At 59.4% G+C, this 93,078-nt stretch carries 78 protein-coding genes and 1 pseudogene; 28 read left to right on the plus strand and 51 right to left on the minus strand.

The window, feature by feature from the left end:
• Positions 1-68: 68 nt before the first annotated feature.
• The 12 genes from GVL50_RS14360 to GVL50_RS14415 form a co-directional block, all read right to left on the minus strand.
• Positions 69-782: a TetR/AcrR family transcriptional regulator gene (locus GVL50_RS14360; RefSeq protein ID WP_159813794.1), complete on the minus strand. Its 714-nt coding sequence runs from the start codon at positions 780-782 to the stop codon at positions 69-71.
• Between the two features lie 105 nt (positions 783-887).
• Positions 888-2,390, minus strand: coding sequence for a lysine--tRNA ligase (gene lysS / locus GVL50_RS14365; RefSeq protein ID WP_053117529.1), 1,503 nt, complete (start codon positions 2,388-2,390; stop codon positions 888-890).
• 111 nt (positions 2,391-2,501) lie between these two features.
• A protein-coding gene (prfB, locus tag GVL50_RS14370) for a peptide chain release factor 2 (protein ID WP_102358477.1) occupies positions 2,502-3,597 on the minus strand; the annotation gives its coding sequence in 2 pieces (ribosomal slippage) (positions 2,502-3,524 and positions 3,526-3,597; 1,095 coding nt in all).
• Positions 3,598-3,806: 209 nt separating this feature from the next.
• The gene (locus GVL50_RS14375) at positions 3,807-4,808 is read right to left on the minus strand and encodes a PleD family two-component system response regulator (RefSeq protein WP_053117527.1); all 1,002 of its coding nucleotides are present in this window, start codon (positions 4,806-4,808) and stop codon (positions 3,807-3,809) included.
• Positions 4,809-4,856: 48 nt separating this feature from the next.
• On the minus strand, positions 4,857-5,867 hold the full coding sequence (locus GVL50_RS14380) for a chemotaxis response regulator protein-glutamate methylesterase (protein ID WP_053117522.1): 1,011 nt from the start codon (positions 5,865-5,867) through the stop codon (positions 4,857-4,859).
• A complete protein-coding gene (locus tag GVL50_RS14385) occupies positions 5,864-8,134 on the minus strand; it encodes a hybrid sensor histidine kinase/response regulator (RefSeq protein ID WP_159813796.1) in 2,271 nt (756 codons plus the stop codon). Before GVL50_RS14385 ends, GVL50_RS14380 begins: the two co-directional genes overlap by 4 nt.
• Positions 8,131-8,814, minus strand: coding sequence for a chemotaxis protein CheW (locus tag GVL50_RS14390; RefSeq protein ID WP_159813798.1), 684 nt, complete (start codon positions 8,812-8,814; stop codon positions 8,131-8,133). Before GVL50_RS14390 ends, GVL50_RS14385 begins: the two co-directional genes overlap by 4 nt.
• Positions 8,811-10,082, minus strand: a complete 1,272-nt coding sequence (locus tag GVL50_RS14395; RefSeq protein WP_159813800.1) for a protein-glutamate O-methyltransferase CheR — start codon at positions 10,080-10,082, stop codon at positions 8,811-8,813. The genes GVL50_RS14390 and GVL50_RS14395 overlap by 4 nt, the downstream gene beginning before the upstream one ends.
• The gene (locus GVL50_RS14400; protein ID WP_159813802.1) at positions 10,079-10,615 is read right to left on the minus strand and encodes a chemotaxis protein CheW; all 537 of its coding nucleotides are present in this window, start codon (positions 10,613-10,615) and stop codon (positions 10,079-10,081) included. Before GVL50_RS14400 ends, GVL50_RS14395 begins: the two co-directional genes overlap by 4 nt.
• Positions 10,615-12,177 carry a methyl-accepting chemotaxis protein gene (locus tag GVL50_RS14405; protein ID WP_249342457.1) on the minus strand — a complete coding sequence of 521 codons (1,563 nt, stop codon included), beginning with the start codon at positions 12,175-12,177 and terminating at the stop codon, positions 10,615-10,617. The genes GVL50_RS14400 and GVL50_RS14405 overlap by 1 nt, the downstream gene beginning before the upstream one ends.
• Positions 12,178-12,587: 410 nt before the next feature.
• On the minus strand, positions 12,588-13,643 hold the full coding sequence (locus tag GVL50_RS14410) for an acyltransferase (RefSeq protein ID WP_159813806.1): 1,056 nt from the start codon (positions 13,641-13,643) through the stop codon (positions 12,588-12,590).
• 63 nt (positions 13,644-13,706) lie between these two features.
• A complete protein-coding gene (locus GVL50_RS14415) occupies positions 13,707-14,429 on the minus strand; it encodes a tellurite resistance TerB family protein (RefSeq protein ID WP_159813808.1) in 723 nt (240 codons plus the stop codon).
• A gap of 176 nt (positions 14,430-14,605) precedes the next feature.
• Between GVL50_RS14415 and GVL50_RS14420 the strand changes: the two genes are divergently transcribed.
• From GVL50_RS14420 to GVL50_RS14455, 8 genes are all read left to right on the plus strand, one after another.
• Positions 14,606-15,520, plus strand: a complete 915-nt coding sequence (locus tag GVL50_RS14420; protein ID WP_159813810.1) for a LysR family transcriptional regulator — start codon at positions 14,606-14,608, stop codon at positions 15,518-15,520.
• A gap of 131 nt (positions 15,521-15,651) precedes the next feature.
• Positions 15,652-17,109, plus strand: a complete 1,458-nt coding sequence (locus tag GVL50_RS14425; protein WP_159813872.1) for a gamma-aminobutyraldehyde dehydrogenase — start codon at positions 15,652-15,654, stop codon at positions 17,107-17,109.
• An 83-nt stretch (positions 17,110-17,192) separates the two neighbouring features.
• Positions 17,193-18,344, plus strand: coding sequence for a putative ABC transporter substrate-binding protein YdcS (gene ydcS, locus GVL50_RS14430; protein ID WP_159813811.1), 1,152 nt, complete (start codon positions 17,193-17,195; stop codon positions 18,342-18,344).
• Positions 18,345-18,610: 266 nt separating this feature from the next.
• Positions 18,611-19,648: an ABC transporter ATP-binding protein gene (locus tag GVL50_RS14435; protein ID WP_159813813.1), complete on the plus strand. Its 1,038-nt coding sequence runs from the start codon at positions 18,611-18,613 to the stop codon at positions 19,646-19,648.
• A 16-nt stretch (positions 19,649-19,664) separates the two neighbouring features.
• On the plus strand, positions 19,665-20,585 hold the full coding sequence (locus tag GVL50_RS14440; protein ID WP_371926000.1) for an ABC transporter permease: 921 nt from the start codon (positions 19,665-19,667) through the stop codon (positions 20,583-20,585).
• The gene (locus tag GVL50_RS14445; RefSeq protein WP_016986393.1) at positions 20,575-21,399 is read left to right on the plus strand and encodes an ABC transporter permease; all 825 of its coding nucleotides are present in this window, start codon (positions 20,575-20,577) and stop codon (positions 21,397-21,399) included. The genes GVL50_RS14440 and GVL50_RS14445 overlap by 11 nt, the downstream gene beginning before the upstream one ends.
• Positions 21,400-21,548: 149 nt before the next feature.
• Entirely contained in the window at positions 21,549-22,973 is a 1,425-nt protein-coding gene (locus GVL50_RS14450) for a gamma-aminobutyraldehyde dehydrogenase (RefSeq protein WP_053117490.1), read from the plus strand.
• A gap of 220 nt (positions 22,974-23,193) precedes the next feature.
• A complete protein-coding gene (locus GVL50_RS14455; protein ID WP_159813816.1) occupies positions 23,194-24,678 on the plus strand; it encodes an APC family permease in 1,485 nt (494 codons plus the stop codon).
• Positions 24,679-24,721: 43 nt separating this feature from the next.
• Here the strand turns inward: GVL50_RS14455 and GVL50_RS14460 are convergent, their stop codons facing one another.
• The 3 genes from GVL50_RS14460 to GVL50_RS14470 all read right to left on the minus strand — a co-directional run bounded on the left by GVL50_RS14460 (position 24,722) and on the right by GVL50_RS14470 (position 27,199).
• Positions 24,722-25,348 (minus strand): RloB family protein, encoded by a 627-nt coding sequence (locus tag GVL50_RS14460; RefSeq protein ID WP_159813818.1) that lies wholly within the window; start codon positions 25,346-25,348, stop codon positions 24,722-24,724.
• A 2-nt stretch (positions 25,349-25,350) separates the two neighbouring features.
• Entirely contained in the window at positions 25,351-26,604 is a 1,254-nt protein-coding gene (locus GVL50_RS14465) for an ATP/GTP-binding protein (protein ID WP_159813820.1), read from the minus strand.
• A 409-nt stretch (positions 26,605-27,013) separates the two neighbouring features.
• Positions 27,014-27,199 carry a hypothetical protein gene (locus tag GVL50_RS14470; RefSeq protein ID WP_008081608.1) on the minus strand — a complete coding sequence of 62 codons (186 nt, stop codon included), beginning with the start codon at positions 27,197-27,199 and terminating at the stop codon, positions 27,014-27,016.
• Between the two features lie 403 nt (positions 27,200-27,602).
• Here GVL50_RS14470 and GVL50_RS14475 point away from each other — a divergent pair, with 403 nt between their 5' ends.
• On the plus strand, positions 27,603-29,231 hold the full coding sequence (locus GVL50_RS14475; protein ID WP_159813822.1) for a glucan biosynthesis protein D: 1,629 nt from the start codon (positions 27,603-27,605) through the stop codon (positions 29,229-29,231).
• A gap of 179 nt (positions 29,232-29,410) precedes the next feature.
• On the opposite strand, the gene GVL50_RS14480 is transcribed toward GVL50_RS14475, so the two are convergent.
• From GVL50_RS14480 to GVL50_RS14490, 3 genes are all read right to left on the minus strand, one after another.
• Entirely contained in the window at positions 29,411-30,517 is a 1,107-nt protein-coding gene (locus GVL50_RS14480; protein WP_159813824.1) for an NADH:flavin oxidoreductase/NADH oxidase, read from the minus strand.
• Between the two features lie 252 nt (positions 30,518-30,769).
• On the minus strand, positions 30,770-32,479 hold the full coding sequence (recJ, locus tag GVL50_RS14485) for a single-stranded-DNA-specific exonuclease RecJ (RefSeq protein ID WP_159813826.1): 1,710 nt from the start codon (positions 32,477-32,479) through the stop codon (positions 30,770-30,772).
• A 55-nt stretch (positions 32,480-32,534) separates the two neighbouring features.
• Positions 32,535-33,077, minus strand: a complete 543-nt coding sequence (locus GVL50_RS14490) for a YaeQ family protein (protein ID WP_007908961.1) — start codon at positions 33,075-33,077, stop codon at positions 32,535-32,537.
• A gap of 146 nt (positions 33,078-33,223) precedes the next feature.
• On the opposite strand from GVL50_RS14490, the gene GVL50_RS14495 reads away from it, so the two are divergent.
• Complete coding sequence (locus GVL50_RS14495; RefSeq protein WP_159813828.1) at positions 33,224-34,423, plus strand: CaiB/BaiF CoA-transferase family protein; 1,200 nt, start codon at positions 33,224-33,226, stop codon at positions 34,421-34,423.
• Positions 34,350-35,330, plus strand: a complete 981-nt coding sequence (locus GVL50_RS14500) for a TIGR02285 family protein (protein WP_159813830.1) — start codon at positions 34,350-34,352, stop codon at positions 35,328-35,330. Before GVL50_RS14495 ends, GVL50_RS14500 begins: the two co-directional genes overlap by 74 nt.
• A gap of 176 nt (positions 35,331-35,506) precedes the next feature.
• Here the strand turns inward: GVL50_RS14500 and GVL50_RS14505 are convergent, their stop codons facing one another.
• The 8 genes and pseudogenes from GVL50_RS14505 to xerD form a co-directional block, all read right to left on the minus strand.
• The gene (locus GVL50_RS14505; protein WP_053117463.1) at positions 35,507-35,788 is read right to left on the minus strand and encodes a DUF3509 domain-containing protein; all 282 of its coding nucleotides are present in this window, start codon (positions 35,786-35,788) and stop codon (positions 35,507-35,509) included.
• Between the two features lie 164 nt (positions 35,789-35,952).
• Positions 35,953-36,360 (minus strand): response regulator, encoded by a 408-nt coding sequence (locus tag GVL50_RS14510; protein WP_159813832.1) that lies wholly within the window; start codon positions 36,358-36,360, stop codon positions 35,953-35,955.
• 117 nt (positions 36,361-36,477) lie between these two features.
• A complete protein-coding gene (locus GVL50_RS14515; RefSeq protein WP_159813834.1) occupies positions 36,478-37,824 on the minus strand; it encodes a transporter substrate-binding domain-containing protein in 1,347 nt (448 codons plus the stop codon).
• Positions 37,825-37,943: 119 nt separating this feature from the next.
• The gene (thrC, locus tag GVL50_RS14520; RefSeq protein ID WP_159813836.1) at positions 37,944-39,353 is read right to left on the minus strand and encodes a threonine synthase; all 1,410 of its coding nucleotides are present in this window, start codon (positions 39,351-39,353) and stop codon (positions 37,944-37,946) included.
• A gap of 109 nt (positions 39,354-39,462) precedes the next feature.
• Positions 39,463-40,767: a homoserine dehydrogenase gene (locus GVL50_RS14525; protein WP_007908972.1), complete on the minus strand. Its 1,305-nt coding sequence runs from the start codon at positions 40,765-40,767 to the stop codon at positions 39,463-39,465.
• A 131-nt stretch (positions 40,768-40,898) separates the two neighbouring features.
• On the minus strand, positions 40,899-41,630 hold the full coding sequence (dsbC, locus tag GVL50_RS14530) for a bifunctional protein-disulfide isomerase/oxidoreductase DsbC (RefSeq protein ID WP_053117452.1): 732 nt from the start codon (positions 41,628-41,630) through the stop codon (positions 40,899-40,901).
• A 242-nt stretch (positions 41,631-41,872) separates the two neighbouring features.
• A pseudogene (locus GVL50_RS14535) lies at positions 41,873-41,989 on the minus strand (tyrosine-type recombinase/integrase); the annotation flags it as partial.
• Positions 41,990-42,198: 209 nt separating this feature from the next.
• A complete protein-coding gene (xerD, locus tag GVL50_RS14540; protein WP_159813838.1) occupies positions 42,199-43,095 on the minus strand; it encodes a site-specific tyrosine recombinase XerD in 897 nt (298 codons plus the stop codon).
• A gap of 108 nt (positions 43,096-43,203) precedes the next feature.
• Between xerD and GVL50_RS14545 the strand changes: the two genes are divergently transcribed.
• Complete coding sequence (locus GVL50_RS14545) at positions 43,204-45,012, plus strand: sodium:proton antiporter (protein WP_053117447.1); 1,809 nt, start codon at positions 43,204-43,206, stop codon at positions 45,010-45,012.
• A gap of 85 nt (positions 45,013-45,097) precedes the next feature.
• On the opposite strand, the gene GVL50_RS14550 is transcribed toward GVL50_RS14545, so the two are convergent.
• The 6 genes from GVL50_RS14550 to ffh all read right to left on the minus strand — a co-directional run bounded on the left by GVL50_RS14550 (position 45,098) and on the right by ffh (position 49,225).
• Positions 45,098-45,511, minus strand: coding sequence for an acyl-CoA thioesterase (locus tag GVL50_RS14550; protein WP_159813839.1), 414 nt, complete (start codon positions 45,509-45,511; stop codon positions 45,098-45,100).
• Positions 45,512-45,652: 141 nt separating this feature from the next.
• Positions 45,653-46,003, minus strand: a complete 351-nt coding sequence (gene rplS / locus GVL50_RS14555) for a 50S ribosomal protein L19 (RefSeq protein ID WP_003175895.1) — start codon at positions 46,001-46,003, stop codon at positions 45,653-45,655.
• Positions 46,004-46,048: 45 nt separating this feature from the next.
• Positions 46,049-46,801, minus strand: coding sequence for a tRNA (guanosine(37)-N1)-methyltransferase TrmD (gene trmD / locus GVL50_RS14560; RefSeq protein WP_159813841.1), 753 nt, complete (start codon positions 46,799-46,801; stop codon positions 46,049-46,051).
• 2 nt (positions 46,802-46,803) lie between these two features.
• Positions 46,804-47,340: a ribosome maturation factor RimM gene (gene rimM, locus GVL50_RS14565; protein ID WP_007908985.1), complete on the minus strand. Its 537-nt coding sequence runs from the start codon at positions 47,338-47,340 to the stop codon at positions 46,804-46,806.
• Between the two features lie 5 nt (positions 47,341-47,345).
• On the minus strand, positions 47,346-47,597 hold the full coding sequence (gene rpsP / locus GVL50_RS14570) for a 30S ribosomal protein S16 (RefSeq protein ID WP_045059142.1): 252 nt from the start codon (positions 47,595-47,597) through the stop codon (positions 47,346-47,348).
• A 251-nt stretch (positions 47,598-47,848) separates the two neighbouring features.
• On the minus strand, positions 47,849-49,225 hold the full coding sequence (ffh, locus tag GVL50_RS14575) for a signal recognition particle protein (protein WP_053117442.1): 1,377 nt from the start codon (positions 49,223-49,225) through the stop codon (positions 47,849-47,851).
• A 210-nt stretch (positions 49,226-49,435) separates the two neighbouring features.
• Here ffh and GVL50_RS14580 point away from each other — a divergent pair, with 210 nt between their 5' ends.
• The 3 genes from GVL50_RS14580 (at position 49,436) to GVL50_RS14590 (ending at position 53,239) form a co-directional block, all read left to right on the plus strand.
• The gene (locus GVL50_RS14580; RefSeq protein ID WP_159813843.1) at positions 49,436-50,248 is read left to right on the plus strand and encodes an inner membrane protein YpjD; all 813 of its coding nucleotides are present in this window, start codon (positions 49,436-49,438) and stop codon (positions 50,246-50,248) included.
• Between the two features lie 12 nt (positions 50,249-50,260).
• Entirely contained in the window at positions 50,261-51,502 is a 1,242-nt protein-coding gene (locus GVL50_RS14585) for a transporter associated domain-containing protein (RefSeq protein ID WP_159813845.1), read from the plus strand.
• A gap of 420 nt (positions 51,503-51,922) precedes the next feature.
• Positions 51,923-53,239: an MFS transporter gene (locus GVL50_RS14590; protein WP_159813847.1), complete on the plus strand. Its 1,317-nt coding sequence runs from the start codon at positions 51,923-51,925 to the stop codon at positions 53,237-53,239.
• Between the two features lie 104 nt (positions 53,240-53,343).
• Here the strand turns inward: GVL50_RS14590 and purT are convergent, their stop codons facing one another.
• From purT to GVL50_RS14615, 5 genes are all read right to left on the minus strand, one after another.
• The gene (gene purT / locus GVL50_RS14595) at positions 53,344-54,525 is read right to left on the minus strand and encodes a formate-dependent phosphoribosylglycinamide formyltransferase (protein WP_007908992.1); all 1,182 of its coding nucleotides are present in this window, start codon (positions 54,523-54,525) and stop codon (positions 53,344-53,346) included.
• A gap of 100 nt (positions 54,526-54,625) precedes the next feature.
• Positions 54,626-55,093 (minus strand): VUT family protein, encoded by a 468-nt coding sequence (locus GVL50_RS14600; protein ID WP_053117431.1) that lies wholly within the window; start codon positions 55,091-55,093, stop codon positions 54,626-54,628.
• Between the two features lie 229 nt (positions 55,094-55,322).
• The gene (locus tag GVL50_RS14605; protein WP_159813849.1) at positions 55,323-55,535 is read right to left on the minus strand and encodes a DUF1289 domain-containing protein; all 213 of its coding nucleotides are present in this window, start codon (positions 55,533-55,535) and stop codon (positions 55,323-55,325) included.
• Entirely contained in the window at positions 55,532-56,056 is a 525-nt protein-coding gene (locus GVL50_RS14610) for a gamma carbonic anhydrase family protein (RefSeq protein WP_007954617.1), read from the minus strand. Before GVL50_RS14610 ends, GVL50_RS14605 begins: the two co-directional genes overlap by 4 nt.
• Before the next feature lie 45 nt (positions 56,057-56,101).
• Positions 56,102-56,701, minus strand: coding sequence for a CoA pyrophosphatase (locus tag GVL50_RS14615; RefSeq protein WP_053117428.1), 600 nt, complete (start codon positions 56,699-56,701; stop codon positions 56,102-56,104).
• A gap of 147 nt (positions 56,702-56,848) precedes the next feature.
• On the opposite strand from GVL50_RS14615, the gene GVL50_RS14620 reads away from it, so the two are divergent.
• From GVL50_RS14620 to nagE, 7 genes are all read left to right on the plus strand, one after another.
• A complete protein-coding gene (locus GVL50_RS14620; RefSeq protein ID WP_053117425.1) occupies positions 56,849-57,403 on the plus strand; it encodes an NUDIX hydrolase in 555 nt (184 codons plus the stop codon).
• 74 nt (positions 57,404-57,477) lie between these two features.
• Positions 57,478-57,993, plus strand: coding sequence for a murein L,D-transpeptidase family protein (locus GVL50_RS14625; protein WP_008081650.1), 516 nt, complete (start codon positions 57,478-57,480; stop codon positions 57,991-57,993).
• 281 nt (positions 57,994-58,274) lie between these two features.
• Positions 58,275-59,006, plus strand: a complete 732-nt coding sequence (locus GVL50_RS14630) for a GntR family transcriptional regulator (RefSeq protein WP_053117422.1) — start codon at positions 58,275-58,277, stop codon at positions 59,004-59,006.
• A gap of 30 nt (positions 59,007-59,036) precedes the next feature.
• Entirely contained in the window at positions 59,037-60,143 is a 1,107-nt protein-coding gene (gene nagA / locus GVL50_RS14635) for an N-acetylglucosamine-6-phosphate deacetylase (RefSeq protein WP_159813851.1), read from the plus strand.
• A complete protein-coding gene (locus GVL50_RS14640; protein ID WP_159813853.1) occupies positions 60,124-61,146 on the plus strand; it encodes an SIS domain-containing protein in 1,023 nt (340 codons plus the stop codon). The genes nagA and GVL50_RS14640 overlap by 20 nt, the downstream gene beginning before the upstream one ends.
• A gap of 148 nt (positions 61,147-61,294) precedes the next feature.
• Positions 61,295-63,808 carry a phosphoenolpyruvate--protein phosphotransferase gene (gene ptsP / locus GVL50_RS14645; RefSeq protein ID WP_159813855.1) on the plus strand — a complete coding sequence of 838 codons (2,514 nt, stop codon included), beginning with the start codon at positions 61,295-61,297 and terminating at the stop codon, positions 63,806-63,808.
• A gap of 23 nt (positions 63,809-63,831) precedes the next feature.
• Positions 63,832-65,544: an N-acetylglucosamine-specific PTS transporter subunit IIBC gene (gene nagE, locus GVL50_RS14650; protein ID WP_159813857.1), complete on the plus strand. Its 1,713-nt coding sequence runs from the start codon at positions 63,832-63,834 to the stop codon at positions 65,542-65,544.
• A gap of 53 nt (positions 65,545-65,597) precedes the next feature.
• Here nagE and GVL50_RS14655 read toward each other — a convergent pair whose 3' ends face one another.
• The 5 genes from GVL50_RS14655 to purL form a co-directional block, all read right to left on the minus strand.
• Positions 65,598-66,044, minus strand: a complete 447-nt coding sequence (locus tag GVL50_RS14655) for a hypothetical protein (protein ID WP_158830385.1) — start codon at positions 66,042-66,044, stop codon at positions 65,598-65,600.
• A complete protein-coding gene (locus GVL50_RS14660) occupies positions 66,028-66,684 on the minus strand; it encodes a DUF6036 family nucleotidyltransferase (RefSeq protein ID WP_256671868.1) in 657 nt (218 codons plus the stop codon). The genes GVL50_RS14655 and GVL50_RS14660 overlap by 17 nt, the downstream gene beginning before the upstream one ends.
• A 258-nt stretch (positions 66,685-66,942) precedes the next feature.
• The gene (locus GVL50_RS14665) at positions 66,943-67,305 is read right to left on the minus strand and encodes a DUF6124 family protein (protein WP_159813859.1); all 363 of its coding nucleotides are present in this window, start codon (positions 67,303-67,305) and stop codon (positions 66,943-66,945) included.
• A 1,102-nt stretch (positions 67,306-68,407) separates the two neighbouring features.
• The gene (locus GVL50_RS14670; protein WP_159813860.1) at positions 68,408-68,719 is read right to left on the minus strand and encodes a YqfO family protein; all 312 of its coding nucleotides are present in this window, start codon (positions 68,717-68,719) and stop codon (positions 68,408-68,410) included.
• A 5-nt stretch (positions 68,720-68,724) separates the two neighbouring features.
• A complete protein-coding gene (gene purL, locus GVL50_RS14675; RefSeq protein WP_159813862.1) occupies positions 68,725-72,621 on the minus strand; it encodes a phosphoribosylformylglycinamidine synthase in 3,897 nt (1,298 codons plus the stop codon).
• Between the two features lie 285 nt (positions 72,622-72,906).
• Here purL and mltF point away from each other — a divergent pair, with 285 nt between their 5' ends.
• On the plus strand, positions 72,907-74,367 hold the full coding sequence (mltF, locus tag GVL50_RS14680; RefSeq protein WP_082341386.1) for a membrane-bound lytic murein transglycosylase MltF: 1,461 nt from the start codon (positions 72,907-72,909) through the stop codon (positions 74,365-74,367).
• Positions 74,368-74,451: 84 nt separating this feature from the next.
• Here the strand turns inward: mltF and pdxJ are convergent, their stop codons facing one another.
• The 8 genes from pdxJ to lptF form a co-directional block, all read right to left on the minus strand.
• Positions 74,452-75,198 carry a pyridoxine 5'-phosphate synthase gene (gene pdxJ, locus GVL50_RS14685; RefSeq protein ID WP_053117400.1) on the minus strand — a complete coding sequence of 249 codons (747 nt, stop codon included), beginning with the start codon at positions 75,196-75,198 and terminating at the stop codon, positions 74,452-74,454.
• Positions 75,199-75,405: 207 nt separating this feature from the next.
• Positions 75,406-76,095 carry a DNA repair protein RecO gene (gene recO, locus GVL50_RS14690; protein ID WP_008083634.1) on the minus strand — a complete coding sequence of 230 codons (690 nt, stop codon included), beginning with the start codon at positions 76,093-76,095 and terminating at the stop codon, positions 75,406-75,408.
• A gap of 170 nt (positions 76,096-76,265) precedes the next feature.
• On the minus strand, positions 76,266-77,168 hold the full coding sequence (gene era, locus GVL50_RS14695) for a GTPase Era (RefSeq protein ID WP_007909024.1): 903 nt from the start codon (positions 77,166-77,168) through the stop codon (positions 76,266-76,268).
• Positions 77,161-77,850, minus strand: a complete 690-nt coding sequence (gene rnc / locus GVL50_RS14700) for a ribonuclease III (RefSeq protein ID WP_053117395.1) — start codon at positions 77,848-77,850, stop codon at positions 77,161-77,163. The genes era and rnc overlap by 8 nt, the downstream gene beginning before the upstream one ends.
• A gap of 183 nt (positions 77,851-78,033) precedes the next feature.
• Positions 78,034-78,888, minus strand: coding sequence for a signal peptidase I (gene lepB / locus GVL50_RS14705; RefSeq protein WP_053117392.1), 855 nt, complete (start codon positions 78,886-78,888; stop codon positions 78,034-78,036).
• Positions 78,889-78,893: 5 nt separating this feature from the next.
• Positions 78,894-80,693, minus strand: a complete 1,800-nt coding sequence (gene lepA / locus GVL50_RS14710; protein WP_016986097.1) for a translation elongation factor 4 — start codon at positions 80,691-80,693, stop codon at positions 78,894-78,896.
• 172 nt (positions 80,694-80,865) lie between these two features.
• Entirely contained in the window at positions 80,866-81,927 is a 1,062-nt protein-coding gene (gene lptG / locus GVL50_RS14715) for an LPS export ABC transporter permease LptG (protein WP_053117389.1), read from the minus strand.
• Positions 81,920-83,041: an LPS export ABC transporter permease LptF gene (gene lptF / locus GVL50_RS14720; RefSeq protein WP_053117386.1), complete on the minus strand. Its 1,122-nt coding sequence runs from the start codon at positions 83,039-83,041 to the stop codon at positions 81,920-81,922. The genes lptG and lptF overlap by 8 nt, the downstream gene beginning before the upstream one ends.
• A gap of 308 nt (positions 83,042-83,349) precedes the next feature.
• On the opposite strand from lptF, the gene GVL50_RS14725 reads away from it, so the two are divergent.
• The 3 genes from GVL50_RS14725 to GVL50_RS14735 are packed head-to-tail and all read left to right on the plus strand — an operon-like array spanning position 83,350 to position 85,739.
• Positions 83,350-84,840, plus strand: coding sequence for a leucyl aminopeptidase (locus tag GVL50_RS14725; protein WP_159813864.1), 1,491 nt, complete (start codon positions 83,350-83,352; stop codon positions 84,838-84,840).
• A gap of 60 nt (positions 84,841-84,900) precedes the next feature.
• Complete coding sequence (locus GVL50_RS14730; RefSeq protein WP_053117380.1) at positions 84,901-85,329, plus strand: DNA polymerase III subunit chi; 429 nt, start codon at positions 84,901-84,903, stop codon at positions 85,327-85,329.
• Positions 85,330-85,337: 8 nt separating this feature from the next.
• A complete protein-coding gene (locus GVL50_RS14735) occupies positions 85,338-85,739 on the plus strand; it encodes a DNA polymerase III subunit chi (RefSeq protein WP_159813866.1) in 402 nt (133 codons plus the stop codon).
• Between the two features lie 4 nt (positions 85,740-85,743).
• On the opposite strand, the gene GVL50_RS14740 is transcribed toward GVL50_RS14735, so the two are convergent.
• The gene (locus GVL50_RS14740; RefSeq protein WP_159813868.1) at positions 85,744-88,704 is read right to left on the minus strand and encodes an RHS repeat domain-containing protein; all 2,961 of its coding nucleotides are present in this window, start codon (positions 88,702-88,704) and stop codon (positions 85,744-85,746) included.
• Between the two features lie 194 nt (positions 88,705-88,898).
• Between GVL50_RS14740 and GVL50_RS14745 the strand changes: the two genes are divergently transcribed.
• Together GVL50_RS14745 and rlmF are read left to right on the plus strand one after the other, a co-directional pair.
• A complete protein-coding gene (locus GVL50_RS14745; protein ID WP_159813870.1) occupies positions 88,899-91,745 on the plus strand; it encodes a valine--tRNA ligase in 2,847 nt (948 codons plus the stop codon).
• Between the two features lie 224 nt (positions 91,746-91,969).
• Positions 91,970-92,989, plus strand: coding sequence for a 23S rRNA (adenine(1618)-N(6))-methyltransferase RlmF (gene rlmF, locus GVL50_RS14750; protein WP_053117371.1), 1,020 nt, complete (start codon positions 91,970-91,972; stop codon positions 92,987-92,989).
• Positions 92,990-93,078: the final 89 nt, after the last annotated feature.

Below are 93,078 nucleotides of genomic sequence, written 5' to 3' on the forward strand. Positions count from 1 at the left end.
CCTAAACCGTTGAATGCGAAACCGCATTCGCGAGCAAGCCCGCTCCCACATTGGATCTCCTGCGACTGTCAGACCGATGCGAGCACCAGGTGCATGTAGCGCGTCAGAATGCCGAGCATGTCTTCTTCGGCCAAAGGCTCGGCTTCGTTGAGCAGGCCCTGATATTCCATCCGTCCGATAATCGCCGTCAACACCTTGGCATCTTGCTGCGGTTCACGCGAGCCCAGCACCTGGAACAACTGGCAGGTGCCCTGCAACAGAATCTGCTGATGCGAGCGCACCAGAATCGCCAGCCCCGGGTTAAGCAACGCTTCCTGTCGGAACGCCTGCTCGGCCATCAAATGTTCGCGACGGTTGACCAACTGCCGGTGCACATAGTCGGCCATCAACCGCGCAATGTCGTCCGCCAGTTGCGAGCGCGACTCCGGGCTGCCATCACCGCTGACGACCATCTCACGCAACAGGCCTTCGTTGTTGTTCCACAACTTGGCCATGTATTCCGCGCTGCGCTCGACGTATTGCGCGAAGGTGTCCGTCAGCAGGTCATCGATGTCCTTGAAGTAATACGTAGTCGCCGACAGCGGCACACCGGCCTCGGCCGCCACCGCACGATGACGCACGGCGCGCACGCCATCACGCACGACAATGCGCATCGCCGCGTCGAGAATGTCCTGTCGACGCTGCTCGCTGCCCTGTCGGCTGGCCTTGCGACCCTGGTACTGAACACTTTCAGCGACCGCAGTGGCGATACCCGCTGCACCTTCTTGAGCTATTGCACCCATCACGACCGGACTTCCTCTGCTAATTCCAAAGTAACCAATTGATACATTTGTACCAGACAGGCAATAAAAAGCCGCCTGTTTTAGGCGGCTTTTTAACTGAAACGTTTACGCTTGCGGTCGCATGTGCGGGAACAGGATCACATCGCGGATCGACGGCGAGTTGGTCAGCAACATCACCAGACGGTCGATGCCGATGCCTTCACCGGCCGTTGGCGGCATGCCGTACTCCAGCGCGCGAACGAAGTCGGCGTCGTAGTGCATGGCTTCGTCGTCGCCGGCGTCCTTGTCGGCCACCTGCGCCATGAAGCGCTCGGCTTGGTCTTCCGCGTCGTTCAACTCGGAGTAAGCGTTGGCGATTTCACGGCCACCGATGAACAGCTCGAAACGGTCGGTGACGTTCGGGTTGTCGTCGTTGCGACGGGCCAGCGGCGACACTTCGAACGGGTACTGAGTGATGAAGTGCGGCTGTTCCAGCTTGTGCTCGACCAGTTCTTCGAAAATCATCACCTGCAGTTTGCCCAGACCTTCGAAGCCCAGCACCTTGGCGCCGGCCTTCTTGGCGATGGCGCGCGCCTTGTCGATGTCGTTCAGATCATCGGCAGTCAGCTCAGGGTTGTACTTGAGGATCGAGTCGAATACCGACAGACGCACGAACGGCTCGCCGAAGTGGAACACCTTATCGCCGTACGGCACGTCGGTGCTGCCCAGAACCAGCTGCGCCAGTTCACGGAACAGTTCTTCGGTCAGGTCCATGTTGTCTTCGTAATCGGCGTACGCCTGATAGAACTCCAACATGGTGAATTCTGGGTTGTGACGCGTCGAAACGCCTTCGTTACGGAAGTTGCGGTTGATCTCGAAAACCTTTTCAAAACCACCAACCACCAGACGTTTCAGATACAGCTCTGGGGCAATACGCAGGAACATTTCCATGTCCAGCGCGTTGTGGTGGGTTTCGAACGGCTTGGCCGCAGCGCCGCCCGGAATGGTCTGCAGCATCGGCGTTTCGACTTCGAGGAAGTCGCGCTTCATCAGGAAGCTGCGGATGTGCGCGATCACTTGCGAACGGACGCGGAAAGTCTGGCGCACTTCTTCGTTGACGATCAGGTCAACGTAACGCTGACGGTAGCGTTGCTCAGTGTCGGTCAGGCCGTGGTGCTTGTCCGGCAGCGGGCGCAGCGACTTGGTCAGCAGACGCACGTTGGTCATTTCAACGTACAGGTCGCCCTTGCCGGAACGCGCCAGGGTGCCTTCGGCGGCAATGATGTCGCCCATGTCCCAGGTTTTCACCGCGGCGAGGGTGTCTTCCGACAGGGTTTTACGGTTGACGTAGACCTGAATGCGACCGGTCATGTCCTGAATCACCATGAACGAGCCACGGTTGAGCATGATGCGACCGGCAACCTTGACCGGGATTGCAGCCTCTGCCAGCTCTTCCTTGGTCTTGTCCGCGTATTTCTTCTGCAGATCTTCGCAGTAGTTTTCGCGGCGGAAGTCGTTCGGGAAGGCGTTGCCCTTGGCGCGCTCGGCAGCCAGCTTTTCCTTGCGCAGGGCGATCAGGGAGTTTTCTTCCTGTTGCAGGGCTTGCGGGTCGAGTTGTTGGTCGCTCATGTCTTTAGATATTCCATCACAGGTTCGTTACCCCCGGCGTGGCGCCGGGGTTCGCGGGCAAGCCTTGCTCCTACAGGGTCGCGTGTTACCGCGACCGCTGCAGAGCAGGCCTTACAGCCCTGATTTCAGGCTGGCATACAGGTATTCGTCGATGTCGCCGTCGAGTACCTTGTCGCAGTCGCTGCGTTCGATGTTGGTGCGCAGATCCTTGATCCGCGACGCATCGAGCACGTACGAGCGAATCTGGTGACCCCAGCCGATATCGGACTTGGTGTCTTCCAGCGCTTGCGACGCGGCGTTGCGTTTCTGCATTTCCTGCTCGTACAACTTGGCCCGCAGCATTTTCATGGCGGTGTCTTTGTTGGCGTGCTGGGAACGTTCGTTCTGGCAGCTGACCACGGTGTTGGTCGGTACGTGAGTGATACGTACGGCCGAGTCGGTGGTGTTTACGTGCTGACCACCGGCACCCGAGGAACGATAGGTGTCGATCCGCAAGTCTGCCGGGTTGATTTCGATTTCCACCTTGTCATCGATCTCTGGCGAGACGAAAACCGCGGAGAACGAGGTGTGACGACGATTGCCGGAGTCGAACGGGCTCTTGCGCACCAGACGGTGTACGCCGATCTCGGTACGCAGCCAGCCAAAGGCGTATTCGCCCTTGATGTGCACGGTCGCACCTTTGATACCGGCGACTTCACCGGCCGACAGTTCCATGATAGTCGCGTCGAAACCGCGCTTATCCGCCCAGCGCAGGTACATGCGCAGGAGGATGTTGGCCCAGTCTTGCGCTTCGGTGCCGCCGGAACCGGCCTGGATATCCAGGTAGGCGTTGTTCGGGTCCATTTCATGGCTGAACATGCGGCGGAATTCCAGCTTGGCCAGATTTTCCTCGAGACGGGCCAGCTCGGCGACGACATCGCCCACTGCGCCTTCGTCGTTTTCTTCGACGGCCATGTCCAGCAAATCGCGGCAATCGGCCAGGCCGGCGTTCAGTTCATCGAGGGTGTCGACGATCTGCGCCAGCGCCGAACGCTCGCGGCCCAGCTCCTGGGCGTATTCAGGTTTGTTCCAGACACTCGGATCTTCAAGCTCGCGATTGACTTCAGTCAGACGCTCATGCTTTTGATCGTAGTCAAAGATACCCCCGAATAGTTTCGGAGCGCTCGGACAGGTCCTTGATGGTGTTCAGGATCGGGTTGATTTCCATGACGGGCAGCACTCGTTGGCGAACTTTTGAAAGCCGGCGAGTATAACGTAATCAGGCTGTGACGGCAGCCCGTCTGGCGGGTGTGGCGGCGATTCACTTGACGCCTTTCACCTGTAGGAGCTGCCGAAGGCTGCGATCTTTTGACTTTGATTTTAAAAACAGATCAAAAGATCGCAGCCTTCGGCAGCTCCTACAGGGGATTGCGGTGGTTATTCGATCCCGACTTGGTTACGGCCATTGTTTTTGGCCAGATACAACCCGCGATCTGCCGCCGAAATCAGCAACCGGCAATCCGTGCCCGACTGCGGCACCATGGTCGCCAGACCAATGCTGATGGTCAGGCTTACGCCTTCCGCCGGGGTGTTGTGCGGGATTTTCAACGACGCCACTGTCTGCCGCAGCTTCTCCGCCACCAACCGCGCCCCACCCGGCGAGGTGTTCGGCAGCACCAGCGCAAACTCTTCGCCGCCATAACGCGCCGGCAAGTCCGACGGTCGCGCACTGGCGTCACGGATCGCCGTGGCCACTTTGCGCAACGCCTCATCGCCTTCCACATGACCAAAACTGTCGTTGTAGGACTTGAAGTAGTCAACGTCGATCATCAGCAACGACAACTGGCTCTGATCACGCAACGAGCGGCGCCATTCCAGTTCCAGGTATTCATCGAAATGGCGGCGGTTGGACAGCCCGGTCAGGCCATCGGAGTTCATCAAGCGTTGCAGCACCAGATTGGTGTCGAGCAATTGTTGCTGACTGACCCGCAACGCGCGATACGCCGCGTCCCGCTGCAACAAAGTCATGTACGAGCGCGAGTGGTAGCGAATCCGCGCCACCAGTTCGATGGTGTCCGGCAGTTTCACCAGATAGTCGTTGGCCCCGGCCGAGAACGCCGCGCTCTTGATCAGCGGGTCTTCCTTGGTCGACAGGACGATGATCGGGATGTCCTTGGTCGCCGGGTGGTTGCGGTATTCGCGCACCAGGCTCAGGCCGTCGAGGCCGGGCATCACCAAGTCCTGGAGGATCACCGTCGGCTTGATCCGTACCGCCTGGGCGATGGCCTGATGCGGGTCGGAGCAGAAGTGGAAGTCGATGTTTTCCTCATTCGACAGCCCACGGCGCACGGCTTCGCCGATCATCGCCTGATCGTCCACCAACAACACCATGGCGGCGTTTTCGTCGGTTTTAATGTCGTCGATCTGTAAATCAGTCATGGGCGGTCACCTGAGTACTGCGGGGGCCAGGATTGCGGATAAGTCGGTTCATTTGGGGAAAATCTCCAGCAATCGTGGCGCTATCTTTTCCAAGGGGCGGATTTCTACGGCGGCATCGATCGCGGCGGCGGCCTTGGGCATGCCGTACACCGCACTGCTTTGCTGATCCTGCGCGATGGTCAGATAACCCTGTTGACGCAAAAGCTTAAGCCCTTGCGCGCCGTCGCGTCCCATCCCGGTCAACAAAACCCCGACCGCATCACCGTTCCAGTAACTGGCGACGCTTTCGAAAAACACATCGATCGAGGGTCGGTAGATCTCGTTGACCGGTTCGGCGGTGTAGGCCAGCGTGCCGTTCTTGAGTAAACGAATATGGTGGTTGGTGCCGGCCAGCAACACCGCGCCGGCCTGTGGCGGCTCGCCTTCGCGGGCCAGACGCACATCGAGGCCGCTGGCGCTGGCGAGCCATTCGGCCATGCCGGCGGCGAACACCTGATCGACGTGCTGCACCAGCACAATCGCCGCCGAAAAATCGCGGGGCAGGCCTTTGAGCAAGACTTCCAGCGCCGCCGGGCCACCCGCCGATGAACCGATCGCCACCAGTCGCTGGCGCGAACCCGAGCTGCGCGGAGGGGTCGGTGCCGGACGCGAGCGTGGTGCCTTGTCGCCGATCAGCCAGCCAATATTAAGGATCTTGCGCAGCAACGGCGCCGCCGCTTCCCGTGCGTCGCCGGCACCGAGGGCCGGGGTGTCGACCACGTCCAGCGCGCCGTGGCCCATGGCCTCGAACACGCGATGGACGTTCTGCTGGCGATCAACCGTGACAATCACGATCGCGCACGGCGTTTCGGCCATGATCCGCCGCGTGGCTTCGACGCCGTCCATCACCGGCATGATCAGATCCATGAGGATCAGATCCGGGGTGTTTTCGGCGCACAGTTGCACCGCCTCGGCGCCGTTGCGGGCGACCCAGACCACCTGATGCGCCGGCTCGAAGGCCAGCGCACGGCGCAGCGCCTCCACCGCCATCGGCATGTCGTTGACGATTGCGATCTTCATGCCCGCGCTCCTCCGATGAGCTCGACCACTGCGTCGAGCAGGGCGTCGTCATGAAAACTGGCTTTGGCTAAATAATAGTCCGCCCCGGCGTCCAGTCCACGGCGGCGATCCTCTTCACGATCCTTGTACGACACGACCATCACCGGCAGCGATTGCAGACGGTTGTCGCGGCGCAACAAGGTGACCAGCTCGATGCCGTCCATGCGCGGCATGTCGATGTCGGTAATCAGCAAATCAAAATCCTCGGAGCGCAGGGCGTTCCAGCCGTCCATACCGTCCACCGCCACCGCGACGTCGTAGCCGCGATTGAGCAGCAGCTTGCGTTGCAGCTCGCGTACGGTCAGCGAGTCGTCGACCACCAGCACGCGTTTGCGCGCCGCTTCCACAGCCTGATTGCCATGGCGGGCGATGCGCTCAAGGCGCCCGGTATTGAGCAGTTTGTCCACCGAACGCAGCATGTCCTCGACGTCGACGATCAATACCACCGAACCGTCGTCGAGCAAGGCGCCGGCGGAGATGTCCTGCACTTTGCCCAGACGCTCATCCAGAGGCAAGACCACCAAGGTGCGCTCGCCAATGAAGCGCTCCACGGCCACGCCATAAATCGCGTCGCGCTCGCGGATCACCACGACTTTGAGGGTTTCGCCGCTGTTCTGGCTGGCCGGGCGATTGAGCAATTGACTCGCCGCAACCAGCCCGACATGCCGGCCTTCGTGCCAGAAATGCTGGCGACCTTCGACCTGTACGATGTCTTCGGGCTCCAGATCGCACATGCGTTCGATGTGCGCGAGCGGAAAAGCGTAGGCCTCCTCGCCGACTTCTACCACCAGACTGCGCACCACCGACAGGGTCAGCGGCACCTCCAGATGGAAGCGACTGCCCTCGCCCGCCGTTTGCTCCAGCTCTACCGCGCCGCGCAACTGGCGCACCATGTGCTGCACCGCGTCGAGGCCGACGCCACGGCCGGACACTTCGGTGACCGTGTCGCGCAGGCTGAAACCGGGCAGAAAGAGGAACGTCAGCAGTTCTTCTTCGCTCAACTGCGCGGCGGTTTCGGCTGGGGATAACTGCCGTTCAATAATGCTGCGGCGCACTTTTTCCAGATCGACGCCATTACCGTCATCGCTCAGCTCCAGCACCAGCAAACCGGCCTGATGCGAGGCGCGCAGACGGATCAGGCCTTCCTCGGATTTGCCCTTGAGCAGGCGCTGCTCCGGGGTTTCGATGCCGTGATCGACCGCGTTGCGCAGCAAATGCGTTAGCGGTGCTTCGAGTTTTTCCAGCACGTCGCGATCGACCTGGGTCTTCTCGCCTTCGATCTCCAGCCGCACCTGTTTGCCGAGACTGCGGCCCAGATCACGCACCATGCGCACCTGACCGGTGAGCACGTCGGCGAACGGGCGCATGCGGCAGGCCAACGCAGTGTCGTAAAGCACTTGCGCGCGCTGGCTGGCCTGCCAGGCGAACTCGTCGAGTTCGGCGTTTTTCTCGCTGAGCAGTTGCTGCGATTCAGCGAGCAAGCGCCGCGCGTCTTCCAGAGCTTCCAGCGCTTCAAGGCTCAGCGCGTGTTCCTTGAGGTGCACGTTGAGGTTTTCCAGCGCGCGCAGGCCGTTGTTCTGCATGCGCTTGAGGCGCTGCATGGTCGCCAGATGCGGCTTGAGGCGCTGGGTTTCGACCAGCGATTTACTCGACAGATCGAGCAGGCTGTTGAGGCGTTCGGCGGTCACGCGCAGCACGCGTTCGCCACCCTCGGTGGTGCGTCGGCTTTTCTGTGGCGTGGGTTCTGGCGTTTCAACCGGCGGTTCGAATGCAGGCGCAGGCGGCGCTTCGAGTTGCAACTCGGCCATCAGCGGCGCAGCGACGGCAGTTGGCAGCGCTGACGGATCGAGCAACTGCCCCATCAACGCCACGTACGCTTCGATGTCGCGCGGTTGCGGCGCATTCGCCGGCGTTGCAATGCGCATCAACAGATCGGTGCCCTGCAACAACGCATCGATGTGTTCCGGGCGCAGCAGCAAGCGCCCTTCCTGCGCGCTGACCAGACAATCCTCCATCACATGGGCGACGCTGACGCCGCTGTCGATGCCGACAATCCGCGCCGCGCCTTTGAGCGAGTGCGCCGCGCGCATGCACGATTCGAGTTGATCGGCCTGGGTCGGATTGCGTTCCAGTGCCAGCAGCCCGGTGCTGAGCACTTGGGTCTGCGCTTCGGCTTCGAGGCTGAACAGCTCCAGCAAGGAGGCGTCGCGCATTTGCTCAGGGGTCATGTGAGGCTCCGGGTCACGGCGGACAGCAACTGTTCTTCATCCAGCCAACGCAGGCTGCGACCGCGAAATTGCAAAACGCCTCGGGTATATTTGGCACTGGCCTGCGCCCCGGATTGCGAGGCGGCATCGAGGATGCGCTCGTCAATCGCGTGAATGCCGTCGACTTCATCCACCGGCACCACCACCGGCCCGCCATGGGCGGCGATGATCAGCATGCGCGGCATCACCCGCCCGGTGCTGACCGGCGCGGCATTGGCGTCCAGATCAAGCAACTCAACCAGCGACAGACACGCCACCAGTGCGCCGCGCACGTTGGCCACGCCAAGCAAGGCCCGTGAGCGCTGGTGCGGCAACGAGTGAATCGCCTGCGTTGGCGCCACTTCGACCAGACTGCGCGTTGCTAGCCCAAGCCATTCTTCGCCGAGACGGAACATCAGCAACGAACGGGTTTTGACGTCGGTTTCAACCGCAGCGGCCACCGGATCGCGCTCATCCTGCTGCAACGAGTAACGGTCGAGCAATCGCGTGGCGGCGGCGGAATACACCGAGCAGTTGCGGCAATGAATGTGTTCTTCCAGCAGCGGACAGGACTTGTCGCCATGGATACCGATGCGGTTCCAGCAATCGTCGATGGCCCGGGCGTCTTCGTGGGTGACGTTCAAGGTGTCGGACGCGATCATCGTTTACGCTCACTGTCGGCGGTGCGGCCGCTGCGGGCGGCGCGCTCCTGCAATCGTCTGGCACCGGCGCTGTCACCCTGGGCCTGCAGCAATGCGGCCAAGTGCATCAGCGCTTCGGGGTGTTGCGGTTCAAGGTACAAGGCTTTGCGGTAGAAGCCTTGGGCTTCAAGGGTCAGGCCGGCAACATCGCTGAGCAGGCCGAGCCAGTAAAACACTTGAGCCACCGGTTCGTGGCTGCGCAAATACTGTTCGCACGCGGCACGGGCCTCGGCGCTTTTGCCTTCGTTGGCCAGCGCGGCAATGTTCGCCAGCAGCGTTGCCGCGTCCGGGTTGGCGCTGGCGCGGGTGGTCGGCATTGGCGTCACTGCGCTGAACGGCCGATTGCGTACCGGCGTTGGCGGCGTGCTGCGCGGCGGTGGGCTGATCGGCAACGTGACCGGTTTTGGCGTCGGCAGCGGCTCGGGATGCGGATCGCTGTGACGACTGAACGCGAACGACTGCGGGATGCCGATCGAACGCATGCCCAGACGCCCGAGCAGACTGCCCTCGGCCGGGCCGATAAACAGCACGCCGTCGTCATGGGTGAGGCGTTTGAGCACTTCGAACACTTGCTTCTGCGTCGCTTGGTCGAAATAGATCAGCAGGTTGCGACAGAACACAAAATCAAACGGCGGATCGCTGGCCCACAACGTTGGATCAAGCACGTTGCCCACCTGCAAACGCACCTGCTCGCGGACATTTTCGTTGAGCAAATGACCGTCCTGTTGCGCACTGAAATGGCGCTCGCGATAGGTCAGTTCATCACCGCGAAACGAGTTTTTGCCGTACAGCGCGCGCCGGGCTTTTTCCACCGACAGCGGGCTGACGTCCATGCCGTCGACTTTGAATTGATGGGGCTTGAGCCCGGCATCGAGCAAGGCCATGGCAATTGAATACGGTTCTTCACCGGTCGAACACGGCAGGCTGAGGATGCGCAGCGCGCGCATGTTGTTCAGCTCGCCAAGGCGTTTCAGCGCCAGTTTGCCCAGCGTCGCGAAAGATTCCGGGTAACGGAAAAACCACGTTTCCGGGACGATCACCGCTTCGATCAGCGCTTGCTGTTCATCGCGCGAGCCTTGCAGCAACTGCCAGTACTCTTCGGCGTTGGCCGCTTGCGACAGCGTGGTGCGCTGACGCACCGCACGCTCGATGATCGCCGGGCCCACCGAGGTCACATCGAGGCCGATGCGCTCTTTGAGGAAGTCGAAAAAGCGCTGATCGCTGCTCATGGCTGCCCCTCGAACTGCGCCGGACTCAGCGGCGGATCGGGGAACAGCAAGGCGCGCACGCCGTCATTGAGCAAATCGTTGACCCGCACCCATTGCACCAGCCCCTGCGCATCTTCGCGCACCGGGCCGAGGTACGGCGCCTCGCGATTGTCGAGGCCGTACGGCTGAAAATCCTGCGGGTTGCAGCGCAGCGTGTCGGTGGCCTGTTCAAGAATCAGCCCGAGCCATTGCCCCGGCTGCGACTCGTCCGGGCGGTAATGCACCAGCACCAGTCGCGTGCTGGTGCGCGCCTCGGCCGGTTGACCGAATGTCAGCGCGCTGAGGTCAATCACCGGCACCACCGCGCCGCGATAAGCGAAGACCCCGGCGACCCATTGCGGCGCCCGTGCGATCGGTTTCAACGGCAGGCGCGGCAGCACTTCCGCCACCTCGGTCGCGCGCAACGCGTAACGTTCGCTGCCAATGCGAAACAGCAGGAATAACGCCTGCTTCGCCACCGGGGCGACGTTGCGTTTGGCGATGATTTCGCTCATCAGACTTTAAATCGCGAAACGCCGCTGCGCAGCCCGACGGCCACCTGGCTCAGTTCGTCGATGGCGAAACTGGCCTGACGCAACGATTCGACGGTCTGGCTACTGGCATCGCCCAACTGCACCAGCGCGTGGTTGATCTGCTCGGCGCCGGTGGCCTGCGCCTGCATGCCTTCATTGACCATCAACACGCGCGGCGCCAGCGCCTGCACTTGATGGATGATCTGCGACAGCTGCTCGCCGACCTGCTGCACTTCGGACATGCCGCGACGCACTTCTTCGGAGAACTTGTCCATGCCCATCACACCCGCCGACACCGCCGACTGAATCTCACGCACCATTTGTTCGATGTCATACGTGGCGACCGCAGTCTGATCCGCCAGACGGCGCACTTCGGTGGCGACCACGGCAAAACCACGGCCGTATTCACCGGCCTTCTCGGCTTCGATCGCGGCGTTGAGCGAGAGCAGGTTGGTCTGGTCAGCGACTTTGACGATGGTCACCACCACCTGATTAATATTGCCGGCCTTCTCATTGAGGATCGCCAGTTTGGCGTTGACCAGATCGGCGGCGCCCATTACCGAGTGCATGGTGTCTTCCATGCGTGCGAGGCCTTGCTGGCCGGAGCCGGCGGCCACCGAGGCCTGATCGGCAGCGGTAGAGACTTCAGTCATGGTGCGCACCAGATCGCGCGACGTGGCGGCAATTTCGCGGGAGGTCGCGCCGATTTCGGTGGTGGTCGCGGCGGTTTCGGTGGCGGTGGCTTGCTGCTGTTTGGAAGTGGCGGCGATTTCAGTCACCGAGGTGGTCACCTGCACCGACGAGCGCTGCGCCTGGGACACCAGCGAGGTCAGCTCGGTCATCATGTCGTTGAAGCCGGTTTCCACCGCGCCGAATTCGTCTTTGCGATCGAGGTTCAAGCGCGAGCTGAGGTCGCCGGTGCGCATGATTTCGAGGATTTTCACGATGCGGTTCATCGGCGCCATGATTGCGCGCATCAACAGCAGACCACAGGCCGCTGCGGCCAAAACCGCTACCAGCAGGGAAACGGCCATGCTGACTTTCGCAGCGGCCACGGCATCGTCGATGTTGTTCATGGCTTCATCGGCGACGGATTTGTTCTCGCGGATGATGTCATTGAGCTTCATGCGGCCAGCCGTCCAGGCGGGGGTCAGTTGTTCGTTGAACATCTTCGCCGCTTCATCGTCCTGGTTGCGCTGATGCAGATCGAGCACCGCCGTCTGCACCTTGAAGTAATTGAGCACGTCCTGTTTGAAGACAGAGAACTCGGCCTTGTCCTCGTCGGTGGTGACGGTGGTTTGGTAGTTTGCCATCTGCTCATCGAGGCGCGCTTCGAAGGCCTTGAAGTCCGCCGCGTCTTCGGCGCTGATGCCCTGGCCCCGCTTCAGACCCAGCAATTCCTGGGTTTGCAGGTAACTGTCGACCCAGGCGCTGCGGATCATCGAGCTGTAATACACGCCCGGCACCGCGTCCTGTCGCACGCTCTGCTCACCGGCTTCGATCTTCAACAAACGCGAATACGAGACGACGACCATCAGCAACATGATGGCGATAATCACCGCAAAGCTCGCCAAAATGCGTTGGCGCAACGTCCAGTTCTTCACAGTGATTCCTCGTGCCTAGGTCGAAATGCGGGGAGTATAGCCGAGGGCGGTGTTTCATTTATAAGACGCTTTTTAACCCCCGGGCCTGCCCGACGCGGTTGGCGGGAGGCTCTAAGGTGGGACTGTCCGACAATCAGGGGTGGGCGTGCCAGCGATGAAACGGCAAAAAGAGGCGACGCAATGGCCATTACGGCCCTACTGCATCAGGTGCCTAACCAAAATCTCATGACCACCACAACCAAAAGTGGGAGCGGGCTTGCTCGCGAAGGCGCTGTGTCAGTCAACACTTTGAATAACTGATAGACCGCATTCGCGAGCAAGCCCGCTCCCACAGGGGATGGTGGCTGGGCTTAAGACTGTGCTTGCAGGGGGAAGCCGTTGCGCAATCTTGTGATGATCGCCCTTCCCACGCCGACACTGGGTTTTTCCAGCAATCGGTAGCTGACGCTGGCTAGCAGCAGCGTTGCCAGCACGTAGCAGAGGAAGACGCCCGGGTTGAATTGCGCCTGAAGAACCGTCGCGTGCGCTGCCCACTCCAGAAAAAACGGGTGCATCAGATACACCGAATAACTGATCGTGCCCAGATACGTCAGGCTCTTGAAGTGACGGCGGAAAAACAAGGTCATAGCCAGCGCAAACGCCATCCCCGCCAGATAGCTGACCAGGTAGGCGTAGGGATTTTCGTTGTGCCCATAGTCGGCGTTGTAGGCCAACAGGCAAATCACCGGCAGCAATACCACGAACAACGCCAGCCAGACTGCGACGAATTGGCGAAGGGAAGCGGTGCCCGCACCGAGGCTGACATCTCGCCAGAGGCTGCCAAAAAACATGATCGACAGGCACAGCGGCAGCGCCACCGGGATCTTTTTCGCCAGATAGAACCGGGCTGCTGCAAAGATCAGTGCCACGATCAGCAAACCAATGGCCGCGCCAAATCGCACGCCGGCCTTGCGCAAAAGCCCCACGCTGAACAGCGCCGCGCAGGCCATGTAAAAGAACATCTCAATGATCAGCGTCCAGTAAACCCCAAACAGATCCGGGGTTTTCAGAAGCGCCTGAAACATCGTCATGTTAATCAGCACGGTCGAGACCGGCACCGGCGTCGACAAAAACCAATACGAACTCAACACCGCCAGCGCAATGGAAAACCAGTACGCCGGGTACAACCGGAATAACCGCGAAACGGCGAACGCCGCCAGCGCATGCCGACCTTCTTTCAGGCTGTAGGGAATGACCATTCCGCTGAGCAGAAAGAAGATCACCACGCCCACCTGCCCGAGGTTCACGTAGGTAAAGAAAAACGTGTCCTTGAGCGGCGTTCTTTCGATGAAGTGCGCAGCCACGACCAACAATGCCGCGATGCCTCGCAGGGCATCCAGATGCGTCAGACGATTGGACGTGGTCATGCGTTGTTCCCGTAAATGTGCGAGGCGCTACAAACTACCGACGGCCCCGACAACCTACAAGATTTAAGTCAACGCCTGGCGCACCTGCTTCTCCAGTTCGATTTTCAGACCGGGCTCCAGCTTCAACTGTCGCGCCAGTTCATCCAGATAGCTCTTTTCCATGAAGTTCTCTTCGTCCACCAGCATCACACTGGCGATGTACATCTCGGCGGCCATTTCCGGCGTACTCGCGGCGCGGGCGACGTCGGTGGGATCCAGAGGTTTGTTGAGTTCAGCGTGCAGCCAGTGTTGCAGTTCCTGATCGTTGTCGAGTTTGGTGAATTCACCTTCGATCAACTGACGCTCGCGATCATCGATGTGGCCGTCAGCCTTGGCGGCGGCGACCAGTGCTTTGAGAATCGCCTGACTGTGTTGCTCGACTTGCGCCGCTGGCAGACGGTCGATCGTCTGCGGTTCAGTTTGCGGCGCGATGCCTTTCTGCGCGTTGTAGTTGCCATAAGCCTTGTAAGCCAGGACACCGAGCGCCGCGAGGCCGCCGTAGATCGCGACTTTGCCGCCGACCTTGCGCACTTTTTTGTTACCGAGCAGCAGGCCCATCGCGCCAGCCGCCAGCGCACCACCGCCCGCGCCTGACAACAGACCGCCGAGGCCACCAGAGCCAGATGCGCCACCGAGCAAGCCGCTCAAGCTTCCACCGGACGATTTGTTCTGCGAACCACCGGCCTTGTTCTGCAACAGATCCTGGCCGGACTTGAGTAGTTGATCGAGCAATCCACGGGTGTTCATGTTCCGCCTCCAAAACAGGGGTTATCCGGATCTATAAGGCCTCCAGCCTAGTTCGAAAGTGCCCGTGACCGGCCTGCGAGTGTGCTTCCAGATGTTGCTCGCTGCCCGCAGGCCTTCGTGAAAATAGATATACACTCAGATCCATCTATAAAAACCGCCCACCGGGTATTCCCGTCATGATGACCCTGCGTCAGATTCGTCACTTTATCGCTGTGGCCGAGACCGGCTCGATCTCCGCCGCCGCGCAAACCGCGTTCATTTCCCAGTCGACCCTGACGTTAGCGATCCAGCAACTGGAAGAAGAAATCGGTGTAAGCCTGTTCAGCCGTCATGCCAAAGGCATGACTCTTACGCACCAAGGTCATCAATTCCTACGCCAGGCACACCTGATTCTCGCGACCGTGGACAACGCTAAACGCAGTCTGCAACAGAGCACCGATCAGGTCGCCGGGCAGTTGATCGTCGGCGTGACCAGTCTTGTCGCCGGTTATTACCTCGCGGATCTGCTCACCCGTTTTCAGCGCGCCTATCCCAACGTCGAGATCCGCGTAATGGAAGATGAGCGCCCGTACATTGAGCATTTGCTGGTCAGCGGCGAGATCGATGTCGGCGTGTTGATCCTCTCCAACCTCGAAGATCGCCACGCTTTGCAGACCGAAGTGCTGACCCACTCGCCGCACCGTTTGTGGCTCCCGGCCCAGCATCCACTGCTCGAACACGACAGCATCAACCTCGCCGATGTCGCCCGCGAGCCGTTGATTCAACTCAACGTCGATGAAATGGATCGCAATGCCCAACGCCTGTGGCGCGGCGCCGGCCTGCAACCAAAAATCACCCTGAGAACCGCGTCCACCGAGGCCGTACGAAGTCTTGTCGCCGCCGGTTTGGGCGTATCGATCCAGCCAGACATGACTTATCGCCCATGGTCACTGGAGGGCGACATCATCGAAGCGCGGCCCATCGCCGACCTCAACCAGACACTCGACGTAGGCCTGGCCTGGCGCCGTGGCACCGCGCGCCCCGCTCTCGTCGATCCATTCCTGACCGTCGCCCGCGAACAACCCCACGACGGGCGCAAGCCATCTATTTAATCGAATGCTGCCTTCAGTATTTAGAATTTGTCGACCTCGGAGCCGCGCACTAGTCTTGCTGCATCTATAAGACGGTCGGCTCCCGATATCAGGGAGCAACAATGGCCACACAAGAAAAGAGAACGCGGAAAATGGCTGGCGCGCAGACCCCGATGTGTACCGCGTTGTTGATCGACGGCGAATTGGTCGCAGGGGAAGGTTTCGTCGAGCCAATTCTCAACCCGGCCACCGGTGAAATTCTCACCCACATCGCCGAGGCCAGCACCGAGCAAGTCGAAGCCGCCATCCTCGCCGCCCACCGCGCCTTCGCCGAATGGTCGCGCACCACGCCGCAGCAACGTTCAAACCTGCTGCTGGACATCGCCAACGCCGTCGAAAAACACGCCGACCACCTCGCCCGCCTCGAATCGCTGAACTGCGGCAAGCCGTTGCACCTGGCACGTCAGGATGATTTGACCGCGACCGTCGATGTGTTCCGTTTCTTCGCCGGCGCCGTGCGTTGCCAGACCGGTCAGCTCAGCGGTGAATACCTGCCGGGCTACACCAGCATGGTGCGGCGCGATCCGATTGGCGTGGTCGCCTCGATTGCGCCGTGGAATTACCCGATCATGATGGCCGCGTGGAAAATCGCCCCGGCCCTCGCCGCCGGCAACACGCTGGTGTTCAAACCCTCCGAACACACGCCGCTGTCGATCCTCGCACTGGCGCCAGCGCTGGCCGAAATCCTCCCGCGCGGGGTGATCAATATCATCTGCGGTGGCGGCGAAGGCGTCGGCAGCCATTTGGTCGGCCACGCGAAAGTGCGCATGGTCTCGCTGACCGGCGATATCGTCACCGGCCAGAAAATCCTCCAGGCCGCCGCGAAAACCCTGAAACGCACGCACCTCGAACTCGGTGGCAAAGCCCCGGTGATCGTCTGCAACGACGCCGACATTCAGGCCGTGGTCGAAGGCGTGCGCACATACGGTTACTACAACGCCGGCCAAGACTGCACCGCCGCCTGCCGGATCTACGCGCAGGCCGGCATTCACGACAAATTGGTCGCCGAACTCGGCGCCGCCGTCAGCAGCCTGCGCTTCGCCGGCAAACGTGATGCCGACAACGAGATTGGCCCGCTGATCAGCACCCGCCAGCGCGACCGCGTCGCCAGTTTCGTCGAGCGCGCCCTCGGTCAGCCGCACATCGAACGCGTGACCGGTGCAGCCGTGCATTCCGGTGCCGGTTTCTACTATCAACCGACGCTGCTAGCCGGTTGCAAACAGAGCGACGAAATCGTCCAGCGCGAAGTGTTCGGCCCGGTGGTCACCGTGACCCGTTTCGACGAACTCTCGCAGGCCGTGGATTGGGCCAACGACTCCGAATACGGCCTCGCCTCGTCGGTGTGGACGCAAAATCTGGACAAAGCGATGCAGGTCGCCGCGCGTCTGCAATACGGCTGCACGTGGATCAACAGCCATTTCATGCTGGTCAGCGAAATGCCCCACGGCGGGCTGAAACGTTCGGGTTACGGCAAAGACTTATCCAGTGATTCGCTGCAGGACTACAGCGTGGTGCGGCACATCATGGCCCGCCACGGCCAGCATCTCTGACTACGCTAATAACAAGCCGCCAACGGCATGCTTCACCGCGTTCACAACTGCCCCGACCATAATTTAAAGAAGAGGGTTCAACCATGTTCGTGCACAAGACCGCACTGCTCAGTGCAATCACCACGGCCCTGCTGGGCAGCGCCAGCCTGCAAGCCGCCGAGCCGTTGAAGGCCGTCGGCGCTGGCGAAGGTCAGCTGGATATCGTTGCGTGGCCGGGCTACATCGAACGTGGCGAGAGCGACAAGGCCTACGACTGGGTGACAGGTTTCGAGCAGGAAACCGGCTGCAAGGTCAACGTGAAGACCGCCGCCACCTCGGACGAAATGGTCAGCCTGATGGCCAAGGGCGGTTACGACCTGGTCACCGCGTCGGGCGATGCCTCGTTGCGATTGATCGTCGGCAAGCGTGTGCAACCGATCAACACCGCGTTGATCCCGAACTGGAATACCCTCGACCCACGCCTCAAAGACGCGCCGTGGTACGTGGTCAACAACCAGACTTACGGCACCCCGTACCAGTGGGGCCCGAACGTGTTGATGTACAACACCAACGTGTTCAAAACCGCGCCGACCAGTTGGAACGTGGTGTTCGCCGCACAGGATCTGCCCGATGGCAAGCCGAACAAGGGCCGCGTGCAGGCCTATGACGGCCCGATCTACATCGCCGATGCGGCGCTGTATCTGAAGTCGACCAAGCCTGAACTGGGCATCAAAGACCCGTATCAACTCACCGAAGATCAATACAAAGCTGTGCTCGATCTGTTGCGCGCGCAGCAGCCGCTGATCCACCGCTACTGGCACGACACCACGGTGCAGATGAGCGACTTCAAAAATGAAGGCGTAGTCGCGTCGAGCGCATGGCCGTATCAGGTCAACGGTCTGATGAACGAGAAGCAGCCAATCGCCTCGACCATTCCGAAAGAAGGCGCCACGGGTTGGGCTGATACCACCATGTTGCACGCCGAGGCCAAGCACCCGAACTGTGCCTACAAGTGGATGGACTGGTCGCTGAAACCGAAAGTCCAGGGCGATGTGGCGGCGTGGTTTGGTTCGTTGCCGGCCGTGCCGGCGGCGTGCAAGGGCAGCGAGTTGCTCGGCGCTGAAGGTTGCAAGACCAACGGTTTCGACCAGTTCGACAAGATCGCCTTCTGGAAAACCCCGCAGGCTGAAGGTGGCAAGTTTGTGCCGTATAGCCGCTGGACGCAGGACTACATCGCGATCATGGGCGGCCGCTAGCTCTCGACAACGACGCGGTCTTCTCCCTTTCCCCCTCGCCCCCCTGGGGGAGAGGGCTGGGGTGAGGGGGTAGCTTTTGATCTTGCTCTTGATTTCAGAGCTACGGCCAATAAAGCCACCCTCACCCCCCGCCCTCTCCCGGAGGGAGAGGGAGCTAAAAGCAATCTCAGCACCCTGCACACTTCCTGTAGGAGCTGCCGCAGGCTGCGATCTTTTCGACGCACACACGACTTTTTTGAAAGCCCGCTTTACCGGAGCACCGCACCATGACGCTTGCAGTCCAGTTCACCAACGTTTCCCGGCAGTTCGGCGACGTAAAAGCCGTTGACCGGGTTTCCATCGATATCGAGGACGGCGAGTTCTTTTCCATGCTCGGCCCTTCCGGCTCGGGCAAAACCACCTGCCTGCGCCTGATCGCCGGGTTCGAACAACCGAGCGCCGGCTCGATCCGCATCCACGGCGCTGAAGCGGCTGGTCTGCCGCCGTATCAACGTGACGTCAACACGGTGTTTCAGGATTACGCGCTGTTCCCGCACATGAACGTGCTCGACAACGTCGCCTATGGCTTGAAGGTCAAAGGCGTCGGCAAAACCGAACGGCACAAACGCGCCGAAGAAGCCTTGGACATGGTCGCCCTCGGCGGTTATGGCGCACGTAAACCGGTGCAGTTGTCCGGCGGTCAGCGCCAGCGAGTGGCCCTAGCCCGCGCCTTGGTCAACCGTCCGCGCGTACTGTTGCTGGATGAGCCTTTGGGCGCACTCGATCTGAAACTGCGCGAGCAAATGCAAAGTGAATTGAAGAAGCTGCAACGCCAGCTCGGCATCACTTTCATCTTCGTCACCCACGATCAAACCGAAGCGCTGTCGATGTCCGATCGCGTCGCCGTGTTCAACAAGGGTCGCATCGAACAAGTCGACACGCCGCGCAATCTGTACATGAAACCGACCACCACATTCGTGGCTGAATTCGTCGGCACCTCGAACGTGATTCGTGGCGATCTGGCCCGGGAAATCAGCGGTCATCCGCAGCCATTTTCGATCCGCCCCGAACACGTGCGTTTCGCCGAAGGCCCGCTGGCCAGTCACGAAATCGAAGTCAGCGGCCTGCTCCACGACATCCAGTACCAGGGCAGCGCCACCCGTTATGAATTGAAGCTGGAAAACGGCCAGACCCTGAGCATCAGCCACGCCAACAACCAGTGGATCGACAGCAGCGCACAACACCAGACCGGCCAGCGCCTGAGCGCGCGTTGGGCGCGGGAAGCGATGATTCCGCTGCATGACACCGTGGCGAGCGGGGTTTGATATGAGCACGCTCGCGATGACAACATCGCCGCCGTTGCGCAGGTTTTCCAATCTGCTCTACCGCAAGCCGAACCTGTATCTGTCGATGCTGCTGGTGCCGCCGCTGCTGTGGTTCGGCGCGATCTATCTTGGCTCGCTGCTGGTGCTGTTGTGGCAGGGTTTCTACACCTTCGACGACTTCACCATGGCGGTCACGCCTGACCTGACCCTGGCGAATTTCGCCGCGCTGTTTCAGCCGTCGAACTTCGACATCATCCAGCGCACGCTGAGCATGGCCATCGTCGTGTCGATCGCCAGCGCCATCGTCGCGTTCCCGATTGCCTACTACATGGCGCGCTACACCACCGGCAAGACCAAGGCGTTTTTCTACATCGCGGTGATGATGCCGATGTGGGCCAGTTACATCGTCAAAGCGTATGCGTGGACGTTGCTGCTGGCCAAGGGCGGCGTGGCGCAGTGGTTCGTGCAGCACTTGGGATTGGAGCCGGTTTTGCAGTTCATTTTGGGGATTCCCGGGGTGGGCGGCAGCACTCTGTCGACCTCGCATCTGGGGCGATTCATGGTGTTGGTTTATATCTGGCTGCCGTTCATGATCTTGCCGATTCAGGCGTCGCTTGAACGTCTGCCACCGTCGCTGTTGCAGGCCTCCGCTGACCTTGGTGCGAAGCCGCGTCAGACCTTTATGCAGGTGATTTTGCCGCTGTCGATTCCGGGGATTGCCGCCGGTTCGATTTTCACGTTTTCGCTGACCTTGGGCGACTTCATCGTGCCGCAACTGGTCGGGCCGCCGGGGTACTTCGTCGGCAGCATGGTCTACGCGCAGCAAGGTGCGATTGGCAATATGCCAATGGCGGCGGCGTTCACGCTGGTGCCGATTGTGTTGATCGCGGTTTACCTATCCATCGTCAAACGACTGGGGGCTTTCGATGCGCTCTGATTCTTCATCACAAGGGCATGCCTCTCTAGGCCTGAAAATCGCAGCGTGGGGCGGGTTGGTGTTTTTGCACTTCCCGATCCTGATCATCTTCCTGTACGCCTTCAACACCGAGGAAGCCGCGTTCAGCTTTCCGCCAAAGGGCTTCACGCTGCACTGGTTCAGCGTGGCGTTTTCGCGGCCGGATGTGCTGGAGTCGATCAAGCTTTCATTGCAGATCGCAGCCATCGCCACGTTGATTGCGATGGTGCTTGGCACGCTCGCATCGGCAGCGTTGTATCGCCGTGATTTCTTCGGCAAACAGGGCATTTCGCTGATGCTGATTTTGCCGATTGCGTTGCCGGGGATCATCACCGGGATCGCGCTGCTGGCGACGTTCAAGACGCTGGGGATCGAGCCGGGGATGTTCACCATCATCGTCGGCCACGCGACCTTCTGCGTGGTGATCGTCTACAACAATGTCATCGCCCGCCTGCGCCGCACTTCGCACAGTTTGATCGAGGCCTCGATGGATCTCGGCGCCGATGGCTGGCAGACCTTTCGCTACATCATTCTGCCGAACCTCGGCTCGGCGTTACTGGCGGGCGGCATGTTGGCGTTTGCGCTGTCGTTCGACGAAATCATCGTCACCACGTTCACCGCCGGGCATGAGCGCACGTTGCCGTTGTGGCTGCTCAATCAGTTGAGTCGCCCTCGGGATGTACCGGTGACCAACGTCGTCGCGATGCTGGTGATGATGGTGACGATGCTGCCGATCCTCGGCGCGTATTACCTGACGCGCGGCGGCGAGAGTGTCGCTGGCAGCGGCGGCAAATAACCGAATAACCACAAACCCAACCCCGTGTAGGAGCTGCCGAAGGCTGCGATCTTTTGATCTTGATCTTCAAAGCAACATCAAAAGATCGCAGCCTTCGGCAGCTCCTACAGGGGTTCGGTTTCGGCAGAACAATAAAGAGGACAACAGACATGCAAACCAAACTCTTGATCAACGGCCAACTGGTCAACGGCGAAGGCCCGGCGCAACCGGTGCTCAACCCTTCGCGTGGCGAAGTCCTGGTAGAAATCAACGAAGCCACTGAAGCCCAGGTCGATGCCGCCGTACGCGCTGCCGATAACGCCTTCGCCGACTGGTCGCAAACCGCGCCGAAAGATCGCTCGCTGCTGCTGCTCAAACTCGCCGACGCCATCGAAGCCCACGGCGAGGAGTTGGCCAAACTCGAATCCGATAACTGCGGAAAACCCTACAGCGCCGCGCTCAACGACGAGATTCCGGCGATTGCCGACGTGTTCCGTTTCTTCGCCGGTGCTAGCCGTTGCATGAGCGGTTCGGCCGGTGGCGAATACCTGCCCGGCCACACCTCGATGATCCGTCGCGATCCGGTTGGCGTGATTGCCTCGATCGCGCCGTGGAACTACCCGCTGATGATGGTCGCCTGGAAAATCGCCCCGGCGCTGGCCGCCGGTAATACCGTGGTGCTCAAGCCGTCGGAACAAACCCCACTGACCGCGTTGCGTCTGGCCGAACTGGCGTCGGAAATCTTCCCGGCCGGTGTACTCAATCTGGTGTTTGGTCGTGGGCCTACCGTTGGCAGTCCGCTGGTCACGCATCCGAAAGTGCGCATGGTCTCGCTAACCGGCTCCATCGCCACGGGCGCCAATATCATTTCCAGCACTGCCGACAGCGTTAAACGCATGCACATGGAACTGGGCGGCAAGGCGCCCGTAATCATTTTCGATGACGCGGATATCGATGCGGCGGTGGAAGGTATTCGCACGTTTGGTTTCTACAACGCCGGGCAGGATTGCACCGCCGCGTGCCGGATTTATGCGCAGCAAGGCATCTACGACAAGTTCGTCGAGAAGCTCGGCGCGGCGGTCAGCAGCATCAAGTACGGCTTGCAGGATGATCCGTCGACTGAGCTGGGGCCGTTGATCACTGCGCAGCATCGCGACCGTGTTGCCGGGTTTGTCGAGCGTGCTGTGGCGCAGTCGCACATTCGTTTGATCACTGGCGGCAAGGCTGTTGATGGCAATGGTTTCTTCTTCGAGCCGACCGTGTTGGCCGATGCGCAGCAGGACGACGAAATCGTTCGCCGCGAAGTGTTTGGGCCGGTGGTTTCCGTGACCAAATTCACCGATGAAGCGCAGGCGCTGGAATGGGCCAACGATTCGGACTACGGCCTCGCCTCCTCGGTGTGGACAGCGGATGTAGGACGCGCGCACCGCATGTCAGCTCGTTTGCAGTACGGCTGCACGTGGGTGAACACGCACTTCATGCTCGTCAGCGAAATGCCCCATGGCGGTCAGAAATTGTCCGGTTACGGGAAGGACATGTCCATGTATGGGCTGGAGGACTACACCACGGTTCGGCATGTGATGTTCAAGCACTAAGGTCAAAAGCTTCGCGAGCAAGCCCGCTCCCACAGGGGAATGCATTCCAAATGTGGGAGCGGGCTTGCTCGCGAAGGCGTCACCCCGGCTTCAAGGCAGAAACCGGCACTACGCACCACCAGGATCCCAAAACAATAACCACCGAACCGGGCGGCGCCCACAAAGCCCCGCCACGGCCTCGGCCATCCGAAATCTGCCGATTTCACGGAGCAAAACACACATGAGTTCCTCACCCGATCTCGCCACAGCCGTTGCCGACAGCGATGCCGAACAACTGCGCAAACTGGGCTACACCTCGAACTTCAACCGCAGCATGAGCCTGTGGGAAAACTTCGCCTTGGGCTTCACTTATCTGTCACCGGTCGTAGGGGTTTATACCCTCTTCGGCCTGTGCCTTGCCGCTGGCGGCCCACCGATGTTCTGGGCCTACTTGCTGGTTGGTTGCGGCCAATTGCTGGTGTGCCTGATCTTCGGCGAAGTGGTTTCGCAGTTCCCGATCTCCGGCGGCGTTTACCCTTGGGCACGCCGATTGGTCGGTAAAAAATGGGCATGGATGGTCGGCTGGATTTACTCCATCGCCCTATGCGTGACCATCGCTGCCGTTGCGGTCGGCGCTGGCCCGTACCTGGCCGCCATGCTCGGTTTCGAGCCAAGCAACAACACCAACATCGTCATCGCCCTGGTGCTGACCCTGTTCGCCACACTGGTCAACCTCAGCGGCACCAAAGTGCTGGCACGCATCGCCATGTTCGGCTTTCTCTGCGAACTGGTTGGCGCGGTGATCGTCGGCGTCTATCTGCTGGTATTCGAACGTCACCAACCGCTCAGCGTGCTGTTCAACACCTTCGACATCAGCGTCGACGGCTCGTACCTGCCGGCTTTCCTCACCGCGTCGTTGGCGGGGATGTTCCTCTACTACGGCTTCGAGGCCTGCGGCGACGTTGCCGAAGAAACCCCGAACCCGAGCGCGAAAATCCCGGTGGCCATGCGCATGACCATCTACATCGGCGGCATCGCCGCGATGTTCGCCTGCCTGGCGCTGATCCTCGCTGTGCCCGACATGCAAGCAGTGATCAACGGCACCGACAAAGACCCGGTCACCACCATCCTCAACAACGCCTTCGGCCCGGTCGGTTCGAAAGTAGTGATGGGCGTGGTGATGATTTCCTTCATCTCCTGCGTCATCAGCCTACAAGCAGCGGCGAGCCGTCTGCTGTACTCCTACGCTCGCGACGAAATGGTCATCGGCAGCCGACTGCTGAAAAAGATTTCTCCTACAACCCAAGTACCGGTTGCCGCACTGTTCGTGTCCGGCGTCCTGCCCGCGCTGATCATCGCCCTCGGTTTCTTCCTGCAAGACGCCGTGGCCACCATCGTCAGCTTCGCCGCCATCGGCATCTACCTCGCGTTCCAAATGATCGTGCTGGCCGCGCTGTATGCCCGCAGCAAAGGCTGGAAACCGAGCGGCAAATTCACCCTCGGCGCATGGGGCTGGCCGGTGAATATTGGCGCGCTGGTGTATGGCATTGGCGCAATCATCAACATGGCCTGGCCACGCACGCCGGATGCGGCGTGGTATGTGAACTATGCGATGGTGTTGAGCACGGCGATCGTGATTGGCTTGGGGCTGGTTTATATGTGGATTGGCAAACCGTATGACCATGGCAAGGCCCCGGCTGGGGATGCGTGGAAGGTGAGTCGCTAAGAATCAGTACCTGCCCGCAGGGATGCGGGCACGGTTCACAGAGCTAGATCCGTTGGGGCGTGGATAACGTTTCAAATACATCCATCAACAAATGGATTTCGGTACTGGGATTAGGCTCACCACTGGCCACCACGTCTTCTAGTACTTTCGGCGCCAGCGTTCTTGCCCGATGAAAGGGTTCACCCAGCAGCTGAGCAAAATAACTGATGGCTTTACCCTTCTCATAATTCGCCATATTGGGCTTAGTCCTCAAACTCTTGCTCACCAGATCACCCGGAGAGTTTTTCCCGGCAGATCTGAAGGGTTTTCGGCTAAAGCCAAAGTGCAAAAGAAGCCAAAATTCAAAGCATGGATACGACGCAATGACGGTGATTTTTGGATGAGACTTCGCCTCACTCAATGCACGTTCAAAACACCGGTGAGTATCGCGATCCAAAACGCAGAAGATTTTGTCGAAGTGCTCTTGTCGCTTCATCGCTCGATCGACGATGCCGCTCGGGTGGGTTACACCGCAGTGGACGATTTCAACCTTTGCCCGGGCACGAAAGTGCAGTGCCGCCTCTTCCAGATAACGCTTACCTGATTTGCTGTCTTCGCAGAGCACCAACACACTGGGTTGCGGCTTGAAGCGTGAGGCTTTTCGATCAAACGACTTATTCGAGCTCACCATTGTCAGCCCCGCCTTATCAGCGGCAATCCGCGGTAGCGGCCTTCGAAGTAGCGCTTCTCGACATCCTCGCTTTCCTGACCTTCAAAGTCGTGCACGGAAAACAGATGCGTGGCCGCGTGAGCATCGCGTTCTGTAATCCAGAATTGATCGCGACGTAGAATTTTCTCATTCATCAGATGGGTGTCGTGGGTGGTGAAGATCAGTTGCGTATTCAGCCCGTTGTCCAGATGTCGAGCGATCAAATCGGCGACGATTTCAGGGTGCAGACTGCTGCTCAACTCATCGACACTGAGAACGCCACTGCCACCGGCCTGATTCATCATGAACCACGGCAGCCAGAAACCAATCAGGTTCTTTGTGCCGCAAGACTCTTCCGAAAAATCAAACTCGGCGTCACCCGACATACTCGAGTGCGTGAGCGTCAGCTTGTCCCGTTGCGCGGCGGCAATAAACTCCTTCAGCGTGAGTTTTCTGTTATCCGCAGCCGAAACAGCATCATCCGGGCTGAGTTGAATCGCTGATACCGGAATATCCAGCGCGCAGAGAAAATCACGCAAGTCGCTCGTATGGCTTTTAACCATTTGCAAAAAACGAATCGACGCTGTGGATAAACCGGGCATGTTGTTCTGCTCAATCACCAGCAGACCACTTTGAAACCAGGAGAACGGTAAGCGCAGTTGCATCAGTTCTTCACTGCTGTGAATCACCGCTTGTGCGATAAACAACATCTTGGGGCTGGTTAAACGCTGCCAGGCGCGATGGACTTCCTTGCCACCCTCAAGGGTTTCGCCGAAAAGATAATGCTCGCCTTGCGCATCAACCTGACGTCTGTACAGCAACGTCTCTTTTCCTCGTGGAAAGCAGAGCAATTGCTCGTGAACAATCCGTTGCGCAGTCAAACCGAGGACAAATCGATAGCGCAAACCTCCTTGAACAAAGTCGTACTCAAAAGCACTGGGCTCATCTTTCAGTGTTTCGTCAAAGCGAAACGCTGAAACGGGTAACGTGGCATCCAGCGTGTCAGCGGGTATCGCCAATAAACTCCCGACGATGCCCATCGCTCGAATCAACGATGACTTGCCGGACGCATTCGGGCCATAAATCGCAGCGACCTTGAGCAATTCCGGAAGCTCCTCCGCATTCGTGGCCGCTTTGAATGTGTTGCGTGATTTGCTCAGAAGAGGGCTCGCCGCCATGGACAGCGTTTGCCTGTCCCTGAATGAGCGGAAATTGGACACCGAAAACTCGATCAACATGGAGAAACCTGCAGTTCATTCCGTGGATCCGAATAGATAAAGGAAAAACTACGGCTTGGGCGGTCGGTTGCCGCTGACACTGCAAAATCAGGCATTTCCTACAGATACTGCCTTCAGAGACAAACCCGCTTTCCTACAGTAGGTGTCGACAGAGTCGACTTGGCGTCTTGGGTAGCTAGCCGATAGGCTTTCTCTCGGCGGCGAAATCAGCGGCCCGGTTGAACAAAAAACCTGTGGCGAGGGAGCTTGTCGAATCGTCCCGCTGAGTCGCATAGCGGCCCCTCTTGAAAAAGCAGGGGACTGCTGCGCAGTCCAGCGGGAGCAAGCTCCCTCGCCACAGGTTCATTAGTAGGTTGATTGATCTGGCCACCGAAAAAGCCAAATGGCTTTCACGGTGCCCACCCCAGCGTTAAAACCGCGAAACACTCCGCATCGCATCCACCAGATACCGCATCGCAATCCGGTCACTTTCCGAAAGCTCGCGATAGCGCTCCACCAGTTTCAGTTCCTCAGAGCTCAACCGGCGCCTTCTGCGCCCGCTGCCCAGGCAGGGGAAGATGCCCAGCATGTCGGTGATGCCTTGTATTTTTGCCATGGACGATGTCCTTCTCTAGTACTGCAAAGAATTGCTTAAACACCACATCGCCCTGCCCCTTACAGCAGCGCCGTGTGCCCTGCCGGCCAAATGGATCGCGCCGGCCATGCCCATAGAATAGAAATAAATTCGCCGCTGAAAAGCGGTTTTTAGAGTAATTAGTCAAGAAAAGCAGATATGCCGTGTAAATCAGAACGTCCTGTCAGATTTTTAACCGACATGTCTTGTTTCATTGACACACTGGCGCAGTGAATCAACGAATTTTGCATTGCGAGCGAACCGTTTAAGCTAGCCGGCATCTGTTTATAGTCCGTTGCGTTTGGCCGAAGGCTTGTCCGAACCGTTATTTCTGATCCAGCACGTGCCAGGAACGGCGCGGGATTGCACACGACAGGTTGTATTTATGCACCGCAGGAATTTGCTCAAAGCGTCCATGGCCATTGCGGCTTACACCGGTCTTTCGGCCACCGGCCTGTTGGCGACCCGAGCGTGGGCTGCCAATGGCGGCGCCGCTGATGGCGAGGCGCAGGCGTTTGACTTCGAAGCGCTGAAGCGCCAAGCCAAGCAACTGGCTGGCAGTGCCTATCAGGACACTAAACAGGTGCTGCCGCCGACGCTGGCGACCATGACGCCGCAGAATTTCAACGCGATCCGCTACGACGGCAATCATTCGTTGTGGAAGGAAAACAAGGGCCAGCTCGACGTGCAGTTCTTCCACGTCGGCATGGGTTTTCGCCAACCGGTACGCATGTACAGCGTCGATCCGAAGACCCGTACCGCGCGCGAGGTGCATTTCCGCCCGGCGCTGTTCAACTACGAGAACACCTCGGTCGACACCCAGCAGCTCAAGGGCGACCTGGGTTTTGCCGGCTTCAAGTTGTTCAAGGCGCCGGAACTGGATCGCCATGACGTGGTGTCGTTCCTCGGCGCCAGTTATTTCCGTGCGGTGGATGCGACTGGCCAATATGGCCTCTCCGCACGCGGTCTGGCGATCGACACTTACGCCAAGAAGCGCGAAGAATTCCCTGACTTCACCAAGTTCTGGTTCGAGACCCCGGATCAGAACGCCACGCGTTTTGTGGTCTACGCCCTGCTCGACTCGCCGAGCGCCACCGGCGCCTACCGTTTTGATATCGATTGCCAGGCCGAGCGCGTGGTGATGGAGATCGACGCGCACATCAATGCGCGCACCGCCATCGAGCAACTGGGCATCTCGCCGATGACCAGCATGTTCAGCTGCGGCAACCACGAACGGCGCATGTGCGACACCATTCACCCGCAAATCCATGACTCGGATCGCCTGGCGATGTGGCGCGGCAACGGCGAGTGGATCTGCCGTCCGCTGAACAATCCGGCGACTCTGCAATTCAACGCGTTTGCCGATACCGATCCGAAAGGTTTCGGCCTGGTGCAGACCGACCATGAGTTCGCCAACTATCAGGACACCGTCGACTGGTACAGCAAGCGTCCGAGCCTGTGGGTAGAACCGACCACTGCGTGGGGCGAAGGCTCTATCGATCTGCTGGAAATCCCTACGACTGGCGAGACGCTCGATAACATCGTGGCGTTCTGGACACCGAAGAAACCGGTGGCTGCCGGTGATTCCCTGAACTACGGCTACAAGCTTTACTGGAGCGCTTTGCCGCCGGTGAGCACGCCGTTGGCGCGGGTGCAGGCAACTCGTTCCGGGATGGGCGGTTTCGTTGAGGGCTGGGCACCGGGCGAGCATTACCCGCCGGTGTGGGCGCGTCGTTTTGCTGTGGATTTCACGGGTGGCGGCCTGGATCGATTGCCGCAGGGCACCGGGATTGAGCCGGTGGTGACGTGCTCGAACGGCAAGGTGCAGGATTTCAGCGTGCTGGTGCTGGATGACATCAAGGGTTACCGGATTCTGTTTGACTGGTACCCGACCAGTGACAGCGTTGAGCCGGTGGAGCTGCGGTTGTTTATTCGCACCAACGATCGCACGTTGAGCGAGACGTGGTTGTACCAGTACTTCCCGCCGGCGCCGGATAAGCGTAAATACCCTTGATAATTATGTAGCGCCTCACGGGCCTCTTCGCGAGCAAGCCCGCTCCCACACTTGGAATGCATTTCCCTGTGGGAGCGGGCTTGCTCGCGAAAGCGTCCGCCCAGTCAACACAAAACCACTCACCAGAAAAAAAGCCCCGGCCATCACTGACCGGGGCTTTTTGCTTTATCGCTACTGACTCAATCGCGCAAATCAGACTCATGAATCGGCTGATCCCGATGCGTCGCACGCTGATACTGCGCCGGCCACACCGCTTTGCGTCCTCCCAGATCATCGTCGGCGTGCAGCGGCCAGTACGGATCACGCAGCAGCTCGCGGGCGAGGAAGATGATGTCGGCCTGACAGGTGCGCAGAATATGCTCAGCCTGCGCCGGCTCGGTAATCATTCCCACCGTGCCGGTGGCGATGCCTGACTCCTTGCGGACACGTTCGGCGAAACGCGTCTGATAACCCGGCCCCACCGGAATCTCAGCGTTTGCTGCGGTCCCGCCAGACGACACGTCGATCAGATCCGCGCCAAGGGTGTGCAGGCGTCGCGCCAGCTCCACGGTTTCATCCGGATTCCAGCCGTCCTCCACCCAGTCGGTGGCTGACACGCGGACAAACAACGGCAACTCTTCCGGCCAAACCGCCCGCACCGCTCCAGTCACTTGCAGCACCAGACGAATACGGTTTTCAAATGAACCACCGTACTGATCCCGGCGTTGATTGCTCAGCGGCGAGAGAAACTGATGCAGCAGATACCCATGCGCCGCGTGCACCTCAACCACACTGAAACCGGCCTTGAGTGCGCGTTTGGCAGCATCGACAAAGGCCTGGATGACGTCGGCAATCTGCCCTTCATCCAGCTGTTTCGGTTGTGTGTGTTGCGGGTCAAAGGCAATCGGCGACGGCCCGACCGGAGTCCAGCCGCCGTCATCGGGTTTAACGCTGCCATGCTTGCCGAGCCACGGCCGATGGGTGCTGGCCTTGCGCCCGGCGTGGGCCAGTTGAATGCCGGCGACCGCGCCTTGGGAGGTAATGAAGCGGGTGATGCGTTGCAGTGGTTCGATCTGTTCGTCGTTCCATAGGCCAAGGTCTTCGGCGGTGATCCGCCCGTCGGCGGTCACCGCCGTGGCTTCGGTAAATACCAGACCGGCGCCGCCCACCGCGCGGCTGCCGAGGTGCACCAGGTGCCAGTCGTTGGCGAGGCCGTCGACGCTGGAGTACTGGCACATCGGCGAGACGGCGATGCGGTTCGGAAGGGTCAGTTGGCGAAGGGTAAAGGGTTCAAGCAGCAGACTCATGGGGCACCTCTCAAATCAGTGGGCAGGCTCCAGGGTTCTGTTTGAATAGTCGACGAGTGACAGGAAAAGGTGCAGCACCCGCCCCCGCGGGCAAAAAATTCGACAAGACGTCACAAGGCCAATCAAGCAGTGCTTAGAGCCTAGTCGACAACGGGGGATCGGGGGAAATTCAAGAAAAGATCGCAGCCTGCGGCAGCTCCTACAGAGCGCACTTCTATGTAGGAGCTGCCGAAGGCTGCGATCTTTTGATCTTCAGCGCGGTTCGATATGGGCAATCATCAGTTGCACGGTCTCATTACCCCGAAACTCGTTAACATCGAGCTTATAGGCGAGCTCAACCCACTTGATCGTCGGATTCGGCCAGATATCCCGGTCAATCCCAAACGCGATGCCATCCAGCTTCACCGAGCCACACTCGCTCTTCAGCACCACTTTCAAATGCCGCTCACCGACCACCCGCTGCTCAACCAACTGAAACACCCCGTGAAACAGCGGCTCAGGAAAATGCTGCCCCCAAGGCCCGGCATGGCGCAGGGCGCGAGCCAGTTCGAGGTGGAATTCCTCCACCGCCAGCGTGCCGTCCGAGAGCATGCGTCCGGTCAGGTCTTCCTCGCGAAGTTGCCTACGCACTTCAGCGTCAAAGGCCTCGGCAAACAGCGGAAAATTCTCCTGCGGCAAGGTCAGACCGGCGGCCATCGCGTGACCACCGTACTTGGCGATCAGGGTCGGATGCTGCGCTGCAACAACGCTCAGCGCGTCACGAATATGGAAGCCCTGCACCGAGCGCCCCGAGCCCTTGAGCAAGCCATCACCGGCATCAGCAAAGGCAATGGTCGGACGGAAATAACGTTCTTTCATCCGTGATGCGAGAATACCGATCACGCCTTGGTGCCACTCCGGATCGAACAGGCACAGACCAAATGGCATCGACTCCACCGGCAAGTCCTTGAGCTGCGCCAGCGCTTCACGCTGCATGCCCTGCTCGATGGATTTGCGATCCTGGTTCATACCGTCCAGTTGCGCGGCCATTTCCTGGGCCTTGCTGGCGTCGGCAGTGAGCAGGCATTCGATGCCCAGGCTCATGTCATCCAGACGCCCGGCAGCGTTCAGGCGCGGGCCGACGATAAAACCGAGATCGGTGGACGTGATGCGAGTGGCGTCACGCTTGGCCACTTCAAGAATCGCTTTGATCCCCGGCCGTGCGCGACCGGCGCGAATTCGCTCCAGGCCTTGGTGCACCAGAATCCGGTTATTGGCGTCCAGCGGCACCACGTCGGCAACGCTGCCCAGCGCGACCAGATCAAGCAGTTCACCGATGTTCGGCTGCGGCGTGTTCTCGTACCAGCCGAGGCTGCGCAAACGCGCGCGCAACGCCATCAACACATAAAAAATTACCCCGACGCCGGCCAGTGCCTTGCTCGGAAACTCGCAGCCCGGCTGGTTCGGATTGACCAGCGCATCGGCCTGCGGCAGCTCTTCGCCGGGCAAGTGGTGGTCGGTGATCAAGACCTTTAGGCCAGCCTTTTTTGCCGCCGCCACGCCTTCGACGCTGGAAATACCGTTGTCGACGGTGACCAGCAAATGTGGCTCACGGGTCAAAGCGACTTCGACGATTTCCGGGGTCAGGCCGTAGCCATATTCAAAGCGGTTCGGCACCAGATAATCGACGTGCGCGGCACCGAGCAAACGCAAGCCAAGCATGCCGACCGTGCTGGCCGTCGCGCCGTCCGCGTCGAAGTCGCCGACGATGAGGATGCGCTGGCGTTGCTCCAGCGCCGTCACCAGCAAGTCCACCGCCGCATCAATGCCCTTGAGCTGCTGGAACGGGATCAACCGCGCCAGGCTCTTGTCCAGCTCTGCCTCGGACTGCACGCCCCGCGCCGCGTACAGGCGGGTCAGCAGTGGCGGAATATCACCGAGAAAAGGCAGAGTTTCGGGCAGTAGGCGAGGTTCGATGCGCATGGGGTGACGGAGACTTCTCTTTAATACGTGGGATTAATCAGCTACAGGCGCGGGATCAGCCGCGCTCACCTTGCAGCCATTGCAACTGGACTTCGTGCTGACCACGGTCGTCGGTGACGAAGATCGTCCCTTCACTGATCATCACGTCCCACTTGATAACGCGGGGCATGTCCTTGGCCAAGGTCTCCAGCACTTCCTGAGGGACGGCGGCGATGTTGACGTTTTTCAGGTTCTTGATCGCCGGGATCACTTTGGTTTCCCAAACGCGCAGGCTGCCGTAGGCCAGCAGGCTGGTGCGCTCGGTGCGACGCGAGCACCAGGTCAGGCGATCGGCGTCTGGCTGGCCGACTTCGATCCAGTGCAGAACGCGATCGTCCAGGCTCTTTTCCCACAGCGCAGGTTCATCCACGTCTGACAGACCGCGACCAAACGACAACTGCTCGTTGTACCAGAGGGCGTAGGCCAGCAGGCGCACGGTCATGCGCTCTTCGGTTTCCGAAGGGTGACGGGCGATGGTCTGCTTGACACTCTCGTAGACACTGCGGTCGAGGTCGGTGAGGTTCAGTTCAAATTTGTAGGTAGTGGACGGCTGGGCCATGAACGGGCTTCTTGATACGAGGAAAGGCGGCAAGTCTAACCGATGCGGTAGGCAATCATCGAATTGATGGCGATCAACCTGCGGCGTCTGACAGCCGGCTATGTTAAAACGCTGTATCCGCACAGCCTTGTCCTACAGGATTCCGCATGCCGTTTTCCAACAAGCCGCTCAGCGGCGTGAAAGTCATTGAATTGGGTACGTTGATTGCCGGGCCGTTTGCCTCGCGTATTTGCGGCGAGTTCGGTGCTGAAGTGATCAAGATCGAATCGCCGGACGGTGGAGATCCACTGCGCAAATGGCGAAAAATGTATGAAGGCACATCCCTGTGGTGGTTCGTGCAGGCGCGCAACAAGAAGTCGCTGACGCTGAACCTGAAACACCCCGACGGTTTGGCGATTCTGAAAAAACTGCTCAGTGAAGCCGACATCCTCATCGAGAACTTTCGCCCCGGTGTGCTGGAAAAACTCGGCCTGAGTTGGGAAACCCTGCACGCGCTGAACCCGAAACTGGTCATGGTGCGTCTGTCCGGTTTCGGCCAGACCGGGCCGATGAAAGATCAGCCAGGCTTCGGCGCGGTCGGTGAATCCATGGGCGGTTTGCGCTACATCACCGGTTTTGAAGACCGCCCACCGGTGCGCACCGGGATTTCCATCGGCGATTCGATCGCCGCGCTGTGGGGCGTGATCGGCGCACTGATGGCGCTGCGTCATCGCGAAGTCAATGGCGGGCTCGGCCAAGTGGTCGATGTCGCTTTATATGAAGCTATTTTCGCGATGATGGAAAGCATGGTGCCGGAGTTCGATGTGTTCGGTTTTATCCGCGAGCGCACCGGCAACATCATGCCCGGCATCACCCCCTCCTCGATTCACACCAGCGCCGACGGCAAGCATGTGCAGATCGGCGCCAACGGTGATGCAATTTTCAAGCGCTTCATGCTGATCATCGGTCGCGAAGATCTGGCTAATGACCCGATGCTGGCCAGCAACGACGGGCGCGACAGTCGCCGCGACGAGTTGTATGGCGTGATCGATCGCTGGGTCAATTCGCAGCCGCTGCAAACGGTGCTCGATCTGCTCAATCAGGCCGACGTACCGGTCAGCCGTATTTTCAGCGCCGAAGACATGTTCAGCGACCCGCAATACCTCGCCCGGGAGATGTTCCTGTCCGCCAAGTTGCCGGACGGCAAGGACTTCAAGATGCCGGGTATCGTGCCGAAACTTTCCGGGACACCGGGCAGTTCCGAATGGGTCGGGCCGACGCTGGGTGAACACAATGCGCAAGTGCTCAGCGACCTCGGTTACGACGCGCAGCAGATCGCCCGATTGCGCGAAGACGGAGCCATTTAAGCTGAAAAACCTGCATCCCTCAGACGCCAACCGCGCTCACCAATGGTGGACGTGGCGTCTGTTCGGCCTGTTGTTTTTGCTGGCCTCGCCAACGTGGGCGCAGGCGAAGCCAACGTTGATCTGGTTGCTGCGCGATTTACCGCCGATGACGATTTTCGAAGGCCCGAAAAAAGGTCAGGGGGTGATCGATCATTTGATGCCGCAACTGATTGCCGGCATGCCGCAGTACGAACACAAGATCATGCGCGTCAATCGTGCGCGTGGTTTGCAGATGCTTCACGAAAACCCTTTCGCCTGCGACCCTGCGCTGCTGTGGAACAAAGAGCGCGCGCAATGGGTGGCGTATTCGATTCCGGCGATTCGCGCTGTAGCCAATGGCCTGGTGGTGCGTCAGAAAGATCGCGCGGTACTCGAACCGTATCTGGTGGACGGTGCGGTGGATTTTTCTGCGCTGCTGGCCAGTGGTGAGCGAAAAGTCGGCGTAGTTGCCGAACGCAGTTACGGCGAATACATCGACGGACTGTTGCGCCACGCCCCCAGCGGCGCATTGACCCCGCACTACGGCAATGATGCATTGAGCAATTTGCTGTCGATGCAGCGGCTGAACCGATTACAGGTGGTGCTCGGCTATTGGCCAGAGATCCGCTATCAGGCGAAACAGGCACAAATTCCGGAAGATGAGCTGGAGTTCTATTCGATTCGCGGCACCGAGAAATATCTCTCAGGCTATGTCGCTTGTTCCGACACCACGCAGGGCCGCCAGGCCATCAGCGAAATCAATCAACTGCTGCGCACCCTGCCCCACGAGCATTTGAATCAGCTCTACGCGGCGTGGCTGGATCCCGAACGACAAGCGGATTACCTGCAGCAAGCGCGGACATTTTTCGAGCAGCAAGCCGCGCAATAGGCGAACGCCAGACAAAAGAAACCCCGAGAAGTGGGGAGACGACTCGGGGTTAAACGTGGCCTACATAAAGACCAGTAGCAGCAAGCGACAAGCACCGGAGCACAATGCTTGATCCTGCTGTTACTGGGTCTGACTGACAGGGATGCAGGAAGGTTCCCATAAAAAATATTTCATCTTTACAGCGTCGGACGTTTATCCAGCGCTGCGTTGCGCAATGCCGCGATCACACAGGGTTCCAGCCGTCCTTCGGCAATCAGCACGTCACGGTGCAGGCCGTCGACGACATCGGTCAGCAAGCGTTTGTCGCTCAACTGCGCCTGATTGAATTCGCGTTCCACCACAATGGCGCCGTTGCTGTTCTTCAGGGTCACCAGGCATTCGCCATGGCTGCCGCGAGGGGTCAACGTCACTTGATACGGGCTCAGAGCCTCACCGAGCAATAGACTGATACTTTCCATCTCGATCTCCACTCAATAGTCCGAAAACACAGTGCCTGGGGCGTGTTCACAATAAATGACCACCGGTCCGAGAAGAAAGTTCTGCCTGCGATTGCTCCATCCCTGGAGCCTTACCGGTCTATGGAGCATGCACGGCGAAGATGACAGTAAAAATACACGGCGTTTCAAGCCCCGACAGGTTGATGCAACGCGCTGAGGTATTGATCAAGCAAACCGCGCATCAACACCGCCGAAACCGGCGTTTGCAGGCGTCCGAGCAGTTGCAGCTCATGCGCGTGCAGCAGCGTTTCAAGGTCGGTCAGCAGGCTCGGCGCCACGTTGCCCAGCAGAATCAATGCGCGTGACTGCTCCTGCCGGGTCAGATGATGGATCAACGCCAAGCCATCGCCGCCCTTGAGTTGCGGGTCGCAAATAGCGATATCGATGACGCCGCTTTGCTCCAGCGAACCCAAGGCCGAACCCAGCGACGGCGCGGTCAGTACGTTGTAGATGCCGATGGCGTTGAGCATCTGGTGCAACGCCATCAACTGGAACGGATTGTGTTCAAGGATCAGGACTTTGAGCGAGCGCATAGGCGACCTCTGAAACGGCGGGTGCGGACTCTCACCGCAGACACCGTTCACTCTAGGGCAGCCGTCCTCAGCCTCCCATCGGAAAAGGCCTCAGGGGTTATAGGACTTTTCCCAAACTCAGTGCAGACGTCCGCTCATGTCTGTCCAGCCACCGAGCAGTCCGCGCAGTTTTCCGTCGGCGCTGTAAAACGGCACCGTCCATTGGTAGATCTCCCGCGAGCCGTTTTTGAATTGCAGTTGGCGCCGGCAGAATCGCGTTTTGCGCGTCTGCAGCTGCGCCATGAATTCGTCGTGAAGCATGCGTGACGTGATCTTTGGCAGGGCATCAACCTCCATCAGCGAGCGTCCCTGAACCTGATCGAAACGAATGTCGAGCGCCTCCTCATAACTGCGATTGCACATGATCAAGCGACCCAGCAGGTCGCGGACGAACACCGGATCGGGCATTGAATTGATCAACGCATGCTGAAACGCCAACTGGTCGCCGAGATCTTTTTCAGCTTCAGTGCGTTGCCTGATCGCCGCGCGTAATCGCCGATTCCAGACCAGCGACAACAGACCGAACGTGCCAATCACGGCCATCGCCCAACAGCCCCAACTGGCGAACCGCTGCCACACCGAGGGCACCCGCAACGGGGAAACACCGTCGAGCCATTTGAGCCGAATCGCGCGCAACTCCTCCGGCGGAAAAGCCTCAAGCGCCTTGTTGAGGATGCTCAATAACTCCGGCTGGCCCTTACGCACCGCCAAGTGATCTGCCTCCCATTTTCCTTCGAGCAAATCGCCGACCCTGAGCAATCCGGAAGGAAACAACTGCGCGCCAATCTCGTTTTCAATCGTGGCATAAGCCTCACCACTTTCGACCAACGCCCGTGCTTCGGCATAGGTTTTCACCGAGCGGATCTCAATGGCCGGATAGTCGCGGCGGATGATGCCTTCCAGCGCGTGCCGGGCCGGCAGCACCAGCACACGTTTGGCCAACTGCTCCAGCGACTGCACCTGTGGTTCGCCAACACGCCCGACAAACACCCAGCCGGCACCGCCAAAGGCATGGCTGAAATCGAGGAACACTTTGCGCTCATCGCTCATCGCCAGCGTGGTGCTGATGTCCGCTTCACCGCGCTCCAGCCGTTCGAGCAGGTGGTCGGTGGAGAAAGACTCTTGATGCACAAACTGCAAACCGGTCATCGCGCTGATACGCTTGAGCACATCACTGTTCAGGCCGTTCCAATGCGCATGTTCATCCTGGAACAGGTACAGCGGATACTGCACGGACGCGACGATGACACGCGGATTGTCGCGGATCCATTGCTGCTCTTCTGCGTTGAGCTCGATGGGCTGAACCTTGCCGACTTCGCCGTCATGCTGCATCAGTTGCGCCGCTACCCCCCAGCGCATGAACCCCAGCATTGCCAATAAAAACAGCCAGCACAGGGCTGGCTTCAAATCTCTGGAAAACCACATTGCCACTTCCTTCGTGATCAACTCACCCGTCCTTCGTGGGTGAAAACCCGAGCAGTGTGGCAGCAGAAACAAAAAAGCCCGTCAGGAGACGGGCTTCAAAATGTGACAGCTTTTACGGCTTACAGCGGCTTGCCGCGGTTGCCATGCTGGCTGACAAAGGCTTGCACGGCTTTCAGCTCGTTTGGCAGAACGGTACAGCGCTCGTTTCGCTCAAACAAATCAGAAAGATGTGCAGGTAGTTCGAGCGCTTTTCCTACACCGGCTTTCTCTACGGCTTCAGGGAATTTCACCGGGTGAGCGGTGCCCAGGATGACCATCGGGATATCCAGGCTGCGACGGCATTCACGCGCAGCTTTAACACCGATGGCGGTGTGCGGATCCAGCACTTCGCCAGTCTGCTCGTAGACTTCAGCGATGGTTTCGCAAGTCTGTGCGTCATCCACGGCCAGCGAATCGAACAGCTTGCGCGCTTCGGTCCAGCGTTCTTGCTCGACGCTGAAACCGCCGCCCTGCTTGAACGAATCCATCAGACCGGCGATTGCTGCGCCGTTGCGACCGTGCAGGTCGAACAGCAGGCGTTCGAAGTTCGACGAGACCATGATGTCCATCGACGGCGACAGCGTGGCGTGCAGGGTGTCCTTGACGTACTGATTGCCGCTCATGAAGCGGTGCAGGATGTCGTTGCGGTTGGTGGCGACGATCAACTGGTTGATCGGCAGGCCCATGTTGCGCGCCAAGTAACCGGCAAAGATGTCGCCGAAGTTGCCGGTTGGCACCGAGAACGACACCGAACGCGCCGGGCCGCCCAACTGCAGTGCGGCGTGGAAGTAGTAAACGATCTGGGCCATGATCCGCGCCCAGTTGATCGAGTTCACCGCCACCAGACGCGTGCCTTTGAGGAAGCTCTGGTCAGCGAAGCTGTTCTTGACCATTTCCTGGCAGTCATCGAAGTTGCCTTCGATGGCGATGTTGTGGATGTTCTCGCCGAAGATCGTGGTCATCTGGCGACGCTGCACTTCCGACACGCGCTTGTGCGGGTGCAGGATGAAAATGTCGACGTTTTCGCAGTGCTTGCAGCCTTCGATGGCGGCCGAACCGGTGTCACCGGAAGTAGCGCCAACGATCACTACGCGCTCGCCGCGTTTTTCCAGAACGTAGTCGAGCAAACGACCGAGCAGTTGCAGGGCGAAGTCCTTGAACGCCAGGGTCGGGCCGTGGAACAGCTCCAGCACCCATTCGTTGCCGTTCAGCTGACGCAGCGGCGCCACGGCGCTGTGGGCGAACACGCCGTAGGTTTCTTCAAGAATCTTTTTGAAATCGGCATCCGGAATGCTGCCGGTGACGAACGGGCGCATCACCCGGAAGGCCAGTTCGTGATACGGCAGGCCGGCCCAGGAAGCGATTTCTTCTTGGGTGAAACGTGGCAGGTTTTCCGGAACGTACAGACCGCCGTCGGTCGCCAGACCAGCCAGCAGGACGTCTTCGAAATTCAGGGCCGGTGCCTGGCCGCGGGTACTGATGTAACGCATAAGGGCAAACCTTCGGTTTGGGCTTCAAGCTACGAGCTACAAGCTGCAAGTAAAAGCCAGACCGCTTTTCTCTTGCCGCTTGCAGCTCGAATCTTGCAGCTGCTTCTATTTAGTTCAAGTGCTCGACGCGGATCCGTACTACCGGACCATTCACGCCGGCCAGCGCTTCGAGGGCGGCGATGGCATCGTTGATGCGCTGCTCGACCACACGGTGGGTCAGCAGGATCATCGGCACCAGACCGTCGTGTTCCTCGACTTCCTTCTGCATGATCGACTCGATGTTGATGCCGCGCTCCGAGAGGATGCTCGCCACTTGAGCCAACACGCCCGGATGATCCTTGGCCTGAATGCGCAGGTAGTAAGCGCTTTCGCAGGCTTCGATCGGCAGGATCGGATGGGCCGACAGCGAGTCCGGCTGGAAGGCCAGGTGCGGCACGCGGTTTTCCGGATCGGAGGTCATGGCGCGAACCACGTCGACCAGATCGGCGATCACCGACGAAGCGGTTGGCTCCATGCCGGCGCCGGCGCCGTAGAACAGCGTCGAACCGGCGGCGTCACCGTTGACCATCACCGCGTTCATCACGCCGTTGACGTTGGCGATCAGACGATCGGCCGGGATCAGCGTCGGGTGCACGCGCAACTCGATGCCGGCAGCGGTGCTGCGCGCCACGCCGAGGTGCTTGATGCGATAGCCCAGCGCTTCGGCGTAGTTGACGTCAGCGGTGGTCAGCTTGGTGATGCCTTCGGTGTAAGCCTTGTCGAATTGCAGCGGGATGCCGAACGCGATGGAAGCCAGAATCGTCAGCTTGTGCGCGGCGTCGATGCCTTCAACGTCGAAGGTCGGATCGGCTTCGGCGTAACCCAGTGCCTGCGCTTCGGCCAACACGTCTTCGAAGGTACGACCCTTCTCGCGCATTTCGGTGAGGATGAAGTTACCAGTGCCGTTGATGATCCCGGCGACCCAGTTGATGCGGTTGGCGGACAGGCCTTCACGGATCGCCTTGATCACCGGAATGCCACCGGCCACGGCCGCTTCGAACGCCACGATCACGCCTTTCTCGCGAGCCTTGGCGAAAATTTCATTACCGTGAACGGCAATCAGAGCCTTGTTCGCGGTGACCACATGCTTGCCATTCTCGATGGCCTTGAGTACCAGCTCGCGGGCAACGGTGTAGCCGCCCATCAGCTCTATAACGATGTCGATCTCAGGGTTTGTGGCCACTTCGAAGACATCGTTGGTAATCGCAATACCGGTCGTCTGGAACTGAGGCTTTGGCGTGCGCATGGCAATTTGTGCCACTTCGATTCCACGCCCGGCACGACGAGCAATTTCCTCGGCGTTGCGCTGAAGTACGTTGAAGGTACCGCCACCGACGGTGCCTAACCCACAGATGCCTACTTTGACCGGATTCACTGTGAACTCCCCATAAAACGGCCGACGCTGGGTCGGCCGGAAAACAACCGCGTGCTCGCGGCTCTCTATTGATGGCCCGGCAATGTTGCTGCCGGACCATGATCGTCAGCGGCTGACCGTGACGATGCGAATTACTTCGCGCCCAGCGCCAGTTTGGCGACTTGTGGCGCAGGCTGGTAGCCCGGAATGACTTGTCCGTCGGCCAAAACGATGGCCGGTGTACCGTTCACGCCAATCGACTGACCCAGAGCGAACTGTTTGGAAACCGGGTTCTCGCACTTGGCGGCCTTGATTTCCTTGCCATCGACCATTTTGTCCATGGCAGCTTTCTTGTCTTTCGAGCACCACACGGCTTGCAGTTGCTCGTCACCCGGCGAACCGAGGCCCTGACGCGGGAACGCAACATAGCGCACTTCGATGCCGCGCTTGTTCAGCTCAGGCACTTCGGCGTGCAGCTTGTGGCAGTACGGGCAGGTGGTGTCGGTGAACACGGTGATGTGCGATTTGGTTTCGCCGATCGCCGGGTAGACCACGGTTTCGGCAACCGGAATGGCGTTGACCAGTTTGGAGACGCCCAGGCGTTCGGTTTTCTCGGTCAGGTTGACCGGTTTGCCGTCCTTGAGCTGGAACAGGTAACCCTGAACGATGTACTGGCCATCGGCGCTGGCGTAGAGCACGCGGCTGCCTTTGAGTTTGACTTCGTACATGCCTGGCAACGGGCTGGCATTGATGCTTTCTACCGGAACCTCGAGTTCGAGTTTTTCCAGGCTTTGACGAATCGCTTTGTCGGCCGCGTCATCGGCGACGGCAAAGGTGCTGACCAACGCAATGGCTGCGGCGGCGAAAATCTGGGTCAGACGCATGAGAACTCCTGAAGGCGGACAAATGGAACGATCAGAACGCCCGTGCCGGAACACCGGGTCATAACCGTCCATCGTGCAAACCGGCAAAGCCTAACACATAAGGCCACGGTGGCCGAATGCGCCTGTCGCCACTCCTCACACCTGCTTTATGTAGGAGCTGCCGCAGGCTGCGATCTTTTGATTTTGTTTTTAAGATCAAAAGATCGCAGCCTTCGGCAGCTCCTACACGGGGAGGTATGGAGTTAACCGCGCGGGTGGTGTTTGGCGTGCAGCTCTTGCAGACGGGCGCGGGCGACGTGGGTGTAGATTTGTGTGGTGGAGAGGTCGCTGTGGCCGAGCAACATCTGCACTACGCGCAACGCATTGCCTCTGCAACTGCTACACCCATATGTGACTGACACACATTATTGTGGTGAGGGGATTTATCCCCGCTGGGTTGCGAAGCAGCCCTAAAACCATCCAACCCGATCTATCAGACAAACCGAGCAAGCCAGGTTTGGGGCCCTGCGCAGCCCGTCGGGGATAAATCCCCTCACCACAGATAAGTATTTCAAACAAAGGGGATGTGTCAGCCGCGCGGGTGGTGTTTGGCGTGCAGCTCTTGCAGACGGGCGCGGGCGACGTGGGTGTAGATTTGTGTGGTGGAGAGGTCGCTGTGGCCCAGCAGCATCTGCACCACGCGCAAATCCGCGCCATGGTTGAGCAGGTGCGTGGCGAACGCATGGCGCAACGTATGCGGCGACAACGACTTGCCAATCCCCGCGATCTTGGCCTGATGCTTGATGCGGTGCCAGAACGTCTGCCGGGTCATCTGCTCGCCGCGCTGACTGGGGAACAGCACATCGCTGGGCCGCCCGCCGAGCAGTTCACCGCGCCCATCGCGCATGTAGCGCTCGACCCAGACAATCGCTTCCTCGCCCATCGGCACCAGCCGCTCCTTACTGCCCTTGCCCATCACCCGCAACACACCCTGACGCAAGTTGACCTGTTCCAGGGTGAGGCTGATCAATTCGGTCACCCGCAGGCCGCAGGCATACAACACCTCAAGCATGGCGCGATCACGCTGACCGATGGCGTCGCTGAGATCCGGCGCCTTCAGCAGCGCTTCCACGTCAGCTTCCGACAACGACTTGGGCAACGGCCGACCCAGCTGCGGCATTTCGACACGTAACGTCGGGTCGACGGAAATCATCTTCTCGCGCAGCAAGTAGCGATAGAAGCCACGCACCCCGGAGAGAAATCTCGCCGTCGAGCGCGGTTTGTAGTTTTGCTCAAGGCGCCAGGCCAGATGATCGAGGATCAATTCGCGACCGGCATTGATCAGCTCGAGATTTTTCTCCTGCACCCAGCCGTTGAACAACGCCAGGTCACTGCGATAGGCGTCACGGGTGTTGTCGGACAGGCCTTTCTCCAGCCATAAAGCGTCGAGGAATTGATCAATCAGCGGGTGGTCAATGGCAGCCATGGGCACTCTGCACGCACACGCAAAAGCGCTGTACGCAAATAGAAAATGAACAGTAATAATGCGCGCTAGTCTTTCACAGCGCGCCATTTCAAGGAACAGGGAGCTTCAATGAACGAGCAGCAAATCCTATTGGCATTCGGTGGCATCGGTGTCGCCGCATTGGGCTGCCAATGGCTGGCATGGCGCCTGAAGCTGCCGGCGATTCTGTTTCTGCTGGTGACGGGGATTTTGGTCGGGCCGGTGTTGGGCCTGCTCGATCCACAGGAAATGTTCGGCCCTTTGCTGATGCCGCTGGTATCGCTGGCGGTGGCGCTGATTCTGTTCGAGGGCAGCCTGACGCTGCACCTGTCGGAATGGAAGGAAATCGGCAGCGTCGTGCATCGTCTGGTGACCATCGGTGCGCTGTCGACCTGGGTCGTCATCGCCGTCGCCACGCACTATCTGCTTGGTTTCGACTGGATGCTGGCCATCCTCTTCGGCAGCCTGACGCTGGTCACCGGCCCGACGGTGATTGTGCCGATGCTGCGCGTGGTGCGGCCGAAATCTTCCATCGCCAACATTCTGCGCTGGGAAGGCATCGTCATCGACCCGATCGGCGCCCTCCTCGCCGTTGTGGTTTATAGCTTCATTATTGCCAGTGCTGAAGGTCATGGGCTCAAACAGAGTCTATTTACGTTTGGCGGGGTGATTCTGTGTGGTGCGGTGTTCGGCGTTGTCGGTGGCTGGCTGCTGGGGACAGTGATCCGCCGGCAATGGCTGCCGGAGTACCTGCATAACCTCGCGTCGCTGGCGGCGGTGCTGGGGATTTTCATTGCCTCCAACGAGGTGATGCACGAGTCCGGTCTGCTGGCGGTGACGCTGATGGGCATGTGGCTGGCGAATATGAAAGGCGTGGACGTGCGGCACATTCTGCACTTCAAGGAAAACCTCAGCGTGCTGCTGATTTCCGGGTTGTTCATTTTGCTCGCGGCGCGTCTGGATTTGTACGCGTTGATGGGCCTTGGGCCGTTGGTACTGATTTTGTTGGTGGTGATTCAGTTCATCGCCCGACCGCTGAACGTGCTGCTCAGTACCGCCGGTTCGAGCCTGAGCTGGCGCGAGCGCGCGCTGCTGTGCTGGATCGCGCCGCGCGGGATTGTCGCGGCGGCAGTGTCGGCGATTTTTGCGATTCGTCTGCACGAGGCCGGGCATGAAGGGGCGCTGCTGCTGGTGCCGCTGACGTTCGCGGTGATCATCGGCACGGTGGTGCTGCAAAGCGCGACGGCGCGCCCGTTGGCACGTTTGCTTAAGGTGGCCGAACCGGCGCCGAGCGGCTTCCTGATCGTCGGTGCCAATGGCCCGGCACGCGAGCTGGCCAAGTCGCTGCAGCAATTGGGCAGCCGGGTATTGCTGACCGATTCAAGCTGGGAAAACATTCGTGCGGCGCGCATGGAAGGTTTGCCGACGTACTTCGGCAACCCGGCCTCGCAGCATGCCGATGCGCATCTGGATCTGGTCGGGCTGGGGCATTTGCTGGCGCTGTCGCCGTCGGGTGAGCTGAATACCTTGGCGGCGATGCGTTTCCGCCATGACTTCGGGCATCAGCGCTTGTTTGGCTTGGCGAGTGGTCAGGAAAGCCGTCGCAGTGACAAGCACCGGGCGAGTCTTGAGCATCGTGGCAATCAGTTGGGCAGCGAAGCGTTTACCTACGCGAAGCTGGCCAGTCAGATTGGCCAGGGAGCGGAGTTGTATAGCACGACGTTGACGGATGGCTTCAGTTGGGATGATTACCGGGCGCTGCATGGTAATCGCGCGACGTTGCTGTTTATGCGCGATGACAGCGGCTGGGTGCATGTGGTGACGCCGGAGACTGTCGTGAAGCCGGGGTCGGGGTGGACGTTATTGGCGTTGATTCAACCTGAGGCACAACAGGCTTAAAAGCAAAAGATCGCAGCCTTCGGCAGCTCCTACAGGGAAACGCATCACATGTAGGAGCTGCCGAAGGCTGCGATCTTTTAAAGATTCAAGCTGCAAAACCCGGCAGCACCGGCACCGGCCGCTTATCGTCATCAATCGCGACAAAGCTGAACTGCCCGTGAATCGCTTTCTCTCGACCATCACAGCTCATGCTTTCAACAAACACTTCCACCTCAACCTTGAGGCTGGTGTTGCCGACCTTGATCGCCTTGCCCACTAACTCAACGATCGAGCCCGCCGGGATCGCGTGGTTGAAGTCGATGCGGTCGGTGGACACGGTCACCAGCGGCAAGCGGCAGAAGCGTGTGGCGGTGATGAACGAGACTTCGTCCATCCACGCCAGCGCCGTGCCGCCGAACAGGGTGTTGTGGTGGTTGGTGGTCGGCGGGAAGACGGCTTTGGTGACGCGGGTCACCGAGAGTTCGGTGCGGCGTTCGATTTCCTGGTCGCGGGTGGTCATGAAATAGACTCGATATCTGGCTTCCGAGTACAAGCAGGATCAAAAGATCGCAGCCTTCGGCAGCTCCTACAGGGGATCGGTGAAATTCGGGCAACAAAAAAGCAGCCCGTAGGCTGCTTTTTTCTGCATCGGAAGCTGGACTTAAGCCAGTTTTTCCTTGATGCGAGCTGCTTTACCCGACAGGTCGCGCAGGTAGTACAGCTTGGCTTTACGTACGTCACCGCGACGTTTAACAGCCATGCTGTCGATCTGCGGGGAGTAGGTCTGGAAAGTACGTTCTACGCCAACACCGTTGGAGATTTTACGAACGGTGAACGCACTGTTCACGCCGCGGTTACGCTTGGCGATTACAACGCCTTCGAACGCTTGCAGACGGGAACGATCGCCTTCCTTCACTTTCACCTGAACGACAATAGTGTCGCCTGGGGCGAAGGTAGGGATTTCTTTGGTCATCTGCTCTGCTTCGAGTGCAAGGATGATTTTGTTGGTCATGCTGTGCTCCTAAGGTAAATCGTTCGATCTACCATCGATACGTTGTTAACTATCGTCCCGCTCGCGGATGTATTCCTCGAGCAGCTTCTTCTCTTCTCCAGAAAGCGAGCGGCTTTCCAGAAGATCGACGCGTCGTTCATAGGTCCTACCAAGGGACTGCTGTAAACGCCAACGCCGGATATGCGCGTGATTGCCACTTAGCAACACGTCGGGAACACGCTGATCCGCATACACCTCAGGTCGGGTGTAGTGCGGGCAATCCAGCAGACCATCCGTAAAGGAATCTTCCTCGGCGGAGTCCGCATGCCCTAAAGCTCCAGGCAGCAGTCGTGTAACCGCATCGATCATGACCATTGCCGGCAGCTCGCCGCCAGACAATACATAGTCACCAATCGACCACTCTTCATCGACATGAGCATCAATAAAACGCTCGTCAATGCCTTCATAGCGGCCGGCAATCAGGATCAATGCATCCGATTGTGCCAACTCGCGTACCGCCGACTGAGTCAGTTGACGGCCTTGGGGGGACAGGTAAATCACCTTCGCCGCCTCCCCGGCTGCTGCCTTGGCCTGAACCAGAGCATCTTCCAGGGGCTTGATCTTCATCACCATGCCCGGACCACCGCCAAACGGGCGATCGTCCACAGTGTGATGCCGATCCGTCGTGTAATCCCGCGGGTTCCAACAGGTCAGCTGCAAGAGCCCCTGTTTGACCGCTCGACTGGTGATGCCGTAGTCGCCGATGGCGGAAAACATCTCGGGAAACAAACTGATCACTTCTACGCGCAATTTAGCCACGCTTAGAAGTCCGCATCCCAATCCACCTTCATCTCGCCCGCTGCCAGATCAACTGCCAACACACACTGCGCCGTATAGGGCAGCAAGCGTTCACGATCATCCAGGCTGCCAGCGCAAGGCTTGACTACCATTACATCATTGGCGCCGGTTTCCAGAAGATGATCGACTTTCCCGAGCATTTGCCCCAGTTGATCGATGACCTTCAGACCTTCCAGCTGGTACCAGTAGTACTCGCCGTCGGTCAATTCAGGGAACAGGTTGCGCGGCACGCAGATCTCATAACCGGCCAGAAGACGAGCTTCTTCACGATCATCAAGACCCTTGAGCTTTGCGACCAGGAACTTATCGCTCCCGCGTCCACTGACCAGCTCGACCTGTTTGACATTGCCTTCGCGCTTGAGCGTCCAGGTTTTGTACTGCAACAGGTTTTCAGTCGGATCAGTAAAGGAATAAACCTTCACTTCGCCGCGAACGCCATGAACAGAATAAATTTTGCCGATAACGATCAAATCATCAGCAACAGCTGGCGTCGCGTTCATATTGCTCAGGCCGCAGCCTTTGCAGAGTCCTTCAGCAACTGAGCAACACGCTCAGAAGGCTGTGCACCAACGCTCAGCCAGTAGGCAACGCGCTCTTGGTTCACGGACAGACGAACTTCCTGACCACGGGCAACAGGGTTGAAGAAACCAACCTGTTCTTTGTGGGAGCCGTCACGCGGGTTACGCGAGTCGGTTACGGTCAGGTGGTAAAACGGGCGCTTTTTGGAGCCGCCAAGGGCAAGACGGATTGTTAGCATGTGAACATCGTTCCTGTAGTCGGTGCTGCAAATCTAAATGCACAGCGGGCATGGGTGCCCGAAAGGCCGCATATTCTAAGGAATATCCGGACTTTTGCAAATGACTTTTTCCGGCGCCTATGGCATGCCGTGCAGATCTGCATATAGAGCCGTCGATAAAAACGGCCGGTCAGCTCCCGCCGTGTGCGGGTTTGCTGTTGATCCTGCGTCCTTGCAGGGTCTGCGCCGGTGCGACGACCGGCGCGGATTCTTTACATTTTCGGCATGCCGCCGCCGGGCAACATGCCGCCCATGCCGCGCATCATTTTCGCCATTCCGCCTTTCGCGGTGAATTTCTTCATCATCTTTTGCATCTGCTTGTGCTGCTTGATCAAGCGACCGATGTCCTGCACCTGAGTGCCGGAACCCATGGCGATACGGCGTTTGCGCGAACCGCTGATCAGCTCAGGGTCGCGGCGCTCGGCCGGGGTCATGGAGTTGATGATGGCTTCCATCTGTTTGAATTGTTTCTCTGCGGCGTTCTGGGCATTGCCCATTTGCGACAGGTTGACGCCGCCGATGCTCGGCAGTTTGTCCATGAGGCCGCCGAGGCCGCCCATGTTTTTCATCTGTTGCAGCTGATCGCGGAAGTCTTCGAGGTCGAAGCCCTTGCCCTTCTTCAGCTTCTTGGCCAGTTTGTCGGCCTTGTCTTTGTCGAGGGTCGCTTCGGCCTGTTCGATCAGGCTGAGCACGTCGCCCATGCCGAGAATGCGCGAGGCGATACGCTCAGGGTGGAACGGATCGAGCGCTTCGCTCTTCTCGCCCATACCGATGAACTTGATCGGCTTGCCGGTGATGGCGCGAACCGACAGCGCAGCACCGCCACGGGCGTCACCGTCGACCTTGGTCAGGATCACACCGGTCAGCGGCAGCGCGTCACCGAAGGCCTTGGCCGTGTTGGCCGCATCCTGACCGGTCATGGCGTCAACCACGAACAGGGTTTCGACCGGGTTGATCGCGGCGTGCAGCGCCTTGATCTCGCCCATCATCTCTTCATCGATGTGCAGACGACCGGCGGTATCGACGATCACCACGTCGATGAATTTCAGTTTTGCTTCTTTAATAGCAGCTTGCGCGATGTCGACCGGCTTCTGGCTCAGGTCAGACGGGAAGAAGGTCACGCCCACTTCACCGGCGAGCATTTCCAGCTGTTTGATCGCCGCAGGACGATAAACGTCCGCCGACACGACCATGACCGACTTCTTCTTGCGCTCTTTCAGGAAGCGCGCCAGTTTGCCAGCGGTGGTGGTTTTACCGGCACCCTGCAGACCGGCCATCAGAATGACGGCGGGCGGCACGGCGCTCAGGTTCAAGTCTTCGTTGGCCGCGCCCATCAGGCTTTCGAGTTCGGCCTGGACGATCTTCACGAACGCCTGGCCCGGCGTCAGGCTGCGCGACACCTCGGTGCCGACAGCGCGCTCCTTGACCGAATTGACGAAGTCCTTGACCACCGGCAGGGCGACGTCGGCTTCGAGCAACGCCATGCGCACTTCACGCAGGGTGTCTTTGATATTGTCTTCGGTCAGCTTGGCCTTGCCGGTGACATGGCGCAGCGTCTGCGAGAGACGGTCGGTTAAGTTTTCAAACATTGCGCGATCCTTTCAGGCCCTGTGTAGACCGGGATAATGGCGGCCCAGACCGGAATCAACATGTGCTCGGCGAGCCTGCGGCGTGGGCAGGTCGCGGATTATAGCGAAGACTGCGGCTGGCGGACACCTCGCCGTCAGCTTCCTGAGTCTTTCGTGCCATGGCGGTTCTATGCCAAACTCAGCCCCTTTCGGGCTTGCCTAACAGGATTTATGCTCCCCTTGTCACCCAGTTTGCTGACCACCCTCGCCGCCGCCCTTCTATACGCCGCTGCGACTCTCTATCAAGGCACGCGTCTGGCCGCCGGTGCCAAGGCGAACAAGCGCCTGCTGGTTTCCCTCGGCGTACTCGCCGTGGTGGCCCAGTTCGCCAGCCTGTTCACGCATTTGCTGACGCCGATTGGCCTGGGCCTGGACTTTTTCAGCGCCTCCAGCCTGATCTCGGCGGCGGTGATCGCCCTGACCTTGATTGCCTGCTCACGGATTCCGGTGGAGAACCTGCTGGTGCTGCTGTTCCCGCTCGGCGCGGTCACGGTGTTGCTGGCGCAGTTCGCGCCGACCGGCACTGTGCAGATCATCGACGAAGAACCGGGCATCCTCGCGCACATTCTACTGTCGCTGCTGGCCTACGGCATGTTCACCATCGCGGTGTTCCAGGCCTTGCTGGTGCTGGTGCAAGATCACCAGCTCAAGCACAAACACCCGTCCGGACTGATCAAGAACTTCCCGCCGCTGCAAACCATGGAAAGCCTGTTGTTCGGTTTCCTCTGGGCCGGCTGGACGCTGTTGTCGCTGTCGCTGATCTCCGGCTGGCTGTTCGTCGAGAACCTGTTTGCCCAGCATCTGGTACACAAAACCTTGCTGGCGTGTCTGGCCTGGATCGTGTTCAGCGTGCTGCTGTGGGGCCGCAACCGTCTCGGTTGGCGCGGTCACAAGGCGATTCGCTGGACTCTCGCCGGTTTCTGCCTGCTGATGTTGGCGTATTTCGGCAGCAAACTGGTTCGTGAATACATCCTGCACATCTGACGGGCGGCATAAATGGACGGTTTGCCCATAGGGCCGATGCTCGCGGTATTTGTCCTGCTGATTTTATGGTCAGGGCTGTTTACCGCCGTCGAAATCGCGCAGCAGCATCTGCTCGCGCAACGCACCGCCTCGCGCGCCAGCGATAAACCGCTGGCGAAGCTGAGCTTCCCGCTCGACAGCCTGATTCTCTGCAACACCTTGTGCCGTGCGCTCGCGGTGGTCATCGCGACGTTGCTGGCGATTTTTCTCTGCGAAGAAAACGGCCCGTGGGCAGCGTGCCTGGGTGCCGGTGCGGTGTTGCTGGTGTTCGCCGATTACTTCCCGCGCACCCTCGCCCAACGTTATCCGGATGCCGTGCTGGCCTTCGGCAATTCGTTGTTGGCGGTTCCGCTGAAGATTGTTTACCCACTGGCCTGGCTGTTCAGCCGTGTCAGCGTTTTGCTGGTCCGCCCGTTCGCGCGCAAGCCGCAAGTGGTGCAGCAGAGCGACGACGACGCGCCCAGCGATCGACGTGATGACCCCGAGCATCCTGTTCACGCACACCCTGTTTCGGGAATTCATGCGCTGGACAATATCACCGTCAACGACATTCTGGTGCCGCGCAGTGACGTCGACGGCATCAACCTCGACGATTCGATTGAAGCGATCATCGAGCAACTGCGCCAGAACAAGCGCACGCGCCTGCCGATGTTCCACAGCGACATCAATCAGGTTGAAGCGGTGCTCAATACCCGTCAGATCCGTCATTTACTGAACAACGGCGATCTGACGCTAGAGGCGTTGTTGGCGGCGAGTTACGAGCCGTATTTCGTCCCGGAAAGTACGCCGCTGCAATTGCAGTTGCTGAATTTCCACAAACAGCAGCGGCGCCTGGGCATGGTGGTCGATGAGTACGGCGAAGTGCTCGGCATTGTGACGCTGGAAGATATTCTTGAAGAGATTGTCGGCGAGTTCGAGAGCGAGCACAGCCTGGAGAACCCGCACATTCATCCGCAGACTGACGGGCGGATGGTGATTGATGGCACCGCTTCGATTCGCGAATTGAACAAGTGCCTGGGCTGGCATTTGCCGAGTGATGGGCCGAAAACGCTGAACGGGTTGGTGACTGAGGCGCTGGAGACGATTCCCGAGAGTGCGGTTTGCTTGAAGATCGGGCGCTATCGACTGGAGATTCTTGAGACTGAGGAGAACCGGGTGAGCAAGGTGTTGATCTGGCATACCTCGTCTGTGCCTGCTTTGGTGCCTGCCCGATAGAAGATCAAAAGATCGCAGCCTTCGGCAGCTCCTACATTGGAGTGCGTTCCAAATGTTCCAAATGTTCCAAATGTTCCAAATGTTCCAAATGTTCCAAATGTTCCAAATGTTCCAAATGCCCCAAATGTTCCAAATGCCCCAAATGTCCCAAATGTCCCAAATGTTCCAACTGTAGGAGCTGCCGAAGGCTGCGATCTTTTGCTCTTGTTCAATTGTTAGCCCCCTTCCTATAATCAAATCCGCTTACCCAAGCGTTGCCAAACCGCGTGCTTACCCCGCACCAGACCGGTTTCGGCCATTTCCGCTGTACTCCGGCGACTGTTCCTACCTGAAACAGCGACCGCGCCTCATCCCACATCCCTGGGTGTTCGACCATAATAATTCGCTCCAACGGAGCTCATGACTGTCAGGGATCACCGCATGACGACCAGTACCGCTTTCAGCGACACCGCGCCTGCCCAACCGACCAACTCCGCCACCCGCGTGGCGACGGCGAGTTTTATCGGCACCGCGATCGAGTTCTACGACTTCTATGTTTACGCCACGGCGGCTGCGCTGGTGATCGGGCCGGTGTTCTTTCCGCAGACGTCCGGCACGGCGCAGATGCTTTCGGCGTTTCTTACTTTTGGCATCGCTTTTCTGGCCCGACCGTTGGGCTCGGCGCTGTTCGGCCATTTCGGTGACCGTATCGGGCGTAAATCGACGCTGGTCGCATCTCTGCTATTGATGGGCGTGTGTACGACGCTGATCGGCGTGCTGCCGGGTTACGCCACGATTGGCGCGTGGGCGCCGATTCTGTTGTGTGTGCTGCGCTTTGGTCAGGGCCTGGGATTGGGCGGTGAATGGGGCGGTGCTGCGTTGCTCGCCACGGAAAACGCGCCGAAAGGTAAACGCGCGTGGTTCGGTATGTTTCCGCAACTCGGCCCGTCGATTGGTTTTCTCGCGGCCAATGGCTTGTTTCTGACTTTGGCCATGACCCTCGATGACGAGCAATTCCGCAGTTGGGGCTGGCGCATTCCGTTCCTGCTCAGCGCAGTGTTGGTGATGGTGGGCCTGTATGTGCGCCTGAAACTTCACGAAACGCCGGTCTTCGCCAATGCCATCGCGCGTCAGGAGCGGGTGAAAGTGCCGCTGGTTGAGCTGTTCAGCCAGTATTGGGCTCCGACCTTGTTGGGCGCGGCGGCGATGGTGGTGTGCTATGCGCTGTTCTATATCTCGACGGTATTTTCCCTGAGCTATGGGGTTTCCACGCTGGGTTATAGCCGCGAGACATTCTTGGGATTGCTGTGCTTTGCCGTACTGTTCATGGCGGCTGCGACGCCATTGTCGGCTTGGGCCAGCGATCGTTATGGGCGCAAACCGGTGCTGATCATCGGTGGCGTGCTGGCGATTCTGTCCGGGTTCTTGATGGAACCATTGCTGACGCAAGGCTCGACATGGGGCGTGGCGCTGTTTCTGTGCATCGAGCTGTTATTGATGGGCGTGACATTTGCACCGATGGGCGCACTGTTGCCGGAATTGTTCCCGACCCACGTGCGTTATACCGGCGCTTCGGCGGCGTATAACCTGGGCGGGATTGTCGGGGCCTCGGCGGCGCCGTTCTTTGCGCAGAAACTGGTGGCGATGGGTGGTTTGAGCTATGTCGGCGGGTATGTGTCGGGGGCGGCGGTGCTGAGTTTGATTGCGGTGCTGTGTCTGAAAGAAACGCGGGATAACGATCTGAATCGGGTCGCCTGACAGAAGATCAAAAGCTTCGCGAGCAAGCCCGCTCCCACATTAGGTCTGTGGCATACACAAAACCAATGTGGGAGCGGGCTTGCTCGCGAATGCCGCGACCCGGTTTAGAGTTCTACGACAACAGCCTGAGCAGCACGGGTCGCCTTGGCACGCGCAGCCTCGATCGACTCATCCCGCGCCAGCGCCACGCCCATACGGCGCTGGCCATTCACTTCTGGCTTGCCGAACAGACGCAACGCCGTGTCCGGCTCGCTCAACGCCGCACCCAGATTGGCGAACGCTGTCTGGGTCGACTGCCCTTCCACCAGAATCACCGCCGAAGCCGAAGGCCCGAACTGACGGATCAACGGCACCGGCAGGCCCAGAATCGCGCGAGCGTGCAACGCGAACTGCGACAGGTCCTGCGAAATCAGCGTGACCAGACCGGTGTCGTGCGGACGTGGCGAGACTTCGCTGAACCACACCTGATCACCTTTGATGAACAACTCGACGCCGAACAGACCACGGCCACCCAGCGCCTCAGTCACGGCTTTGGCAACACGCTCGGATTCAGCCAGGGCAATCGGGCTCATGGCTTGTGGCTGCCAGGATTCCTGATAGTCGCCCTTCTCCTGACGGTGACCGACTGGCGCACAGAACGTGGTGCCGCCGATGTGGCGCACGGTCAGCAGGGTGATTTCGTAGTCGAAATCGATAAAGCCTTCAATGATCACCCGACCTTTGCCGGCGCGACCGCCCTCTTGCGCGTAATCCCAGGCTTTCTGCACGTCATCGGTGCTGCGCAGCAGGCTCTGGCCTTTGCCCGACGAGCTCATCACCGGTTTGACCACGCATGGGAAACCGAGGTCTTCAACGGCTTTGCTGTAGTCCTCGAAGGTGTCGGCAAAGTGGTACGGCGAGGTCGGCAGATCCAGCTCTTCAGCGGCCAGACGACGGATGCCTTCGCGGTTCATGGTCAGTTGCGCAGCGCGCGCAGTCGGGATCACGGTGAAGCCTTCGGCTTCCAGTTCGACCAGGGTGGCGGTGGCGATGGCTTCGATTTCCGGCACGATGAAGTGCGGCTTCTCGGCTTCGATCACCGCGCGCAGGGCGGCGCCGTCGAGCATGTTGATCACGTGGCTGCGATGGGCGACTTGCATGGCCGGCGCGTTGGCGTAGCGGTCAACGGCGATCACTTCAACGCCCAGGCGTTGCAGCTCGATCACCACTTCCTTGCCCAACTCACCACAGCCACACAGCAATACGCGGGTCGCGGTTGGCGACAATGGAGTTCCGATACGGGTCATCTCAGGTCCTCAAAGCAGCGGATCATCGAGGAAAGCGACGCCAGACGCGCTTTCCATGGGGAGAAAGCGCGGCATTTTACATGAACCCGAGGCTTTGGCTTCAGCTGGCGACGGCCTGTTTGCGATCGCGCCAGGCCATGATCAGCCAGACGACGGTCACACCGGCGAATTTCGACAGCAGCGCGGTGATGATCACCGGTGGCGTCATGGCGTCGATCATGCCGAAAAAGATAAAGGTATCGAGGGGAATGCTCAGCGCCGAGCTGATCCACAAGCGGTCGCGCAACGGACGTTTGGTGATGCTGAACACCAGCCAGTCGATGATTTCGGAGACCGCGAATGCCGTGGCGCTGGCCAGCGCGATGGAAGGGTCGGAGGTGACGTAAGACAGCACCAGCGCCGCCAGCATCGCCGCGATCGCACCGTGACCGAAACGGATTTGCACCATGTCGCGCAGCACGAACACCAGACCGCCCCAGGCCGACCAGATGATGTCCAGGTGCGGCGCGGTGGAGAAGGCGAAGTTGATCAGCACGACGCTGCTGATGTAGGCGATGAGGAAAATCATGGGGGCGACCTGGCAGATTGGCGCACAGATTACTGGAGCGGTAGATCAAGAGCCACCCCCTCACCCCAACCCTCTCCCCCAAGGGGGCGAGGGGGAAAGGGAGCCGATCTTCATGATGTTCAAGACCTGAGTTCGACGCGGTATTTTCAGGTCGGCGTGACTCGTCCAAACGACCCGGTCAGTCCCCTCTCCCTCTGGGAGAGGGCTAGTGAGGGCATACTCATGCCGATCACGACTTCGACGACAGGATCATCCACACCAACCCACTCGCCTTTGCCCGTTCATGACACAACCCCAGCACCACCCGGCGCTCGTCATTGTTCATGCGGCTCCAGCGGGTAATCTCTTCAACCGTGCGCTGGCAGCCAGTGCAGATATCATCCTCATCCAGCGCACAAATATTCACGCATGGCGAGGCAACCGGTCTTTCTGGCGTGTTCATTCTTCCTGCTCAACCAGATCGCGCGCATAACGCTGGGAGTTATGCACATAGTGCGCGGCGCTGGCCTCAAGCATCTTCTTCTGCGGCTCGGTCAGCTCACGCACAACCTTGCCCGGCGAGCCCATCACCAGCGAACCATCCGGAATTTCCTTGCCCTCACCAATCAGCGAGTTGGCGCCAATGATGCAATTCTTACCGATCTTCGCGCCATTGAGAATCACCGCGTTGATACCGATCAGGCTGTAATCGCCAACGGTGCAGCCATGCAGCATGGCATTGTGGCCAATGGTCACGCCCGTGCCGATGGTCAGCGGATAGCCCATGTCGGTGTGCATCACGGTGCCGTCCTGCACGTTACTGTTCTTGCCGATCAGGATCAGTTCGTTGTCGCCGCGTAGCACAGCGTTGAACCAGACGTTGGCGCCCTCTTCCAGTTTGACCTTGCCTACCAGCACGGCATTGGGGGCGACCCAGCTCTGCGGGTGGGTCTCGACACGGGCGTCGCCCAGGCGGTATTTCATCTTGTTTTCCTCAGGGCTCACGGTGATGGCCATTCGAACGATGGCTTAGGTGTTAATAAAGCTTTTAGGCGGAGTATGCAGACTGATCTTGGCGTCATAGAGCAGATTGATCAACTCGACGATCATGATGGCGGTCAGGCCCCAGATCTTGAAATCGCCGTAGCGATAGCTCGGCACGTACCAACTGCGACCTTGATAGTCGATGCGATGGGTGTGTTCGCGGGGGTCTTTGCGGAAGAATTCCAGCGGCACGCTGAAAACCGCGGCGATCTCGGCATCGTTGGGCTGATACTCGACGAAATCGGGGATTACGCCGACATAAGGCGTGACCTTGATGCCGTGCAGGGAGATCAGCGGGCTGAGCGGCCCGATGACTTCGACCAGTCCTGGCGGCAGGCCGATCTCTTCCTCTGCTTCGCGCAGGGCGGTGAAGATCAGATCCGGGTCTTCGGGATCGCGGCGTCCACCGGGGAAAGCCACTTCGCCGCCATGGGTCGAGAGCCCGCTGGCGCGCAGGGTCAGAACCAGTTCCGGTTGGTCACTGCGGGTGATCGGCACCAGAACGGCGGCCTCGGGGAAACGTTTGTCGGTCTCCAGCGTGCGCGGTGTGTGGTTGCTTACCCTATGCAGTAGCTCGTCCAGCATGAGTGTTCTCGATCGGTGCCTTACCCTGCATCATGCACCAATCATTGCAGCCGCCCAAGCCCCCGAATCTCGCCATGTCGCGAAACGACAACTTGCCGACCGACACCGCTGCACGCCAAGATAGGCGCAGCATTCAGGAAGCCCAGCATGAAATTTTGCAGCCACTGCGGTAACCCGGTCACCCAGCGCATTCCCGAAGGCGATTCGCGGCGGCGATTTGTCTGTGACAGCTGTCAGACCATTCACTACCAAAACCCCAATATCGTCGCCGGTTGCGTGCCGACCTGGGGCACAAAAGTGCTCTTGTGCCGCCGTGCCATCGAGCCGCGCCTAGGTTACTGGACGTTGCCTGCCGGGTTCATGGAGAACGGAGAGACCATCGAACAGGCCGCTATCCGCGAAACTGCCGAAGAAGCCTGCGCCCGCGTGCGTAACCTGAGCATCTATACGCTGATCGACGTGCCACACATCAGTCAGGTGCATGTGTTCTTCCGCGCAGAACTGGTTGATCTGGACTTTGCCGCCGGCCCCGAGAGCCTCGAAGTGCAACTATTCGACGAAGCCGACATTCCATGGGATGAGCTGGCTTTCAGGACGGTGGGGCGTACCTTAGAATGCTTCTTCGCTGATCGGCGGGTTGAGGTGTATCCGGTGCGTTCGGAATCGATTCCGCCGTTGGTGCAGCCGGTGATTGTCGGTTAGAAGATCAAAAGATCGCAGCCTGCGGCAGCTCCTACACAACACTTATCTGCGTCACTCCTTGGGGAATCGTTTCAATGCGCTGGTTGCTTGCCCTGTTCTGCCTGTCGTTCGTTAGCGTTTCCCAAGCGTCCTTCGTGACCACCGTGACGCCTGCGAATACCCCGCTTATCGAAAAAGTCCTGGTGCTCAAATCGGCGCATCAATTGCAGTTGATCGCCGACGGCAAGCCGCTGAAGACCTATCGCATCTCCCTGGGCAAGGGCGCGAAAAAAGGTCCGAAACTGATTGAAGGCGACAAGCGCACACCGGAAGGTTTTTATTGGATCGACTGGCGCAAGACCAGCGACAAATTCAACCTGTCGATGCACATTTCCTACCCGAACATCAGCGACTCGGCCCGCGCCCGGCGCGAAGGCGTCGAGCCTGGCGGGATGATCATGATCCACGGCACGCCGGATTCCGAAGAAACCCCGGAAGACCTGTTCCACACGCTGGACTGGACCGACGGCTGCGTCGCCATGCGCAATGTGGATATGCGCGAAGTGTGGAGCCTGGTGCCGGACGGCACGATGGTCGAAATCCGCCCTTAACGACTGACCGCTGGTCACTCGCAAAAAAATAAATCAAAAGATCGCAGCCTGCGGCAGCGCCTACAGAGGTGATACCACTTCAACGTGTAGGAGCTGCCGCAGGCTGCGATCTTTTGCGTTTACACCCCCACCCCTAATACCACTTAGAACCACCCTCCTCCAAAGCCTCGATCCATAAGGGTTTCCGGCCCTGTCACCACGTTGACATGGTATTCAAGTGGTATTAATTTTCGCTGCATTCACGGGCGACAACCACTCCAATACCCGCACCGGACACCGACATGAACGACCTTCAGGCCTTGCGCCCTGACGACCAACAAGCGACGCCGTTGTACCTGCAACTGGCGCGCAATCTGGAATCGGCGATTCATGCCGGCCAGTGGAAAGCCGAACAGGCGATGCCGTCCGAGCGCAACCTCAGCGAGTTGCTCGGCATCTCCCGCGTCACCGCGCGCAAAGCCCTCGAAGTCCTCCTCGATCAAGGCCTGATCCGCCGCCTGCAAGGTTCCGGCACGTTCATCACCCCACGCCTCGAACAACCGCTGTCGCGCCTCTCCGGTTTCAGCGAGATGCTGCGCTTGAAAGGGTTCGTACCCAGTTCGAAATGGCTGGAGCGTGAAATCACCCTGCCGACCCACGAGGAACTGATCCGCCTCAGCCTGTCGCCGAACGACAAGGTCGCGCGCATGAAACGTCTGCGCAAAGCCGATGACACGGTAATGGCCATCGAGATGAGCACCCTGCCCGCCTCGATCATGCCCAAGCCGCAACTGGTCGGCGATTCGCTCTACGAATACCTCGACGGCATCGGCAAACCGATCGTCCGCGCCCTGCAGCACATTCAGGCAATCAACGCCTCGGACGAATTCGCCGCGCTGGTCGGCATCGCTCCCGGCACCGCGATGCTGCTGATGACCCGGGTCGGCTACCTCGAAGACAACACACCGATCGAAGTCACCGACACCTATTGCCGCAACGATTACTACGACTTTGTTGCAGAGCTTCGCCGCTGATCAGCAGCCGAGCCAAACGAGAGAAGCGAAATGTCCGAAGACAACATCCTCACCGCCAGCGGCTGGGTTCGCGGCCGGCTGATCCACGAACACGGCAAAGTCGTGTCGATCGAAGGCGTGCCTTGCGATCCGGCGAGCAATGACTTGCCGTATCTGCTGCCCGGTTTCATCGACCTGCACGTGCATGGCGGTGGCGGCAAAGACATCATGGAAGGCGCCAGCGCCTTCGAGACCATCACCAAAACCCACGTGCGTTTCGGCACCACCTCGCTGCTGGCCACCACCATGACTGCGCCGAGTGCCGAGATCTCCAGCGTGTTGAAGGAAGTCGGAGAGTTCTGCGAACAGCGTCCGAAAGGTGCCGCGCGCGTCCTCGGTGTTCACCTCGAGGGCCCATACATCAACCCCGGCAAACTCGGCGCACAACCGAACTTCGCCCACACCGCATTGATGGCCGAAGTCGAAGAATATCTGGCACTGGCGCCGATCCGAGTGATCACCATCGCCCCGGAAATCGCCGGCCACGACGGCTTGATCCGCGAACTCAGCAGCCGTGGCGTGCGCATGCAGATCGGCCACACCCTCGGCAGTTACGAGGAAGGCGTTGCTGCAATGGAGGCTGGCGCAACCAGTTTCACCCACCTCTACAACGCCATGAGCCCGTTGCATCACCGCGAGCCGGGCATCGTTGGCGCGGCACTGGCCCACGCCAAATTCGCCGAACTGATTCCGGACTTGCTGCACGTGCATCCCGGCGCGATCCGCGTGGCCTTGCGCTCGATTCCATGTTTGTACTGCGTCACCGATTCGACCGCCGCCGCCGGTATGCCCGACGGTGAGTACAAGCTCGGCAGCCACACCGTGACCAAATGCCTGGGCGGCGTACGCCTGCCCGATGGCACCTTGGCCGGCAGCACGCTGACCATGGATCAGGCCCTGCGCAACCTGGTGAAAATCGGTTTGCCGATCGCCGAGGCTTCGCAGCGTCTGTCGCAATTCCCCGCCGACTACCTCGGCATCACCGAACGCGGGCGCCTTGCACCAGGTGCCTGGGCCGACTGCGTGCGGCTCGATCGCTCACTCACACTGACCGCCGTCATGGTCGAAGGAGAAGACATTGACTTCAAAAATGCTTGAGGAGGCGCTGTCCTCGTTCGAGGCCGTGCAAGCCCAACTGCAACAGCTCGACCCGCAAATGATCGAGATCGCCGGACGCCTGCGCCGTCAGCCGCCGCAAGTGGCGATGACCGTTGCGCGTGGCAGCTCCGACCACGCGGCGAGCTACTTCGCCTACCTGACCATGCAGCAATTGGGCGTGCCGGTAGCGTCGTTGCCGATGTCGGTGGTGACCATGCAGCAAGCGCCGTTGAACGTCAGCGGTCAGGTGGCGTTCGCGTTTTCGCAATCGGGGCAGAGCCCGGATCTGGTCAACAGCTTGCGCCTGCTGCGCAAGCGTGGCGCGCTGAGCGTATCGATGGTCAACGCCGCCGATTCGCCGCTGGAAGCCGCGTGTGAGTTCAGCGTGCCGCTGCTCGCCGGGACTGAAAGCAGCGTCGCCGCGACCAAGAGTTTTATCGCCACCCTCAGCGCCAGCGCCCGGTTGATCGCGCACTGGAAAGAGGACAGCGAATTGCTCGAGGCCGGTAACGCCCTGCCTGAAGGTTTGCGCGAAGCGGCGAAACAGGACTGGAGCGTGGCCATCGAAGCGTTGCGCGATTGCGAGCGTTTGATGGTGATTGGCCGTGGTGCCGGTTTCGCCATCGCTCAGGAAGCGGCGCTGAAATTCAAGGAAACCTCGGCGATTCAAGCGGAAGCGTTCAGCAGCGCCGAAGTGCGTCACGGCCCGATGGCGCTGATCGACGAACACTATCCGCTGCTGGTTTTCGCACCGCGTGGTGCTGAACAGGCTGGCTTGCTGAGTCTGGCGGCAGAAATGCGTCAACGCGGCGCTCGCGTGTTGCTGGCCGCGCCGGACGATGTCAGCGAACGCGACCTGACGCTGACCCGCGCCGAACACCCGGCCCTCGACCCGATTCTGGCGATCCAGAGTTTCTACGTGATGGCGGCAGGTTTGGCCGTGGCCCGTGGCATGGATCCGGATCAGCCGCGCCACCTGAGCAAAGTAACCCGCACGCACTAAGTCGACTAACCCCTGTAGGAGCAAAGCTTGCTCGCGATGGCGGCATTTCAACCGCCGAAGATGTGTCGAATGTAATGACGCCATCGCGAGCAAGCTTTGCTCCTACGGGGAGTGATCCGAACCGAGATTTAACCGATGAGACCGAGCCATGCACAACAACAATAAAGAGCTGACCCTCAGCGCCCCGCTCAGCGGCCCGGTGCTCACGCTCGCCAAAGTCCCGGATGCGGTGTTCGCCAGCGGCGCCATGGGTGACGGCATCGCCATCGACCCGATCAACGACACGCTGTACTCGCCGTGCGCCGGGGTGATCATCCACGTCGCGCGCACCGGCCACGCACTCACCGTGCGTGCCGACAACGGCGCGGAAATCCTCCTGCATCTGGGCCTCGACACCGTGGAGTTGAACGGCGAAGGTTTCTCGATGCTGGTCAAGGAAGGTGTTCGCGTAACCAAGGGTCAGCCGTTGTTGCGCTACGACCTGGACAAGGTCGGCCAGCAATGCAAAAGCCTCGTCAGCCTGTTGATCCTTACCAACAGTCAGGATTTCCAGGTACGCCCGATCACCCTCAAAGCAGTGAAAGTCGGCGAACCGTTGCTCCACATCGTTGCGCGTAACGGTTCGGCAGCGAGCGCCGAAGTCGTCGGTGGGCCAGAGGTTCATGGTCATGTGTTGGTGGCTCATCGCGGTGGTTTGCATGCGCGCCCGGCAGCGCTGATTCGGCAGACCGCGCAAGGTTTCAAGAGCCTGTCGCAACTGCACTTCGCAGGTAAATCGGCGCCCTGCAACAGCCTGATCGGTTTGATGGGCCTGGCGGTTGGCGAGCAGGATGAAGTGCAAGTCAGCTGTCAGGGGCCGGATGCTGAAGCGGCGCTGCAAGCGTTGCTCACGGTGCTGGCGACTGCCCTGCCGGATGATCATCACGCGGCGGCACCGGTCAGTGTTGCCCCTCTTAAGCGCCCGGCCGAGGCTGGCGTGTTGCACGGCGTTTGCGCTGCGCCGGGATTCGTCGGTGGGCCGCTGTTTCGCTTGAACGCGATCAGTTTGCCAGCGGATGCGGGCAACCATGATCCGCTGCAACAACAGCAGCTTCTCGACACTGCGCTGACTCAGGTACGCAGCGAAATCGACGGCACCCTCGCCCAAGCGAAGAAGCACAAGAATGCCGACGAAGAAGCAATCTTCGCCGCGCATTTGGCGTTGCTGGAAGATCCGGCGCTGCTCGACGCGGCACAGCAATCCATCGAACAAGGCACTGCGGCGACTCACGCCTGGAGCCAGTCGATCGATGTGCAGTGCGAAGTCCTGCAGCACACCGGCAGCGCGCTGCTGGCTGAGCGCGCCAACGATCTCCGCGATCTCAAACAACGCGTGCTGCGTGCGTTGCTCGGCGAAGCATGGAATTACGACGTGCCGGCCGGCGCCATCGTTGCCGCGCATGAACTGACACCATCGGATCTGCTGCAACTCAGCGCGCAAGGCGTCGCCGGTTTGTGCATGGCCGAGGGTGGCGCGACATCGCACGTCGCAATTCTCGCTCGCGGCAAAGGTTTGCCATGCATGGTGGCGCTGGGTTCGGCATTGCTTGATCAGCCGCAAGGTCAATCGGTGGTGCTCGATGCTGACGGTGGACGTCTGGAACTGACGCCAAACGCTGAACGTTTGGCTGAAGTTCAGCAGGCGCAAATTGATCGTCAGCAACGTCGCGACGCGCAGCAGGCCAAGGCTCACTTACCCGCCGAAACGCGAAATGGCGTGCACATCGAAGTCGTCGCCAACGTCGCCTCCAGCGGTGAAGCGGCAGATGCCTTTGCCAACGGCGCCGATGGTGTCGGTCTGCTGCGCACCGAGTTTCTCTTCGTCGATCGCCAGACCGCACCCGATGTCGAAGAGCAACGTGCTGCCTATCAAGGGGTGCTGGATGCAATGGGCGATCACCCAGTCATCATCCGCACCATCGACGTCGGCGGCGACAAGCAACTCGACTACCTGCCGCTGCCCATCGAAGCCAACCCGGTGCTCGGTCTGCGCGGCATTCGTCTGGCTCAGGCCCGTCCGGAAATCCTTGATCAGCAACTGCGCGCGCTGCTGCAAGTCAGCCCGCTGCGTCGCTGCCGAATCCTGTTGCCAATGGTTACCGAAGTCGACGAACTGCTGCACATCCGCCAGCGGGTTGATGCGTTGTGCCTGGAGATGAACATCGCTCAGCGCCCGGAAATCGGCGTGATGATCGAAGTCCCCGCCGCCGCACTGCAAGCCGAACAACTCGCCGAACACGCCGACTTCCTCTCGATCGGCACCAACGATTTGTCGCAATACACTTTGGCGATGGATCGCGATCACGCTGGGTTAGCCGCCCGCGTCGACGCCCTGCACCCGGCGCTGCTGCGCCTGATCGCGATGACCTGCGAAGGCGCGGCGGTGCACAAGCGTTGGGTCGGCGTCTGCGGCGCCCTCGCCTCTGATCCGCTGGCCACGCCAGTGTTGATCGGTCTGGGCGTTACCGAATTGTCGGTCAGCCCGGTGCAGATCGGCGAGATAAAGGATCGCGTGCGCCAGGTGCACGAAGCCGAATGCCAGCGCCTCAGCCGCGACCTGCTCAAGTTGAGCAGCGCCGCCGCCGTGCGCCACGCCTGTCATCAACATTGGCCACTGCGCTAACAAAAACAACAAGGACAAACGCCATGTATCAACTCTTTATCGAAGGCCTGCAACGCCTCGGCCGCGCGCTGATGCTGCCCATCGCGATCCTGCCGATTGCCGGCCTGCTGCTGCGGCTGGGTGACACCGACCTGCTGAACATCGCCATCATTCACGATGCCGGCCAGGTGATCTTCGCCAACCTGGCAATGATCTTCGCCATCGGCATCGCCGTCGGTTTCGCCAAGGACAACAACGGCACCGCCGGCCTCGCCGGGGTGATCGGTTACCTGGTGATGATCTCCACGCTCAAGGTGCTCGACTCGACCATCAACATGGGCATGCTCGCCGGCATCGTCGCCGGCCTGATGGCTGGCGCGCTGTACAACCGCTTCAAGGACATCAAGCTGCCGGAGTATCTGGCGTTCTTCGGCGGGAGACGGTTTGTGCCGATTGTCACCGGGTTCGCAGCGGTCGGTCTGGGCGTGGTGTTCGGCTACATCTGGCCGCCGATCCAGCACGGCATCAACGCCTTCGGCGCCTTGATGATGGAAAGCGGCAGCATCGGCGCGTTCGTGTTTGGCGTGTTCAACCGCCTGCTGATCGTCACCGGCCTGCACCACATCCTCAACAACATGGCGTGGTTTGTGTTCGGCAACTTCACCGATCCGACTACGGGTGCACTGGTGACTGGCGACTTGTCGCGCTACTTCGCTGGCGATCCGAAGGGCGGCCAATTCATGACTGGCATGTTCCCGATGATGATCTTAGGCCTGCCGGCGGCGTGTCTGGCGATGTACCGCAATGCGCTGCCGGAACGCCGCAAAGTCATGGGCGGTATTTTCCTGTCGATGGCACTGACGTCGTTTTTGACCGGGGTGACTGAACCGATTGAATTCGCCTTCATGTTTTTGGCGCCGTTGTTGTATCTGCTGCATGCGCTGCTGACCGGGTTGTCGATGGCGATTACCAATGCCTTGAACATCCATTTGGGCTTCACCTTCTCGGGCGGTTTCATCGACATGATTCTCGGCTGGGGCAAGTCCACCAATGGTTGGCTGGTGTTCCCGGTTGGGTTGGCTTACGCGGTGATCTACTACTTCGTCTTCGACTTCTGCATTCGTCGCTTCAATCTGAAAACGCCGGGGCGTGAGGATGTCGCTGTCAGTGAAAAAGCCGTACTGACTGAAAACGAGCGCGCCAGTGCATACATCAAGGCGTTGGGCGGCGCTGAAAATCTGCTGACGGTTGGCGCCTGCACCACGCGGCTGCGGCTGGAGATGGTTGATCGCAACAAGGCTTCGGATGCTGATCTGAAAGCGCTGGGTGCGATGGCGGTTGTGCGACCGGGTAAAGGTGGCAGTTTGCAGGTTGTGGTCGGGCCGATGGCAGACAGCATTGCCGATGAGATTCGTCTGGCGATGCCTGCATTGGGGCGTGCTGTTTTGGTTGAAACCGCTGTTGTTCATGAGCCGAAAGTTATGGCCGTTGCCGGTTGCGAGGCGCAGCAATGGCTGAATGCATTGGGCGGCGGCGACAATGTGCTGCAACTGGATTGCATTGCGATGACACGAATTCGCCTGCAATTGGCGGATGGCAAGGCGTTGTCCGAGGCGCAGTTGAAGGATCTGGGCTGTCACGGAGTCAGCCAGTTGGATGGCGGGGTCTGGCATTTGCTGGTGGGGGATAAGGCCGCGAGTTTGAGTGGGGCGCTTGAAAGCCTGGTGAATCGTAGCGAAGTTAGCGTGAAGGTTTAATCGACACAAAAAACCCGGCTTAGGCCGGGTTTTTCATCACCAACAAATTCGGCTCAGGATGAATGCTGTTCCGCTTGGTAATGGCGGGTCTGAAATGGCATCAGCGTTTGAACCTTCAATCCAAGACTTTCTGCTAACCCCCAAGAGACGGCCAATTCATCTTTGCGATTGCGTAATGAAACCTTCGTTTGAGGCTCAACATCCTGCTTCGGTGTCGAGTGTGCGAAAAGCTCCAACGCATGAAGCGTTTCCAATACGCGGGTATCCGAGACACACGAGAAACGCGTAAATCGCTCCAACAGGTAGGCGGCGCGGCGACGTTCAATGTCATCGCTATGATGTTTCAGAAAGGCCTTCACCTCGCTTTCAACATTTGAATCCGAGTACCAGACTTCTTTCGCAGCATTCACCAGTGCAACGTCGTCGGCCTGATTCAGAGGGCTTCTGACGAGAGTGTCTAACGCGGATGAGAGGGCGTGAGCGTCATTCAGCTTCGTCATCTGCTTTCTCCAGATAGTCTTGCAATATGTTGCTCAGAACCGAGGTCGGTTGCGCTTTATTGCCAACATATACATCAATTGCCTGCAATGCCAGACGCCGGAGCTCGCGGGTCAGTATGAACCCACACCTCAGAAGCGCATTGATGTCTGCGATATCGTGATCTGTAGCCCTGCCCAGCTTTGTAATGGCTATGTCGACGGGCGCAGCAATATGGATGTGTAGAGGAGACTCCAGCGAAAACTCTGACATGGGAATACTTCGAGACCAATAATCCTCATGAATCGGGCCAAAGCTAGTGTTGTATTGCAGGTCGTAGTTCAGCTCCATCTTTCGAGCAGAAAGCTCATCGAAAAAGGGCTCCGGCACCGTCGCCAGCAGCGTACGCAGGTCGAATCCTGCCGGAATGCATGCCTCATAGATTTCCGCATCGACATCCAAAGATATGCGGTGATGGGTGTAGAGGTGAACCGCACACCCTCCAAACACAATAATCTTGACCGCTCCAGGTGCTGAGTTCTCTTGAATCAGTTCCGCCTCGACTGACTTGAACATCGATACCAGCGCCCGCCCCAGCGCGGTGCTTGCGTTGATGCGGGGTGTGACGACGGGAAGTAGCTCCATTTTCAACCTCAGAGTCATGTCGATGGCTTCAGCGAAAGGAGCAACATTCCGTTAGCGGTCTATTGCCTAGCTCACTGTTTTCCAGAGACAACCCAAGTTAGAGAGGCCACTTCCGAGAGACAACCTGAAAAACCGGTAGGAAAAATCCGCTATTTGATGAGGTACAGGAAGTATTCGGACAACTGCGAAAACGCTTTCGCGAGCAAGCCCGCCCCCACAGAGCATGCATTTCAAATGTGGGAGCCGGCCTGCTGGCGATGAACGATGACGCGGTCGTCAGGTTTGTGGATCGACTCGATCCAGTGCGCGGTTTACTGCGAGTTCGGCGAGCATGATGATTTGCTGGATGGCCAGTGCGGTGCTGCGTTGCAAGCCGCCTAGCTCGGTTGCGAAGTTGCTGGCCATGGCGTTGGCTGAGGCCAACGATTCACAGGCGTGGGCGAGCAGGCTTTCGGTGTCGACGCTGGGGTGGACGAGGAACATGGTGCTCGGTTGTCGGGGTTTGGCGGATTCAGGGCTGAGGTAGAAATCGAGGGCGCGTTTGATGGCTTCGCGGTTTTTTGCCAAGTCTTCGGCGCGGATGGCGGCTTCGAGTGGGGTGATGGTTTCGTGGGGTGGATCTGGTATTAGCTTGTCCAAAATTCAACTCCTGCTACTGCAAGTGAGGATGCCATCGTTCGCCGGATCTCACGCGGCGAAGAGGTGGCAGCTATGTGCAGGGTGAGATCCACCGGAGCAGGCAACCGGCCAGACCGAAGTCTGCCCGCACACAGCCGCCATAACACAGGCAGCAGATTGAGCTGGCGCCAATTATCGTAGTGTTGGCGCTAGTTGCAAGCTTTCCGGGGATCTCACGCCCGGTCGCTGAATTGGCAGCGACAGGCAAAGACTAGAGAGCGCGCGTCCGACGGACAACCTGAAAACCTTGTGGGAAGGTTCTGCTATTTCTACACAAACCTAAACAGACTCAGATTCTTTGGTGATTGGACTGACCCCATCGCCAGCAGGCTGGCTCCCACAGTTTTGACCTGATGTATTCAGACAGAAATTGGTTGGGTGTCAGGCCGCCATCGCTGGCAAGCCAGGCTCCCACAGGGATTGAGTACATCTGCGGGTGATTGGTTGCTGTGAGGTTGTTATCGCGAGCAGGCTCACTCCTACAGTTGGATTGGGTACACCTGAAAAGACAAAGGGCGGTTGTCAGGTCGCCTTCGCTGGCAGGCCAGCTCCGACAAAATCAAGATCAAAAGATCGCAGCCTTCGGCAGCTCCTACACAGGATGAGCGCAAGCTCGGCTGCAGCTTTTGATCTTGATCCACAGGCCCCGTCGGCAGGCTGAGTGGAGGGATTTATCCGGGGGTGGGAGCGCAGCGACCGTTTGGCGCAGCCAAATGCATCGAGAGGAGGTGCAGCGAAGCAAACCGGAGGCGATGCGCCCGGATGGATCCCGGAGCGAAGGAACCCCGAGCCTTAGCGAGTGGGCCGAACGTTGGGGCAAGCCTTTTGGGTTACCTTTTCGGCGTTTGGAAAAGGTGACCCGCCGTAAGGGCGGAACCCTAAGAAGCCGTGACCACAGCAATGGATATGTACTCAGTCAGTCAGAACATCATTGCCTGAGCCGACGCCTTCGCGAGCAAGCCCGCTCCCACATTGGAACCCCATCGCGTAAAAAATCGGGGGCAACAAAAAACCCGCAGACAGTCACTCATCTGCGGGTTTCTTGTTTCAGCAGCAAGGAAGATCAGAAATCTTCCAGCCGCCACACCTCATAAGCCGGCGTCTCGTAGGGATGACTAAGCTTCAATGCAGCCACAACAGCAACAATCAACTCATCCACCACCACAAGCTCAACCTTCCATTCCTCAACCCGCTCAACCTGCCCCGCCTCACCAATAAACGGCTGACTCCCGTCCAAAGGTCGAAACTGGCCCAGACCAAGCACCTGCCAAGCACAGTGGTCATAGTCACCAATCCGCCCACCACCGGCAGCGAACACAGCCCCTTTGACCACCTCGACATGACTGTCAGGAACAAAAAACGCCAGCTTATACACGACGATCAGTTAACCCAGACGCGTGCATTACGGAACATACGCATCCAAGGTGCGTCCTCGTTCCAGTCCTCCGAACGCCACGAGTTCTGCACGGCACGGAACACACGCTCCGGGTGCGGCATCATGATCGTCACACGGCCATCACGGCTGGTGAGACCAGTAATCCCGCGCGGCGAACCGTTCGGGTTAGCCGGATACTTCTCGGTGACCTTGCCATGGTTGTCGACGAAACGCATCGCCACGCAACCCGACAGATCGGCTTCCAGCAGTGCTTCTTCGCTGGAGAACTCGGCGTGACCTTCACCGTGAGCGATGGCGATCGGCATACGCGAACCGGCCATGCCCTGCAGGAAGATCGAGTTCGATTCCTGAATCTGCACCATCGCCACGCGCGCTTCGAACTGCTCGGAGCGGTTGCGCACGAAGTGCGGCCAGAATTCGCTGCCCGGGATCAGCTCGTGCAGGTTGGACATCATCTGGCAACCGTTGCACACACCGAGGGTGAAGCTGTCGTTACGCTCGAAGAACCCCTGGAACGCATCGCGGGCACGGCTGTTGAACAGTGCCGACTTGGCCCAGCCTTCGCCGGCGCCGAGAACGTCGCCGTAGGAGAAACCACCGCACGCCACCAGACCCTTGAACTCGTTCAGATCAACGCGGCCAGCGAGAATGTCGCTCATGTGTACGTCGATTGCGTTGAAACCGGCGCGGTCGAACGCAGCGGCCATTTCCACCTGACCGTTGACGCCCTGCTCACGCAGCACGGCAACCTGTGGGCGGATGCCTTTCTTGATGTAAGGCGCGGCGATGTCCTGGTTGACGTCGTAGCTCAGCTTGACGCTCAGGCCCGGGTTGTCTTCTTCCAGCAGCACGTCGAACTCTTGTTCGGCGCAGTCGGCGTTGTCGCGCAGACGCTGGATCTGGTAGCTGGTTTCAGCCCAGGTACGTTGCAGCAGACGACGCTGGCCTTCGAACACGGTGTCACCGTTGAAGGTGATGTTGATCTGGCCATTGTTGATCGGCTGACCGATCACCGACACGCAGTCGCCCAGACCGGCGGCGCTGAATTGCGCGAGGATGTCTGGCGTGGCGTCCTGACGAACCTGAATCACTGCACCCAGTTCTTCGTTGAACAGGATGGCGGCGATGTCGGCGGTGGTTTCTGCCAGACCGTCGAGGTTCAGGCTCAGACCGCAGTGGCCGGCGAAGGCCATTTCCACCACGGAGGTCAGCAGACCACCGTCGGAGCGGTCGTGGTACGCCAGCAGGTGACCGTCGGCGTTGAGGCCCTGGATCACCGCGAAGAAGGCTTTCAGGTCTTCAGCGTCATCAACGTCCGGCGCGTGTTTGCCGAGCTTGCCGTGGGTCTGAGCAAGGATCGAAGCACCCATACGGTTCTGACCGCGACCGAGGTCGATCAGGATCAGGTCGGTGGTGCCCTTGTCCATACGCAGTTCCGGGGTCAGGGTCTGACGGATGTCAGCCACTGGCGCGAAACCGGTCACGATCAGCGACATCGGCGAGGTCACGGTTTTTTCTTCGCCGTTGTCGCTCCAACGGGTGGCCATGGACATCGAGTCCTTACCCACCGGAATGGTGATGCCCAGCTCAGGGCACAGTTCCATACCGACCGCTTTCACGGTGTCGTAAAGACGCGCGTCTTCGCCCGGGTGGCCGGCAGCGGACATCCAGTTCGCCGACAGTTTGATGTCGGAGATCTTGTTGATGCGCGACGCGGCGATGTTGGTCAGGGTTTCGCCGATGGCCATGCGGCCCGACGCCGGAGCGTCCAGCAGAGCCAGCGGAGTGCGCTCGCCCATTGCCATCGCTTCACCGGTGTAGACGTCGAAACTGGTGGCGGTGACGGCAACGTCGGCCACCGGAACCTGCCATGGGCCGACCATTTGGTCACGGGCCACGAGGCCGGTGATGGTGCGGTCGCCGATGGTGATCAGGAAGCTTTTGCTCGCCACGGCCGGGTGATGCAGAACGCGCTCGATGGATTCGGTGATGTCGAGGTTCGACGGATCGAAGTCATCGCCCATTTCAGCTTCGCGAACCACCGAGCGGTGCATGCGCGGGGCTTTGCCCAGCAACACTTCCAGTGGCATGTCCACCGGGTTGTTGCCGAAATGGCTGTCGGTCACGGTCAGTTGCGGTTCGGCAGTTGCCTCGCCCACTACGGCGAACGGGCAGCGCTCGCGTTCGCAAATCGCCTGGAAGCGCGCGAAGTCTTCAGGGCCGACGGCCAGAACGTAACGTTCCTGGGATTCGTTGGACCAGATTTCGTGCGGGGCCATGCCCGGCTCGTCGTTGGGAATGTTGCGCAGTTCGAAACGGCCACCGCGGTCGCCGTCGTTGACCAGTTCCGGGAAGGCGTTGGACAGACCGCCCGCGCCGACGTCGTGGATGAAGCTGATCGGGTTCTTGTCACCCAGTTGCCAGCAACGGTCGATGACTTCCTGGCAACGACGCTCCATCTCAGGGTTTTCACGCTGTACGGAAGCGAAGTCGAGATCCGCCGAGCTGGTGCCGGTGGCCATCGAGGAAGCCGCGCCGCCACCCAGACCGATCAACATCGCCGGGCCGCCGAGGACGATCAGCTTGGAGCCCACGACGATCTCGCCTTTCTTGACGTGCTCTTCGCGGATGTTGCCCATGCCGCCGGCCAACATGATCGGCTTGTGGTAACCACGAACTTCGTCACCGTGCGGGGTGGTGATCGACTGTTCGAAGGTACGGAAGTAGCCAGTCAGGGCCGGACGACCGAATTCGTTGTTGAACGCGGCGCCGCCGAGCGGGCCTTCGATCATGATGTCCAAGGCGGTAACGATGCGCTCAGGCTTGCCGTACGGCACTTCCCACGGCTGTTCGAAGCCCGGGATCTGCAGGTTCGATACGGTGAAACCGGTCAGGCCAGCCTTTGGCTTGGCGCCACGGCCGGTTGCACCTTCGTCACGGATCTCGCCGCCGGAACCGGTCGATGCACCCGGGAACGGGGCAATCGCGGTCGGGTGGTTGTGGGTTTCAACCTTCATCAGGATGTGCACCGGCTCCTGCACCGCGCCGTACTGGCGGGTCTCAGGGTTCGGGAAGAAACGGCCGGCGACGTTGCCGACGATCACCGAGGCGTTGTCCTTATAAGCCGACAGAACGCCTTCGCTGTGCATCACGTAGGTGTTCTTGATCATGCCGAACAGGCTTTTTTCCTGGTTCTCACCATCGATATCCCAACTGGCGTTGAAGATCTTGTGACGGCAGTGTTCGGAGTTGGCCTGGGCGAACATCATCAGTTCGATGTCGTGCGGGTTGCGCTTCAAACCGTTGAAGGCGTCGACCAGATAGTCGATCTCGTCTTCGGCCAGGGCCAAGCCCAGTTCGGTGTTGGCTTTTTCCAGAGCAGCGCGACCGCCACCGAGGATGTCGATCGCGGTCAACGGCTTCGGTTCGGCGTGGCTGAACAGACCGGCGGCCTGTTCGAGGTTGGCCAGCACGATTTGCGTCATGCGGTCATGCAACACGTCGGCAATCTGCTGGGCTTCGGCGTCGCTGAACTGACCGGCAACGTAGAAGGCGATACCGCGCTCCAGACGCTGGATCTTGCTCAGGCCGCAATTGCGGGCGATGTCGCTGGCCTTGCTCGACCATGGCGAGATGGTGCCGAAACGCGGCAACACCAGAAACAGACGACCGGTCGGCTCTTGTACCGGAACGCTTGGGCCGTACTTCAGAAGGCGCGCTAGCACCTGCTGTTCGTCGCCGGTCAGGACGCCGGTGACTTCGGCGAAGTGAGCGAATTCAGCATACAGGCCACTGACAGCTGGAACCTTCTGGCTCAGTTGCTCAAGGAGTTTGCTGTGGCGAAAGGCAGAAAGGGCAGGAGCGCCGCGCAGGATCAACATCTTCGGGACAGCCTCGGGAAGGGGTGTGCTTTGAGGCCGTGCATTCTAGCCTAAACCGCCCTCAACATCACCCGAAACGCTACGCACGGTTGCACTCGGGTATCAATCTGTGTTTCCGACTCCGGAGTCAGGTAAATCGGCGGTTTGAGACCTGCTTATTTTTACTGTAACAAAAACCCGCGAAGCCCCGTTCCTGCTGGGTTTCGTGCGATTTTGTGACGGCTGACAGAGTCATCCTGCACTGTCGAGATATGGCGCCAGTGGCCGTTTGCGTATACTGCGCACATGTTTTTCCCAACGGCTTTGCGTCCGCGATACGCCAAATGGCTGATCGCAACCGGACTCTTCCTGATGCTCAGTGGCTGTGTTGATAAACCCAACACGCTGGAGCGCATAAAGGAGGATGGTGTGCTGCGCGTGATTACACGCAACAGCCCCGCCACCTACTTTCAGGATCGCAGCGGTGAAACCGGCTTCGAATACGAGCTGGTGAAGCGTTTCGCCGACGATTTGGGTGTCGAGCTGAAGATCGAGACCGCTGACAACCTCGACGACCTTTTCAATCAGATCGGCAAACCCAACGGCCCGGTACTCGCCGCCGCCGGGCTGGTCAGCAGCGAGCATCGCAAGCAACAGGTGCGTTTCTCCCACTCTTATTTAGAAGTCACCCCGCAGATCATTTATCGCAACGGCCAGTCGCGCCCTACCGACGCCGGCGATCTGGTCGGCAAGAAGATCATGGTGCTCAAGGGCAGCACCCACGCCGAGCAACTGGCGGAGCTGAAAAAGAAATTCCCCGGCATTGAATACGAAGAATCCGACGCGGTTGAAGTGGTCGATCTGCTGCGCATGGTCGATGAAGGCCAGATCGACCTGACCCTTGTCGATTCCAACGAAGTGGCGATGAACCAGGTGTACTTCACCAACATCCGCGTCGCCTTCGACCTTGGCGATGCCAGCAACCAGAGCTGGGCCGTGGCCCCGGGCGAAGACAACAGCCTGCTCAACGAGATCAACGCGTATCTGGACAAGGTGCAAAAGAATGGCACCCTGCAGCGCTTGAAAGATCGCTACTACGGCCACGTTGACGTACTCGGTTACATGGGCGCGACCACCTTCGCCCAGCACTTGCAGCAGCGCTTGCCGAAGTACGAACAGCACTTCAAGAATTACGCGAAGAAAGAGAAAGTCGACTGGCGTCTGCTGGCGGCGATCGGTTATCAGGAATCGCTGTGGCAACCGACGGTCACCTCGAAAACCGGTGTGCGCGGGCTGATGATGTTGACGCAAAACACCGCGCAGGCGATGGGTGTGTCGAACCGTCTTGATCCGAAGCAGAGCATCATGGGCGGCGCCAAGTACCTGGCTTATATGAAGGATCAGCTCGACGATTCGATCAAGGAACCGGATCGCACGTGGTTCGCCCTCGCGGCGTACAACGTCGGCAGCGGCCACCTCGATGACGCGCGCAAACTGACCGCCAAAGAAGGTTTGAACCCGGACAAGTGGCTGGACGTGAAGAAGATCCTGCCGCGTCTGGCGCAGAAACAGTGGTACAGCAAAACCCGCTATGGCTACGCCCGTGGCGGCGAGCCGGTGCATTTCGTGGCGAACATTCGTCGTTACTACGACATTTTGACTTGGGTGACACAGCCGCAGCTTGAGGGTGATCAAGTGGCTGAGGGCAATCTGCATGTGCCTGGCATCGACAAGTCAAAACCCGCTCAAGAACCTGCCCCGCTTTAAAAGCAAAAGATCGCAGCCTTCGGCAGCTCCTACAGGGTTATGTGTACACCTGTAGGAGCTGCCGAAGGCTGCGATCTTTTGATCTTAGCCCTTGAGAGCAGCAGCCAGAATCAGCGCTTTCATCTCAGACACGGCAGACTTGAAGCCGACGAACAACGCATGCGCCACCAGCGCATGGCCGATGTTCAGCTCGTTAATCCCTTTGATCGCCGCCACCGCCTCAACGTTGTGGTAATGCAGGCCATGGCCGGCATTGACGATTAAACCCTGCGCCAAACCAAACGCCACGCCATCCGCAACGCGCTTCAGCTCCTCAGCCACTTCCGTCGGCGTTTCAGCATCGGCGTAACGCCCGGTGTGCAGTTCGATCGCCGGTGCGCCAACGCGCTTCGACGCTGCAATCTGCCGCTCATCAGCATCGATGAACAGCGACACTTCGCTGCCAATCTTCGACAGACGCTCAACCGCAGCCTTGATCCGTTCTTCCTGCCCCGCGACATCCAGACCGCCCTCGGTGGTCAGTTCCTGACGGGTTTCCGGCACCAGGCAGATGTGCGCCGGACGAATGCGCTCAGCGAACGCCATCATTTCTTCGGTGATGCCCATTTCGAAGTTCATGCGGGTTTGCAGCACATCCTTGAGCAGCAGTACGTCGCGCTCCTGAATGTGCCGGCGGTCTTCACGCAGGTGAACAGTGATGCCATCAGCGCCCGCCTCTTCCGCGTCCAGCGCAGCCTTGACCGGATCCGGGTAGCGCGTACCACGGGCCTGACGCAGGGTGGCGACGTGGTCGATGTTCACGCCAAGAAGAATGCGATTGCTGGTGGTCACGGGTGCGCGCTCCTGAAGAAAAAGATTCGGCGCACAGCATACACGGTGAAGGGTCTGTTTACGTCTGGGCGCGGCGGCAACGGGATGCTGGCTGAGTGCAGGGCAAGGCGCGAGGAACGAAGTTTGGTTGCGCCAAATGAGTTCCGAGCAACGCGGCCCTGCGCGCAGCCAGCGCCCGTTGCGCCGCGTCCAGACGTAAACAGACCCTTAGGGTTTGCGAAACAGCTCGCGACTGACGAGAGGACGGCCGCCCAAGTGAACGGCGAGGGCTTGGCGCATCAGGCGCTTGGCTGCGGAGAGTGCGCCCGGTGCAGTCCAGTCGGCTTCGGCCATGGCGAGCAATTCGACGCCGTTGAACAGGCCGGGTTGCAGCAGAAAAACGCGCTCCAGGCCGGCATCCACTTGCAGGCGATAGAGGCCGTCTTCGGCTATCGGTTCGCCGTGGATATCGGTGTTCAGCGAGAAGCCATAACCGAGATCGTCCAGCAAACGCCATTCGAAGGAACGCAGCAGCGGCTCCAGCGGACGGCCCTCAGCCAATGCCAGCAAGGTCGCGGCGTAGTGATCGAATACACCGGGGTGTGGATCCTCAGCAGGGAGCAAACGGATCAGCAGTTCATTGAGATAGAGTCCGCTGAACAGCGCCTCACCATTGAGCCACGCCGAGGTGCCGGCACTTTCCATGCGCCCGACATTCTTCAGCTCGCCCTTGCCACGGAACTCGACTTCCAGCGAGACGAACGGCCGCGCCAACGTCCCGGCCTTGCCCCGCGCACTGCGCAACACCGCCCGCAGCCGACCTTGCGGCGTGAGGAAATCCACCAAGGCACTGGTTTCGCGATAGGCGCGAGAGTGCAGGACGTAGGCGGGTTGGGCGGGAGGTGGGGTTTGCGACATTGAGTTCTCGATGAAGAAACGCAGTCTTGAAATCAACATAAACCAAATGTGGGAGCGGGCTTGCTCGCGAAAGCGGTGAATCAGTCGAAAAATGTATCGACTGACACTCCGCCTTCGCGAGCAAGCCCGCTCCCACAGGGGTTCTCTGGTGTATCAGAAAACCGGGACTGTTACAGGTCGCCGTAACCCAGCGAACGCAGTGCACGCTCGTCGTCGGACCAGCCACCCTTCACCTTCACCCACAGGTTGAGCATGATCTTGGAGTCGAACAGCAGCTCCATGTCCTTGCGCGCTTCGGTGCCGATGCGTTTGATGCGCTCGCCCTTGTCGCCAATGATGATCTTCTTCTGACCGTCACGCTCAACGAGGATCAAGGCGTGGATGTGCAGGGTTTTGCCCTGCTGCTTGAACTCTTCGATCTCGACGGTGATCTGGTACGGCAGCTCGGCGCCCATCTGGCGCATGATTTTCTCGCGCACCAGTTCGGCGGCGAGGAAACGGCTGCTGCGGTCGGTGATCTGGTCTTCCGGGAAGAAGTGATCGTTCTCCGGCAGGTGATCGGCGATGACTTTTTCCAGTGCGTCGAGGTTGTGCCCGTGCTGTGCGGAAATCGGAATGATCTGCGCGTTCGGCAGTTGTTCCTGCAACCAGCTCAGGTGCGGCATCAGCTCGGCTTTGTCTTCGATGCGATCGGTCTTGTTCAGCGCGACGATCAGCGGGCCGGTCACGTACTGCACGCGCTCCAGCACCATCTGGTCTTCATCGGTCCACTTGGTGCGGTCAACGACGAAGATCACCACGTCGACGTCTTTCAACGCGGCCGAAGCGGTTTTGTTCATGTAACGGTTCAGGGCCTTTTCGCCACCCTTGTGCATGCCCGGGGTGTCGACGTAGATCGCTTGCACGTCACCCTCGGTTTTGATCCCGAGCATGTTGTGGCGAGTGGTCTGCGGCTTGCGCGAAGTGATCGCGAGCTTCTGGCCGAGGATGTGGTTCAGCAGCGTCGACTTACCGACGTTGGGACGGCCGACGATGGCAACATAGCCACAGCGAGTTGCGTTTGTATCAGTCATTGCCATTCTCCACGCCCAGGGCAATCAGTGCTGCAGCGGCCGCTACCTGTTCGGCAATACGACGGCTGACACCCTGACCTCGGCTTTTTTCATTCAGTAAGACAACTTCGCACTCGACGAAGAAGGTTCGGCAGTGCGGCTCGCCCTGGATATCCACCACTTCATAGCGTGGCAGATCGCAACCGCGCGATTGCAGGTGTTCCTGCAGGCGGGTTTTCGGATCCTTGTTGGTGTCGACCAGCGTCAGACCTTCGAACTCGCCAGCGAGCCAGGCCAGGACGCGTTCGCGCGCCATGTCCATGCCGGCATCGAGGTAGATCGCGCCGATCAAGGCTTCGAGGGCATCGGCCAGAATCGATTCGCGACGGAAACCGCCGCTCTTCAGTTCACCGGAACCCAGTCGCAAGTAGTCGCCAAGGTCGAAACCGCGCGCCAGTACGGCCAGCGTCTCACCTTTTACCAGACGTGCGCGCAAACGCGACAATTGGCCTTCGCGGGCCAGCGGGAAGCGATCGAACAGCGCCTCGCCAGCGACGAAGTTGAGGATGGCATCGCCGAGGAATTCCAGGCGTTCGTTGTTGCGCCCGGCAAAACTGCGGTGCGTGAGGGCCAGCAGCATCAGCTCCTGATCCTTGAAGGTGTAACCGAGCTGTCGCTCGAGACGGCTTAATGAGGCGCTCACGGTTTACCCACGCTGTGTTCAAAGCTGGATTCCACCGCCATCGCCGGGGTACGGCGCGGGCCTGGGACAATTAACGCTGTGTTCAAAAATTACATCCTGAATATCGTTGGCTTCATGCCCCGGAGCCGATTGTGTCGACGCCAGAAATGCATTCGGCGCTGTGTTCAACAGCGCCGTGTGTGATTACTTGATCAGGCCAACCCGCGAGAAATTCGGCAGGTGACTGAGTTTCGGTTCCGGCCAGCTCATCCAGACCGCGAAGGCCTTGCCGACGATATTCTGGTCGGGAACCATGCCCAGCAGATCCTTGGGAATCTTTGGATCATCCCAGTAGCGACTGTCGTTCGAGTTGTCGCGGTTGTCGCCCATCATGAAGTAGTGCCCGGCAGGCACTGTCCACGAACGATCCGGGGTGGCGCGGTAGCGGCTCATTTCCTTGCGGATCAGGTGCTCGGCAGCGCCGAGTTTTTCCTTATAGAGCTCTGCACTGCCCAGGGTGCCCGGCTCGGAGCCGATCATCTGCTCGGCAATCGACTCGCCGTTGACGAATAGATGCTTGTCAGCGGTGTAGCGAATCGTGTCGCCCGGCAGACCAACTACACGCTTGATGTAGTTGACGTTCGGGTCGCTCGGGTAGCGGAACACCATGACATCGCCACGCTGTGGGTCACCGACTTCGATGATTTTCTTGTCGATCACCGGCAGGCGGATCCCGTAAGAAAACTTGTTCACCAGAATGAAGTCGCCGACGTCCAGGGTTGGCTTCATCGAACCGGACGGGATCTGGAACGGTTCCACGAGGAACGAACGCAGCACCAGCACGATGAACAACACCGGGAAGAACGACTTGCCGTATTCAACCAGCAGCGGCTCTTTGTTGAGTTTCTCGACCACCACGACATCTGGCTGACCGACACTGCCCTGATAAGAGGCAATGGCGGCACGCCGACGCGGTGCAAGGATCAACAGATCAAGCAACGCCAACAGGCCGCAGACGAACACGGCGATGACCAGCAACAGCGGGAAATTTAGTGACATAGGACCTAACTATCCAACCTGAGCACTGCAAGGAAGGCTTCTTGTGGAATTTCCACGTTGCCGACCTGCTTCATGCGTTTTTTACCGGCCTTCTGCTTTTCAAGCAGTTTTTTCTTACGGCTAACGTCACCGCCGTAGCACTTGGCCAATACGTTCTTTCTGAGCGCCTTGACGGTTGTCCGTGCCACGATCTGACCGCCAATGGCGGCCTGGATCGCCACGTCGAACATCTGACGAGGAATCAGTTCTTTCATCTTCTCGGTCAACTGGCGACCTTTGTAGTGCGAGTTGTCACGGTGCACGATCAGCGCCAAAGCGTCGACCTTGTCGCCGTTGATCAGCACGTCCAGTTTCACCAGATTAGCCGATTGGTAACGATCGAAATGGTAATCCAGCGAAGCATAGCCGCGGCTGGTGGATTTGAGACGGTCGAAGAAGTCGAGTACCACTTCGTTCATCGGCAAGTCGTAAGTGACCTGCACCTGATTGCCGAGGAACAGCATGTCGACTTGTACGCCACGTTTCTCGATGCACAGGGTGATGACGTTACCCAAGTGCTCCTGCGGCACCAGGATATTGGCGCGCACGATTGGCTCGCGCATGTCTTCGATCGACGACACATCCGGAAGCTTGGATGGGTTGTCGACGTAAATTGTTTCACCGGTCTTCAAAACCAGTTCGAAAATTACCGTTGGCGCGGTGGTGATCAGGTCCAGGTCGTACTCGCGCTCGAGGCGCTCCTGGATGATTTCCATGTGCAGCATGCCGAGGAAGCCGCAACGGAAGCCGAAGCCCAGTGCGTCGGAGCTTTCCGGGGTGTATTGCAGCGACGAGTCGTTGAGGGTCAGCTTCTGCAATGCTTCGCGGAAATCCTCGAAGTCGTCGGAGCTGACCGGGAACAGACCGGCGTAAACCTGCGGCTGGATGCGTTTGAAGCCAGGCAGCACTTCAACGTCCGGGGTCGAACTCAGGGTCAGGGTGTCACCGACCGGTGCACCGTGAATGTCTTTGATGCTGGCGATGATGAAGCCCACTTCGCCGGCCTTCAGGTCAGCAGTAGCGGTGTGCTTCGGGTTGAACACGCCAACGCTGTCGACCAGATGGATCTTGCCGGTGGACTTGACGAGGATCTTGTCGCCCTTCTTCACGCGGCCATGACGCACACGCACCAGGGAGACAACGCCCAGGTAGTTGTCGAACCAGGAGTCGATGATCAACGCTTGCAGCGGATCTTCGATGTTGCCGGTCGGCGCAGGAATGGTGTGCACCAGACGCTCGAGCACTTCGTCGACCCCCAGGCCGGTTTTGGCGCTGCAGGTGACGGCGTCGGTGGCATCGATGCCGATGATCTTCTCGATTTCGTCTTTGACGCGATCAGGATCAGCCTGTGGCAGGTCGATCTTGTTCAATACCGGCATGACCTCAAGGCCCTGCTCGATCGCGGTGTAGCAGTTGGCCACGGACTGGGCTTCAACGCCTTGACCGGCGTCGACCACCAGCAGTGCACCTTCACACGCGGCCAGGGAACGGCTGACTTCGTAGGTGAAGTCGACGTGGCCCGGGGTGTCAATGAAGTTCAGCTGGTACTTGATACCGTCTTTGGCGGTGTAATACAGGGTGACGCTGTGGGCCTTGATGGTGATCCCGCGTTCACGTTCCAGATCCATGGAATCCAGTACCTGGGCTTCCATTTCACGCTCGGCCAGGCCGCCGCACATCTGGATGAAGCGATCGGCCAGCGTCGACTTGCCATGGTCAATGTGGGCGATGATGGAGAAATTGCGGATATGACTCAAATCACTCACGGATCAACACTCAAAAAGGCTGCAGGCATAGCCCGCCGAAAAATAGCCGGGAATTGTACCTGATACACGGCGCAAGCGTCACGTTCACCTGTCACCCGGATTGCATGCAAAAACGCCCCGATCTGTCGACCGAGGCGTTTTCGAGGTTAAAACACTGGCAAAACCGGCGGCATCAACCCGCCCGTCTCAGCAGCCAGACACCGAGCAGCGCACACACGCCGGCCGGCACCAGCACCGCAAACAGCGGCGAGAAACCGAACACCAGGCTCGAAGGGCCGAGCAAATCCTGGACGATGCGGAAGGTGAAGCCGACCAGCACACCGGTGAACACACGCTGACCGAGGGTCACGGAACGCAGCGGGCCGAAGATGAACGAGATCGCCATCAACACCAACGCAGCAGTCACCAGCGGCTGCAACACCTTGACCCAAAACGCCAGCCAATAACGGCCGTTGCTCAGGCCTTGTTCAGAAAGATAGTGGATGTAACCCCACAGACCGCTGATCGACAGCGATTCCGGCGCCATCACCACCGTGCTGAGCAACTGCGGGCTCAGGGACACGTCCCAACGCTCGGCCGGCACGTTGACCACTTCGGTTCTGCGCTCATGGAAAACCGTGGTGGTGACACCGCTAAGCTGCCAGTGATCCTTGTCGAATTCGGCTTTTTTGGCGAAGCTCGAACTCAGCAGATGACGCTCTTTGTCGAAGTGATAACGCGTCACGCCGTACAGCAAACCGTTGGGTTGAACGGCGTTGATGTGGATGAACTCTTCACCCTGACGGTGCCACATACCGTGTTTGGCACTTTGCGCATCGCCGCTGCCCTGGGCCAGCGAGCGATTGGCCTGAGCCATGCTTTCGGTGGCTGGCGCGACGTATTCGCCGATCAGCAAACCGGCCAGCATCAGTACCAGCATCGGTTTCATCACTGCCCAGACGATGCGCCCGATCGATACACCAGCGGCGCGCATGACCGTCAGTTCGCTGCTGCTGGCCAGACTGCCGAGACCGATCAGACAGCCAATCAGCGCGGCCATCGGCAGCATTTCGTAGAGACGGCGCGGCGCGGTGAGCATCACGAAGCTCAGCACATCCATCAGTGTGTAGGTGTCGCTGACGTCGCTCATTTCATCGATAAAAGCGAACAACGTCGCCAGACCCAGAATGATCGCCAGCACAGCGATGATCGCCATGAACACGCTGCTGCCGATGTAGCGGTCGAGTTTAACCACGAGCCACCTCCAGCGCAGCGCTGCGACGGCTGGCCATCTTCAGGCGCAAAGGCTCCCAATAAAGCAGGCCGAGACCGATAAACAGGAAGATCGCGTGCACCCACCACAACCCGAGGGTCGGCGGGATCTTGCCTTTTTCGAGGGCGCCACGGGCGGCAATCAGGATGGTCAGGTAAGCCATATAAAGAAGAATCGCCGGCAGCAGCTTGAGGAAACGCCCTTGACGCGGATTGACCCGCGACAGCGGCACCGCCATCAGGGTCACGATAAACACCAGCAGCGGCAGGGAAAGACGCCATTGCAGTTCGGTTTTGGAGCGGATGTCATCACTTCCAAGCAAGGCTGAGGTCGGCATGGCGTCACGGTCGGTGACTTCTTCACTGACTTCCGGCTTGGGCAACTGCACACCGTAGGTTTCGTAATGCACCGCACGATAATCCGCCTGACCCGGGCTGCCGTCATAGCGGTAACCGTTTTTGAGGATCAGGTAGCGAGTGCCGTCCTTGCGACTTTCCTGAAGACCCGACTCGGCCACCAGAATGGAAATCCCGCGATCTTTCTTGTCGGCACCGAGGTTTTTCTGCGAAATGAACACGCCGCCCAGATTGATCCGGTCGTCGGTCAGGGTTTCGGTGTACGTCACCCGCGTACCGTCGCGCAGCGCCTGGAAGCGACCCGGCTCAAGGGTGTCGAACTCGGTCAGCGCATCCTGCTTGTTCAGCAGCAACTGGAACTGGTTGGCACCTTGTGGTGCGAGGCCCAGGCTCAGCCATGCCACCACCAGCGCCACCAGGGTCGCCGGGAACAAGGTCATGCGAAACAGCTTCTGCTGGCTCATGCCGGTGGCCGAGAGCACGGTCATTTCGCTTTCGAGGTACAGGCGACCGTAGGCCAGCAGGATCCCGAGGAACAGGCCCAGCGGCAGAATCAGTTGCAAGAACCCCGGCAAACGAAAGCCCATGATCAGGAACAACGAGCCCGGATCGAGCTGGCCGGCAGCGGCCTGAGCCAGATATTTGATGAAGCGACCGCTCATGATGATGACCAGCAGCACGGCACTCACGGCGCTGAGGGTCAGCAGGACTTCGCGGGACAGATAACGGAAGACGATCAAACCAGACACTCCAGGGTTGTCAGGCTAAGGCGGCCAAACAAGCAAACACACCGACCGGCCCGCAACGCAGAGCCGTCGGAAAAAGATGCGGCATTATCCTGTGATTGGGGGCGCCTGTCACTGCGCACACTCATCCATGTCTGTAATCCGTTGCAGATCGTACAACCGAGGGTTGTCAGGCGCGGGGAGCGAGGTTCAAACTGCGGCCCTTGTCGCAGGCTTTGGCCTGCGCCTCTTCTATTTATAAGCAGGCGACTGCGGACACCGTCGAACGCCTGCGTGTTGACCATTCATTCAGGGATCCGGACATGGAACTGGTTGTAAAAAGCGTTAGCCCAGAAACGTTGAAAACCGCCACCCTGGTGGTTGCCGTCGGCGAAGGCCGCAAACTCGGCGCCGCCGCCAAACAGGTCGACGAACTGAGCGGTGGCGCGATCAGCGCCGTCCTCAAGCGTGGCGATCTGGCCGGAAAAGTCGGTCAAAGCCTGCTGCTGCACAGCCTGCCTAACCTCAAAGCCGAGCGCGTGCTGTTGGTTGGCGTGGGCAAGGATGAAGAACTGGGCGACCGTCCGTTCCGCAAAATCGTTGCCGGTATCCTCAATACTCTGAAAGGCCTGAACGGCAGCGACGCCGTGCTGGCGCTGGATGAAGTTATTGTTAAAAACCGCGACAGCTACGGCAAAACCCGTCTGCTGGCGGAAACCCTGGTGGACGGTGAATACACTTTCGACCAGTTCAAGAGCCAGAAAGCCGAACCGCGCGCACTGAAAAAAATCACCCTGCTGACCATCAAGGCTGCCCAGGCTGAAGTGCAGCGCGCCGTGAATCACGCCACCGCGATCGCCAACGGCATGGCCTTCACCCGTGATCTGGGCAATCTGCCACCGAACATCTGCCACCCGACCTTCCTTGGCGAACAAGCCAAAAACCTGGGCAAAGAATTCAAGGATCTGAAAGTCGAAGTCCTCGACGAGAAGAAGATCAAGTCTTTGGGCATGGGTTCGTTCTACGCCGTCGGCCAAGGCAGCGAGCAACCGCCACGTCTGATCGTCATGCAATACAACGGCGGCAAGAAATCCGAGAAGCCGTACGCACTGGTCGGCAAAGGCATCACTTTCGACACCGGCGGCATCAGCCTGAAGCCGGGCGCCGGCATGGACGAAATGAAGTACGACATGGGCGGCGCTGCCTCGGTGTTCGGTACCTTGCGCGCCGTGCTTGAGCTGAAACTGCCGATCAACCTGGTGTGCATCCTCGCTTGCGCGGAAAACATGCCGAGCGGCAACGCGACCCGTCCAGGCGACATCGTCACCACCATGAGCGGCCAGACCGTGGAAATCCTCAACACCGACGCCGAAGGCCGTCTGGTGCTGTGCGATGCGCTGACCTACTCCGAGCGCTTCAAGCCACAAGCGGTGATCGACATCGCCACCCTGACCGGTGCTTGCGTCGTCGCACTGGGTGCGCACACCTCGGGTCTGCTGGGCAACAACGACGAACTGATCGGCCAACTGCTCAGCGCTGGCCAGGCTGCTGACGACCGCGCCTGGCAACTGCCGCTGTTCGACGAGTACCAGGAGCAACTGGACAGCCCGTTCGCCGACATCGCCAACATTGGCGGCCCGAAAGCCGGCACCATCACCGCCGCGTGCTTCCTGTCGCGCTTCACCAAGAACCTCAACTGGGCGCACCTGGACATCGCGGGCACCGCATGGACCAGCGGCGGCAAGGACAAGGGCGCCACTGGCCGTCCGGTGCCACTGCTGACCCAGTACCTGCTGGATCGCGCCAAAGCCTGAACCCGCTGATGGGCGGCGGCGTCACTCTCGGGTGACGCCGCTTGCCGCTCTGGAACCGCAATGACCAAAGTCGATTTTTACATTCTGCCCAGCGCCGACCCTTCGGCTCGCCTGGACTTCGCCTGCAAGCTCACCGAGAAAGCCTGGCGCATGGGCCACCGCATCTATCTGCATTGCAGCGATGCCGCCCAGCGTGACGATCTCGATGCGCGCCTGTGGGCGTTCAAGGGCGAAAGCTTCGTGCCGCATGGCCCTGCCGACAGCGAACCGGACGGTTTGATCGTGCTGGGTGTGGGTGATGACTGCGGTCAGCATCAGGATTTGCTGGTCAACCTCGACCTGAAAGTCCCGGCCTTCGCCAACAAGTTCGCCCGGGTGGCGGAAGTGGTGGTCGAAGACCCGACGATTCGTGCCGCGGCGCGGGAGAGTTTTCGCTTCTACCGCGAACAGGGCTATCCTCTGCAAGATCACCGTTTACAGCGACTCTGAGCATTCCAATGGACACTCCGAAACCGCAGCAAAAGCCGACACACCTGCTGGACGATCTCGAATCGATCCGTCAGTTGCTCGGCGACGACAACCTGCAACCACCGCTGTTGACCGATACGGTCGATGAAGGTGAACAGGAACAAATTCCGATGTTGTTCGAAGCGGTTGGCAATGAACTGCAAGCCGTCGAACCGCAACCTGCGCCAACGCCGGCGCCGGCGCCGGCCGCGCAACCTGCGACACCGGTGAATAAAGGCCCGGACGCCCTGCTCCACCTCGACAGCGAACTGCGCGCCGCCGCGCAATTGATCATGCAAGACGTGATCGACGACTTCGCGCCGCACATCGAAACCGAAATCAAACGGCGCCTCGATGCGCGGATGGAAAGGCTGCTCAGCCAATACGAATAAGCTTTCAGACCGTATTTGCCCTGCGGAACTTATCCAGAATTTTCGCGTGCCGGGGAGTGGCGACCATTGCCCCTCCTCGCCCCACAAATTCTTGCGCCCAGTGTTCCGGAACAACGGTATTGGTAGAGCCGTAGAACTCGAACAGCTCATGGCTATTCTCCAGAATGCTCCACCGCCCCTGGTGCACCATCGCTATCGGAAACGGGCCTGGCCGCGCCACTGCAGCGAGATAACCATTGTCGGCCTGGACTTTTTCAAACTCGTTTTTCCACATATAAGAAACGAAGTTCACTTGCGGCCCGTGACGAACAACATTCATCGAGACGTCTTCGAATGACCTCGCCGGGTCAGATGCCGCAACGCCAAGATTGATCAGATCCTTTATTTCTGTCTCATCGACACTTCCCGATTCAGGGACATACCCCTCGTCGCCGCTGAAACGAATGATGTCATGCATGTCGTAATCGCCCGTATAAGGCGTGACGATCTTGAACTTGATCCAGGAATCAACCAGTTCGTGCTCTACGGGGCTTTGCAAATTGATGTCGTAAGTCGTGTCTTCAAAACTTACGTTATTGCGCGCATAAACACCCTGCAGGCCCGCCTTGTTCCACTTGCCCACTCGCCCGACAAACCCACTGCTCTCGGCCCTCTGAAGCATGGCGCCAGCCTGTTCACCATAAACGCCCGTCAGCGAACTTTGCTTTATGGTTTTCTCAAGAATGTCATGCCCTTTGGCGGCCGCGCCTTCACCCAACGCATTGATCGTGTGACTGCCTGATTCACGAACGCTCAGGGCAATATTTTGCACCTTTGAAATTCTTTCAAAGACAGGCATATGCCGAGGATGAACAAACGACTCACCCACGCGGCGCCTGGCCTCCTGGCCTTGTATTGATAACCCGTTACTGTCACGGAATGTAACCGGGTTGTTGCCGGCCATGACATACAGGTTCATCCCGTCTATCGCTCCGGCCGGATCAGCACTCAACCAGCGTCCAATACATGGCAGGTAGTAACGCCAGCCATAGTAGTAAAGCCCCGTTGCATCGCGCTCCTTGCCTGAATACCTGACGGTTTTGAAACTCGCCTCCACTGCATTTCTCGCCGTCCAGACTGCCGTACCGCCGTAAGGAAAGTATTCTTCGCGGCTGATCACTTTCCCCTGCGCATCGACTTCCAGCCCGCTGCTGCCGATCAGATCATCATGGCTGTAACACAACTGATCGTTACTGATGTCTTCTGGTCTTCCGCTCTCCCAGTGCAATACCCGCACCGACGACTGACCGCTAGCTCCCACGCTGATGACCTGTAAACGCTGCACTTCAGTGCCGTTGATTTTCATAGTCCTTAGCTCCAGCGCGGGCAGGTAAATCACCTGCTGCTCCCGCGTGGTGCTGATGGTGTTCTGGGTAGTGATCTTCAAGAGCCGTTGACTGCCGCCGTCATAGCGGTAGCTCTCGACGTCATCTTTTGCGCCACCTCGCTCAACCGGAGTGACCTTCAGAATTTCGTTGCGGGACGTCCAGGCCAGCGGTTGACCGGGTTGCAGGATTGTTTGCTGGCCGCCTGCGGTGAACCAGCCGTCCACTTCTCGCGGATCAGTGCAAAGGAGACTTGTCACGCCGCGATTGCTGCAGTGGCTGACCGTAACGGTTGTGGTGTGGCAGTGATCGGACACTGGCGCGCAGTGGCGAATCCGCGTCAGATTGCCCGCCTCGTCGTAGCTGTAAGTGCGCGTATAAGCCGTGTAAGTGGCACTGTCGAAACCGGATACGACAGGAAAGCTATGCTGCCGGCCGGCATTCGCCATCTCACGCCCCGTGGCGCTGACCAATTGGTAGAGACTGTCATAGACGTAAGTGTGCTGCGGCACGACTTCCTGATTACGCCAGAAGCGGGTTTCTTCTGCATCGTTATGTACGCCGAGTACATTACCGACCGGGTCATATTGATATTTCAGATCTTGCAAGACTTTCGCCCCGGACACGTGACCGACCGGTCTTTGTACATTTATCCCCAGCAAGCGTTGCGTCTCTTCCTCGTATCCCCAACGAGTCACCACGCCATTAGCGTGTTCTTCGCGCAGCGTTTGGCCGGCCGCCGAGTAAGTCAGGGACTTCAGAATATTTTTCTCGAGCCGATTTTTCAGGGTTAGCCAACGGCTCGTAAGCAGACCGGCCACGTCATATGCCATGCGCTGTCGGTTGCCCGCAGCGTCCGTGGTGGTCTGTTCCGCGCCCGTCGCATCGGTGGTGGTCTGGTGGGTGAAGCCCTTGGCCGCCAGCAAGGCATCCCAGGCCTGAGCGTCTTCGCCTTGCCAATCGGCAACGGCGTCCGGGTTTTCGGCGTGCGCCAGCAGACGACGAGTAACGGACAGCGCTACGCCGCTTAGCGCCAAACTGTCGACTCTGACCAGCCCCGCCGTGTCGTAGTGGCTCACCCATTGCCCGGCCAGGTTCTGCGACGCTTCAAAGTCACTGTTCCCCGCATATCGCCAGCGCTCGCTGATTCGGCGGACACCCTCTGCGCTCTGTTCGACAAGGCTAACCGGGCGTCCTCGCAGATTATTGCTTTCGTATTGAAAGATTCGGGTCACGGCATGCCGATTGATGTCTGCGCCATCGTCACCGGAGTGAATGTTGCTCACCACCCTGAACGACCGGCCAGCCGCGTCATTCAGCGTCACGACAGTGCCATTGTCGACGCCTTCCTGGCACAGCACAGTGCCGGAAAGGCTCGTGATATGGATGAAGTTGGCCAGCCCTGCCTCATTCAAACGCGGGTCAGCGCTTCGAACGTTGATGCCGCGCGCATCGAACTGATGACAGGTAATGCGTGCGTGGGTGATCGCTGGCGAATCGGGATGGCGGTGATATTGCACTTCTCGCACCGACAGACCACGGGCATCACAGGCCATGACCGACGGCGTATTGGTATTCAGTGAAGTCTCGGACAGTTTCATTCAGTCACTCGAAGTCAAAGAGGCGCGGCAGAAACCCCGCGATTCACCGCCGGCCAGAACGTCACAATGGGTATAGGCGTACAACTCATTGCGCGCACGGACAGACACTCGATCCGCCCCGCTCGCCCTCGGCCCCATGCCCCGCTATACTCGTCGGCTTTTCCTGAATTAATGCCAATAGGGTCCCGCCGCGCATGGATAAGACCTACCAGCCGCACGCCATTGAAACTTCCTGGTACAACACCTGGGAGTCCGAGAACTACTTCGCCCCGCAAGGCGCGGGCGACTCCTACACCATCATGATCCCGCCGCCGAACGTCACCGGCAGCCTGCACATGGGTCACGGTTTCAACAACGCGATCATGGACGCCTTGATCCGTTTCCGCCGCATGCAGGGTCGCAACACCCTGTGGCAGCCGGGCACCGACCACGCCGGTATCGCCACGCAGATGCTGGTGGAGCGTCAACTCGAAGCCCAGGGCCAGAATCGCCACGATCTGGGTCGCGAAAAATTCCTCGAGAAAGTCTGGGAATGGAAGGATCAGTCCGGCGGCAACATCAGCCGTCAGATCCGCCGTCTCGGCTCGTCCGTGGACTGGAGCCGCGAGCGCTTCACCATGGACGACGGTCTCTCGGAAGCCGTTAAAGAAGCGTTCGTGCGTCTGCACGAAGACGGTCTGATCTATCGCGGCAAGCGTCTGGTCAACTGGGACACCAAGCTGCACACGGCAATTTCCGACCTCGAAGTGGAAAACCACGACGAGAAAGGTTTCCTGTGGAACCTGAAGTACCCGCTGGCCGACGGTGCGAAAACCGCTGATGGCAACGATTTCCTGATCGTCGCGACCACCCGTCCGGAAACCATGCTCGGCGACTCCGCCGTTGCAGTGAACCCGAACGATGAGCGCTACCAAGCCCTGATCGGCAAGTTTGTCGAGCTGCCACTGGTTGGCCGCCGCATCCCGATCATCGCCGACGATTACTGCGATCCTGAATTCGGCACCGGTTGCGTGAAAATCACCCCGGCCCACGATTTCAACGACTACGAAGTCGGCAAGCGCCACAATCTGCCGCTGCTGAACATCTTCGACAAGAACGCCAACGTGCTGCCGGCAGCCCAGGTGTTCAACCTCGACGGTACGCTGAACGACAGCATCGACGGCGCAATTCCAACTGAATACGCCGGCCTCGAGCGTTTCGAAGCGCGCAAGCAGATCGTTGCCGCGTTCGACGCCGCCGGCCTGTTGGTCAGCGTCAACGACCACGCCCTGAAAGTGCCGAAAGGCGACCGCTCCGGCACCATCATCGAGCCGTGGCTGACCGACCAGTGGTACGTGTCGACCAAGCCTTTGGCCGAGCCTGCGATTGCTGCCGTTGAAGACGGTCGCATCCAGTTCGTACCGAAGCAGTACGAAAACATGTACTTCTCGTGGATGCGCGACATTCAGGATTGGTGCATCAGCCGTCAGCTGTGGTGGGGCCACCGGATTCCGGCCTGGTATGACGAGTCGGGCAAAGTCTATGTCGGTCGCGACGAAGCCGAAGTGCGTGCCAAGCACAACCTCGGCCCGGACGTTGCGCTGCAACAGGACAATGACGTACTCGACACCTGGTTCAGTTCCGGTCTGTGGACGTTCTCCACTCTGGGCTGGCCGGAAAAGACCGAATTCCTGAAGAAATTCCACTCCACCGACGTGCTGGTGACGGGCTTCGACATCATTTTCTTCTGGGTTGCCCGGATGATCATGCTGACCATGCACCTGATCAAAAACGAGGACGGCACGCCGCAGGTACCGTTCAAGACCGTTTATGTACACGGTCTGGTGCGTGATGGTCAGGGCCAGAAGATGTCCAAGTCCAAGGGCAACGTCCTTGACCCGCTGGACATCATCGACGGTATCGAGCTGGAAGACCTGGTGCAGAAGCGCACCTCCGGCATGATGCAGCCGAAACTGGCGAAGAAGATCGAGAAGCAGACCCGCGACGAGTTCGCCGACGGCATCGCCAGCTACGGCACCGACGCCCTGCGCTTCACCTTCTGCTCGCTGGCTTCGACCGGTCGCGACATCAAGTTCGACATGGGCCGCGTTGAAGGCTATCGCAACTTCTGCAACAAGATCTGGAACGCCGCGCGTTACGTTCTGGACAAGGGCGAAGATTGCGGCCAGAACGGCGAAGCCTACGAGCTGTCGCTGGCGGATCGCTGGATCATCTCGCAGCTGCAACGCACCGAAGCCGAAGTGACCCGTCAACTCGATCAGTTCCGTTTCGACCTGGCGGCGCAAGCGCTGTACGAGTTCATCTGGAACCAGTACTGCGACTGGTACCTGGAACTGTCCAAGCCAGTGCTGTGGGACGAGAATGCGCCGGTTGAACGTCAGCGCGGCACTCGCCGTACGCTGGTTCGCGTATTGGAAGTGGCGCTGCGTCTGGCGCATCCGTTCATGCCGTTCATCACTGAAGAAATCTGGCAGCGCATCGCGCCGCTGGCCGGTATTCAGGGCAAGACGATCATGCTGCAACCGTGGCCGGTGGCCAACGAAGAGCGCATCGATCCGGCCGCCGAGAACGACATCGAGTGGCTCAAGGAACTGATGCTCGGCACGCGCAACATCCGTGGCGAAATGAACATCGGCCCGGGCAAGCCACTGCCGATCTACCTGAAGAACGTCAGCGCTGAAGACCAGCGCCGTCTGACCGAGAACGAAGCGCTGCTGAAGAAACTGGCGCGTCTGGAATCGATCACCGTTCTGGCGGCAGGCGAAGAAGCACCGTTGTCCGCCACCGCACTGGTTGGCGAGATGGAAGTGCTGGTGCCGATGGCCGGTCTGATCGACAAGGGCGCCGAGCTGGCGCGTCTGGACAAGGAAATCTTGCGTTTGCAGGGTGAAGTTCAGCGTGTTGGCGGCAAATTGTCCAACGCCGGATTCGTTGACAAGGCCCCGGCCGAAGTCATCGAGAAGGAACGCGCCAAACTGGCCGAGGCTGAACAAGCCCTGGCCAAACTGGCCGAGCAACACGCGCGGATTGCCAGCCTGTAACGGCAAATCGCATTGAAAAAGGGAGGCCCAAGTGGCCTCCCTTTTTTATGCCCACCACATTTCCCCTGTAGGAGCTGCCGCAGGCTGCGATCTTTTGATCTTGCTTCTAAAAATCAACATCAAAAGATCGCAGCCTGCGGCAGCTCCTACATGGGATCGGCGCATAGCTCGTCAATGTGGGACAATACCCGCCACTTTCAGCCATACCCGAATCGACCACGCCCATGAACGCCCCCCGCACACCCAAACCTGCGCGCAAAAAGCCCGACTCCGCGACCCCGGCCAAGACCGTCGAGCCGCGTGAAAAGGCCAGCCTGCACCCGCGCAATCGCCATCAGGGTCGTTACGACTTCCCGGCGCTGATCAAGACCACGCCGGAACTGGCGAAGTTCGTGATCATCAACCCGTACGGCAAGGAAAGCATCGACTTCGCCAGCCCCGACGCGGTGCGCGTGTTCAACCGGGCGCTGCTCAAGTCGTTTTATGGCATCCAGCATTGGGACATCCCGGCAGATTACCTCTGCCCGCCTGTGCCGGGCCGTGCCGATTACGTGCACTTCCTCGCTGACCTGCTGGCGAGCATGAACGACGGTAAGGTGCCGCGCGGCGCAATCGTCAACGTGCTGGACATCGGCATGGGCGCCAACTGCGTGTACCCGCTGATCGGCAACAGCGAATACCGCTGGCACTTCCTCGGTTCTGAAATCGACCCGACGGCGGTGGCTGCCGCCAAAGCTATTGTTCAGTCCAACGACTTGAACAAGGTGATCCAGTTGCGCCTGCAGGAAAACCGCAAGCACATCCTGATCGGCCTGCTTGAGCCGGGCGAGCGCTTTGACCTGACCATGTGCAACCCGCCGTTCCACGCCTCGATGGACGAAGCGACCAAGGGCAGCGAGCGCAAATGGCGCGCCCTGGGCAAGGCCGATCCGAAACGCAAACTGCCGGTGCTGAACTTCGGTGGCCAGTCGGCCGAGCTGTGGTGTGAAGGCGGCGAAGCGCGTTTCGTGACGCAACTGATCGCCGAGAGCGCGAATTTCCAGCACAAAGTGCTGTGGTTCAGCACCTTGGTGTCGAAGGCGTCGAACCTGCCAGCCATCGAAACCGCGCTGAAAAAGGCCGGCGTGCTGGAAAGCCAGGTCGTGGAGATGTCGCAGGGCCAGAAGCAGAGCCGTTTCGTGGCGTGGACGTTCCAGACCAAGTCCGAACAGCAGATCTGGCGCCGCGAGCGCTGGGTTCGCTAACCCTGGGCTGCCCCCTGTAGGAGCTGCGGCACGCTGCGATCTTTTGATCTTGATTGATTTTTAAACACAAGATCAAAAGATCGCAGCGT

The sequence above is a fragment of the Pseudomonas sp. 18058 genome, assembly GCF_902706155.1.
Lineage (GTDB): Bacteria > Pseudomonadota > Gammaproteobacteria > Pseudomonadales > Pseudomonadaceae > Aquipseudomonas > Aquipseudomonas rustica.

What these genes read in the sequence shown, in the direction of transcription:
- GVL50_RS14495 (WP_159813828.1), top strand. Translation starts at nt 33,224, where the DNA reads ATGCCGTTTTCCAACAAGCCGCTCAGCGGCGTGAAAGTCATTGAATTG.
- rpsP (WP_045059142.1), bottom strand. Translation starts at nt 47,597, where the DNA reads ATGCTAACAATCCGTCTTGCCCTTGGCGGCTCCAAAAAGCGCCCGTTT.
- era (WP_007909024.1), bottom strand. Translation starts at nt 77,168, where the DNA reads ATGACTGATACAAACGCAACTCGCTGTGGCTATGTTGCCATCGTCGGC.
- GVL50_RS14435 (WP_159813813.1), top strand. Translation starts at nt 18,611, where the DNA reads ATGACGCTTGCAGTCCAGTTCACCAACGTTTCCCGGCAGTTCGGCGAC.
- GVL50_RS14620 (WP_053117425.1), top strand. Translation starts at nt 56,849, where the DNA reads ATGAAATTTTGCAGCCACTGCGGTAACCCGGTCACCCAGCGCATTCCC.
- GVL50_RS14395 (WP_159813800.1), bottom strand. Translation starts at nt 10,082, where the DNA reads ATGAGCAGCGATCAGCGCTTTTTCGACTTCCTCAAAGAGCGCATCGGC.
- GVL50_RS14600 (WP_053117431.1), bottom strand. Translation starts at nt 55,093, where the DNA reads ATGATTTTCCTCATCGCCTACATCAGCAGCGTCGTGCTGATCAACTTC.
- GVL50_RS14740 (WP_159813868.1), bottom strand. Translation starts at nt 88,704, where the DNA reads ATGAAACTGTCCGAGACTTCACTGAATACCAATACGCCGTCGGTCATG.
- GVL50_RS14460 (WP_159813818.1), bottom strand. Translation starts at nt 25,348, where the DNA reads ATGGTGAGCTCGAATAAGTCGTTTGATCGAAAAGCCTCACGCTTCAAG.
- nagA (WP_159813851.1), top strand. Translation starts at nt 59,037, where the DNA reads ATGTCCGAAGACAACATCCTCACCGCCAGCGGCTGGGTTCGCGGCCGG.
- GVL50_RS14745 (WP_159813870.1), top strand. Translation starts at nt 88,899, where the DNA reads ATGGATAAGACCTACCAGCCGCACGCCATTGAAACTTCCTGGTACAAC.
- GVL50_RS14390 (WP_159813798.1), bottom strand. Translation starts at nt 8,814, where the DNA reads ATGATCGCGTCCGACACCTTGAACGTCACCCACGAAGACGCCCGGGCC.
- GVL50_RS14590 (WP_159813847.1), top strand. Translation starts at nt 51,923, where the DNA reads ATGACGACCAGTACCGCTTTCAGCGACACCGCGCCTGCCCAACCGACC.
- GVL50_RS14660 (WP_256671868.1), bottom strand. Translation starts at nt 66,684, where the DNA reads ATGACTCTGAGGTTGAAAATGGAGCTACTTCCCGTCGTCACACCCCGC.
- purL (WP_159813862.1), bottom strand. Translation starts at nt 72,621, where the DNA reads ATGTTGATCCTGCGCGGCGCTCCTGCCCTTTCTGCCTTTCGCCACAGC.
- rimM (WP_007908985.1), bottom strand. Translation starts at nt 47,340, where the DNA reads ATGAACGCGACGCCAGCTGTTGCTGATGATTTGATCGTTATCGGCAAA.
- GVL50_RS14465 (WP_159813820.1), bottom strand. Translation starts at nt 26,604, where the DNA reads ATGTTGATCGAGTTTTCGGTGTCCAATTTCCGCTCATTCAGGGACAGG.
- GVL50_RS14500 (WP_159813830.1), top strand. Translation starts at nt 34,350, where the DNA reads ATGCGCAAGTGCTCAGCGACCTCGGTTACGACGCGCAGCAGATCGCCC.
- GVL50_RS14405 (WP_249342457.1), bottom strand. Translation starts at nt 12,177, where the DNA reads ATGTTGCTGATGGTCGTCGTCTCGTATTCGCGTTTGTTGAAGATCGAA.
- GVL50_RS14415 (WP_159813808.1), bottom strand. Translation starts at nt 14,429, where the DNA reads ATGAACACCCGTGGATTGCTCGATCAACTACTCAAGTCCGGCCAGGAT.
- GVL50_RS14510 (WP_159813832.1), bottom strand. Translation starts at nt 36,360, where the DNA reads ATGCGCTCGCTCAAAGTCCTGATCCTTGAACACAATCCGTTCCAGTTG.
- GVL50_RS14385 (WP_159813796.1), bottom strand. Translation starts at nt 8,134, where the DNA reads ATGACCCCTGAGCAAATGCGCGACGCCTCCTTGCTGGAGCTGTTCAGC.
- GVL50_RS14455 (WP_159813816.1), top strand. Translation starts at nt 23,194, where the DNA reads ATGAGTTCCTCACCCGATCTCGCCACAGCCGTTGCCGACAGCGATGCC.
- recO (WP_008083634.1), bottom strand. Translation starts at nt 76,095, where the DNA reads ATGTCGCAAACCCCACCTCCCGCCCAACCCGCCTACGTCCTGCACTCT.
- GVL50_RS14375 (WP_053117527.1), bottom strand. Translation starts at nt 4,808, where the DNA reads ATGACTGATTTACAGATCGACGACATTAAAACCGACGAAAACGCCGCC.
- GVL50_RS14480 (WP_159813824.1), bottom strand. Translation starts at nt 30,517, where the DNA reads ATGAGTCTGCTGCTTGAACCCTTTACCCTTCGCCAACTGACCCTTCCG.
- GVL50_RS14735 (WP_159813866.1), top strand. Translation starts at nt 85,338, where the DNA reads ATGGACACTCCGAAACCGCAGCAAAAGCCGACACACCTGCTGGACGAT.
- nagE (WP_159813857.1), top strand. Translation starts at nt 63,832, where the DNA reads ATGTATCAACTCTTTATCGAAGGCCTGCAACGCCTCGGCCGCGCGCTG.
- GVL50_RS14625 (WP_008081650.1), top strand. Translation starts at nt 57,478, where the DNA reads ATGCGCTGGTTGCTTGCCCTGTTCTGCCTGTCGTTCGTTAGCGTTTCC.
- GVL50_RS14470 (WP_008081608.1), bottom strand. Translation starts at nt 27,199, where the DNA reads ATGGCAAAAATACAAGGCATCACCGACATGCTGGGCATCTTCCCCTGC.
- recJ (WP_159813826.1), bottom strand. Translation starts at nt 32,479, where the DNA reads ATGCGCATCGAACCTCGCCTACTGCCCGAAACTCTGCCTTTTCTCGGT.
- rlmF (WP_053117371.1), top strand. Translation starts at nt 91,970, where the DNA reads ATGAACGCCCCCCGCACACCCAAACCTGCGCGCAAAAAGCCCGACTCC.
- GVL50_RS14475 (WP_159813822.1), top strand. Translation starts at nt 27,603, where the DNA reads ATGCACCGCAGGAATTTGCTCAAAGCGTCCATGGCCATTGCGGCTTAC.
- GVL50_RS14505 (WP_053117463.1), bottom strand. Translation starts at nt 35,788, where the DNA reads ATGGAAAGTATCAGTCTATTGCTCGGTGAGGCTCTGAGCCCGTATCAA.
- GVL50_RS14605 (WP_159813849.1), bottom strand. Translation starts at nt 55,535, where the DNA reads ATGAACACGCCAGAAAGACCGGTTGCCTCGCCATGCGTGAATATTTGT.
- GVL50_RS14380 (WP_053117522.1), bottom strand. Translation starts at nt 5,867, where the DNA reads ATGAAGATCGCAATCGTCAACGACATGCCGATGGCGGTGGAGGCGCTG.
- GVL50_RS14490 (WP_007908961.1), bottom strand. Translation starts at nt 33,077, where the DNA reads ATGGCCCAGCCGTCCACTACCTACAAATTTGAACTGAACCTCACCGAC.
- ffh (WP_053117442.1), bottom strand. Translation starts at nt 49,225, where the DNA reads ATGTTTGAAAACTTAACCGACCGTCTCTCGCAGACGCTGCGCCATGTC.
- GVL50_RS14360 (WP_159813794.1), bottom strand. Translation starts at nt 782, where the DNA reads ATGGGTGCAATAGCTCAAGAAGGTGCAGCGGGTATCGCCACTGCGGTC.
- GVL50_RS14410 (WP_159813806.1), bottom strand. Translation starts at nt 13,643, where the DNA reads ATGACCACGTCCAATCGTCTGACGCATCTGGATGCCCTGCGAGGCATC.
- GVL50_RS14615 (WP_053117428.1), bottom strand. Translation starts at nt 56,701, where the DNA reads ATGCTGGACGAGCTACTGCATAGGGTAAGCAACCACACACCGCGCACG.
- GVL50_RS14610 (WP_007954617.1), bottom strand. Translation starts at nt 56,056, where the DNA reads ATGAAATACCGCCTGGGCGACGCCCGTGTCGAGACCCACCCGCAGAGC.
- GVL50_RS14445 (WP_016986393.1), top strand. Translation starts at nt 20,575, where the DNA reads ATGCGCTCTGATTCTTCATCACAAGGGCATGCCTCTCTAGGCCTGAAA.
- GVL50_RS14400 (WP_159813802.1), bottom strand. Translation starts at nt 10,615, where the DNA reads ATGAGCGAAATCATCGCCAAACGCAACGTCGCCCCGGTGGCGAAGCAG.
- dsbC (WP_053117452.1), bottom strand. Translation starts at nt 41,630, where the DNA reads ATGCGTCTGACCCAGATTTTCGCCGCCGCAGCCATTGCGTTGGTCAGC.
- rplS (WP_003175895.1), bottom strand. Translation starts at nt 46,003, where the DNA reads ATGACCAACAAAATCATCCTTGCACTCGAAGCAGAGCAGATGACCAAA.
- GVL50_RS14545 (WP_053117447.1), top strand. Translation starts at nt 43,204, where the DNA reads ATGAACGAGCAGCAAATCCTATTGGCATTCGGTGGCATCGGTGTCGCC.
- GVL50_RS14580 (WP_159813843.1), top strand. Translation starts at nt 49,436, where the DNA reads ATGCTCCCCTTGTCACCCAGTTTGCTGACCACCCTCGCCGCCGCCCTT.
- GVL50_RS14425 (WP_159813872.1), top strand. Translation starts at nt 15,652, where the DNA reads ATGGCTGGCGCGCAGACCCCGATGTGTACCGCGTTGTTGATCGACGGC.
- GVL50_RS14585 (WP_159813845.1), top strand. Translation starts at nt 50,261, where the DNA reads ATGGACGGTTTGCCCATAGGGCCGATGCTCGCGGTATTTGTCCTGCTG.
- GVL50_RS14550 (WP_159813839.1), bottom strand. Translation starts at nt 45,511, where the DNA reads ATGACCACCCGCGACCAGGAAATCGAACGCCGCACCGAACTCTCGGTG.
- GVL50_RS14440 (WP_371926000.1), top strand. Translation starts at nt 19,665, where the DNA reads ATGACAACATCGCCGCCGTTGCGCAGGTTTTCCAATCTGCTCTACCGC.
- xerD (WP_159813838.1), bottom strand. Translation starts at nt 43,095, where the DNA reads ATGGCTGCCATTGACCACCCGCTGATTGATCAATTCCTCGACGCTTTA.
- thrC (WP_159813836.1), bottom strand. Translation starts at nt 39,353, where the DNA reads ATGCGTTACATCAGTACCCGCGGCCAGGCACCGGCCCTGAATTTCGAA.
- GVL50_RS14730 (WP_053117380.1), top strand. Translation starts at nt 84,901, where the DNA reads ATGACCAAAGTCGATTTTTACATTCTGCCCAGCGCCGACCCTTCGGCT.
- GVL50_RS14725 (WP_159813864.1), top strand. Translation starts at nt 83,350, where the DNA reads ATGGAACTGGTTGTAAAAAGCGTTAGCCCAGAAACGTTGAAAACCGCC.
- purT (WP_007908992.1), bottom strand. Translation starts at nt 54,525, where the DNA reads ATGACCCGTATCGGAACTCCATTGTCGCCAACCGCGACCCGCGTATTG.
- GVL50_RS14515 (WP_159813834.1), bottom strand. Translation starts at nt 37,824, where the DNA reads ATGTGGTTTTCCAGAGATTTGAAGCCAGCCCTGTGCTGGCTGTTTTTA.
- ptsP (WP_159813855.1), top strand. Translation starts at nt 61,295, where the DNA reads ATGCACAACAACAATAAAGAGCTGACCCTCAGCGCCCCGCTCAGCGGC.
- GVL50_RS14420 (WP_159813810.1), top strand. Translation starts at nt 14,606, where the DNA reads ATGATGACCCTGCGTCAGATTCGTCACTTTATCGCTGTGGCCGAGACC.
- mltF (WP_082341386.1), top strand. Translation starts at nt 72,907, where the DNA reads ATGTTTTTCCCAACGGCTTTGCGTCCGCGATACGCCAAATGGCTGATC.
- lysS (WP_053117529.1), bottom strand. Translation starts at nt 2,390, where the DNA reads ATGAGCGACCAACAACTCGACCCGCAAGCCCTGCAACAGGAAGAAAAC.
- GVL50_RS14655 (WP_158830385.1), bottom strand. Translation starts at nt 66,044, where the DNA reads ATGACGAAGCTGAATGACGCTCACGCCCTCTCATCCGCGTTAGACACT.
- lepB (WP_053117392.1), bottom strand. Translation starts at nt 78,888, where the DNA reads ATGTCACTAAATTTCCCGCTGTTGCTGGTCATCGCCGTGTTCGTCTGC.
- GVL50_RS14630 (WP_053117422.1), top strand. Translation starts at nt 58,275, where the DNA reads ATGAACGACCTTCAGGCCTTGCGCCCTGACGACCAACAAGCGACGCCG.
- GVL50_RS14450 (WP_053117490.1), top strand. Translation starts at nt 21,549, where the DNA reads ATGCAAACCAAACTCTTGATCAACGGCCAACTGGTCAACGGCGAAGGC.
- ydcS (WP_159813811.1), top strand. Translation starts at nt 17,193, where the DNA reads ATGTTCGTGCACAAGACCGCACTGCTCAGTGCAATCACCACGGCCCTG.